This is a genomic window from Terrabacter sp. FW104-15G4B (assembly GCF_058790095.1).
Genome location: NZ_JBYTCI010000016.1, coordinates 1 through 84300, shown reverse-complemented (window position 1 = coordinate 84300; position 84300 = coordinate 1). Strand labels below are relative to the sequence as shown.

79 protein-coding genes, 1 tRNA gene and 1 riboswitch are annotated in these 84300 nt (G+C 71.2%); of the genes, 27 read left to right on the top strand and 53 right to left on the bottom strand.

The window, feature by feature from the left end; genetic code table 11:
- Nucleotides 1-333, bottom strand: a 333-nt coding sequence (locus AC3WRT_RS13705; RefSeq protein ID WP_492722753.1) for a hypothetical protein, incomplete at its 3' end; no start/stop codon positions are given.
- A 1-nt stretch (nt 334) separates the two neighbouring features.
- On the opposite strand from AC3WRT_RS13705, the gene AC3WRT_RS13700 reads away from it, so the two are divergent.
- The 5 genes from AC3WRT_RS13700 to AC3WRT_RS13680 all read left to right on the top strand — a co-directional run bounded on the left by AC3WRT_RS13700 (nt 335) and on the right by AC3WRT_RS13680 (nt 4018).
- Nucleotides 335-493: a hypothetical protein gene (locus tag AC3WRT_RS13700; RefSeq protein ID WP_492722751.1), complete on the top strand. Its 159-nt coding sequence runs from the start codon at nt 335-337 to the stop codon at nt 491-493.
- 190 nt (nt 494-683) lie between these two features.
- Nucleotides 684-1412, top strand: a complete 729-nt coding sequence (locus AC3WRT_RS13695) for an amino acid ABC transporter ATP-binding protein (protein ID WP_492722761.1) — start codon at nt 684-686, stop codon at nt 1410-1412.
- Nucleotides 1413-1482: 70 nt separating this feature from the next.
- Complete coding sequence (locus tag AC3WRT_RS13690; RefSeq protein ID WP_492722749.1) at nt 1483-2325, top strand: glutamate ABC transporter substrate-binding protein; 843 nt, start codon at nt 1483-1485, stop codon at nt 2323-2325.
- Between the two features lie 89 nt (nt 2326-2414).
- On the top strand, nt 2415-3092 hold the full coding sequence (locus AC3WRT_RS13685; protein ID WP_492722748.1) for an amino acid ABC transporter permease: 678 nt from the start codon (nt 2415-2417) through the stop codon (nt 3090-3092).
- A complete protein-coding gene (locus AC3WRT_RS13680; protein ID WP_492722746.1) occupies nt 3089-4018 on the top strand; it encodes an amino acid ABC transporter permease in 930 nt (309 codons plus the stop codon). Before AC3WRT_RS13685 ends, AC3WRT_RS13680 begins: the two co-directional genes overlap by 4 nt.
- 69 nt (nt 4019-4087) lie before the next feature.
- On the opposite strand, the gene AC3WRT_RS13675 is transcribed toward AC3WRT_RS13680, so the two are convergent.
- The 4 genes from AC3WRT_RS13675 to AC3WRT_RS13660 form a co-directional block, all read right to left on the bottom strand.
- A tRNA-Asn gene (locus AC3WRT_RS13675) sits at nt 4088-4160 on the bottom strand.
- Nucleotides 4161-4267: 107 nt separating this feature from the next.
- Complete coding sequence (locus AC3WRT_RS13670) at nt 4268-4786, bottom strand: hypothetical protein (protein ID WP_492722745.1); 519 nt, start codon at nt 4784-4786, stop codon at nt 4268-4270.
- The gene (gene dnaG / locus AC3WRT_RS13665) at nt 4786-6717 is read right to left on the bottom strand and encodes a DNA primase (protein ID WP_492722743.1); all 1932 of its coding nucleotides are present in this window, start codon (nt 6715-6717) and stop codon (nt 4786-4788) included. Before dnaG ends, AC3WRT_RS13670 begins: the two co-directional genes overlap by 1 nt.
- 51 nt (nt 6718-6768) lie before the next feature.
- On the bottom strand, nt 6769-7998 hold the full coding sequence (locus tag AC3WRT_RS13660) for a deoxyguanosinetriphosphate triphosphohydrolase (RefSeq protein ID WP_492722742.1): 1230 nt from the start codon (nt 7996-7998) through the stop codon (nt 6769-6771).
- Between the two features lie 116 nt (nt 7999-8114).
- Between AC3WRT_RS13660 and AC3WRT_RS13655 the strand changes: the two genes are divergently transcribed.
- On the top strand, nt 8115-8246 hold the full coding sequence (locus tag AC3WRT_RS13655; protein WP_492722741.1) for a hypothetical protein: 132 nt from the start codon (nt 8115-8117) through the stop codon (nt 8244-8246).
- Between the two features lie 12 nt (nt 8247-8258).
- On the opposite strand, the gene AC3WRT_RS13650 is transcribed toward AC3WRT_RS13655, so the two are convergent.
- Nucleotides 8259-8897: a YdeI/OmpD-associated family protein gene (locus tag AC3WRT_RS13650; RefSeq protein WP_492722739.1), complete on the bottom strand. Its 639-nt coding sequence runs from the start codon at nt 8895-8897 to the stop codon at nt 8259-8261.
- A gap of 45 nt (nt 8898-8942) precedes the next feature.
- Between AC3WRT_RS13650 and AC3WRT_RS13645 the strand changes: the two genes are divergently transcribed.
- Nucleotides 8943-9647: a hypothetical protein gene (locus tag AC3WRT_RS13645; RefSeq protein ID WP_492722738.1), complete on the top strand. Its 705-nt coding sequence runs from the start codon at nt 8943-8945 to the stop codon at nt 9645-9647.
- Nucleotides 9648-9650: 3 nt separating this feature from the next.
- On the opposite strand, the gene dusB is transcribed toward AC3WRT_RS13645, so the two are convergent.
- The gene (gene dusB / locus AC3WRT_RS13640) at nt 9651-10883 is read right to left on the bottom strand and encodes a tRNA dihydrouridine synthase DusB (protein ID WP_492722759.1); all 1233 of its coding nucleotides are present in this window, start codon (nt 10881-10883) and stop codon (nt 9651-9653) included.
- 30 nt (nt 10884-10913) lie between these two features.
- Nucleotides 10914-11642, bottom strand: a complete 729-nt coding sequence (locus AC3WRT_RS13635) for an alpha/beta fold hydrolase (RefSeq protein ID WP_492722737.1) — start codon at nt 11640-11642, stop codon at nt 10914-10916.
- A gap of 26 nt (nt 11643-11668) precedes the next feature.
- Between AC3WRT_RS13635 and AC3WRT_RS13630 the strand changes: the two genes are divergently transcribed.
- A complete protein-coding gene (locus AC3WRT_RS13630) occupies nt 11669-12697 on the top strand; it encodes a sulfurtransferase (protein ID WP_492722735.1) in 1029 nt (342 codons plus the stop codon).
- Here AC3WRT_RS13630 and AC3WRT_RS13625 read toward each other — a convergent pair.
- The gene (locus AC3WRT_RS13625) at nt 12606-14000 is read right to left on the bottom strand and encodes a glycine--tRNA ligase (protein WP_492722733.1); all 1395 of its coding nucleotides are present in this window, start codon (nt 13998-14000) and stop codon (nt 12606-12608) included. The genes AC3WRT_RS13630 and AC3WRT_RS13625 overlap by 92 nt on opposite strands.
- A gap of 78 nt (nt 14001-14078) precedes the next feature.
- On the opposite strand from AC3WRT_RS13625, the gene AC3WRT_RS13620 reads away from it, so the two are divergent.
- The 6 genes from AC3WRT_RS13620 to AC3WRT_RS13595 all read left to right on the top strand — a co-directional run bounded on the left by AC3WRT_RS13620 (nt 14079) and on the right by AC3WRT_RS13595 (nt 18757).
- The gene (locus AC3WRT_RS13620; RefSeq protein WP_492722731.1) at nt 14079-14369 is read left to right on the top strand and encodes a DUF6703 family protein; all 291 of its coding nucleotides are present in this window, start codon (nt 14079-14081) and stop codon (nt 14367-14369) included.
- A 61-nt stretch (nt 14370-14430) separates the two neighbouring features.
- Nucleotides 14431-15414, top strand: a complete 984-nt coding sequence (locus AC3WRT_RS13615; protein ID WP_492722729.1) for a metal ABC transporter substrate-binding protein — start codon at nt 14431-14433, stop codon at nt 15412-15414.
- Entirely contained in the window at nt 15411-16256 is an 846-nt protein-coding gene (locus AC3WRT_RS13610; RefSeq protein ID WP_492722727.1) for a metal ABC transporter ATP-binding protein, read from the top strand. The genes AC3WRT_RS13615 and AC3WRT_RS13610 overlap by 4 nt, the downstream gene beginning before the upstream one ends.
- Nucleotides 16253-17296, top strand: a complete 1044-nt coding sequence (locus AC3WRT_RS13605) for a metal ABC transporter permease (protein WP_492722725.1) — start codon at nt 16253-16255, stop codon at nt 17294-17296. Before AC3WRT_RS13610 ends, AC3WRT_RS13605 begins: the two co-directional genes overlap by 4 nt.
- Complete coding sequence (locus AC3WRT_RS13600; RefSeq protein WP_492722723.1) at nt 17293-17706, top strand: Fur family transcriptional regulator; 414 nt, start codon at nt 17293-17295, stop codon at nt 17704-17706. Before AC3WRT_RS13605 ends, AC3WRT_RS13600 begins: the two co-directional genes overlap by 4 nt.
- Nucleotides 17707-17830: 124 nt before the next feature.
- Nucleotides 17831-18757, top strand: coding sequence for an NHL repeat-containing protein (locus AC3WRT_RS13595; protein WP_492722721.1), 927 nt, complete (start codon nt 17831-17833; stop codon nt 18755-18757).
- Between the two features lie 58 nt (nt 18758-18815).
- Here the strand turns inward: AC3WRT_RS13595 and AC3WRT_RS13590 are convergent, their stop codons facing one another.
- Complete coding sequence (locus AC3WRT_RS13590; RefSeq protein ID WP_492722720.1) at nt 18816-19592, bottom strand: isoprenyl transferase; 777 nt, start codon at nt 19590-19592, stop codon at nt 18816-18818.
- A gap of 37 nt (nt 19593-19629) precedes the next feature.
- Complete coding sequence (gene recO / locus AC3WRT_RS13585; protein ID WP_492722718.1) at nt 19630-20358, bottom strand: DNA repair protein RecO; 729 nt, start codon at nt 20356-20358, stop codon at nt 19630-19632.
- 119 nt (nt 20359-20477) lie between these two features.
- Between recO and AC3WRT_RS13580 the strand changes: the two genes are divergently transcribed.
- The 3 genes from AC3WRT_RS13580 (at nt 20478) to gnd (ending at nt 23616) form a co-directional block, all read left to right on the top strand.
- Nucleotides 20478-21128: an alpha-ketoglutarate-dependent dioxygenase AlkB gene (locus AC3WRT_RS13580; RefSeq protein WP_492722716.1), complete on the top strand. Its 651-nt coding sequence runs from the start codon at nt 20478-20480 to the stop codon at nt 21126-21128.
- Nucleotides 21129-21142: 14 nt separating this feature from the next.
- Nucleotides 21143-21961 (top strand): maleylpyruvate isomerase family mycothiol-dependent enzyme, encoded by an 819-nt coding sequence (locus AC3WRT_RS13575; protein WP_492722714.1) that lies wholly within the window; start codon nt 21143-21145, stop codon nt 21959-21961.
- Nucleotides 21962-22182: 221 nt separating this feature from the next.
- On the top strand, nt 22183-23616 hold the full coding sequence (gene gnd / locus AC3WRT_RS13570; RefSeq protein WP_492722712.1) for an NADP-dependent phosphogluconate dehydrogenase: 1434 nt from the start codon (nt 22183-22185) through the stop codon (nt 23614-23616).
- Nucleotides 23617-23706: 90 nt separating this feature from the next.
- On the opposite strand, the gene AC3WRT_RS13565 is transcribed toward gnd, so the two are convergent.
- From AC3WRT_RS13565 to hrcA, 13 genes are all read right to left on the bottom strand, one after another.
- Nucleotides 23707-25230, bottom strand: coding sequence for a glycosyltransferase family protein (locus tag AC3WRT_RS13565; RefSeq protein WP_492722710.1), 1524 nt, complete (start codon nt 25228-25230; stop codon nt 23707-23709).
- Nucleotides 25231-25287: 57 nt separating this feature from the next.
- Complete coding sequence (gene leuA, locus AC3WRT_RS13560; RefSeq protein WP_492722708.1) at nt 25288-27033, bottom strand: 2-isopropylmalate synthase; 1746 nt, start codon at nt 27031-27033, stop codon at nt 25288-25290.
- Between the two features lie 198 nt (nt 27034-27231).
- Complete coding sequence (locus AC3WRT_RS13555) at nt 27232-28611, bottom strand: hypothetical protein (RefSeq protein ID WP_492722706.1); 1380 nt, start codon at nt 28609-28611, stop codon at nt 27232-27234.
- Complete coding sequence (locus AC3WRT_RS13550) at nt 28608-28751, bottom strand: hypothetical protein (RefSeq protein WP_492722704.1); 144 nt, start codon at nt 28749-28751, stop codon at nt 28608-28610. The genes AC3WRT_RS13555 and AC3WRT_RS13550 overlap by 4 nt, the downstream gene beginning before the upstream one ends.
- Before the next feature lie 141 nt (nt 28752-28892).
- Complete coding sequence (gene era, locus AC3WRT_RS13545; protein WP_492722757.1) at nt 28893-29822, bottom strand: GTPase Era; 930 nt, start codon at nt 29820-29822, stop codon at nt 28893-28895.
- Between the two features lie 19 nt (nt 29823-29841).
- Nucleotides 29842-31155: a hemolysin family protein gene (locus tag AC3WRT_RS13540; RefSeq protein ID WP_492722702.1), complete on the bottom strand. Its 1314-nt coding sequence runs from the start codon at nt 31153-31155 to the stop codon at nt 29842-29844.
- A 27-nt stretch (nt 31156-31182) separates the two neighbouring features.
- Entirely contained in the window at nt 31183-31650 is a 468-nt protein-coding gene (ybeY, locus tag AC3WRT_RS13535) for an rRNA maturation RNase YbeY (RefSeq protein WP_492722701.1), read from the bottom strand.
- Nucleotides 31647-32774 carry a PhoH family protein gene (locus AC3WRT_RS13530; protein WP_492722699.1) on the bottom strand — a complete coding sequence of 376 codons (1128 nt, stop codon included), beginning with the start codon at nt 32772-32774 and terminating at the stop codon, nt 31647-31649. The genes ybeY and AC3WRT_RS13530 overlap by 4 nt, the downstream gene beginning before the upstream one ends.
- Nucleotides 32775-32787: 13 nt before the next feature.
- Nucleotides 32788-34287, bottom strand: a complete 1500-nt coding sequence (locus tag AC3WRT_RS13525; RefSeq protein ID WP_492722697.1) for a S10 family peptidase — start codon at nt 34285-34287, stop codon at nt 32788-32790.
- Nucleotides 34284-34643 (bottom strand): histidine triad nucleotide-binding protein, encoded by a 360-nt coding sequence (locus tag AC3WRT_RS13520; RefSeq protein WP_492722696.1) that lies wholly within the window; start codon nt 34641-34643, stop codon nt 34284-34286. Before AC3WRT_RS13520 ends, AC3WRT_RS13525 begins: the two co-directional genes overlap by 4 nt.
- Before the next feature lie 110 nt (nt 34644-34753).
- On the bottom strand, nt 34754-35497 hold the full coding sequence (locus AC3WRT_RS13515) for a 16S rRNA (uracil(1498)-N(3))-methyltransferase (RefSeq protein ID WP_492722694.1): 744 nt from the start codon (nt 35495-35497) through the stop codon (nt 34754-34756).
- A 19-nt stretch (nt 35498-35516) separates the two neighbouring features.
- Nucleotides 35517-36650, bottom strand: a complete 1134-nt coding sequence (gene dnaJ / locus AC3WRT_RS13510; protein ID WP_492722693.1) for a molecular chaperone DnaJ — start codon at nt 36648-36650, stop codon at nt 35517-35519.
- A gap of 78 nt (nt 36651-36728) precedes the next feature.
- The gene (gene hrcA, locus AC3WRT_RS13505) at nt 36729-37781 is read right to left on the bottom strand and encodes a heat-inducible transcriptional repressor HrcA (protein ID WP_492722691.1); all 1053 of its coding nucleotides are present in this window, start codon (nt 37779-37781) and stop codon (nt 36729-36731) included.
- A gap of 162 nt (nt 37782-37943) precedes the next feature.
- Between hrcA and AC3WRT_RS13500 the strand changes: the two genes are divergently transcribed.
- On the top strand, nt 37944-38828 hold the full coding sequence (locus AC3WRT_RS13500) for a DUF3097 domain-containing protein (protein ID WP_492722690.1): 885 nt from the start codon (nt 37944-37946) through the stop codon (nt 38826-38828).
- 42 nt (nt 38829-38870) lie between these two features.
- Here AC3WRT_RS13500 and AC3WRT_RS13495 read toward each other — a convergent pair whose 3' ends face one another.
- The 4 genes from AC3WRT_RS13495 to AC3WRT_RS13480 form a co-directional block, all read right to left on the bottom strand.
- Nucleotides 38871-40571 carry a CHAP domain-containing protein gene (locus AC3WRT_RS13495; RefSeq protein ID WP_492722689.1) on the bottom strand — a complete coding sequence of 567 codons (1701 nt, stop codon included), beginning with the start codon at nt 40569-40571 and terminating at the stop codon, nt 38871-38873.
- A gap of 144 nt (nt 40572-40715) precedes the next feature.
- Nucleotides 40716-42224: an aldehyde dehydrogenase family protein gene (locus tag AC3WRT_RS13490; protein WP_492722687.1), complete on the bottom strand. Its 1509-nt coding sequence runs from the start codon at nt 42222-42224 to the stop codon at nt 40716-40718.
- Between the two features lie 22 nt (nt 42225-42246).
- Nucleotides 42247-43482, bottom strand: a complete 1236-nt coding sequence (hemW, locus tag AC3WRT_RS13485; protein ID WP_492722686.1) for a radical SAM family heme chaperone HemW — start codon at nt 43480-43482, stop codon at nt 42247-42249.
- Between the two features lie 68 nt (nt 43483-43550).
- Nucleotides 43551-44801 carry an MFS transporter gene (locus tag AC3WRT_RS13480; RefSeq protein WP_492722684.1) on the bottom strand — a complete coding sequence of 417 codons (1251 nt, stop codon included), beginning with the start codon at nt 44799-44801 and terminating at the stop codon, nt 43551-43553.
- A gap of 98 nt (nt 44802-44899) precedes the next feature.
- Here AC3WRT_RS13480 and AC3WRT_RS13475 point away from each other — a divergent pair, with 98 nt between their 5' ends.
- Entirely contained in the window at nt 44900-45736 is an 837-nt protein-coding gene (locus AC3WRT_RS13475) for a tyrosine-protein phosphatase (protein WP_492722682.1), read from the top strand.
- Nucleotides 45737-45743: 7 nt separating this feature from the next.
- On the opposite strand, the gene lepA is transcribed toward AC3WRT_RS13475, so the two are convergent.
- Nucleotides 45744-47603, bottom strand: coding sequence for a translation elongation factor 4 (gene lepA / locus AC3WRT_RS13470; RefSeq protein ID WP_492722680.1), 1860 nt, complete (start codon nt 47601-47603; stop codon nt 45744-45746).
- Nucleotides 47604-47809: 206 nt separating this feature from the next.
- Between lepA and AC3WRT_RS13465 the strand changes: the two genes are divergently transcribed.
- Nucleotides 47810-48925: a M48 family metallopeptidase gene (locus AC3WRT_RS13465; RefSeq protein ID WP_492722677.1), complete on the top strand. Its 1116-nt coding sequence runs from the start codon at nt 47810-47812 to the stop codon at nt 48923-48925.
- 3 nt (nt 48926-48928) lie between these two features.
- Here AC3WRT_RS13465 and AC3WRT_RS13460 read toward each other — a convergent pair whose 3' ends face one another.
- Nucleotides 48929-50161: an MFS transporter gene (locus AC3WRT_RS13460; protein WP_492722675.1), complete on the bottom strand. Its 1233-nt coding sequence runs from the start codon at nt 50159-50161 to the stop codon at nt 48929-48931.
- Nucleotides 50162-50287: 126 nt separating this feature from the next.
- Here AC3WRT_RS13460 and AC3WRT_RS13455 point away from each other — a divergent pair, with 126 nt between their 5' ends.
- On the top strand, nt 50288-50809 hold the full coding sequence (locus AC3WRT_RS13455) for a type II toxin-antitoxin system PemK/MazF family toxin (RefSeq protein ID WP_492722672.1): 522 nt from the start codon (nt 50288-50290) through the stop codon (nt 50807-50809).
- A gap of 91 nt (nt 50810-50900) precedes the next feature.
- On the opposite strand, the gene rpsT is transcribed toward AC3WRT_RS13455, so the two are convergent.
- The 3 genes from rpsT to AC3WRT_RS13440 form a co-directional block, all read right to left on the bottom strand.
- Nucleotides 50901-51161 carry a 30S ribosomal protein S20 gene (gene rpsT, locus AC3WRT_RS13450; RefSeq protein WP_492722670.1) on the bottom strand — a complete coding sequence of 87 codons (261 nt, stop codon included), beginning with the start codon at nt 51159-51161 and terminating at the stop codon, nt 50901-50903.
- A gap of 233 nt (nt 51162-51394) precedes the next feature.
- The gene (gene holA / locus AC3WRT_RS13445; RefSeq protein ID WP_492722668.1) at nt 51395-52354 is read right to left on the bottom strand and encodes a DNA polymerase III subunit delta; all 960 of its coding nucleotides are present in this window, start codon (nt 52352-52354) and stop codon (nt 51395-51397) included.
- Nucleotides 52355-52507: 153 nt separating this feature from the next.
- Entirely contained in the window at nt 52508-54748 is a 2241-nt protein-coding gene (locus tag AC3WRT_RS13440) for an ATP-dependent DNA helicase (RefSeq protein ID WP_492722666.1), read from the bottom strand.
- A gap of 159 nt (nt 54749-54907) precedes the next feature.
- Between AC3WRT_RS13440 and AC3WRT_RS13435 the strand changes: the two genes are divergently transcribed.
- On the top strand, nt 54908-56611 hold the full coding sequence (locus AC3WRT_RS13435; RefSeq protein ID WP_492722664.1) for a formate--tetrahydrofolate ligase: 1704 nt from the start codon (nt 54908-54910) through the stop codon (nt 56609-56611).
- A gap of 48 nt (nt 56612-56659) precedes the next feature.
- Here AC3WRT_RS13435 and AC3WRT_RS13430 read toward each other — a convergent pair whose 3' ends face one another.
- The 3 genes from AC3WRT_RS13430 to hflX all read right to left on the bottom strand — a co-directional run bounded on the left by AC3WRT_RS13430 (nt 56660) and on the right by hflX (nt 59486).
- Nucleotides 56660-57739: a GNAT family N-acetyltransferase gene (locus AC3WRT_RS13430; protein WP_492722662.1), complete on the bottom strand. Its 1080-nt coding sequence runs from the start codon at nt 57737-57739 to the stop codon at nt 56660-56662.
- Nucleotides 57736-57891 carry a hypothetical protein gene (locus AC3WRT_RS13425; protein ID WP_492722660.1) on the bottom strand — a complete coding sequence of 52 codons (156 nt, stop codon included), beginning with the start codon at nt 57889-57891 and terminating at the stop codon, nt 57736-57738. The genes AC3WRT_RS13430 and AC3WRT_RS13425 overlap by 4 nt, the downstream gene beginning before the upstream one ends.
- Nucleotides 57892-57980: 89 nt before the next feature.
- Nucleotides 57981-59486 carry a GTPase HflX gene (gene hflX / locus AC3WRT_RS13420; RefSeq protein ID WP_492722658.1) on the bottom strand — a complete coding sequence of 502 codons (1506 nt, stop codon included), beginning with the start codon at nt 59484-59486 and terminating at the stop codon, nt 57981-57983.
- A gap of 122 nt (nt 59487-59608) precedes the next feature.
- On the opposite strand from hflX, the gene AC3WRT_RS13415 reads away from it, so the two are divergent.
- Nucleotides 59609-60220 (top strand): class I SAM-dependent methyltransferase, encoded by a 612-nt coding sequence (locus AC3WRT_RS13415; RefSeq protein WP_492722656.1) that lies wholly within the window; start codon nt 59609-59611, stop codon nt 60218-60220.
- Between the two features lie 102 nt (nt 60221-60322).
- On the opposite strand, the gene dapF is transcribed toward AC3WRT_RS13415, so the two are convergent.
- Genes dapF through miaB form a run of 4 tightly spaced genes read right to left on the bottom strand, consistent with a single transcriptional unit; the run spans nt 60323 to nt 64380 of the window.
- Nucleotides 60323-61174, bottom strand: coding sequence for a diaminopimelate epimerase (dapF, locus tag AC3WRT_RS13410; RefSeq protein ID WP_492722654.1), 852 nt, complete (start codon nt 61172-61174; stop codon nt 60323-60325).
- Between the two features lies 1 nt (nt 61175).
- The gene (gene miaA, locus AC3WRT_RS13405; protein WP_492722652.1) at nt 61176-62102 is read right to left on the bottom strand and encodes a tRNA (adenosine(37)-N6)-dimethylallyltransferase MiaA; all 927 of its coding nucleotides are present in this window, start codon (nt 62100-62102) and stop codon (nt 61176-61178) included.
- Nucleotides 62103-62160: 58 nt separating this feature from the next.
- The gene (gene def / locus AC3WRT_RS13400) at nt 62161-62775 is read right to left on the bottom strand and encodes a peptide deformylase (protein WP_492722651.1); all 615 of its coding nucleotides are present in this window, start codon (nt 62773-62775) and stop codon (nt 62161-62163) included.
- A gap of 42 nt (nt 62776-62817) precedes the next feature.
- Nucleotides 62818-64380, bottom strand: a complete 1563-nt coding sequence (miaB, locus tag AC3WRT_RS13395) for a tRNA (N6-isopentenyl adenosine(37)-C2)-methylthiotransferase MiaB (protein WP_492722650.1) — start codon at nt 64378-64380, stop codon at nt 62818-62820.
- Nucleotides 64381-64553: 173 nt separating this feature from the next.
- Between miaB and AC3WRT_RS13390 the strand changes: the two genes are divergently transcribed.
- Entirely contained in the window at nt 64554-65159 is a 606-nt protein-coding gene (locus AC3WRT_RS13390) for a YceI family protein (protein ID WP_492722649.1), read from the top strand.
- A gap of 140 nt (nt 65160-65299) precedes the next feature.
- Here AC3WRT_RS13390 and AC3WRT_RS13385 read toward each other — a convergent pair whose 3' ends face one another.
- The 3 genes from AC3WRT_RS13385 to AC3WRT_RS13375 all read right to left on the bottom strand — a co-directional run bounded on the left by AC3WRT_RS13385 (nt 65300) and on the right by AC3WRT_RS13375 (nt 67624).
- Entirely contained in the window at nt 65300-66076 is a 777-nt protein-coding gene (locus AC3WRT_RS13385) for a regulatory protein RecX (RefSeq protein WP_492722648.1), read from the bottom strand.
- Nucleotides 66077-66078: 2 nt separating this feature from the next.
- The gene (gene recA / locus AC3WRT_RS13380; RefSeq protein ID WP_492722756.1) at nt 66079-67119 is read right to left on the bottom strand and encodes a recombinase RecA; all 1041 of its coding nucleotides are present in this window, start codon (nt 67117-67119) and stop codon (nt 66079-66081) included.
- Nucleotides 67120-67363: 244 nt separating this feature from the next.
- Nucleotides 67364-67624 (bottom strand): DUF3046 domain-containing protein, encoded by a 261-nt coding sequence (locus AC3WRT_RS13375; protein ID WP_492722754.1) that lies wholly within the window; start codon nt 67622-67624, stop codon nt 67364-67366.
- A gap of 158 nt (nt 67625-67782) precedes the next feature.
- Here AC3WRT_RS13375 and AC3WRT_RS13370 point away from each other — a divergent pair, with 158 nt between their 5' ends.
- The gene (locus AC3WRT_RS13370; protein ID WP_492722646.1) at nt 67783-69369 is read left to right on the top strand and encodes a DUF3352 domain-containing protein; all 1587 of its coding nucleotides are present in this window, start codon (nt 67783-67785) and stop codon (nt 69367-69369) included.
- Between the two features lie 61 nt (nt 69370-69430).
- Here AC3WRT_RS13370 and AC3WRT_RS13365 read toward each other — a convergent pair whose 3' ends face one another.
- The 6 genes from AC3WRT_RS13365 to rimO all read right to left on the bottom strand — a co-directional run bounded on the left by AC3WRT_RS13365 (nt 69431) and on the right by rimO (nt 74535).
- On the bottom strand, nt 69431-70537 hold the full coding sequence (locus AC3WRT_RS13365) for a dipeptide epimerase (RefSeq protein WP_492722644.1): 1107 nt from the start codon (nt 70535-70537) through the stop codon (nt 69431-69433).
- The gene (locus AC3WRT_RS13360; RefSeq protein ID WP_492722642.1) at nt 70534-71394 is read right to left on the bottom strand and encodes a serine hydrolase; all 861 of its coding nucleotides are present in this window, start codon (nt 71392-71394) and stop codon (nt 70534-70536) included. Before AC3WRT_RS13360 ends, AC3WRT_RS13365 begins: the two co-directional genes overlap by 4 nt.
- Nucleotides 71395-71411: 17 nt before the next feature.
- Nucleotides 71412-71714, bottom strand: a complete 303-nt coding sequence (locus AC3WRT_RS13355) for a helix-turn-helix domain-containing protein (protein ID WP_492722640.1) — start codon at nt 71712-71714, stop codon at nt 71412-71414.
- Between the two features lie 88 nt (nt 71715-71802).
- Nucleotides 71803-72312, bottom strand: coding sequence for a CinA family protein (locus AC3WRT_RS13350; protein WP_492722639.1), 510 nt, complete (start codon nt 72310-72312; stop codon nt 71803-71805).
- Between the two features lies 1 nt (nt 72313).
- Nucleotides 72314-73066, bottom strand: a complete 753-nt coding sequence (gene pgsA / locus AC3WRT_RS13345; RefSeq protein WP_492722637.1) for a CDP-diacylglycerol--glycerol-3-phosphate 3-phosphatidyltransferase — start codon at nt 73064-73066, stop codon at nt 72314-72316.
- Nucleotides 73063-74535 carry a 30S ribosomal protein S12 methylthiotransferase RimO gene (gene rimO / locus AC3WRT_RS13340; RefSeq protein ID WP_492722636.1) on the bottom strand — a complete coding sequence of 491 codons (1473 nt, stop codon included), beginning with the start codon at nt 74533-74535 and terminating at the stop codon, nt 73063-73065. Before rimO ends, pgsA begins: the two co-directional genes overlap by 4 nt.
- Nucleotides 74536-74563: 28 nt before the next feature.
- Between rimO and AC3WRT_RS13335 the strand changes: the two genes are divergently transcribed.
- A complete protein-coding gene (locus AC3WRT_RS13335) occupies nt 74564-75784 on the top strand; it encodes a dipeptidase (protein ID WP_492722634.1) in 1221 nt (406 codons plus the stop codon).
- Nucleotides 75785-75827: 43 nt separating this feature from the next.
- Here the strand turns inward: AC3WRT_RS13335 and AC3WRT_RS13330 are convergent, their stop codons facing one another.
- Nucleotides 75828-76571, bottom strand: a complete 744-nt coding sequence (locus AC3WRT_RS13330; RefSeq protein ID WP_492722632.1) for an ion channel — start codon at nt 76569-76571, stop codon at nt 75828-75830.
- Nucleotides 76572-76733: 162 nt separating this feature from the next.
- Complete coding sequence (locus tag AC3WRT_RS13325) at nt 76734-79664, bottom strand: FtsK/SpoIIIE family DNA translocase (RefSeq protein WP_492722630.1); 2931 nt, start codon at nt 79662-79664, stop codon at nt 76734-76736.
- Between the two features lie 176 nt (nt 79665-79840).
- Nucleotides 79841-79966: riboswitch (SAM riboswitch) on the top strand.
- A 130-nt stretch (nt 79967-80096) separates the two neighbouring features.
- Here AC3WRT_RS13325 and AC3WRT_RS13320 point away from each other — a divergent pair.
- On the top strand, nt 80097-81431 hold the full coding sequence (locus AC3WRT_RS13320) for an aminotransferase class V-fold PLP-dependent enzyme (protein ID WP_492722628.1): 1335 nt from the start codon (nt 80097-80099) through the stop codon (nt 81429-81431).
- A 60-nt stretch (nt 81432-81491) separates the two neighbouring features.
- Here the strand turns inward: AC3WRT_RS13320 and AC3WRT_RS13315 are convergent, their stop codons facing one another.
- Both AC3WRT_RS13315 and AC3WRT_RS13310 read right to left on the bottom strand, forming a co-directional pair.
- The gene (locus tag AC3WRT_RS13315) at nt 81492-82631 is read right to left on the bottom strand and encodes an endonuclease/exonuclease/phosphatase family protein (protein ID WP_492722626.1); all 1140 of its coding nucleotides are present in this window, start codon (nt 82629-82631) and stop codon (nt 81492-81494) included.
- Nucleotide 82632: 1 nt separating this feature from the next.
- Nucleotides 82633-84300, bottom strand: a 1668-nt coding sequence (locus AC3WRT_RS13310; RefSeq protein ID WP_492722624.1) for a ribonuclease J, incomplete at its 5' end; no start/stop codon positions are given.

The window sequence follows — 84300 nt, the reverse complement described above, 5'->3', positions numbered from 1 at the left end:
GCCGCCCACGACGTCGGCGAGCTCGCCCACCGGCACCCCGACGAGCCGGCCCTCCACGACGAAGCCCTGGACTGGCACGCCCAGCGCCGGAACGCCGAGCACCGGAACCCTGGGCTCCACCCCGACGAGCGCTCCCAAGCCGCCGACCACGAAGCCGTCGCCGAGCTCTAGCACTTCAACTACTCCGCCCCCGGCTACAACGACCACCACGGCCCCGGCGACGACCACCACGGCCCCAGCAACGACCACGCCTCCCCCGACCACGACGGCACCGAGCACGACGGCGAGCTCGCCCTCGAGCTCGACCCAGCCCACGCCCAGCCAGACGGCCACGGTGACCACCACCGCGACCCAGGTCCTCGCGACTGCGAGCCAGGTCGCCGCTGCGAGCGAGGCGGCGGCCTGCTCGGCCACCGACTCCACCGGTCAGAACGCCCCGGCCACCCAGAACGGCGCGACCTGCACCGACCCCAGCAGCGCACCGAAGCCCTAGGCGTCGGCAGCGGTCGGCAGCGGCGGCTGACGGGCACGAGAGCGCCGCAGAGACGGCTCACCGCTTACGATTCGGGCACGCCCGGGGGGCAGGGGTGTATGACACCCGCCTGAGCCGATAGGTTTCGCGGATGGACGACGTGAAACCCGATACCGCGGTGCCGACCGACCAGGACACGCCTCGTGACCCCATGGTCGTCATCGAAGCCGTCAACAAGCACTTCGGCGACCTGCACGTGCTCCGCGACATCAACCTCACTGTCGGCAAGGGCGAGGTCGTCGTCGTCCTGGGTCCCTCCGGCTCCGGCAAGTCGACGCTGTGCCGTGCCATCAACCGCCTGGAGACCATCGAGTCAGGGACGATCTCGATCGACGGCAAGGCCCTTCCCGAGGAGGGCAAGCCGTTGGCCCAGCTTCGCGCGGACGTGGGCATGGTCTTCCAGTCCTTCAACCTCTTCGCGCACAAGACGATCCGCGAGAACGTGACGCTGGGACCCGTCAAGGTGCGCAAGAAGTCCAAGTCGGAGGCCGACCAGCAGGCCGCGGACCTCCTCGAGCGGGTCGGGGTCGAGGCCCAGGCCGACAAGTACCCTGCACAGCTCTCAGGCGGTCAGCAGCAGCGCGTGGCCATCGCCCGGTCGCTCGCCATGGGCCCCAAGGTCATGCTCTTCGACGAGCCGACCTCGGCCCTCGATCCGGAGATGGTCAACGAGGTCCTCGACGTCATGGTCGGCCTCGCCAAGGAGGGTATGACGATGATCGTCGTGACCCACGAGATGGGGTTCGCCCGCAAGGCCGCGGACCGGGTCGTCTTCATGGCGGACGGGCAGATCGTCGAGGTCGGCACCCCGAAGGAGTTCTTCACCAACCCCAAGAGCGAGCGCGCCAAGGACTTCCTCGGCAAGATCCTCACCCACTGAAACACAGCACCGACGGACAGGGACGGCGGACACCACCGTGCGCCGTGAACCACTCAGGGAGGAACACCACATGAACTCACGACGCATCAGCGTGGCGGTCGCCGCGACGGCACTCGCCGTGTCGCTCGCCGCCTGCGGGTCCGGCCAGCCCAGCGCCGGGGCAAGCGGAGGCGGAGGCGGCGACAACGGCCTCAAGATCGGCATCAAGTTCGACCAGCCCGGCCTCGGACTGAAGAAGGGCAACGAGTACAGCGGCTTCGACGTCGACGTCGCCAAGTACGTCGCCAAGGCGCTCGGCACGTCCGAGGACAAGATCACCTGGGTGCAGGCTCCGAGCGCCCAGCGCGAGACGCTGATCCAGACCGGTCAGGTCGACTTCGTCGTCGCGACCTACTCGATCACCGATGCCCGCAAGGAGAAGGTGGGCTTCGCCGGCCCGTACTTCGTCGCAGGCCAGGACCTCCTCGTGCGCTCGGACGACTCCTCGATCACCGGACCGGACAGCCTCAAGGGCAAGAAGCTCTGCTCCGTCACCGGATCGACCTCCGCCCAGAAGGTCAAGGACAAGTACCCGGAGGTGCAGCTGCAGGAGTTCGGCACCTACTCCGAGTGCCTTCCGGCTCTCCAGACCGGCGGCATCGACGCCGTCACGACCGACGACACGATCCTCGCGGGCTTCGCTGCCCAGGAGCAGTACAAGGGCAAGTTCAAGGTCGTCGGCAAGCCGTTCTCCCAGGAGAACTACGGCATCGGGCTGAAGAAGGGTGACGCTTCGATGTGCACCAAGATCACCGACGCCATCAAGAAGATGATCAGCGACGGGTCGTGGCAGAAGTCGCTCGACGCCAACCTCGGTCCGGCCGGATACAAGCCGGGCGCGGGCAACCCGCCCACGCCGGCTGCCTGCTCCTGATCACCTCGCCACGCGCGGACCGCGGGTCGCTCACGTTCCGGCGACCCGCGGCCTGCGCCGGCCAGAGCCCTTGTGCGTGAAGGAGGGACATGCTCGACATCCTCGAGAAGTACAGCATCCTCGCTGCGTTCTGGATGACCATCAGGCTGACGTTCTTCGCTGCGATCGGCGCGTTCGTCATCGGCACCATGCTGGCGATCATGCGCGTGTCGCCGGTCGCCGTGCTCCGTCGGCTGGGCACCCTGTACGTCAACGTCGTCCGCAACACCCCGCTGACCCTGATCATGTTCTTCGCGCTCGCGGGGATGCGCTTCGTGCTCGAGATCAGCCTGGCCGACCCGAACTCGCCGACCTCCGTGCAGGACAACGCGATCCGTTGGGCCATCGTGGCGCTGGCCGTCTACCACGCGGCATTCGTCTGCGAGGCGATCCGCAGCGGCTTCAACACCGTCTCGATCGGGCAGGCAGAGGCGGCGCGCTCCATCGGCCTGACCTTCGGGCAGAGCCTGCGTGAGGTCGTTCTCCCGCAGGCCCTCAGGGGTGCCATCGCCCCGCTGGGGTCGGTCCTCATCGCCCTGACCAAGAACTCGACGGTCGCCTCCATCATCGGCGTGGCCGAGGCCTCCGCACTGATGAAGACGATCTTCGAGAACGAGACGGCGAGCTTCACGGTCTTCTTCCTCTTCGCCCTGGGCTTCGTGATCCTGACGCTCCCGGTGGGCGTGGTGTTCACGTCCATGTCGCGCCGACTGGCGGTGAAGCGATGAGCGCCCAGAACGTCCTCTTCGACGCCCCGGGCCCCCGCGCCCGGCGTCGACACGCGATCCTGACCGGCTTCGGGGTGCTGCTGGTCCTGGCGGCACTCGGTGCGGTGCTCTGGAAGTTCCAGCAGCAGGGCCAGCTGACGGCCGAGCTCTGGTCGCCCCTGGTCCAGCCCGATGTCTGGACGTCGTATGTCGTCCCCGGCCTGATCAACACCCTCAAGGCCGCCGCCGTCTCCATCGTCGGCTCCTTGGTGTTCGGCGTCCTGCTCGGGCTCGGGCGCCTCGCACAGGGGTCTGTGATCCGGTGGGTCAGCGGCATCGTCGTCGAGTTCTTCAGGGCGGTCCCCGTCCTGCTGATGATGTACTTCCTCTTCCAGCTGTTCGCCTTCAACAACATCTTCGTGTCGACGCTCAACTCCTTCATGGCGGTGGTGATCGCCCTGACGCTCTACAACGGGTCGGTCATCGCCGAGCTGGTGCGTTCCGGGGTTCACGGGCTCCCGTCCGGGCAGGGTGAGGCCGGCCTGTCGATCGGCCTGACGCCGTCGCAGACGCTCCGTTCGATCCAGCTGCCCCAGGCCCTGACGGCCATGCTGCCGGCCCTGGTGAGCCAGATCGTCGTCATCCTCAAGGACAGCGCCCTGGGCACCGCGATCACCTATCCGGAGCTGTTGCAGAACCTGCGCGACGTGGGCACCGCGTACGCCACCGTCATCCCGGCCTATGTCCTTGCCGCCGCGCTGTTCATCGCGCTGAACTACGGGCTGACGGTGCTCGCGGGACGTCTCGAGCAGCGGCTCAGCCGCCGTGGCCGCGGCCCGCGCAAGACAGGACCTGCCGCGGGAGTCACCGGTGCCAACACGCTTGACACGCCCTCCGACGGGATCGGTGGCAGAGGGATGCACACCGGCGACGCCAACCAGCGCTGACGGGGCACTCCCGAGCCACCTGCACAAAGGGCCCCGACACCACTGGTGTCGGGGCCCTTCTGTGCTGTGCTCCCCCGATTGGACTCGAACCAATAACCTGCCGGTTAACAGCCGGCTGCTCTGCCAATTGAGCTACAGGGGAATGCTGCTCGGAAACCATAGCAGTGGGACCGGGCCGACACTAAATCGGGGCCGGGACCCTGCTGCCGGCCGATTCAGACACCGCCCGGACCCTCGCTTCCGGCGGCCTCACAACCCGACCTCCGCGCGCAGACGAGCCATCCGCTGGTCCGCCTCCCGCGCCACCTGCGGGTCGCTGAGGTCGGCCCCCTTGCCCGCGATGATCTGCTCGACCAGCTCACCGGTGGCCAGGTCCTGGCGGATGACGACCCGGACGGTGCGGCGTGACGCGGTGCGGAACTCGTCCGACAGCACGACGCTGGCCTGGAGCCGCTCCCGCAGGGCCTGCTGCAGCAGGGACGGCTCGGTCAGCCGCCACCGGCTCGGTGGGCCGCGATCGACCCACGTGACGGTCAGCTCCGACGACTCGCCCTGCCAAGTGCCGGACTCGGCCTCATGCCACGGCCGGCGCCAGACCGCGGTGCCGTCAGGGCCGACGAGGACCAGGTGGTGGGTGGTCGCAACGACGTGGGCGCCGCTCGCCTCGTCGCGTGCCCAGGCGAGCACCTGCTCGCCGCCGTCGAGGCGCACGGCGGCACGGACGTCCGCGGGTAGTGCTGGTCGGCGGCGCCGGTCGAAGAGCGCCATCAGCCCATCCCGGCCTTGATCGCGGCGAGCTCACGCTGCAGCGTCTGCAGCTGGATGCCGAGCTCGCGGGTGCGTTCGGGCGCCGGCGTCTCGGCGTGGTCGAGGCGGCGCATCTCGCTCATCGCGTCGGCGATCTGGCGTGTCAGCGCGATGGTGCGCACCCGGTCGAAGAGCTCGTCGACGTAGCGGGAGGTCGGTAGGCCGGTGTTGGGGTCCATCCGCGTCGGCAGTGTGTCGACGGCCAGCTCGCTGACGAGACCGGCGACGGGCGAGGGCGCGGCCTCCGTGACGGCCGAGGTCCAGGAGCGCGCGTTGCCCTTGTCGCCGGAGTGGTGGGCGATGCGGATGCCGTCGAAGACCGCGCGGTGGGCGGGCGCCGAGAACGCGTCGGGAGTGAGCAGGTCGATGGCGCCGGGCTTGAAGACTGTCGGGAACTGGAGCAGCACCTGGAGCAGCTGTCGCTCGGCGAGCACCACGGGGTCGCGCCGGTCGGGCATCGGCATCGCGCCGGCCTCGGCAGGCCCCGGCTCCCCCTCGTCCCGGGTCGGCCGCCCGTTCCGGTCGGCGCGGTCGGCGCGGGCGTCCTCGTCGACCTTGAGCTTGCCGGCGCGCGAGACCTCGATCGCGACCTGCTCGACGTCGAGCCCGAGCATGCCGGAGACCTCGCGGGTGTACTCCGGCCGCAGCGACTGGTCGCGGATCGACGCCACGATCGGCGCCACGGCGCGTACCGCCTGGATGCGGCCCTCCGCCGTCGCGACGTCGAAGCGCTTGATCGTCGTGCGCACCGCGAACTCGAACATCGGCACGGCGTCCTCGATGAGGGCCTGCACGGCCGGGTCTCCCCCGGCCTGACGCAGCTCGCACGGGTCCTTGCCGGACTTCTCGACGGCGACGAACGACTGCGAGGTCCACTTCTCGTCGTCGGCGAAGGCACGCATTGCGGCCTTCTGCCCTGCGGCGTCGCCGTCGAAGGTGAAGATCACCTTGGCGGGAGCCAGCCCCGCCTCGTCGCGCATGAGCCGCCGCAGTGTCTTGATGTGGTCGGCGCCGAAGGCGGTGCCACACGTGGCGACCGCGGTCTCGACGCCGGCGAGGTGGCAGGCCATCACGTCGGTGTAGCCCTCGACGACGACGGCCTGCCGCCCTTGTGAGATCTTCTTCTTCGCCAGGTCTAGCCCGTAGAGCACGGTCGACTTCTTGTAGATCGGGGTCTCGGAGGTGTTGAGGTACTTCGCCTCGATGCGGTCGTCGTCGAAGATGCGGCGGGCGCCGAAGCCGACGGTGTCGCCGGTGATGTCGCGGATCGGCCAGACGAGCCGGCCGCGGAACCGGTCGTAGAGTCCGCGTGAGCCGCGCCCGGCGATGCCGCCGGTGACGAGCTCGTCATCGGTGAAGCCCTTGGCGCGCAGGTGGCGTACGAGGTCCTCTCCCCCACGCGGGGCGAACCCGACGCCGAACTGCTTGACATGCTCGCTGTTGAAGTCGCGGGCCCGGAGGAAGTCGCGGGCCGCGCGGGCGGTCTGGCTCCCGAGCAACAGCTCGCTGTAGTACTCCTCGGCGACGCGGTGGGCCTCGACGAGGCGGCTGCGCCGCCCGAGCCCCTCCTCGCGCGGGCGCGCGCCGTCCTCGTAGCGCAGCTCCATGCCCAGCTTCTGCGCCAGACGCTCGACGGCCTCGGAGAAGCTGAGGTGGTCGACCTTCTGGATGAAGGAGATGACGTCGCCGCCCTCGCCGCACCCGAAGCAGTGCCAGGCGCCCACAGCAGGTCGGATGTTGAACGACGGCGTCTTCTCGTCGTGGAAGGGACACAGGCCCTTGAGCGAGCCGGGGCCGGCGGAACGGAGGGTCACGTGCTCGCGCACGACGTCCTCGATGGACGACCGCGCCTTGACCGCCGCGATGTCATCGCTGTTGATCAGCCCAGCCATCTGCCTCCTGTCGCTGAGCGTGATCCTAGTTCGTCGGTGCCGGGCTCCTCGTCACCGGCACCACCGACCGTGGAGCGCGAGGGCGCGCACGTCGGTCAGCGAGGCGACCTGGTCGACGATGACCCGTAGCCGCTCGCTGTCGTCGGCGGCCGCGTCGTGGTCGGCGCGGAAAGCCACGTCGAGGCGCTCCTCGGGCGATGCGGCATACGCCTCCACCAGCGCCCGCACGACGTCGCGCTGCGCGGACATGACGCTCAGGCGCTCCTCGGTGGTCATGACGAAGTGGTTGGCGATGGCCTTGAGCACCGAGCACTCGGCGCGCGTGTCGTCGGGGACGACCAGGTCTGCCGCGAAGCGGCACAGCTCCCCGGGCCCGTGGCGCTCGCGGGTCGCCTGCTCCACCGACAGGACGAAGTGCCCGATGAGCTGGCTCGTCATGTCCTTGAGCCGGGCGAGGTCGCTGCGCGAGCCGTCGTATGCCGTCGGCACCGTTCCCGACGCGAGGATGCGTTCCAGCGCGGCCCCCAGCGCATCGACGCCCAGGTCGGGCGCGTAGCTGCGCCCGGCGACCTCGATGACGTCGGCCATGTCGCGGGAGTGCAGCAGGCGCGGCTCGATCCAGCCGGAGGCGATCGCGTCCTCGACGTCGTGGACCGAGTAGGCGACGTCGTCGGACCAGTCCATGACCTCGGCCTCGAGGCACCGCACGCGTGGCTCGGCGCCCTCCCGGATCCAGTAGAAGACCGGGAGGTCAGAGGGGTAGACGCCGAACTTGCCCGTGCCGCCGGGGCCGTCGCCGCGCGCCCACGGGTACTTCGTCGTCGCGTCGAGACTTGCCCGCGTCAGGTTGAGTCCCGCGGACGTCCCGTCGGGATGGGCGCGCTTGGCCTCGAGCCTCGTGAGCAGCCGCAGCGTCTGGGCGTTGCCCTCGAATCCCCCGATCCTGCAGGCGATCTCGTCGAGCACCGTCTCGCCGTTGTGGCCGAACGGGGGGTGCCCGAGGTCGTGCGCCAGGCACGCGGTGTCGACGACATCGGCGTTGCAGCCGAGGGCAGCGCCGAACTCGCGGCCGATCTGCGCGACCTCGAGCGAATGGGTCAGGCGGTTGCGCACGAAGTCGTCGTGGCCCGGTGCAAGCACCTGGGTCTTGGCGGCGAGCCGGCGCAGCGACGAGGAGTGGACGACCCGAGCCCGGTCGCGGGCGAAGTCGTCGCGGTCGGCGCGCTTCTGGGCAGGGTCCTCCGCGACCCACCGCTCACGGTCCCGACCCTCGTAGCCCACAGCGGAACTCTAGGCGCCCGTCCCTCTCTGGCGACGTCGCGCCGCACCCAGGCCGCGGCCGAGGGCGCATACTTCAGGGATGGAGCCGGTCAGGCTTCCAAACTCAGGAGCGCGCCATGGGCGACAAGTCACCGAAGTCCCACATGTCCACGAAGGCCCGGTCACTCAAGGAGAAGCGCGCCGACAAGCACGCCAAGGCGGCGAGCAAGGACCACGTCGAGATCATCCCGCCCAAGGGCAAACGCTGATCTCGTGACGGCTCAGCCGAGCTCGGCCTGCATCCGTCGCACCCAGGCCGGCTCGGTGCCGTAACGCTGCGTCTTGATCAGGCGCAGGTTCGCGCAGTCCTCGACGAGCTCTGCCATGCGCTTGTCTCGGGTGACCTCCTGCTTGGCCGTCAACACCCAGTTCGTGGCGACCTTGCGGTAGGAGGCCGTCGCTCCGTCCCAGAAGGCCGCCGCGCGGGGGTTGGCCCGCAGCCGCTCCTCGTAGTGATCCGGCCAGGTGAGGTCGCGGTTCTCGTAGGCGTAGACGCCGGACCGGTCCTCGCGTCGCCTGGCGAACGCCGCCAGGCCGGCGGGTCGCATGCGCCCCGCGGCCGTCAGCTCTGCCACGGCGTTGATGTTGACGGTGCTCCAGTTGCTGCCGGGCTTTCGCGGCGTCCACCGTTGGCGCACCGTGTCGTCGTCGATGCGCTGCGCCATGGAGTCGATCCAGCCGAAGCAGAGGGCCTCCCGCACGGCGTCGGCCCACTCCAGCCCGCGCGGCTCGACATGCTTCTTGTTCAGGCCCATCCACAGCTCCGGGGCGCTCTCGTGGTTGGCCTCCAGCCAGGTGCGGAAGTCCTCGGCGTCGTCGAAGAAGATCGCCGGCCGCTCGGCCGATCCGCCTTGTCGCATGCCCCGATCCTGCCAGCGCCCACCGACGGCTGGAAGGATCGTGCCGTGACCGACCGGATCCTTCTCGCTGCCCGCAACAACGCTCTCTGGTGCGATGCCGTGGCCCGCTCCCACGGGGTCTCGTGCACCACCGACGACGTCGCGTGGACCGCGTCGACCCGCACGCCGCCCTACTACCCCGACGCCGTCACCCTCTCGCCGGAGGCCGGCGAGTACGACGTCCTCGCCCGGGTCGACGACTCCGACGGCTGCTCCGTCAAGGACTCCTGGGCGCGGCTCGACCTCTCGATGGAGGACTTCGCGCGCCTCGTCGTCGGCGAGTGGGTCTGGCTCGACCCGGCCACCCCGACGCCCCCCGGTCCCGGCACGCGGTGGCGGCGCGTCACGTCGCCGGACGAGATGGCCGGGTGGGTGCGGTCCTGGGCCACCGACCCCGACGCCGAGGCGATCCTGCGGCCCACCCTGCTCGAGGAGCCGGGCGTGCACGTCCTGGCCGCGCGTGCCGCCGACGACCCCGGCTCGCCCGTCGTCGCCGGTGCGATCCTCAACGTCACCGGCGAGGTCGCCGGCCTCGGCAACGTCTTCTCCCGCGACGGTGACCACCAGGGGGCGTGGCGGGCGGCGGCAGCGGCTGCGCGCGAGCTCGCCCCCGGCACGCCGCTGGTCAGCTGGGAGGCCGGTGCGGGACTCGACGCGGCCGTCGCCGCGGGGTGCGAGCGGATCGGCCCGATGAGCGTCTGGTTGAAGTGAGGCTCAGCCGCCGCTGACCGACAGCTCGGCCTCGGCGATGGTCCGCCGGTGCTCTTCGGACAGCTCACGGGACTCGAGCCAGCGGTCGGGCAGGGCCACGGTGCGCGCCGAGCCGGCGCGTCCGCGCTGGCCCTCCGCGGCCTCACCGGGCCAGGGCACGTCGGGGTCGAGCGTCGCGAGCAGCGTCTCGAGTGAGGCCATCGAGTCGACGAGGGCGAGCGAGTTGCGGATCGTGGAGCCGGCCGGGAAGCCCTTGAGGTACCAGGCGATGTGCTTGCGGATGTCGCGGCACGCGCGCTCCTCCTCGCCGTAGAAGTCGCAGAGGTAGGCCGTGTGCTTCCGGAGTGTGTCGGCGACCTCCCCGAGCGTCGGGGTCACCCGCGCCGCGGTGCCGGCGAAGGCCGTCGCGAGGTCGGTGAAGAGCCACGGCCGGCCGAGGCAGCCGCGGCCGACCACGACGCCGTCGCACCCGGTCTCACGGACCATCCGCACGGCGTCCTCGGCCGACCAGATGTCGCCGTTGCCGAGGACCGGGATGCTCGTCACCGTCTGCTTGAGCATCCGGATGGCGTCCCAGTCGGCGGTGCCGGAGTAGGACTGGGCGGCCGTGCGACCGTGCAGCGCGACGGCTGCAACGCCCTCGGCCTCGGCGGTCAGCCCGGCGTCGAGGAACGTCAGGTGGTCGTCGTCGATGCCCTTGCGCATCTTGACCGTGACGGGGATGTCGCGCTTGGCGCCCTCCTCGACGACGGCGCCGACGATGGCCTTGAAGAGGTCCTTCTTCCACGGCAGCGCGGAGCCGCCGCCCTTGCGGGTGACCTTGGGCACGGGGCAGCCGAAGTTGAGGTCGATGTGGTCGGCGCGGTCCTCGGTGACGAGCATCCGGGCGGCGGCGCGAGCGGTCGCCGGGTCGACGCTGTAGAGCTGGATCGAGCGGGGGTTCTCGTCGGGGTCGTGCTCGATGAGCCGCATCGACTCGGGGCTGCGCTCGACGAGCGCGCGTGAGGTGATCATCTCGCTGACGTAGAGGCTCGTCGCACCGGATGCGCCGCCGCGGGCAGTCCCCTCGTTGCCGTACTCCCGGCACAGGCGCCGGAACGCCCGGTTGGTGATGCCGGCCATCGGCGCGAGGACGACGGGCGACTCGATGACGTGACGGCCGATGCGCAGCGGGGGCAGCACGGCACCCGGCGTCGTCGCGGGGGCGGCCTCACCGGCCTGCGTCACGGGGGTCATCACATCGGTCACGCGCCCGATTGTCCCCGATCAGCGGCCGTCAGCCGAATCCGCGACACCGCGGGCGAAGCGGAGCAGGGCCTCGGCGAAGGCCTCCGGCTGGTCGAGATTCGAGAAGTGGCCGGCCCGCCGGATGATCTCGACGCGGGCGCTGGGGCAGGCCCGCCGGAAGGCGCCCGCACCGACACGGAACTGGTCGAACTGGCCGTTGAGCAGCAGCACCGGACAGCGCACGGGAGCGAGCATCGACGGCCGGCAGTGCGCCATGACGTCGCGCCACGCCGCCGCGGTCGGGGCGAAGAAGTAGCCCCCGGCGATGACCGGGTCGATCCGCTCGGCCGGGTAGAGCCGGTGGAGCACCCGGTCGTTGACCCGCGTCATCCGCTCCGGCCCCAGCCGGTCGGTCAGGGCCGCCACACCTCGGTAGAGCGCGGCGCCCGGCCCGGTGGGTGTGGCGCTCGCGCCGGCCAGGACGAGCCCGTCGAGCGCGTCGGGGTGGGCTGCGGCATACGCCATCGCGGCGTAGCCGCCGAGCGAGTGGCCGAGGAGTACGACCGGCGAGCCGGGCGGCACGGCCCGGACGGCCTCGTCCACGACCTCGACGCAGCGGGCCAGGGTGAACGCCTCGGCGACCCGCGGTCCGTGGCCGGGAAGGTCGACGAGCGTGACATCGACGCAGTCGCGCAGGAGCGGCAGCTGTGGCGTCCACTGGGTGCTGGAGAGCCGCGAGCCGTGCACGAGGACCAGGTGAGCACGCACAGGAGCGAGGATGCCACGATGGCCCGGTGACCCACCTCATCAGCGCCGCTCAGCTCGCCCAGGAGATCGAGGAGCTCGTCGTTCTCGACGTGCGCTGGGCCCTCACGACCGCGAACTCCCCAGCCGGCCGGGAGGACTACGAGGGCGGTCACGTGCCGGGTGCCTTCTTCGTCGACCTCGACACCGAGCTGGCGGCTCCGGCCGGTGACGGCGGGCGGCACCCCCTGCCCGACGCCGCAGTCGTCGAGCGCCTGCTACGCCGGGCCGGCATCAGCGGACACAGCCGCGTCGTCGCCTACGACGGCAAGGAGTCGTATGCCGCGGCGCGGGCGTGGTGGGTGCTGCGCTGGGTGGGCATTCCCGACGTCCGCGTGCTCGACGGCGGGTATGCCGCCTGGCTCGCGGCCGGGCTGCCCGTCTCGACCGAGGAGCCCGCGGACCGGCACGGCGACGTGGAGGTCCGCCCCGGTCTGCTGCCGACGCTCGACGCGGCCGGCGCGGCCGCACTCGCCCGCGAGGGCCTGCTCCTCGACGCGCGCGAACCGGAGCGCTATGCCGGCGAGACCGAGCCCATCGATCCCGTGGCCGGCCACATCCCCGGCGCCGTGAACAGCCCGACGACCTCCTGGCTCAGTGGCGACGGGACGTTCCGCCGCGACCTCGGCGAGCACTGGGCGCACGTGGTGGGCGGTCGTGATCTGGGCAGCGAGCCGGTCGGCGTCTACTGCGGGTCGGGGGTGACCGCCGCCCACGAGGTGCTCGCGCTCACCGAGCTCGGGGTGGACTCGGTGCTCTACCCCGGGTCCTGGAGCGAGTGGATCCGAGACCCGTCGCGCCCGGTCACAACGGGGCCGGATCCCGGTGTGTTGCGACCTGCTCGGTGTGTTGCGGAGGTCAAGCCAGCGGTATGCCGCCCGCCCGGGTGGGCGGACGGCATACGTCAGCGGTGGCTCGGAGCGATCGTCAGCAGCCGACGAGGCGCTGCGCGAGGTAGCCCTCGACCTTGTCGAGCGCCACCCGCTCCTGGGCCATCGAGTCGCGCTCGCGGATGGTGACCGCGTGGTCCTCGAGCGTGTCGAAGTCGACCGTGATGCAGAACGGCGTGCCGATCTCGTCGTGGCGGCGGTAGCGCTTGCCGATGGCGCCGGCGTCGTCGAAGTCGATGTTCCAGTGCCGACGAAGCCCGGCGGCGAGGTCGCGGGCCTTGGGCGAGAGGTCGGCGTTGCGCGACAGGGGCAGCACCGCAGCCTTGACCGGCGCCAGGCGCGGGTCGAGACGCAGCACGACGCGCTTGTCGACCCCGCCCTTGGTGTTGGGCGCCTCGTCCTCGTGGTACGCGTCGACGAGGAAGGTCATGAGCGAGCGCGACAGGCCGGCTGCCGGCTCGATGACGTAGGGGGTGTACTTCTCGCCGGTCTGCTGGTCGAAGTAGACGAGGTCCGTGCCCGAGTGCCTCGAGTGGGTGGACAGGTCGAAGTCGGTGCGGTTGGCGATGCCCTCGAGCTCGCCCCACTCGGAGCCGGCGAAGTTGAAGCGGTACTCGATGTCGACGGTGCGCGTCGAGTAGTGCGAGAGCTTCTCCTTGGCGTGCTCGTAGTGGCGCAGGTTGTCGGGGTTGATGCCGAGGTCGGTGTACCAGCGGGTGCGCTCGTCGATCCAGTACTGGTGCCACTGCTCGTCCTCGCCCGGCTTGACGAAGAACTCCATCTCCATCTGCTCGAACTCGCGCGTGCGGAAGATGAAGTTGCCGGGCGTGATCTCGTTGCGGAAGCTCTTGCCGGTCTGGGCGATGCCGAAGGGCGGCTTCTTGCGCGAGGCCTGCATGACGTTGTTGAAGTTGACGAAGATGCCCTGGGCCGTCTCGGGGCGCAGGTAGTGCAGCCCGGACTCGTCCTCGATGACGCCGAGATAGGTCTTGAGCATCATGTTGAACTCGCGCGGCTCGGTCCACTGGCCCCTGGTGCCGCAGTCGGGGCACACGATGTCGCTCATCGGGATGGAGTCGGGGTCCTCGATGCCCTTCTTCTCCGCGAGCGCCTCCTGGAGGTGGTCCTGGCGGCGGCGGCGGTGGCAGGAGAGGCACTCGACGAGCGGGTCCGTGAAGGTGCCGACGTGACCGGAGGCCACCCACGTCTCGCGCGGGAGGATGATCGAGGAGTCGAGGCCGACGACGTCGTCGCGGCTCGTGACCATGGCCTTCCACCACTGGCGGCGGATATTCTCCTTGAGCTCGACGCCGAGGGGGCCGTAGTCCCAGGCAGACCTGGTGCCTCCGTAGATCTCACCGCTCGGGAAGACGAAGCCCCTGCGCTTGCAGAGGCTGACGACGGTGTCCACGGTGGATGTCTGCTTGGCCATGCGAACAGGTTATCGGGCGGGCGCCACCGCTTTTGCCACGCGTCCGGGGTATGCCGCGGCGTCCCCTAGGCTCGTCGTGTGGCCCTGAGCTTCCGTTCCCGTGTCGAGCACGCCTCCTACCCGTTGATGGAGCGGCTGGCCGCCGTCCCGCGCCCCGTCGCGCTCGGCGTCCTCGTCGTCCTGCTCGCCGTCGGAGTGCTGGCTCCGCGCCCCTTCGGGGGCATCGCCTTCCTCGTGGTGGCGGCCTTCGTCGGCTGGCTCCTCTTCCTGACCTGGCAGCGGCTCACGCTGCCCGAGCGCCTCATGCGTACCGCGGTGCTCGTGCTCGCCCTGGCCGTCGCCGTCGTCAAGATCGTGCCCGGGAGCTGACGTCCGCCCGAGGGGCGGACCAGATTGACAATGATTCTCATCTTCGACAATCATGGTCGGCATGACCGCTCGCCGCTTCCCCTTCACGGGTCTCACCCGTGTCCCTGCGCTTGCCGGCGCGGTCGCGGTCGTCCTCGCGGTCGGTGCGTGCAGCACTGACGCCGCCGGCGCCGGCGCGGCACGGCCGATCGTCACCTCGTTCTACCCGCTGCAGTTCGCGACCCAGCAGATCGTCGGCAGCACCGCTCCGGTGACGGTGCTCACCAAGCCGGGCGCCGAACCCCACGACCTCGAGCTCGCACCGCAGGACATCGGCGGCATGACCAAGGCACGCCTCGTCGTCTACTCCGACGGCTTCCAGCCGGCGGTCGACGAGGCGGTCGGGCTCGTCGACGCGACGAAGGTGCTCGACGTCGCGGACGTCGCGAAGCTGACGCTCGCAGCTCCGGAGGAGGGCAACCACGAGGGCGATGCGGCGACGGTGACCGACGGGCAGGACGCGCACGCCGGGCACGACCACGGCGCCGACGACCCCCACTTCTGGCTCGACCCCGCCCGCTACGCCGCCGTGGCCGAGGCCATCAGCGCACGCCTGTCCACCGACGACCCGGCGAACGCCCCGACGTACAAGGAGAACACCGCCCGCTTCGTCGAGAAGCTGTCGGAGCTCGACGACGAGATGAGGGTGGGTCTCGAACGGTGCCGGATCAAGCAGCTGGTCACGAGCCACGCCGCCTTCGGCTACCTCGCTGCCCGCTACGGCTTCGAGCAGCGAGGCATCACCGGCATCTCGCCGGAGGGCGAGCCCAGCGCGGCGGCCCTCAAGGCGGTCGGGGACCTCGTGACCTCCGCCGGCGTGAGCACCATCTACCAGGAGGCGCTCGTCGAGCCGCACTTCGCACAGACGGTCGCCACCTCGACCGGCGCGAAGGTCGCAACCCTCGACCCCATCGAGGGGATCACCTCCTCCTCGGCCGGCGCCGACTACTTCGAGGTCATGCGCAGCAACCTCGTCACCTTGCGTGAAGGACAGGAGTGCTCATGAGGTCGGCATCGTTGCTGCCGCTACAACCGCCTTCCCCGGACGCGGTCCTCACCCTCCGGGGGGCCGGCTTCGGCTACGGCGAGGGTGCCGTCCTCAGCGACGTCGACCTGTCCATCCGGCGGGGCGAGATCGTGGCGATCGTCGGCCCGAACGGGTCGGGCAAGTCGACGCTGATGAAGGGCGTGCTCGGACTCAACGAGCGGGTCGCCGGCACCGTGACTCTCTTCGGGGTCGACAGCGACGACTTCGAGGACCGGGCCCGGCTCGGCTACGTGCCCCAACGGCATACATTGTCGGCGTCGGTCAGGGCCACCGCCGAGGAGATCGTCGCGACCGGGCGCCTGCCTCGCATCGGCTGGCTGGGACGCCTCCGCGCCACCGACCGGCAGATCGTGGCCCGCTCGCTCGAGGTCGTCGGTCTCGCCGACCGCGCAGCCACCGAGGTGAGCACCCTCTCCGGCGGCCAGCAGCGACGCGTCCTCATCGCCCGTGCCCTCGCCGGCCAGCCGGACGTGCTCATCATGGACGAGCCCACAGCGGGCGTCGACGCCGCGAGCCAGCACGTGCTCGCCGACGTCCTCGACCGCCTCGTCGAGCGCGACGTCACGATGGTCATCGTCACCCACGAGCTCGGAGCGCTCGAGCGGCTGCTCACCCGGATCGTCGTCGTCGACGGCGGGCGTATCCGCTTCGACGGCACACCGCAGGCGTATGCCGCCGCGCGCGACCGCGTCCACCACGACCACGACAGCCACCACCACGACCTCGAGCTCGACGGCCACCACGGTGGGCTCGGCCGCGGACCCCTCGACGCCACCCACACCGACCGGAGGCGACCGTGATCGACCTGCTGACCATCGACTTCATGCAGAGGGCGCTCGTCGCCGCTCTGCTCGTGGGCACCGTCGCGCCGATGGTCGGGATCTTCCTCGTCCAGCGGCGCCTCTCGCTCATCGGTGACGGCATGGGCCACGTCGCCCTCGCCGGTGTCGCGATCGGACTCGTCTCCGGGGCGGCGCCGGTGCTGACGGCGCTCGTGGCAGCGGTGATCGCGGCCGTCGTCATCGAGCTGCTCCGCGCCCGTGGCCGCACCAACGGCGACGTCGCCCTCGCCGTCATCTTCTACGGCGGCATCGCCGGCGGCGTCGTCATCATCAGCAAGTCGTCCAGCGGCACGCCGGCGAACCTCATGAAGTACCTCTTCGGGTCGATCCTGACGACGCAGCGCTCCGACCTCTACGTCTTCGCCGGCCTGGCGCTGCTCATCTCGGTGACCACGTGGGCGTTGCGCCCGCGGCTCTTCGCGGTGGCCAACGACGAGGAGTACGCCCGCGCCGTCGGACTGCCGGTGCTGCCCCTCAACATCGTGCTGGCGGTACTCACGGCCACCACCGTCGTCGTCGCCATGCGGGTCGTCGGACTGCTGCTGATCAGCGCGCTCATGATCGTGCCCAACGCCGCCAGCCAGCTCGTCGCGAAGTCGTTCAGCGGCGGGGTGCGGTGGGCGATCGCGTTCGGGCTGGTGTCCTCGGTCGGCGGTGTGGCTCTCTCGTACCCTCTCAACACGCCCTCGGGGGGCACCATCGTGCTGCTCGCCGTCGGGCTGTTCGTCGTGACGGCCGTCGTCACCGGGGTGATGGCCAGGGCCGGCCGGCGAGGTCACGACGTGGCGGAGACGCATGCGCACGAGCACGGCGTCGAGTGCGGGCATCCGGCGCTCACGCACGGCGACCACGTCGACTACGTCCACGACGGGCACCGGCACGCCGCCCACGAGGGCCACTACGACGAGCACGGCGCGGACCACGACCATGCGGCCGCCGCCGAGGGCGCCGAGCCCGCTCCCGCCACACCCGGCTCGACGAGAGGAACGAGACCATGACGAGCGGCACCAGCATGTCCGCCGGCTCCCGCAGGCCGACCCGCCAGCAGGCCGCCGTCGCCGAGCTGCTCGAACGCTCCGACGACTTCACCTCGGCGCAGACGGTTCACGCCCGGCTGCGCGAGGCCGGCGCCGGCGTCGGGCTCGCGACCGTCTACCGGACGCTCCAGTCGATGGTCGAGGCCGGCACGGTCGACGTGCTGCGCACCGACGACGGTGAGGCCGTCTACCGGGCCTGTTCGACGCACCACCACCACCATCTCGTCTGCCGTGCCTGCGGCCGCACCGTCGAGGTCGAGGGGCCGGCCGTCGAGAAGTGGGCCGACGCCGTGGCGGCCGACCATGGTTTCACGGGCGTGACCCACACCCTGGAGATCTTCGGCACCTGCGCCGACTGCGCCACCTCCTGACGGAATCCGGTCCGGTAGGTCCCGTTCTGGAGCCTTGCGGTCGCGCACCGGGCAGGTCGACCCTGTTGTGGGGGCCCGCCTCTCGGCGGACAGACCGCCTGAGGCATGACGGAGGGGATCGACAATGCTCGGTATCACCAGACGTTCACGGTGGCTGGCCCTGGCAGCCGGGGTGCTCGCCATCGCCATGGGAACCGCGCCCGCCCGGGCGGCGCACCCGCAGGAGCAGATCGTCCTCCCTGGTGCGCAGTCGGCCGAGGGCATCGCGTCCGGCACCGGCACGACGTTCTACGCCGGCGAGCTCTTCACCGGCAACATCTTCCGCGGGGACATCCGCACCGGCAGGGCACGCCTCTTCATCACCGCCCCACCCGGAAGGATGGCCCTCGGCCTGCGCGTCGACGTGCCCCACCGGCTGCTCTTCGTGGCAGGCGGGTTCACGGGCCAGGCCTATGTCTACGACTCGACGACGGGCGCCCGGATCGCAGCCGTGCAGCTGACGACCGCACCCTCGATCATCAATGACGTCGCGGTGACGAACCGCGGCGCGTGGTTCACCGACTCGATGTCGGCCAAGCTCTACTTCATCCCCGTGAGTGCAACGGGCGCCCTCGGGCACGTCCGGACGCTACCCCTGCACGGCCCGGCCGCGGTCGTCGAGCCGGGCTTCAACAACAACGGCATCCAGGCCACCGCTGACGGGTCGACGCTGCTGGTCGCGCACACCAACTTGAGCGCGGTCAACACGGTCAACCCCGTCACCGGCGACAGCGCAACGATCGCGGGCGTCAACGTGCCGAACGTCGACGGCATCCTGCTGGACGGACGCACGCTCTACGTCGTGCAGAACTTCTCCAACCAGGTGGTCGAGTTCAGGCTGGGCGGTGGCCTCGGGTCGGGTCGCGCCATCAAGACCGTGACGAGCAGCAACTTCGAGGTGCCGACGACAGTCGCCCGGTTCGGCGACCGTCTGGCCGTCGTCAACGCCAAGTTCGACACCGGGTTCCCGCCCACGGCAGCCCAGTACGAGGTCAACGTCGTCGACCGCTGAGCGGGGGGCCTGCGTCCACCCAGCCGTACGCTGCCGCCCTCCCGAGCCGGCGCAGAGCTCAGCCGCTGGTGGGCTGGTCGACGGCTCCACCGTAGCGACGGTCGCGAGCGACGTACTCCTCGATCGCAGCCCACAGGTCGCGCCGGTCGTAGTCCGGCCACAGCTGGTTCTGGAAGACCATCTCGGCGTAGGCCGACTGCCACAGCAGGAAGTTGCTCGTGCGCTGCTCACCCGAGCTGCGGACGAAGAGGTCGACGTCCGGCATGGTCGGCTCGTCGAGGTAGCGCTTGACCGTCTTCTCGTCGACAGACCCGGGGCGGAGCCGACCGGCCTTGACGTCATGGGCAATTCGCTGGACTGCGTCGGCGATCTCGGCGCGCCCACCGTAGTTGACGCAGAAGTACAGCGTCAGCCCGGTGTTGTGCTGCGTCAGCTCCTGGGCGATCTCGAGCTCCTTGATGACCGACCGCCACAGGCGAGGCGCCCGCCCCACCCAGCGCATCCGGACCCCCCACTCGTGCAGCTGGTCGCGGCGGCGGCGGATGACGTCGCGGTTGAAGCCCATGAGGAAGCGCACCTCGTCGGGCGACCGGCGCCAGTTCTCGGTCGAGAAGGCGTACGCCGACAGGTGCGTCACGCCGATGTCGATGGCGCCTGCGACGACGTCGAGCAGCGACGCCTCACCCGCCTCGTGGCCTTTGGTCCGCGGCAGTCCGCGCGCGTTGGCCCAGCGGCCGTTGCCGTCCATGACGATCGCGACGTGCTTCGGCATCAGGTGCGCCGGAATGGTGGGCGGCGTCGCGCCGGACGGGTGCGCGTAAGGCTTGGCGTACATGGGTCTCCGGTCGGTAGGGATCGGGTTCGCTGACGGCTCAGAGGCGCTCGACGAGCCGCAGTGACCGCAGGCCTCGCTCGATGTGCCACTGGAGGAAGGCCGAGACCATGCCGTTGCCCTGCAGGCGGTGACGGGCGTCGCTCGCGTCGGCGATGTCCCAGTCACCGGTCAGCAGCGACGCGAGCAGCTGGAAGGTCTCGGGAGCGGGGGCGCTCGAGCCGGGCGGACGGCATACGGAGCAGACGGCGCCGCCGGCCTGCACGTTGAAGGCCCGGTGCGGGCCGGGCGCGCCGCACCTGGCGCAGTCCACGAAGCTCGGCGCCCAGCCGGCCACGGCGAGCGAGCGCAGCAGGTAGGCGTCGAGGACGAGCCCCGGGTCGTGGGACCGTTCGGCGAGGGAGCGCAGCGCGCCGGCCAGCAGGAGGTACTGCTGGGTCTGCGGCTCGTGCTCCTCGGTGAGCTGCAGCGCCGTCTCGAGCATCGAGGTCGCACAGGTGTAGGCCGTGTAGTCGCGGGCGATCGCGTCGCCGTAGGGCGCAAGGGTCTCGACCTGGGTCACGGTGTCGAGGTTGCGGCCCTCGTAGCACTGGACGTCGATGACCATGCCGGGCTCCAGGCGCGAGCCGAAGCGGGACTTCGTGCGCCGCACCCCCTTGGCGACGGCACGGACCCGGCCCCGCGTGCGGGTCAGCATCGTGATGATGCGGTCGGCCTCGCCCAGCTTGTGGGTGCGCAGGACGATCGCCTCGTCACGGTAGAGGGGCATGCCCCCATTCTCCCCCGCCCACCGGCGCGGACGGCACCGCACGCGCCGAACCACGCGACCTCGACTCAACTCTCACGCTCTTCGAACACCCGTTCGACGATTCGGGTTATCGTGGGGGCATGGACCTCTCTCTCCAGGGTTCGCTGCTCGACCTGACCGACGCGATGACGCTGCGCGACGTGGGCACCGGGCTGACCCGACACCACCTGACCCGGGGCGCCTGGGTCGACGTCCGTCCCGGCTGGCTCGCCGCCGGGGACGAGCTCTTCACGGCGCTGCTGCGCGACGTGCCCTGGCACGCCGAGCGCCGCCAGATGTACGACTCCGTCGTCGACGTCCCCCGACTGACGAAGTTCTACGCCGCCGACGAGACGCTCCCCCACCCGATGCTCGTCGAGGCGCGCGAGGCCCTGAGCGCCCACTACGCCCCCGAGCTCGGCGAGCCGTTCGTCACTGCCGGGCTGTGCCTCTACCGCGACGGGCGCGACAGCGTTGCCTGGCACGGCGACCGCATCGGCCGCTCGCGCGACACCGACACGATGATCGCGATCCTCTCGCTCGGGTCAGCGCGCACGCTGGCGCTGCGTCCGCGCGACGGCGGCCCCATCCCCGGCTCGACGGCAAAGCGCTTGCGCTATCCCCTGGGGCATGGTGACCTCGTCGTCATGGGCGGCTCGTGCCAGCGCACGTGGGACCACGCGGTGCCCAAGACCTCCGAACCGATGGGCCCGCGCATCTCCGTGCAGTTCCGCGTCGCGGGCGTCCGCTGACAGAAGGAGTACGTATGCCGTCCAGCCGCTCAGGTGGCTCCCTTCCCTTCCTCGACCATCTCGCGGCCGACTCGGCACGCTTCCGGACGGTGCTGGCGACGGCACCCGCGGACCTCCGCGTGCCCACCTGCCCCGACTGGGACGCCGACGACCTGCTGTGGCACCTCGGCGAGGTCCAGTGGTTCTGGGGCGAGATCGCCGAGCGCGGGCTCACCGACCCGGCCGACCTCGACGCCCTGAACGCGACGCGTGAGCAGCGCCCGACCGACCGCGCCGGACTGCTGGCCTTCTTCGACCGCTCGAGCGAGCGACTGCACCGAGTGCTGGATGGCCTGCCGCCCGAGACGCCGCTGTGGATGTGGTACGACGACGACCAGAGCGCTGGCTACATCCGGCGTCGCCAGGCGCACGAGGCGATGATCCACCGGCTCGACGCCGAGCTGACGGTCGGCGAGCGCACGCCCCTCGACTGCCGCCTCGCCGCGGACGGCGTCGACGAGGCCCTGCGGATCATGCGTGGTCACGAGCCGGAGCCGGACCTGACGCACGAGCCCGTCTCCACGCCGGTGACGATCGCGACCGTCGATGCGTTCCACTCCTGGACGGTGACCCCGGTGCGGGTGACCGGCACGTGGAACGACCGGGAGGTCGACGTGCTCCGCTTCCTCGTCGCAGACGGTCCTGATCAAGCCGCCCAGGCTGAGATCACCGGGTCCGCGGCCGACCTCGACTGCTGGCTCTGGAACCGTCCCGCCGAGGCCGAGATCACCCGGGACGGCGACGCTGCAGCCCTGGCGTCGGTCGATGCCGTCCTCAGCGACTCGATCGACTGACTCGGTCAGCCGCGGCGAGTACGTGCGGGAGCGAGGCGGTCGGCCTGCTGGCGCTTGCGCAGGGCGGTCCCGTGCGGCCTTCGACCTTCGACGTGAGTAACGCAAGGACGCCTCGGCTCGGGGTGCCACTGTCATTCGCGTACCGGCGGCACTCGACGCACCCCTCCCCATCGACGGCCACACGGCATACGGTCGTGTTCTGGCGACCTGAAGGAGCCCTCATGTCTGACCTTGCCACCATCGGCGTGACCGGCCTCGCCGTCATGGGCAGCAACCTCGCCCGCAACCTGGCCCGCCACGGCCACACCGTCGCCCTCCACAACCGCACCTCCGCGAAGACACGGACGCTCATCGAGGAGCACGGTTCCGAGGGCGCGTTCGTGCCGTCGGACTCGACGGAGGAGTTCGTGCAGTCCCTCGAACGGCCCCGCCGGATCATCGTCATGGTCAAGGCCGGAGCACCGACCGACGCCGTCATCGACGAACTCGTGCCGCTCCTCGAGGAGGGCGACATCGTCGTCGACGGCGGCAACGCCCACTTCGCCGACACGCGACGCCGTGAGGCCGGGCTGCGCGAGCACGGCCTGCACTTCGTCGGCACGGGCATCTCGGGTGGGGAGGTCGGAGCCCTCGAGGGTCCGTCGATCATGCCGGGGGGGTCGAAGGAGGCGTATGCCGCCCTCGGCCCGATCCTCGAGTCCATCGCCGCGCAGGTGGACGGCGAGCCGTGCTGCGCCTGGATGGGTCCTGACGGCGCCGGCCACCTCGTCAAGATGGTCCACAACGGCATCGAGTACGCCGACATGCAGTTCATCGCGGAGGCCTACGACCTGTTGTCCGCCGCAGGGCTGTCTGCGGCGGAGGCTGCCGACGTCTTCCGCGAGTGGAACTCCGGTGAGCTGGACTCGTTCCTCATCGAGCTGACCGCCGAGGTCCTCGCGCAGGTCGACTCCGTCACCGGCGTGCCACTCGTCGACGTCATCGTCGACGCCGCCGAGCAGAAGGGCACCGGCCGGTGGACGGTGCAGACCGCGCTCGAGCTGGGTGTGCCCGTGTCGACCATCGCCGAGTCGGTCTTCGCCCGGTCGGGGTCGGGTGACCTCGACGTTCGCACGGCGGCGCGCGGCGTCCTCGTGGGGCCCGACCGCGTCGTGTCCGTCTCGGACCGCCGGCAGTTCGTCGACGACGTGCGCGACGCCCTGTGGTCGTCCAAGGTCGTCGCCTACGCGCAGGGGCTCGAGCAGATTCGCAAGGCGAGCGAGGAGTACGGCTGGGACGTCGACATCGCCACGGTGGCGCGGATCTGGCGCGGCGGCTGCATCATCCGCGCCCGCCTCCTGGCGCAGATCAGCGACGAGTACGCCGCCAACCGCCTCGCGACGCTGCTCGTCGCCCCGAGCATCGCCTCGGGTCTCGCCGAGCGGCAGGACGCGTGGCGTCGGGTCGTCGCGCTCGGCACGACCGGCGGGGTGCCGGTGCCCGGCTTCTCGAGCGCCCTGGGTTACTACGACACGATGCGCGCCGACCGCCTGCCGGCGGCCCTCGTCCAGGGGCTGCGCGACAACTTCGGTGCGCACACCTACGCCCGCATCGACCGGGAGGGCGCCTTCCACACGCTGTGGTCGGGCGACCGCAGCGAGATCACGGCGCCGTGACGGATCGGCCGATCGACGACGTCGTTTCGTCGCCTTCGGGTGCGCTGGCGGACGACGTCGACCGCTCCGACCAGGGTGGCGCTCCTGCGTTCACCCTAGGCGACGTCGGACGCGTGGGATGGATCCGTGGACCATGGCCGCCAGCGCGACCACGAGGGGGACGAACGCGAAGAGGTAGCGAGAGCGGCCTTGCAGGACCAGGGTGAACGCCGCGATGCCGAGGACGGACAGGGCGACGAGCAGCGTCTCGCGGCGGTAGGGCGCTCGCAGGAGACCCAGTCCGGCGACGAGCAGCACCGCAAGCCACAACGCCTGCGTCACATCGGCGCGCGCATGGTAGGCCGACCCGTGGAACCCGTTGATCTCGTGCACGACTCCGGTCACGCCCGTCGCCGGTGCGAGCGACCCGGGCAGGTAGTCCGTTCCCTCCCCCCAGGCCCAGAACATTCCGTCCCCCCAGTTCCACGCGGCCTTGTTGCCGTAGAAGGCCAGAGTGCCGCCCAGCCCCCGTTCGGCCCAGCGGGCGGCGAGGAAGCCGGCGGCATACGTCGTCATCTGCTCCTGGTCCCGGCCTTCCACGGCGTTGACCATCTCGCGCGAGTACGCGCCGTATCTGACCAGCCCACCCGACGACCCCTGCTCGTCGGCGCCCAGCGCCACCCACCACAGCAGTGGCGGGCTCCCTGATGCGTTGATCCGAGCCGAGTCCACACGCGACACCGACGTCGCTGCCGCCGAGAGTCCGAGGCTGAGGGCGACGAAGGCAAGTGCCGACGCCGCACAGGCTGCGATGACCCGGGCTCGCCGGACGACCGGAGCGAGGTCGTGGTCGAAGGTCGCCACGACCGCCGTCAGGACCGCCGCGATGGCGATGACGACGGGGGTCGTCTTGATGGTGTACGCCACCGACACGGACACGATCGCGAGCAGCCAGAGGATGATGCGGTGGGTCCGTGCACCAGCGGCCAGCGCCTCGAGGGCGAGCGCCACCGACCCGATGACAAAGGGCATCGCGTAGAACTCGGTGTACGGCACGGCCAGCCACGGGCTCGTCCCGACCAGGACCAGTGTCGTCAGCTGGGCGACCAGCGAGGGGCCGCGACCGGCCACGCGGACGACGACGAGGTGGACGGCATACAACGTCAGGGCCACGCAGAGCCCGTTGAGCGGGATGAGGACGGCATCGGGCGCGAGCGAGAGCCGCTTGGCCACCGCGACGCCGATGCGGTCGATGGCGAGCAGCGGCAGGTTGTTGGGGTACAGCGACAGGTAGCTGTAACTGCCGGCCGTGAGCTCACGCCCGCTCTGGAGCGCCCGGGCCATGCTCAGGACGACGCGCGCGTCCCAGCCGTAGTCGTAGCGCATCATCAGCCCCACGAACGTCGCGACCGTCCCTCCCCCGACCGCCACGACCGGGGGCAACCAGCGGTTCCTCGACCACCGGGGCACGCGCATGACGGCCGCCAGGAGGACCAGCGCGAGGGTGACCGGTACGACGACCTGCCAGCGGTACCCGACGTTGACCGACCGCGGGGCGACGAGGGCGACCAGGGCCACAGCCACGAGAGAGAACCCGGTCAGCCGAAGCAGTGCTCGACCGACCGGGGACTCCATGGCGCCAGACGCTACCCCACCGAGGTGAGCGGCCCGTCAGCCGAGCGTCAGGCCTCGTCAGGCGCTGGGCCGGGCGTCGCGCTCGGCGCGGTTGACCGCAGACACGATCGCCTTGATGGAGGCCGTGACGATCGACGGGTCGACACCGACGCCCCAGAGGACGCGGTCGCCGACGGCGCACTCCACGTAGGCCGCGGCCCGGGCGTCGCCACCGGCCGACAGCGCGTGCTCGGCATAGTCCAGGACGCGCACGTCCGGCGTGCCCTCGACCCTCGAGAGCGCGTCGACGAACGCCGCGATGGGACCGTTCCCGGAGCCGGTGATCGTCAGCGACTCGCCGCCGTCGCCCACCGTCGCCTCGATCGTGCTGGCGCCGTCGACCGTGGAGTCCGTGACGACGTTGACCAGGTCGAACCGGCCCCAGCGGCGCGTCGGGTCGGGCAGGTACTCGTCCTGGAACCTCGCCCACAGCTCGGCAGGAGCGACCTCTCCCCCGTCCTGGTCGACGCCGCGCTGGACGACGCCCGAGAACTCGATCTGGAGGCGACGCGGCAGGTCCATCTGGTGCTCGGTCTTCATGATGTATGCGACGCCGCCCTTGCCGGACTGGCTGTTGACGCGCACAACGGCTTCGTAGGACCGGCCGATGTCGTGCGGGTCGATGGGGAGGTAGGGCACGCCCCAGACGAGGTCGTCGATGCTCGTGCCCTTCTCCTTGGCCTCGGAGGCCATCGCCTCGAAGCCCTTCTTGATGGCGTCCTGGTGCGAGCCGGAGAAGGCGGTGAAGACGAGGTCGCCACCGTACGGGTGGCGCTCGCCCACCGGCAGCTGGTTGCAGTGCTCGACGGTGCGGCGCACCTCGTCGATGTCGCTGAAGTCGATCTGCGGGTCGATGCCCTGGCTGAAGAGGTTCATCCCGAGCGTGACGAGGCAGACGTTGCCGGTGCGCTCGCCATTGCCGAAGAGGCAGCCCTCGATGCGGTCCGCGCCGGCGAGGTAGCCCAGCTCGGCCGCTGCCACACCGGTGCCCCGGTCGTTGTGCGGGTGCAGGCTCACCACGATCGACTCACGTCGGTCGAGGTGGCGGACCATCCACTCGATGGAGTCGGCATAGACGTTGGGCGTCGCCATCTCGACCGTCGCCGGCAGGTTGACGATCATCTTGTGGTCAGGAGTCGGGTCGATGACGTCGACGACGGCGTTGCAGATCCGCATCGCGAAGTCGAGCTCGGTGCCGGTGTAGGACTCGGGCGAGTACTCGTAGTAGACCTGCGTGTCCGGCACGGTCTCCTCGAGCTTGCGGCAGAGGCGCGCTCCTTGGACGGCGATGTCGATGATGCCGTCCTGGTCGAGCCCGAAGACGACCTTGCGCTGCAGCGCCGACGTCGAGTTGTAGAAGTGGACGATGGCCTGCTTGCTGCCGCGGATCGCGTCGTAGGTGCGCTCGATGAGGTGGTCGCGGCACTGTGTCAGCACCTGGATCGTGACGTCGTCGGGGATGTGCCCGCCCTCGATGAGCTCGCGGCAGAAGTCGTAGTCGGTCCGGCTCGCCGATGGGAAGCCGACCTCGATCTCCTTGTAGCCCATCTTGACCAGCAGCTGGAACATGCGCAGCTTGCGCTCGGAGTTCATCGGGTCGATGAGCGCCTGGTTGCCGTCCCGCAGGTCGACGGCGCACCAGCGCGGGGCCTGGTCTATGCGCTTCGTCGGCCAGGTGCGGTCCGGGAGCTCGAACGGGATCTGCTCGTGGAACGGGACGTACTTCTGGAACGGCATTCCCGACGTCTGCTGGGGGTGGATCATCACTGCACTCTCTTCGTCTGCGTTTCGCTCGGTGTCCGGCCGGACACGGGAAACTCCGCGACGAGGAGGGCCGGGGTCAGGCCTCGCCGCGGCAGAGAAGAAGGAGGCTCACCGCTCGCACGCCCTCACCGTATGCCGGGTGCTGCGTTGACGTCCACCGCTCGGACCTGCTGACCGCATCCTGAGATCCGGTTCTGATCACGGGAGCGGCATCCCGTCCGGACCCTGCTGCGCGACCATGCCACGGGTGCCGGGTGGGTCGGAGACTCCGTAGCTGACGTCCTCGCGGTCCGACCCGAAGGCGCTCCAGCCGACCTCCACCCCAGAGGGCAGCGGTCCCCCACCAGCGGCCCTCTGCTCACGCGCCTCGTCGGGACCGCGGCCGACCGAACGCCACACGCGGGCCTCTGACGCCACGACGTCCAGGTCGGTCCATGCCCGGGCCTCCCCGGACGAGAACCCGCCGGCGACCCAGCGGATCCGAGCCGCGGGTGCGATCCCGGCCGCCTCGAAGGCGCGGGCCTCCGAAGCGGTCAGGGTGGGATCGGCGAGCACGAGCTCGTGCGCCTCGCGACCCCCGAAACCGGCATCCCGCCACTGCAGTGCGCGTGGGAGGTCCTCCGCCTCCCAGACTGCGATGTCCTCCGGCGCCAGGCCCGCCTCGAGCCACGGGGCGACCTCGCCCGGTTGCTGCTGGATCAGGACCGGAGCAAGGCGCTCCACGGGAGCGTCGGCCGGAAGGCCGATCCCGCGCCACGCGACGGTACGGCGTACGACCTCGTCGCCGGATGCCTCTGACATCGCAGTGATCTCAGCCCAAGCCCGCGCCTGGAGGGCCGTCAGGCCCGCACCACCCTCGGACAGGGGTGCAAGCAGGGTGCGGACGTGGGCTGGGCCCAACCCGAGGCGAACCCAGTGCTCGGCACTGCGCTCACGAGGGGCCACCTCCCGCCAGCCGCGAGCGGCATCTGCCTGCCGACCCGTCCACGACGACCAGATGTCGTCCTCGGTCAGCGGGAGGAGATCTCGGGCAGCGCGCATGTTGGCCAGGGCGTCCCAGCCGAACCCCTTCCGGTCCCGGTGCTGTCCGATGACCAGCAGCAGGCTCGACACCGGCAGGGACGGCCAGGGAGAGCGCAGGAGCCAGATGCGATCCCGCGGTGGCGGCGGAAGATCGACGGAGCGGGCCATTCGGGCGAGCAGCCACTGTTGGTGGGTGTCGCGTCCCGTCTCGGGACCGAGCAGCGTCTCGTCGTCGCCGAAGGACATCAGCGCGAACCTCGGCATCCGGTCGCGCACCCACCGTCGGTGCTCCCGCGGCCAGACCGCCGGGATCAACGCCCACTCCCAGCCCATGAAGCCGATGGGCAACGGCTCCCACCCCTCGCCGGCCGGAGCCGCGACCTCGGGGAGGTCGTGGACGCCTGGGAGCGTGTAGCGCTCGCCGGGCGCGAGTGGCCGGTCCTCTCCCGCCTCGAGCATCGCCTCGATCTCGGCGAGAGCGGGCGGCAGGGGCAACAGGTCCGCGTCAGCAACTGCCGGCGGGTCGGAGCGACCCCAGGGGTCGTCCTCGGTCACGGTTCACCCGCCGTGTCGCGCGGCCCGGCAGCCGGGACGCCCTCGCCGACGTCGGCGATCTGTTCCTCGGGGCGCGGGGGCACCGTCTGGTCCTCCTCGAGGACCTCGAGCTCGTGGTCGTGTGCAGCCGACTGCGACATGTCCGCCTCCTTGTGCGGAGTCTATGACCGGTCAGCGGCGACCAGGCGCGTTGGCAGGCCATCTGGAAACCGAGCAGGGCGGCACACCACCGGATGGCGACAGCCATGTCACGGACGGAAACGAAGACCTGGCCGACGCGGTCAGAAGCCCAGGCGCTGGAGCTGCTTGGGGTCGCGCTGCCAGTCCTTGGCGACCTTGACGTGGAGGTCGAGGTAGACCTTCTGGCCGAGGAGCGCCTCGATGCCCTTGCGGGCGTTCGTACCGACCTCGCGCAGGCGTGAGCCGCCCCGTCCGATGACGATGGCCTTCTGGCTGGGGCGCTCGACGAAGACGTTGACGCGCACGTCGAGCAGGGGCTTGCCCTCGGGACGCCCCTCGCGCGGCACCATCTCCTCGACGACGACCGCCAGGGAGTGCGGCAGCTCGTCGCGGACACCCTCGAGGGCTGCCTCGCGGACGAGCTCGGCGATCATGATGATCTCCGGCTCGTCGGTGAGCACGCCGTCAGGGTAGAGCTGGGGAGAGCGCGGCAGGAACGACGCGAGCACGTCACGCACCTCCTCCACCTGGCTGCCGGAGACGGCGGAGCACGGGATGATGGCGTCCCACTCCCCCAGCCGGTCGATGGCGATGAGGTGTTCGGCCAGACGCTCACGGTCGACGGCGTCCGCCTTGGTCGCGATGGCCACGACCGGACGGCGCCGCACCGAGCGCAGCTCCGTCAGCTCGTTGGCGATGAAGGTGTCGCCTGGGCCGATGCGCTGGTCCGCCGGCAGGCAGAAGCCGATGACGTCGACCTCGAGCAAGGTCTCGCGGACGAGGTCGTTGAGGCGCTGGCCGAGGAGCGTCCGCGGCTTGTGCAGGCCCGGCGTGTCGACGAGGATCAGCTGGGCCGTCGACGTCGTCGCGACCCCTCGGATCGTGTGCCGGGTCGTCTGCGGCTTGGAGCTCGTGATGGCGACCTTCTGGCCGACGAGCGCGTTGGTCAGCGTCGACTTGCCGGCGTTGGGCCGGCCCACGAGGCAGGCGAACCCGGCGCGGTAGTCGTCCGACCGCCCACCGGGCGCCATGCCCTCGCCCGCTGTCGGGTCAGCGTCCTGAGTGCCCATGGGCGTCCTCCGTCTCGGGGTGCGCGGCGTCGTCCTCCGGCACCGCGGCGCGGTGCACGATGACCGACGCGACGCGGTGGCGGCGTCCGGCCATGCGTTCTGCCGTCAGCTCCAGCCCGGCGACGGTACCGGACGAGCCGACGATCGGCACGCGCCCGATCACCTTGGTCAGCAGGCCACCGACGGTGTCGACGTCCTCCTCCTCGATCGTGACGTCGAAGAGCTCGGCGAGGTCGTCGATGTCCATCGACGCCGGGACGCGCAGGGTGCCGTCCTCGAGCTGCTCGACCCCCGGCGCCTCCCGGTCGTGCTCGTCGGCGATCTCGCCGACGATCTCCTCGATGATGTCCTCGATCGTGATGAGACCCGCGGTGCCGCCGTACTCGTCGACGACGATCGCGAAGTGGTTCTGGTCGCGCTGCATCTCGCGCAGCAGGTCGTCGACGGGCTTGCTCTCCGGCACGAAGTGCATCGGCCGCATCACCTCGGTCGCGAGGTGCCGGGCGTCCTCCGGAGCCGCGTTGAGGCGGCGCGCGACGTCCTTGAAGTACAGCAGTCCCCTGACGTCGTCGCTGTCCTCACCGACGACCGGGATGCGGGAGAAGCCGGACCGGAGGAAGAGCGACATCGCACTGCGCAGGGTCTTGTCGGCGTCGAGGGTCACCATGTCGGTGCGCGGCACCATGACGGCGCGAGCCAGGGTGTCGCCGAGCTCGAAGACCGAGTGGATCATCTCGCGCTCGTCCGCCTCGATGACGTCGGAGTCACCGGCCATGTCGACGAGGTCGCGCAGCTCGGACTCCGTCTGGAAGGGCCCGTCGGTGTAGCCCTTGCCGGGGGTCACGGCGTTGCCGAGGATGACGAGCAGCTTGGCCAGCGGGCCGAGAACGCGCCGCAGCCCCACGGCGAACGGTGCGCTCCACAGGGCCACGGTCTCGTAGTTCTGGCGCCCGAGCGTGCGGGGCGACACCCCCACGACGACGAACGACACGACGGCCATGATCGCGATGCTGAGAAGGGCGCGGCTCCACGTCGACTCGACCTGGCCCGCGACGGCGAGCGTGACGAGGACGGCAGCCGTCGCCTCCGCGACGACGCGCAGGAAGGCGATGACCGACAGGTATGCCGGTGAGTCGGCGACCACGGTCGTCAGCGATTTCGCGCCCGACCGGCCCTCGTCGAAGAGCTCCTGTGCGCGCACGCGCGACATGCGGAAGATGGCGGCCTCGGCGGCCGACAGCAGGAACGCCACGACGATGCTGATCAGGGCCGGAAGGGCTAGCTGCGGGAGCATCTCGGTCTCTCGTCGGTGCTCAGGCGCTCAGGCGCTCGGGCGGTTGCGCGTGGCGAGGAAGGTGAGCAGCAGCTGGCGTTGCAGCTCGAACATCTCGCGTTCCTCGTCGGGCTCGGCATGGTCGTAGCCGAGCAGGTGCAGGATGCCGTGGGTCGTCAGGAGCAGCATCTCCTCGACCGGCGCGTGGCCGGCCTCGAGGGCCTGCTTCGTCGCGACGGACGGGCAGAGCACGATGTCGCCGAGGGTGCCCTCCTCGGGCTCCTGGCCCTCCCGGCCGGGGCGCAGCTCGTCCATCGGGAAGCTCATGACGTCGGTCGGCCCGGGCAGGTCCATCCACTGCACGTGGAGGACCTCCATGGCGTCCTCGTCGACGAGCTTGATGCAGAGGTCGGCCTGCGGGTGCACGCGCATCTGCGCCATGACGTATGCCGCGCAGGCCAGCAGCTCGAGCTCGTCGACGTCGTGGTCGGTCTCGTTGAGGACGTCGATGCTCACGCGCCGGCCCCCGAGGCGTCTCGGCGCCGACCCTGCTCGTCACGGCCACCGGACGTGCGGGCGCGGCGCTCGGCCCGCACCTCGTCGCGCTCGTAGGCGTCGACGATGGCGCTGACGAGTCGGTGGCGCACGACGTCGTGCGAGGTCAGCTCGGCGAAGTGGACGTCCTCGACGCCGTCGAGGATGTCGCGCACCACCCGCAGCCCGGAGCGGGTGCCGCCGGGGAGGTCGACCTGGGTGATGTCGCCGGTGACCACCATCTTGGAGCCGAAGCCGAGTCGGGTGAGGAACATCTTCATCTGCTCGCTCGAGGTGTTCTGCGCCTCGTCGAGGATGATGAACGCGTCGTTGAGCGTGCGACCGCGCATGTACGCGAGCGGCGCCACCTCGATGGTGCCCGAGGCCATCAGCCGCGGGATCGTGTCGGGCGAGACCATGTCGTGCAGGGCGTCGTAGAGGGGCCGCAGGTAGGGGTCGATCTTGTCGTTGAGCGTGCCGGGCAGGAAGCCCAGTCGCTCCCCTGCCTCTACGGCCGGACGGGTCAGGATGATCCGGTTGACCTGCTTGGCCTGCAGGGCCGCCACGGCCTTGGCCATCGCGAGGTACGTCTTGCCGGTGCCGGCGGGGCCGATGCCGAAGACCACGGTGTGCTGGTCGATGGCGTCGACGTAGCGCTTCTGGTTGAGCGTCTTGGGGCGGATGGTGCGGCCACGGCTGCTGACGATGTTCATCGTCAGCACGTCGGCGGGCCGCTCGGCGCCCTGGCCGCGCAGCATCGAGATCGAGCGCTCGACCGCGTCACGGTTGAGCGGCTGGCCGGTGGCGACGATCGTGAGCAGCTCGTCGATCAGGTTGTCGATGATCTCGAGCTCGCCGGCCGGACCGGTGAAGGTCATCTCGTTGCCACGCACGTGGGTGTCGACGAGCGGGAACTGGCGCTCCATGGTGCGCAGCAGCTCGTCGCGGGGGCCGAGGAGCGTCACCATGTCGATCGGCGGCGGGATCTGCCGGGTCAGCACGGGTGCGTCGACGGTGTCGGCGCCGGTGGCTCGCTCGGCCTCGTCGGGCACCTCGGGGTGCTGGGGGCCGTCGGACTCGGATCGTCGTGGTTGCGCGTCAGTCATCGTGGTCACGAGTCTACGTGTCGCGGCCAGCGCTCCTCACCACGAAATCCGCCAGATCGCGGCTTTGTCGCAGGCGCGACGGCTCATGGACATACATCATGTGCCCCGCCTCGTAGTAGGCGTGCTCGATGTTGCCGCGCAAGGCGTCGGGCAGCTGGAGGTGGGCGACGACGTCCTCCGCGGCGAAGTGCGGCGTCGCCCCGTCGTAGTAGCCGTACGCGATGTGGACCCGCAGGTGCGGGTTCTGGCGCATCGCCCGTTCGAGCTTCGGAGAGACGTCGACCGGGCGGCCCTCGAAGTCCTTGTACGACCACGGGTGCACCAGCCGCGAGATCTGCTCGTAGTGCAGGTCGCTGCCATAACCGAGCTCGTCACGCACGTAGTGGTTCCAGGCGGCGGCGTAGGGCCCCGTGATCGCGTCGTGTGACGGGTCGGCGTCCATGTTCTCGGCGATCGCGGCCGCCGCGGGGCCGGTGAAGCGCGCGTCCAGGCGCCCGACCGAGAGGCGCTGGTCGCGCAGCAGCTCGGTGAAGTAGCGCCAGTGCTCGATACGCAGGTCGGCGCGGTCGACGTAGTCCTCCGTCAGGCCCGAGAGCCGGGCGACGGTCGACACGGCCTGCGCACGCTCGGCGCCGGTCAGCCGGCTGCCCCGGGAGAGCACCCACGGGTAGTCGCGGGCGGCATACGCCTCCGCCTCGTCGAGGACGGACCGCAGGGAGCGGCGCCGGTGCTTGCCGTGGAAGTGGGCCACCGCGGCATACGTCGGCAGGTAGAGCGCGTGCGCGCGGTCGTTGCGCTGGTTCTCGAAGTCGACGGAGCTGAGGTCGAGCACACTGCTGATCAGGATGAGGCCGTTGAGGTACATCCCGTAGCGCGACTGGAGGTGCTCGGCGAGCGCGGCCCCGCGCAGCGTGCCGTACGACTCGCCGGCGACGAACTTCGGCGACATCCAGCGCCCGTTGCGCGACGTCCACAGCCGGATGAGCTCCGCGACGGACTCGATGTCCTTCTGGTAGCCGTGGTACTCCCCCGGCTTGCCGCCCTGGACGGTCCGCGAGTAGCCGGTCGACATGGGGTCGAGAAAGACAAGGTCGCTGACCGCGAGCAGCGACTCAGGGTTGTCGACGAGGTCGTACGGGGGTGGCTGCAGGGCGCCGACGTCGCCGCTCACGACGCGGCGGGGACCGAGCAGGCCCAGGTGCAGCCAGACGCTCGAGCTGCCGGGACCGCCGTTGAACGCGAAGGTGACCGGGCGGGTCCGCGCGTCGGCGTCGTCGAGCACGTAGGTGGTCATCGACAGCTCGGCGCGGGCCTTGTGGCCGCCGAAGGTGCCGTCCTTGTGCTCCTCCTCGCGCAGCACGACACGACCGGTCGTGGCCGTGTAGGGCAGACGCGCCCGCCCGACCTTGAGCGTGTGGTGGGTCGTGACGAGGTCGTCGAGGGGCTCGGGCGGCGGGGCAGGCTTCGTCTCGGTGGCTGCCTTCGGAGCTGCGTCGGCGCCCGCGTCGCTCACACCATCCTCCCCTCGTGGAAGGCCGTGCCACCGAGGACGTGGACGTGCGCGTGGAAGATCGTCTGCCCTGCCTCGCTGCCGGTGTTGACGACCATCCGGTGCGCCTCTGCGACGCCCTCGTGCTCGGCGACGCGGGCCGCCAGCAGGAAGACGTCGGTGAGGTCGTCACCCGACGCCGCGGCGAGCGCCCCGACGGTCGGCTCGTGGCGCCTCGGCACGATGAGCACGTGGACCGGCGCAGCGGGGTTGATGTCGCGGAAGGCGATGGACCGTTCGCTCTCGGCGACCCGGTCCGACGGGATCTCACCGGCGACGATCTTGCAGAAGAGGCAGTCGGCGGAGCTCTGCGAGGTCATGAGTGCACCCTAGGCACGTGGGCGACCGCGCGCACCCACTGGTTCGTGATGATCGCGGCACCCCTGTCGGTCCCAGGATCACCTCGAACCGGGGACGAGGGCGTAGGCCGTCAGGTCCAGCGGGTGCGTGCACTGAGGACCGCGAGGGCTGCCGGTCCTGCGGACGAGGCCCGCAGGATGCTCGAGCCCAGCCGCACGGCACGCGCTCCGGCTGCCGCCAGCGCCTCGACCTCGCGGTCGGTGATGCCGCCCTCGGGGCCGACGACCACCAGGACGTCACCCGACTCCGGCAGTGCGACGGACGCCAGCGGCTCGCTCGCCTCTTCGTGCAGGACGAGCGTGAGGGCCGAGTCCGCCACCCTGGCGACGAGCGGGGCCAGCCCCACGACAGGGACGGTCAGCGGCATACGCGATCGGCGGGACTGCTTGGTCGCCCGGGCCACGACGGAGGCCCACTTGGCCTGCGACTTCGCGGCGCGCTCGCCGCGCCAGACGACGACCGAGCGCTCGGCCTGCCACGGCACCACCTCGTCGACGCCCAGCTCGGTGGCCGCCTCGATGGCCTGCTCGTCGCGGTCACCCTTGGCGAGCGCCTGGACGAGGACGAGGCGCGGAGCCGGCTCCGGCTCGTCGGTCACCTCGAGCACCCGGCCACGGACCCACGCCCGGTCGACGTCGGTGGCCTCGAGCAGGACCCGGCGCCCGGACCCGTCCGCGACGAAGTAGCGCTCACCCGGGCGGACGCGCACGACGGCGGCGGCGTGCCGCCCTTCGTCGCCGTCGAGGAGCACCGACGACCCGACGACGACCTCGGCGACCGACGACAGCGGAGCGAGGAAGAGCTGGTGCGTCACCGGGCACCCACGGGACGGCTCACTTCTCCTTGAAGGCGTCGCGCAGCTTGCCGAAGAGGCCCTTGTTGGCCGGCGTCAGTCGCCCCTCGGGACGCTCCTCGCCGCGCAGCGCGGCGAACTGGCGCAGCAGCTCCTGCTGCTCCTCGGTGAGCCGCGTCGGCGTCTGCACGGTGGCATGGACGATCAGGTCGCCGCGGCCGCCGTGGCGCAGGTGCGTCACGCCGAGGCCGCGCAGGGTCATGACGTCGCCGCTCTGCGTGCCGGGCTTGATCTCGAGGTCCTGCATGCCGTCGAACGTCGAGAGCTTGAAGCTCGTGCCGAGCGCCGCCGCCGCCATCGGCAGCTCGACGCTGCAGTGCAGGTCGTCGCCGCGGCGGGTGTAGGTGTCGTGGTTGACGACGTGGATCTCGACGTACAGGTCGGCCCTGGGCCCATTGCCCGGCCCGACCTCGCCCTCCCCCGTCAGCTGGATCCGGGTGCCGGTGTCGACACCGGCCGGGATCTTGAGCTTGATCGAGCGTCGGGTGCGCACCCGGCCGTCACCCGAGCAGTCGTGGCACGGGTCGGTGAGCGTCGAGCCGAAACCCTGGCAGTTGACGCACGGGCGCGAGGTCATCACCTGGCCGAGGAAGCTGCGCTGGATCTGCTGCACCTCGCCGGCGCCGTTGCAGATCGGGCAGGTCTGGCGCCCGGTGCCGGGCTCGGCCCCGTCGCCGCCGCAGCGGGTGCAGCCCACCGCTGTGTCGAGGGTGAGCTCCTCCTCGGAGCCGAAGACGGCCTTGGACAGGTCGATGTCGAGGCGCACCAGCGCGTCCTGGCCGCGCTGCGTGCGCGGCCGCGGACCACGCGTGCCCGCAGTCGCGCCCGCCCCGAAGAAGGCGTCCATGACGTCGCTGAAGGAGAAGCCCTGGCCGGCGCCGAAGCCGGCACCGCCGGCCGTCGCGAACGGGTCGGCGCCCATGTCGAACGACTGGCGCTTCTGCGGGTCGGACAGCACGTCGTAGGCCTGCGAGACCCGCTTGAACTCCTCCTCCGCCTCCGCGCCGGGGTTGACGTCGGGGTGCAGCTTGCGGGCGAGCCGACGGTAGGCCTTCTTGATCTCCTCCTGGCTCGCGTCGCGCGAGACACCGAGGACGGCGTAGTAGTCGTTCAAGCTGAGATTCCTTTGGTACGTGGTGCTTTCGGTTCCAGCGGGACGCTGCACCGGTGGGACTGGCCGAGGTCGTGCGGGTCAGGTGCTCTGGTTCTCGTCGAGGATCTCGGACACGTAGCGGGCGACCGCGCGCACCGAGGCCATGGTCGTGGGGTAGTCCATGCGGGTCGGGCCGAGCACCCCGAGACTGGCCACCCGCTCTGCCCCCGACCCGTACCCCATCGACACCAGGGAGGTGGTCTGCAGCCCGGTCACGGGGTTCTCGGAGCCGATGCGCACCGACACGAGATCGGGGTCGTCGCCGAGCTGGCCGAGCAGCCGGAGCAGGGTGACGTGCTCCTCGAGTGCCTCGAGGATCGGGCCGATGGAACGGGGGAAGTCGGCGCCGGCGCGAGCGAGGTTGGCCTGACCCGCGAGCACGACACGCTCCTCGCGCTCCTCGACGAGGGCGTCGCCGAGAGCTGACACCACTGCCTCCAGCGAGGCACGGTCGGACTCGTCGGACTCGTCGGCCTCGCCGACGAGCCTCCGCAGCCGGGAGGCCGCCGCGGTGAACGGCACACCGGCCGCGACCTCGTTGATGCGCGAGCGGAGAGAGGCGACCAGCGCCTCCCCCCGGGCGTCGGTGAGCACGCTCCCGGTGTCGACGACGCGCTGCTCGACACGTCCGGTGTTGACGATGAGCACGATCATCAGGTGCGTCGAACCCATGGGGACGAGCTCGATGTGCCGCACGGTCGAGCGGGTGAGCGACGGGTACTGCACGACGGCGACCTGGCGCGTCAGGCTGGCGAGCAACCGCACCGTGCGGTCGACGACGTCGTCGAGGTCGACGGCGCCCTGCAGGAACTGCACGATCGCCCTTCGCTCACCGGGCCCGAGGGGCTTGACGGCGCTCAGCCGGTCGACGAACACCCGGTAGCCCGCGTCGGTGGGCACGCGGCCCGCCGACGTGTGCGGCGCGTGGATCAGGCCCTCCTCCTCGAGCAGGGCCATGTCGTTGCGCACGGTCGCCGCGCTCACCCCGAGGTGGTGCCGCTCCACGAGGGCCTTGCTCCCGACGGGCTCGGAGGTCTGGACGTAGTCCTGCACGATTGCGCGCAGCACCATGAGCCTGCGGTCCTCGCTCATCGCGTCCCTCCTTCACGGTTCTGGCACTCTCGTTCGACGAGTGCCAAGTCTACGTCGTGGGCGGCGGATCCTCGATCTCGTCCTACCGTATGCGGCCACCCCGGGCCCGCGCCCGCGTGGCGGTCGCGCCCGACCTGGCGCGACGGCATACCCTCCCTTGTCGTGTCTCCCAACGATCGTTACGGCTCCGACGTGCTCAGCGGCGACTGGCGTACCCCCAAGCGGGGCCGCTCCGTCCCGACCCCGGCGGAGCCGGGGCTCGTCGTCGAGGAGGTCGAGACCGGATGGGTCGGCGCGGTCGTCCGGGTCGAGAAGGCGGGGGGCATGCACGTCGTCCACCTCGAGGACCGCCGGGGCCGCACCAGGGCGTTCCCGCTGGGACCCGGCTTCCTGCTCGACGGGGCACCGGTCACGCTGACGGCTCCGACTGCCGCGGCCGGCGTCGCCCTCGCCGAGGCCAGGCGCGCCGCCTCCCGCACGGCGAGCGGCTCGGTGGCGGTCGAGGGCGCCCGCGCCCGGGTGGCGAGCGGGTCGAGGATCTACGTCGAGGGGCGGCACGACGCCGAGCTCGTGGAGAAGGTGTGGGGCGACGACCTGCGCGTCGAGGGCGTCGTCGTCGAGCTCATGGACGGCGTGGACGACCTCGCCGCGATCATCTCCGACTTCCAGCCCGGTCCGGGGCGACGGCTCGGCATCCTCGTCGACCACCTGGTGCCCGGCACCAAGGAGGCCCGCATCGTCGAGCAGGCCCGGGCCCTGCCGGGTCTGACCCGTCACGTCAAGATTCTCGGGCACCCCTACGTCGACGTGTGGCAGTCAGTGCGCCCGGATCGCCTCGGCTGGCGGCAGTGGCCCGTCATCCCCCGCGGCACGTCGTGGAAGCACGGCATCTGCGCCGAGCTGGGCTGGGCCCATGCGACCCAGGCCGACATCGCGAACGCCTGGAAGCGCATCCTCGGAACGGTGCGCACCTATGCCGACCTCGAGCCGACGCTGCTGGCCAGCGTCGAGGAGCTCATCGACTTCGTGACCGAACCCGGCGCATGAGGTGAGGGGCAGGCCGGCAGCTGCTCCTCCCCCTGCGTACGGCTACTGCGCCAGGTACCCCTGGACGTCGGCGACGACCTGGGTCGACGCCTGCACGTAGATCTCGACGTAGCCGTCACTGCTGGGCTTGACGAAGGCGGTGTTGGCGATCGTCTGGCCCGCCACGTAGTTGAGGTTGGACGTGGACGGACGCGCCGTGCCGGACGGGTAGGCCGTCAGGTAACCCGCCTGCTGCGGACCCGTGGCCACGACGGTGAGCACGACGGCCTTGACGCCGGTCGACGGCACGCCCGCGCGCCCGGTCACCTTCAGGCGCACAGCGGTCCCGCCGGCGAGCGAGCCGCTGGAGGCGACGCCCGTGCCGTTGCGGGTATCGAGCAGCCGGGCGGGCGTGAGCCCGTGGTAGTCGGTCGCGGAGGGATACCAGGCCACGACGTCCGCGACGACGTCGGTGGCTGCGGAGGATCGGATGCTGACGCTTCCGTTGCTGCCGACCTTGGCGACGACGAGCCCCGAGATGGAGGCGCCCGCGCTGTAGTTGAGGGACGACGAGTTCGGCGTGGGCGCTCCCGTCGGCCACACGGCCAGGTTCCCGTTCTTGGCCGGACGGACCGCTGTGACGTTGAGCAGCACGGAGTCCACGCCCGACGCCGGGACGACCGAGTTACCGGTGACGCGCAGGTCCACCCGGCCGCCGGCCGCCAGCCGCCCCGCGCTCGTCCCGAGGCCGGTGCGGGTGTCGAGCAGGCGCGTGGGGGTCTCGGTGTCGAGGTTGCCGAAGGCGGGGTACCAGCCGACGACGTCGACCAGCACGTCGGTCGTCTGGCTGACCTTCAGCCGGATCCGACCGTCGCTGCCCACGCCGACGACGGCCTGGTTGGCGACCACGTCGCCCGCCGCGAAGTTCAGTGTCGACGAGGCCGCCGGCGAGGTGCCGGAGGGGTACGTCAGCAGCCAGCCCGCCGCGCTCGGCTTCACCGCCGTCACGTTGACGACGACGGCCCCCACCGCCGTCTTGGGCAGGCCCGCCTTGCCGGTCACGAGGACGCTGGTGTCGCTGCCGCCGGCCAGCCGCCCGGTCGCACCGATCGACGACCGCGTGTCCACGATGCGCGTCGGCGCCACGGGCCGGTAGGTCGGGTAGCCGGCCGGGGCCACGACCTTGGGGCCCTGGTCCATGAAGTGGATGAAACCGGCCGGCCAGTAGCCGCCCGAGCGGCTGACCGAGCGCCAGCGGAAGTCGCCTCCCCAGTTGTCCTCGGAGATGAGGATCTGGTCTGCCGAGACGACCTTCTCGACGTAGGCGACGTGGCCCGTGCTCGAGAAGGACTGCCCGAACCACGCCACGGAGCCCACGGCCGGCGCATCGTCCATCTTGCTGGCGAACGCCGAGCCCCAGTTGTAGGCGTTGCCCGAGAGCTCGGCAGGCCGCTTGTTGGGCATCCCGTTCGTCACCAGCCGGTAGGCGACGTAGTTCGTGCAGTTGTGTCCGACCGACTGGCTCCAGTAGCTGGTGCTGGCGTGGGCCGGGTAGCCGGCGTTGGAGTAGGGGGCGGTGCTGCAGCCGCCCGTACCGGTGTACCCCGTGCACAGCACGTTCCACTCGTAGGAGCGGGCCGGACCAGCCAGCCCCACGGTCGACGCGAGCATGGCGATCGCCGTGACCAGCAGCACGGCAGCTCTTCCGGCTCGCATACGGCGGCCGCGGAAGGCGCCGGCCTGGAGGTGGTTGGCCGAAGGCATAGGGGTCTCCCGTGATCGCCGTGGGGGGTGCACACGGCAATCTAGGACATTCAGTGCGCCGGTGCTGAATTTTCCCAATAATCACAGGCGACACGCAAGGCACTTACGTGCCCAACGACCTCTTCCGTGCTAATGACACCGCTGTCATTCGGGTGCCTGAGCGGTCGGCCGCCCTCGTCCGCGTCGGCGTCCGCGCACCCGGCCGGGGGCGACGATCCGGTCGATGACCCGCTCCTTGCGCGCGGTGAAGGGTGGCCGCACCCACACCGTCGTGTCCGGGCGGGTGGGCAGCGAGAGCACTGACTTCGTGTGCGAGAACAGCTCGACCGACCGCTCGCCGTGGTAGGCGCCGGTGCCGCTGGCGCCGACGCCACCGAAGGGCAGTCCGGGGACTGCGAGGTGGGCGAGCGCGACGTTCACCCCGATCGCCCCGGAGGAGGTGTCGCGCACGAAGCGCTCGCGGACCACGTCCGACGTCGTGAACACGTAGAGGGCGAGCGGCTTGTCGCGCCGGTTGACGAGGTCGACGGCAGCATCGATCCCCTCGGCGACGACGAGCGGCAGCACCGGGCCGAAGATCTCCTCGCCCATCACCAGCTCGCTCGGGTCGTCGGGGTCGAGCACCTCGACGACGGTCGGTTCGACGTAGCGGGTCGAGGGGTCGCACCGACCGCCGGCCAGCACACGCTCCTGGTCGATCAGGCCGGTGACGCGCTGGAAGTGACGGTCGTCGACCACCCTCCCGTAGTGGGGCGAGGCGGCAGGGTCCTCGCCGAAGGCATCACGGATCGCCGTCACGAGAAGGGGTTCGAGCGCATCCAGGGTCGCCCGGGATCCGATCACGTAGTCGGGGGCGACGCAGGTCTGGCCTGCGTTGGTGAACTTGCCCCACACGAGGCGGCGGGCGGTCACCTCCAGGTCGGCGTCGTCGGCGACATAGGCCGGCGACTTGCCACCGAGCTCCAGCGTCACGGGGGTGAGGTGTCGTGCGGCGGCTTCGAGCACGATGCGGCCCACCGTGCCGTTGCCGGTGTAGAAGATGTGGTCGAACCGCTCCGCCAGCAGCGCCGTCGTCTCCGCCACGCCGCCCTCGACGACGTGGACCGCAGAGGCGTCGAGGTGCCGCGGCACGAGGCCTGCGAGCAGCGCCGACGTGGCCGGTGCCACCTCGCTCGGTTTCAGCACGACGGCGTTGCCGGCGGCGAGCGCCCCGACGAGGGGCGCGAGCAGGAGCTGTACGGGGTAGTTCCAGGGGGCGATGACGAGCACGACCCCGAGCGGTTCGCGGACCACCTTCGCGCGCCCGGGCCGGAGCGACAACGGCACGCTCACGCGGCGCGGCGCGGTCCAGGCGCGCAGGTGGCGCAGCGTGTGGTCGATCTCCCGAACGACGAAGCCCGTCTCGGTCACCCACGCCTCGGTCGCGCTCTTGCCGAGGTCGGCGTGCAGGGCGGAGGCGATCTCGGACTCGTGCTCCACGAGCAGGTCGCGCAGGGCACGCAGCTGGGAGACGCGCCAGGCACGAGGCTTGGTGATGCCCAGCTCGAACGCCCGGCGTGCCGCGACGACGACCTGTCCGGCGTCACGCGGAGACGGCGTCGACGGGTTGTCCGGCTGCTCGCCGACGGTCGCCGTCGGCACGGTCTCGCTCATGGGGCCTCCTCGTCGAGGCTCCTCAGGAGGCGAGGAGCCGGTGCACCACCGTGTCGGCCAGCAGCCGTCCACGCCGCGTCAGGACCAGCCGCCCGTCCTGCAGGACCGCCGCTCCGTCCACCAGCCCGTCGGCGATGAGGCCCGCCACGGCGGTGCGCCCTGATCCTCGCAGATCGTCGACCGGGAGTCCGTCGACCAGGCGCGATCCGAGGAGCACCCGCTCGTCGTAGCGCTGCTCGTCGGTGAGCGTCTCGCGAGCGTGCGCCGGCGACGACCCAGCGGCGAGGCGGGCGGCATAGGCGCTGGGATGCTTGACGTTCCACCACCGCACGCCCCCGACGTGGCTGTGCGCGCCGGGCCCGATCCCCCACCAGTTGGTGCCGGACCAGTACGCGACGTTGTGGCTGCAGCGGTTCTGCTTTGAGCGCGCCCAGTTGCTGACCTCGTACCACCCGAAGCCGGCGGCCGCGAGCAGCTCGTCGGCGAGCTCGTACTTGTCGGCCTCGTCGTCGTCCTCGGGGGCGGCCACGACGCCGCGGCGCACCTGGGCGGCGAGCTTGGTGCCCTCCTCGACGACAAGGGCGTAGGCGGAGACGTGGTCGGGCTCGAGCGCGATCGCCGCCTCGAGGCTGCGCCGCCAGTCGCCCAGCGACTCCCCCGGCGTGCCGTAGATGAGGTCGACGCTCACCTGCATGCCAGCGGCCTTCGTGGCCTCGACGGCCCGCGCGACGTTGTCGGGGTCGTGCGTGCGCTCGAGGGTGTGGAGCACGTGTGGCACGGCCGACTGCATGCCGACGGACACCCGGGTGAAGCCGCCGTCGGCCAGCTCGCGCAGCGACTCGGGCGTCACGGAGTCGGGGTTGGCCTCCGTCGTGACCTCTGCGTCGGGCGACAGGCCGAACCGGTCGCGTATGCCGTCCAGCACCCTCACGAGGTCACCTGACCTCAGCATCGTCGGCGTGCCACCGCCGACGAACACCGTCGACACGGTGGGCGATTCGTCACCGAGGACCGCGCGGGCCACGTCGAGCTCGCGACGGGCGGCGTCGGCGTACGTGTCGATGCCGATGCTCGCGCCGGGGCCGCCGAGCTCGGTCAGCGTGTAGGTGTTGAAGTCGCAGTAGCCGCACCGCACCGTGCAGAACGGGACGTGGACGTAGATGCCGAGGTCGGTCGTCGCGAGGTCCGAGAGGGCCGCTGCGGGCAGCTCACCGCTCGTGGGAGCGGGGTCGCCGTCGGGAAGGGCGGAGGGCGGCATACCCCCATTGTCCCAGCCCGGAGGGATGCCTCGTGCACGGCGCACGCCTGGCCGGCTCCAGCGCGGAGTCAGCCCGAATGGGTCGTGACGCCGTAACGGGCGCGCGACCGCAGCGCCCAGCGCGACACCGGCACCGACACGGACCCGACGACGACCATGAAGCCGGCCAGGACGAGCCAGCCCGTCTCCCCCAGGTCGACGCAGAGATAGGTCACGACCGGGGGCCCCACGACGGCGAGCACGCTGAAGCCCAGCCCGGCGAAGCCCTGGTACTGTCCCTGCCGCTCGTGCGGCGCCAGCCCCATCTGCAGGCCCCACTGGCCGCCCGAGCCGATCATCTCCCCGACGACGTGCACGAGTGAGCCGAGCACGAGCGCGCCGACGGCCAGCCACATCGTCCCGCGGTCGGCGAGCGCCACGATCGCAAAGCCCGCTGCGATCCACCAGGCCCCACGCACGAGCGCCTTCGCTCCCGCCTCGACCGAGTCCGCGCGCCGCGAGAGCCGCACCTGGAAGAGGGCGACCGCTGCCGTGTTGAGCACGAGCAGGACCGCGACCATGACGGTCGGGGCCGCGGTGTGGGACGAGACGTAGAGCGCGAGGCCGAGCTCCATGACGAAGAAGTGCAGGGAGAAGAGGCCGGTGACGATGGTGACGACGACGTAGGGCCAGTCGCGCAGGACGGCCAACCGGGGCTCACCGGCGACGCGGTCGTGCGGAGCGATGTGCGGCAGCCGGGTGGTGTTCCAGGCGGCGAAGCCGGTGAAGACCGCGTTGAGGACGAAGACGGTGACGTAGGCCCAGCGCTCGTCGATGATGAGCGCCGCACCGCCGAAGACGGAGCCGAGGCCGAGGGCGGTGTTGGTGACCGCGCGCAGGTAGGCCTTGAAGAGGACGCCGCGCCCACCGGTCGCGAGCTGGGCGATGACGCCCTGGTTGACCGCCCCGGCGCCCCGCTCGAAGAAGGCGAGCACGCCGAGCAGCAGCGCCAGCATCCACGGCGTCGTCGCGAGCACGGGGGGCGCGCTGAAGACGGCCGCGCCGACCATGAACATGGTGAGCACCTGCCGCGGGCCGCGGGTGTCCCCGAGGTGGCCGGCCGGCACCTGCACCACGATCCCCACGACGGCTGAGACGGACATCGCGAGCGCGACCTCGGTGGCACTGAAACCGACCTGACGCGTGAAGTAGAGGGCGCTCGTCGTGAGGACGGCCCCGGCACCGAAGCGGTTGGCGAACGACCCCAGTGCGAGGATGCGCAGGTCTCGGTCCACGGGGAGCCCGCGATGGGTCAGCGGTGTGGTGGTCGTCGCCGTCACTGACGTCCTCTTCCTCGTCCAGAGAATCTCTTGACGTCAAGATATCTGACCGCGCCACCGAAGCAGCAACCGGTTTTCCGGTCGCATAGGGTGCTGGGGTGTACCGCCCCAACTGGATCGAGCTCGACGGCGTCGTCAACATGCGTGACCTCGGGGGGATGGTGACCGAGGACGGCGGCGTCGTGCAGCCGCGCCGGCTCCTGCGCTCCGACAACCTGCAGGACCTCACGCCCGAGGCCGTCGAGGCGCTCGTGACCCACCTCGGCGTCAGCGACGTCATCGACCTGCGCACCCACGTCGAGGTCGCCAAGGAGGGGGACGGGCCGCTGCGCGCGCTCGAGGTCATCACCCACCACCACCACACGCTGTACCGCGAGGACACCACCGAGTCCGGCATCCCCGCCGCAGAGCGCGCCCTGCCGTGGGAGAACGACGAGCGCCGGCAGCTCGCCGCGACCGCTCCGGACCCGGGTGCGAGCGAGGGCGAGCGGCGCCGCAGCCACGACCAGTTCTGGTCCGAGCACTACCTCAGCTACCTCGCGAGCCGCCCCGACTCGGTCGTGGCGGCGCTGCACGCGATCGCCGCCAGCGAGGGAGCGGCGGTGGTGCACTGCGCTGCCGGCAAGGACCGCACCGGCACCGTGGTCGGTCTCGCGCTCAAGGTCGTCGGCGTGTCGGACGAGCTCGTCATCGCCGACTTCGCGGCCTCGTCCGAACGCGTGGCACGCATCATGGACCGGCTGCGGACGAAGCCCGCCTACGCGGCCAACCTCAAGGACAAGACCGTCGCCCAGCAGTCCCCGACCACCGACACCATGCGGCTGCTCCTCGAGGTCCTCGAGGAGCGCCACGGGGGCCCGCTGGGCTGGCTCCAGGGCCAGGGCTGGGGGCGCGCCGACACCGACCGGCTGCGCCGCAAGCTCCTCGACCCCTGAGTCGCGCCTACTTCTTGGACTTGCTCGTGTCGGCGTCGCTCGACAGGGCGGCCACGAAGGCCTCCTGGGGCACCTCGACCCGGCCCACCATCTTCATCCTCTTCTTGCCCTCCTTCTGCTTCTCGAGGAGCTTGCGCTTGCGGCTGATGTCACCGCCGTAGCACTTGGCGAGCACGTCCTTGCGGATGGCGCGGATGTTCTCACGCGCGATGATGCGCGAGCCGATGGCCGCCTGGATGGGCACCTCGAACTGCTGGCGCGGGATGAGGTCCTTGAGCTTGCTCGCCATCATCACGCCGTACGCGTACGCCTTGTCCTTGTGGACGATGGCCGAGAAGGCGTCGACGGTCTCGCCCTGGAGCAGGATCTCCACCTTGACGAGGTCGGCGACCTGCTCGCCGTCTGGCTCGTAGTCGAGCGAGGCGTAGCCGCGGGTGCGCGACTTCAGCTGGTCGAAGAAGTCGAAGACGATCTCGGCGAGCGGCAGCGTGTAGCGCATCTCGACGCGGTCCTCGGAGAGGTAGTCCATGCCTCGGAGGCTGCCGCGCTTCTGCTGGCACAGCTCCATGATGGCGCCGACGAACTCGGACGGCGCGAGGATCGTCGCGCGCACGACCGGCTCGCTCACCTCGCGGATCTTGCCGTCGGGGTACTCGCTCGGGTTGGTGACGTGGACGTCTTTGCCGTCGTCCATCAACACGTCGTAGACCACGTTGGGCTGCGTCGAGATGAGGTCGAGGCCGAACTCGCGCTCGAGGCGCTCGCGGACGATCTCGAGGTGGAGCAGGCCGAGGAAGCCGACGCGGAAGCCGAACCCGAGCGCGGCGGACGTCTCGGGCTCGTAGACGAGCGCGGCGTCGTTGAGCTTGAGCTTGTCGAGCGCGTCGCGCAGGAGGGGGTAGTCCGAGCCGTCGATCGGGTAGAGGCCGGAGAAGACCATGGGCTTGGGGTCGCGGTAGCCGCCGAGGTCCTTCGTGGCCGGCTTGCTCGCGTTGGTGACGGTGTCACCGACACGCGACTGGCGCACGTCCTTCACCCCGGTGATGAGGTAGCCGACCTCGCCGACGCCGAGCCCGTTGCCGGGCACCGGCTCGGGGCTGATGACACCGATCTCGAGCAGCTCGTGGGTCGCCCGGGTCGACATCATCACGATCTTCTCGCGAGGGCTGAGGTTGCCGTCGACGACGCGGACGTAGGTGACGACGCCGCGGTAGGTGTCGTAGACGGAGTCGAAGATCATCGCGCGAGCAGGGGCGTGCGGGTCACCCGTCGGGGCGGGGAGCTTCTCGACGATCGTGTCGAGGAGCGGCTCGACGCCCTCCCCTGTCTTGCCCGACACCCGCAGGCAGTCCTCGGGCTCACCGCCGATCAGCTTGGCGAGCTCCTCGGCGTACTTCTCCGGCTGGGCGGCCGGCAGGTCGATCTTGTTGAGGACCGGGATGATGGTGAGGTCGTTCTCCATCGCCAGGTAGAGGTTGGCCAGCGTCTGGGCCTCGATGCCCTGCGCCGCGTCGACGAGGAGCACCGCGCCCTCGCACGCAGCGAGCGAGCGCGACACCTCGTAGGTGAAGTCGACGTGGCCGGGAGTGTCGATCATGTTGAGCGCGTAGGTGGTCGACGTGCCGGCAGCGTCCTCGACGGCCCACGGCATACGAACGGCCTGGCTCTTGATGGTGATGCCGCGCTCGCGCTCGATGTCCATGCGGTCGAGGTACTGCGCGCGCATAGCGCGGGCGTCGACGACCCCGGTCTTCTGCAGCATGCGGTCGGCCAGCGTCGACTTGCCGTGGTCGATGTGCGCGATGATGCAGAAGTTGCGGATCAGGTCCGGCGGCGTTGCGTTGGGTGCCAACGCGGAGCGGGCCATGGGCGACACGTGGGACGAACCTCGCAGGAGTCGGGTGACGGGATGGTACGGGGTGCGTGCGGGCGCCAGGGCGCCGCCGCAACCTCCACAGTCTCCCATGCTTTGGCCGTATGCCGTCACGGGCTCGCGACCCGCGCGTGCCCTCCGCGTCCCTCCGCCTGCCCTCCGCCTGTATCGAGGGCGGGCAGTGACGCACAATGGCGCCCATGCGCGCCCAACCCATGCAGGTCCTGCCCGTGGCCCCCGGGTCGCACCTGCCGCTGCGCCGCCACGTGCGGCACCCCCGGGAGATCCTGACGCTGGTCGTCGCCGTGATCGCCTCGCTGCTGCTGCTCGGGGCCGCGCTCTCGGAGGTGTCGAGCGCGATCGACGAGCAGCGCGTCCCCGACGTCTACGCGCTGGCGCTCGTCCTCGCTCCGGTCCTCATCTGGTTCGCGCGCGGCCAGCTGTGGGCGCAGCAGCGTCTCACCGGGATCAAGCTGGCGCCGGATCAGTTCCCCGAGGCGTACGCCATGCTCGTCGACGCGGCCGGGCGCTCTGGCCTCACCTACGTCCCCGACGCGTACGTCGTGCTGGGCAACGGAGTTCTCAACGCGGCCGCCTCGGGGCACGGCTTCCGGCGGTTCGTCTTCATCAACAGCGACCTGCTCGAAGTCGGCGGCGCCGCGCGTGAGCCGGACGCCCTGCGCTTCGTCATCGCGCACGAGGTCGGGCACATCGCCGCGGGCCACGTCAGCTACTGGCGCATCCTGGGCACCTTCGCCTCGCAGTGGATCCCGCTCGTGGGCTCCACCCTGAGCCGCGCGCAGGAGTTCACCGCCGACAACTACGGCCACGCCCTCGCGCCGCAGGGAGCCCGGTCGGCCATGGCGACCCTCGCCGGCGGCAAGTACCTGGGCCGCTCCGTCGACGTCGACGCGATGGCCGACCGGGCAGTCACCGAGCCGGGCTTCTTCGTCTGGCTCGTCAACGCCGCCGCCAGCCACCCGGTGCTGCTCTGGCGCATGCACGCCCTGCGCGACCGGCGCCGGGCCGGGCGCCTGCTCTGGCGCCCACGGGAGCCGTGGCTGTGGGGGTCGCCGCCGGCCCCCGACGCCTACTCCCTGCCCGCGATGGTGGGCTTCAGGCCGACTCCCCTGCCGGGGCAGACGTCGGCGGAGTCCCTGTCCCCGTTCCCGCCCACCGAGGCCCTGTCGGGCACACCGGCGGTTCCGGGACGCGACGAGGCCGTCCTCGGCCAGCCGCTCCCCTACCCCGATGCGACGCCCCCGGCGACTCAGCCGGCAGATGACGACCGGTGGAGGCCCGGCTCCGCGCCGTGACGGTCAGACGGTCGTTCGCACCGGCGCCGCCGCGTCCGTGCGCTGCCCGCGCTCACTGACGGTCGCGGACGAGCGCCGCTCCAGCACTGCCGAGAGAACCGCGACACCGACGCCGAGCACGGCCAGGCCGGCGCCGACGAGACTCGGTGCGCCGTAGCCCCAGCCGGCGGCGAGCACGACCGAGCCGAGCCAGGCGCCGAGCGCGTTCGCGGTGTTGAGCGTCGAGTGGTTGAGCGCGGCCGCCAGTGACTGCCCCTCGTGGGCGACATCCATGAGCCGCGTCTGCAGCAGCGGCACGACGATCGACGGGACGACGCCCAGCAGGAAGACCATGAGGACGGCCAGCCACAGCGTGTGGGCGGCCCACCCGAAGACCCCCAGCAGCACAGCGATGAGGGCGAGCGCGCCGATGATCCCCTTGAGGACGCCGACGCGGTTGGCGACACGGCCGCTCAGCACCATGCCGGTCACCATGCCGATGCCGTATGCCGCGAGCACCCAGGGGATGTAGCGCTCGTCGAGCCCTGCGAGCGTGGTCATGGTGGGCGTGATGAAGGAGTACATCGCGAACATGCCGCCGAAGCCGACGACCCCGATGAGCAGCGCGAGCCACACCTGGGGCCGGCGCAGCGCCTGCATCTCGGCGCGCATCGACTCCTCACCGGTCGGCGGCTGGTGCGGCAGGAAGACGGCGATGGCGCCCACGGTCAGGGCCGCGATGATGCCGACGATGACGTAGGGCAGGTGCCAGGAGAACCGCTGGCCCAGGAGCGTCGCAAGCGGCACGCCGACGACGTTGGCGACGCCGAGACCGCCGAGGATGGCCGCGACGGCCGACGTGCGCCGCCGGTGCGAGACCAGGGAGGCGGCGACGACCGAGCCGATGCCGAAGAAGGCGCCGTGCGGCAGCCCGGCCAGGAACCTCGCGGCCATGACGGTCGGATAGCTGTCGGCGGCGACGATGCCGATGTGGGCGACGGCGAAGAAGGCCATCAGGCCCATGAGCAGCCCCTTGCGCGGGGCCTTGGCGGCGGCGACCGCGATGAGCGGTGCGCCGACCACGACGCCGAGGGCGTACGCGGAGACGTAGTGCCCGGACGTCGCGATGTCGACGCCGGTGCCCGCGGCGATCTGCGGCAGCAGCCCCATGGTGACGAACTCGGTCGTGCCGATGGCGAAGCCACCCACGGCCAGCGCGAGGATGGCAAGGGTGGCTCGGCGTGCAGCGGGGCTCACGGGGGGTCTCCGGCTTCGGTCGGTCGGTCGGCGTTCACGGCGGTGGGGCCGAGGGGGCATGGTGCGGATCGCCGTCGACCCGTCGGTGCACCACACCGTAACGGCGGCGCGGCTACGGTGATTCCCATGTCCAGCACCCTCGAGCGCCTTGTCGGCCGCCTGCGCGGCGTCGTGCGCGCCGCCGCACCGTCCACCCGCACGCGGCCGTCAGCGGCACGACCGGCAGGTGGAGGGGGTCGACGCGCCTACCCGGGCGACGCGGACCGCCTGCCGGACACGGCATACGCCCCCCGGCCGGACGGGGCCCCGGACCCGGGCGAGATCGTCTGGACGTGGGTGCCCTACGAGGAGGACCACCGCCAGGGCAAGGACCGCCCCGTGCTCATCATCGGACGCGAGCCCGACTGGCTGGTGGGCCTGCCCCTGACGAGCAAGGACCACGACCTGGACGAGAGCCGGGAGCGCCGCTCGGGGCGGGAGTGGGTCGACATAGGTTCGGGCGCCTGGGACCCGCGTGGGCGGCCGAGCGAGGTCCGCGTCAACCGCCTCGTGCGCGTCGACCCCGAGGGCGTACGCCGTGAGGGCGCGGTGCTGCCCCGGGAGCGCTACGAGCAGGTCGTGGCCGCCACTCGCGCGCTGCACCCCTGACCGGCTCCTCCGGGATCCGGGGTCGTCCGGACATGAGACGGGCCCGTCACCACCAGGTGACGGGCCCGTTCAGGTCAGGCAGGGGTCGACGTCAGAGCGACGCGACCTTCTTGGCCATGGCCGACTTCTTGTTGGCGGCCTGGTTCTCGTGGATGACACCCTTGGAGACAGCCTTGTCGAGCTTCTTCGAGGCCGTCTTGAGGGCGTCGACCGCAGCGTCCTTGTCGCCGGAGGCGGTCGTCTCGCGGACCTTGCGGATCCAGGTGCGGAGCTCGCTCTTGACGGCCTTGTTGCGCTCGGTGCGCTTCTGGTTCGTCTTGATGCGCTTGAGCTGCGACTTGATGTTTGCCACGTTGATGGTTTCTTTCGTTCGGTCGGATGGTTGCCGTTAGAGGGCGGCAAAGCTGCTCGGGACCGGGCGTGGGGACACCCTGCGTGAGCGGCTCTGGGTCGTGCCTGCATGCGCGCACGACCTGAGCGCGCACGCAAGGGTCAAAGTTACCAGCGGCCTACCTGCTCGACCAAACCGGTCGTATGCCGGGTGGCCGGTCTCCCAGGGCGGGTGCGGGCGGGCGTGGGCTGCGCTCAGCGGGCGGCTCGGGCCCGGGCGATGGTGAGGATGGCCCGCTCGACGGCATAGACGGGGTCGCGGCCGCCGCCCTTGACCTCGAAGTCCGCTGCGGCCACGGCCTGCACGGCGATGGCGAGACCGTCGGGGCTCCAGTGACCGACGGCGCGACGGGCCTTGTCGACCTGCCAGGGCGCCATGCCGAGACTCTTGGCCAGTTGGGTCGAGCTGCCGCGACCCGCCGCCCCCACCTTGATGAGCTGGCGCAGCTGTGAGGCGAGGACGGCGACGATCGGGACCGGATCGACGCCGGTGGCGATGGCGTGCCGCAGCAGGCGCAAGGCCTCCCCCGACTGGCCGGCGACCGTCGCGTCGGCGACCCGGAAGCCCGTGGCCTCGACCTTGCCGCCGTGGTAGGTGTCGACGACGGCGTCGTCGACGGTGCCCTCCGTGTCGGAGACGAGCTGCGAGCACGCTGCAGCCAGCTCGCGGACGTCCTTGCCGACGGCCTCGACGAGCGCGCGCACGCCCTCGCTCGTGATCTTGCGCCGGGCGGCGGCGAACTCCTTCAGGACGAAGTCGGTCTTGTCGCGGTCGGTCTTGATGGCCGGGCACTCGATGACCCGAGCGCCGGCCTTCTTCATCGTGTCGAGGACCTTCTTGCCCTTCATCCCTCCCCCGTGGGCGACGACGAGGCCGACGTCGGGGTCGGGCGTCGCGAGGAGTGAGAGGAGGTCAAGCTGCAGCTCGTCCGGCGACTCGTGCAGGTCACGCACGACGATCGTCTTGGCGCCGCCGAAGAGCGACGGGCTGGCGTGCATCTGCAGCGCGCCGGACTCGTAGGTCGCGGGGTCGATCCGGATGACCTCGACGTCGGCGTCGGCCGCCCCGGCGAGCACTCCGGCGACAGCCCGCTCGACGAGCACGTCCTCGGGACCGGTCACGAGGACGAAGGGCAGGGCGGCCGGGGCGGTCATGGCGCCCACTGTGCCATGCGGTCCCGACACCCCGGAACGCCCCGCCAGCGCAATGCCGCCACCCCGCAACACACCGAGCAGGTGCCAACACACCGCGGTCCGATCCCGGGATGTTGGGACCTGCTCGGTGTGTTGTCGAGCTGGGCGGGGGCCTCAGTCGAAGAGCGCACCCGAGGCGATGGTCAGGCCCAGCTGCTCGACGCGGGCCGCGATGGTCTCCTCGGGCAGCTCGAAGTGGTCGACGAGCTCCTCGAGCTGCATGCCGGACTCGGCGGCGTCGCGCAGCTCCTCGTCCTGCTCGTCGGTCCACGCGTGCCCGGAGGTGACCGCGCTCCGCGACGACACGGGGACGGGTGGGGCCACCGCGACCGGTCGCGGGTGCTCCGTGCCGTCGGCCTCCACCTTGGCCCCGGTCAGCGAGCGGAGCGCCGGCTCCTCGACGGCCACGGGCGGCGGAGCCATGGTGTCGAGGCGGGCCAGCGCCGCCAGCACCATCTTCTTGTCGGTCGTGGGGTAGAAGGGCGGCAGCGAGCGCTGGAGGAAGCCGGCATACCGCGCCGTCATCATCCGGGAGTCGAGGAAGGCCACGACCCCCCGGTCGTCAGCCCGTCGAACGAGTCGCCCTGCGCCCTGGGCCAGCCGGAGCGCAGCGTGGGTGGCCGACACGGCCATGAAACCGTTGCCACCCATCCGGGCGATGGCCTGCGAGCGCGCCGAGGCCAGCGGGTCGTCGGGGCGCGGGAACGGGATGCGGTCGATGATCACGAGCTGGCACGAGGAGCCGGGGACGTCGACCCCCTGCCACAGGGTGAGCGTGCCGAAGAGGCACGTGCGGGGGTCGCGGGCGAACTGGCGCACGAGCGTCGTGATCTGGTCCTCGCCCTGGCAGAGCACCGGGATGTCGTCGCCGAACCGCGCGCGCATCACCTCCGCGGCCGTCTGCGCCGCGCGCGTCGAGGAGAAGAGACCCAACGTGCGCCCTCCGGCGGCGCGGATGAGCTCCTCGATCTCGTCGAGGGTGTCGTCGCCGGCACCGTCACGCCCCGGAGGTGGCAGGTGGGCGGCGACATAGGCGATGGCCTGCTTGGGGTAGTCGAAGGGGCTGCCGACGTCGAGGCCCTGCCACTTCGGCGCCCCGTCGCCGCGCAGGCCGATGGTGCCCGCCACGGAGTCGAACGTCCCGCCGAGCTCCAGCGTGGCCGAGGTCAGCACGACCGTGCGCTCCTCGAAGACCTTGTCGCGCACGAGCATCGCCACGCTCATGGGCGCGACCCGCAGGACCGGGCCGCGGCGCGGATCGCGGTTCAGCCACACGACGTCGAGCTCGCGCTCCTCGAGGATGCGCTCGGCGTTCTCCTGGATCTCGTCGACCGCGGCGCGAGCCACCTGGCGGGCACCGTCGGCCTCCTGCCCCGGTGGCGGCTTGAGGTCGCTCTGCACCGTGCGGGCGGTGTCGCGCACCCGCGCCAGCGCGAGACCCACGGAGTCCGGGATGCCGAGCATCCGCCCCTCCTCGAGGGGCTCGAGGGCCAGCGCGAGCATCTCCCCCGCCTCGTCGAGAGCCGCGGTGTTCTCGGACATCCGGCCGGCCTTCTTGGCCGCGGTCATCACCATGGTGCCGGTCAGCTCGTCGGTGATCGTCGCGGTGACCCGGTCGACGAGCTCGTGGGCCTCGTCGACGACGAGGACGTCGTGCTCGGGGAGCATCTGCCGGCCCTCGAACGAGTCGATCGCCATGAACGAGTGGTTGGTGACGATGACGTCGACGTCCTTGGCAGCCTCGCGCGCACGCTCGACGAAGCACTCCGCGACGAGGGGGCACTTGCTACCCATGCACTCGTGGGCGGAGACCGAGACCTGTCGCCACGCCCGCTCCGACACCCCGGGAACGAGCTCGTCCCGGTCGCCGGAGTCGGTCGTCGAGGCCCACTCGCGCAGCCGCACCACCTCCTGGCCGAGACGACCCACCGAGGCGTCGACCTGGCCCACCGACAGGAGCCCGTCCTCGTCGTCGGGGAAGCCGCCCTCGAGCTTGTTGAGGCAGACGTAGTTGCGGCGGCCCTTGACGAGCGCGTACGTCGGGCGGCGGCCGAGGACCGGCGCGAGCGCGTCCGCGACGCGCGGCATGTCGCGGTCGACGATCTGCGCCTGCAGCGCCAGGGTCGCCGTGGCCACGACGGCCGGCTTGCCGGCCTCGAAGGCGTGGGCCACGGCAGGGACGAGGTAGGCGAGCGACTTGCCTGTGCCGGTGCCTGCCTGGACGAGCAGGTGCTCGCCCTCCTCGATCGCGTGCGCCACGGCCTTGGCCATCTGCGCCTGACCGGGGCGCTCCACACCGCCGACCCCCGACACCGCGGCGTGGAGGAGGTCGTCGAGCGCGGGTGGTTGAGGCATTGGATCAGGGTATGCCGCCGCGCGAGGCGTGCGCCCCGGTGGCCCCCCGACCTGTGGACCGTCGCGCTCGCGTCCGCGTCGAACGGTGCCGCGCGGCACCGGACTCACCATTGCGTCCATTCGGCTGTGCCGCCTCGGGCACGGGGGTTGTATCGGGGTATGAGCGCACTCCTGCCCACCGACCTCGACATCGCGAACGCGGCGACCCTGCGTCCGCTCGCCGAGGTCGCCGCCGACCTCGGCGTCTCCCCCGAGCACCTCGAACCCTGGGGACGCGACGTCGCCAAGATCGACCTCGCCGTCCTCGACGAGCCGCCACACGGGCCGCTCGCGAAGTACGTCGTCGTCACGGCCGTCACCCCGACGCCGCTCGGAGAGGGCAAGACGACGACCTCGGTCGGCCTGGCGCAGGCTCTGCAGCACCTCGGCCAGCGCGCCGTGGTGGCCCTGCGCCAGCCGTCGATGGGCCCGACGTTCGGCATCAAGGGTGGCGCGGCCGGCGGCGGCTACAGCCACGTCGTGCCGATGGAGCGGCTCAACCTGCACCTCACCGGCGACTTCCACGCCGTCACCTCCGCGCACAACCTGCTCGCCGCGATGATCGACAACCACCTGCACCACGGCAACGCGCTGGGTATCGACGTCCGGAACATCACGTGGAGGCGGGTGCTCGACGTCAACGACCGCGCCCTGCGCAACGTCGTGGTGGGGCTGGGCGCCCGCCAGGACGGCGTGGTCCGCGAGACCGGCTTCGACATCACCGCCGCCAGCGAGGTCATGGTGCTGCTCACCCTCGCGACCTCGCTGCGCGACCTGCGCGAGCGGCTCGGGCGGATCGTCATCGGCTACACGACGGAGGGCAAGGGAGTCACGGCCGAGGACCTGCACGCTGCCGGCGCCATGGCGGCGCTCCTGACCGACGCCCTCAAGCCCAACCTGCTCCAGACACTCGAGGGCGGCCCCGCGATCATCCACTGCGGCCCCTTCGGCAACATCGCGACCGGGACCTCCTCGGTCACGGCCGACCTCATCGCCATGCGCGGCAGCGACTACGCCATCACCGAAGCCGGCTTCGGGGCCGACATGGGCGCCGAGCGCTTCTTCGACGTCAAGTGCCGCGTCAGTGGCCTCAAGCCCGACGTGGCAGTCATCGTGGCCACGGTGAGAGCCCTGAAGAGCCATTCAGGCCATTACGAGGTCAAAGCGGGCAGGCCCCTGCCGGCGAGCCTGCTGGAGGAGAACCCCGCTGACGTGGAGGCAGGCCTCGCCAACCTGCGCAAGCACGTCGAGATCGTCCGCCGGTTCGGGGTGCAGCCCGTCGTGGCGATCAACGCCTTCCCCGGGGACCACGACTCGGAGCACGCCGTGATCCGGCGCTTCTGCAACAGCCTCGGGGTGCGCTCGGCGGTGACGCGCCACGTCGCGGAGGGCGGCGCCGGCGCCCTCGAGCTCGCCCAGGTCGTCGTCGAGGCTGCCCACGGGTCGAGGAGCTTCGACTTCCTCTACCCCCTCGACCTGCCGCTCGAGCAGAAGATCGAGGCGATCGCCACGCAGGTCTACGGCGCCGACGGCATCGACGTGAGCCCGGCGGCGGCTCGCGCACTCAAGGACTACGAGCGGCTCGGCTACGGCGGCCTGCCCGTGGTCATCGCCAAGACGCACCTGTCGATCTCGTCGGACCCCACTCTTCGGGGCGCGCCCCGCGGTTGGCGGATGCCGGTGCGGGAGGTGCGTGCCGCCGTGGGCGCCGGCTACGTCTACGCGATCTGCGGCGACATGCGCACGATGCCGGGGCTGTCCAGCTCGCCGAACGCCGAGCACATCGACATCGCCCAGGACGGCTCGGTGACGGGCCTGTCGTAGGTCGGGAGTGCAGCCAGGTTGCCGCTGGGTCCCTGCCGCGGCCCTCGCTCACCGAAGCGGCAGGCCGTCGACCCGGCGCGCCATGGCGACGTCGTCGCGGTAGTCACCGGCGCCGAGACGCAGGCCGTCCGGCACCCGGCCGACCTCCGTCCAGCCAGCCCGGCGGTAGAAGCGGCCCAGCCCCAGCCCGCCGCGGTAGTCAAGTCTGAGCAGCTCCACCCACGGCAGCTCGCGCCGGGCGATCCCGACCATGCCACCGAGCAGGATGCGTCCCGTGTGCCGGCCCTGCGCCGCGGGGTCGACCATGAGGCGTTTCAGCCCTGCGACGTGCTCGTAGGGGAACCCGCGGGAGTGCTCCCAGAACCCGAGACCGCCCAGCCGCCCGTGAGGGTCCCTCACGACGCACAGGAGAGACCGTCCGTCGCGGGCCTCGTCGAGGTGGCGCTCGAGCGCCTTGGCCACGTCGTCCGCCGGCGCCTCGGGCAGGAAGCCGACCGCCCCACCCGCGCGGTTGACGCGGACCCAGAGGTCCACGAGGTCGTCCCGCAGGCTGCCGTCCACCGCGCCCGGCGGTACGAGCACGACGCGCGGCGCCTCGAAGTAGGCCATGGGCGTGCCATCCGGCTCGCCCCGCATGCGGCGCATGCCGACGTGGACGAGCCCCGCGGCCGTCGCCGTGCGCAGGGACGCCGCGTTGACCATGTCGACCATCGCGGTCACCAGCACCTCGGGGCGGTGCTCCACGGCCCACGCGACGACGGCACGGGCGATCTCACGACCGAGGCCGGCACCCAGCCGGTCGTGGGCCAACCGGTAGTAGAGGTTGAAGAAGGCGTCGTCGGAGTCCTTGCGGCGCAAGCCCGCCCAGCCGATCACCTCGCCCCGAGCACGATCGACGACCGCTGCATACCCCAGCCCTTCACGCTCCCAGTCGGCCAGGTCGTCCGCGAGCCGCTCGCCGCACTGCCCGGGGGTCGGCATGCTCGAGGGGGCATGCGCGTACGTGCGCGGATCGGTGTGCAGGCGAACGTAGTCGTCGAGGTCGTCGGCGCGCGGACGGCGCAGCAGGAGGCGGTCCGTCGTGATCCAGGCGGCGGGGTCGTCGGGGGCTGCGAAGGGCGCGGTCACGGCGCCTGACGCTCGGGCGCGCGGGTCTCGCAGACGGCGAGGGGGGCGCCGTCGCAGCAGGGCTCGATGTAGCGGCACGCCGGGCAGCGGTTGTGCGCCTGCTCGGCATACATCTGCGTGCCGCAGTAGGGGCAGGGGATCTCCAGGGCCATGACGTCATCCTTCCCGACGCCTCCGACAGGCCAGGACCGACATGCCGAAGGGGCCCGCGGCGGGGACCCTTCGACGACGTCGGCTCGGGTCAGCTCGCGACGACGACGTAGGCCGCCAGCTCGGGCTCCATGCTGGCCGTGACCTTGGCACGCACCCGGGTGCCCTCCGCGACGTGCTCGCTCCCGAGGATCTCGGCCTCGTCGTGCAGCCGGGAGATGAGGTCGCCGCGGTCGTAGGGCACGAGCACGTCGAGCTCGATGTCGGGCTTGGGCAGCTCACGGTCGATCAGGGCCCGCAGCTCGTCCAGCCCGGCCCCCGTGCGGGCCGACACCGTGACGCAGTGCCGCTCGTGCCGGCGCAGCCGGTCGAGCACCTCAGGATCGGCGATGTCCGCCTTGTTGACGACGATGATCTCCTTGATCTGGTCGCCGCCAACTTCCGCCAGCACGCCGCGGACCGCGGAGATCTGGCCCTCGGGGTCCGGGTGAGAGCCGTCGACGACGTGCAGCAGCAGGTCGGAGTCGGCCACCTCCTCCAGCGTCGAGCGGAACGCCTCGACGAGCTGGTGCGGCAGGCTGCGCACGAAGCCGACGGTGTCGGCCAGCGTGTAGACGCGTCCGTCCTCCGTCTCGGTGCGGCGCACGGTCGGGTCGAGGGTCGCGAAGAGCTGGTTCTCGACGAGCACGCCGGCGCCGGTCAGGCGGTTGAGCAGCGAGCTCTTGCCGGCGTTGGTGTAGCCCGCGATCGCGACGGAGGGCACCCCGCCGACGCGGCGGGACTGCCGCCGTGTGTCGCGGCTGGTCTTCATGCCCTTGATGTCACGACGCAGCTTGGCGATCCGCGTGTTGATGCGACGGCGGTCGAGCTCGATCTTCGTCTCACCGGGTCCACGCGAACCGATGCCCTCACCACCGGCGACGCGGCCACCGGCCTGGCGGGACATCGACTCACCCCAGCCACGCAGGCGTGGCAGGAGGTACTGCAGCTGGGCCAGCTCGACCTGGGCGCGGCCCTCCCTGCTCTTGGCGTGCTGGGCGAAGATGTCGAGGATCAGTGCGGTGCGATCGATGACCTTGACCTTGACGACGTCCTCAAGCGCGCGGCGCTGGCTGGGGGCCAGCTCGCCGTCGCAGATGACCGTGTCGGCGCCTTCCGCGACCACGATGTCGCGCAGCTCGATGGCCTTGCCCTTCCCGAGCCAGGTGGCGGGGTCGGGCCGCTGCCGGCGCTGGATGACGCCCTCGAGGACGGTCGAACCGGCCGTCTCGGCCAGCGCCGCCAGCTCACGCATGGAGTTCTCGGCGTCCTCGGGTGAGCCCTCGGTCCAGACGCCGGCCAGCACGACGCGCTCGAGGCGCAGCTGGCGGTACTCGACCTCGGTGATGTCCTCGAGCTCGGTCGAGAGGCCCGAGACACGGCGCAGGGCAGCGCGCTCCTCACGCTCGAGCTGGTCCCCGTCGTAGAGCGGGTATGCCGTCTCGTCCGCCTCGGGGTCGTGCGTCGCCAGGGCGTCGGCGCGGGTGGCGAAGAGGTGTCGCTCGCGCTCGTCGGCGCGGGCTGAGTCGCTGGTGTGGTTCACGTGGTTACTCGTCATGTTCTCCCTAGGGTTGCAGTGGTCCAACGCCACGAGCCACTCGTTTGTGCCCGCTGTTGCTTACCCACCCCGCGAGGCGGACACCGCCGGGTCGTGGGGTGGTGGCCGATATCGTTGCGCCGGTGAGCGAGCCGACCGACCACTACTTCACCGCCGAGCCGGCCTCGGCGGACGAGCAGCGCTCGATCGAGGTCACCCTCGACGGCCGACGGCTGCACCTGACGACGGCTCGCGGCGTCTACTCCCCCGACCGCCTCGACCCGGGCACCGCCGTGCTGCTCGCGGGCGCTCCGGACCCGAGCCCCACGGGCGACCTGCTCGACATCGGCTGCGGCTGGGGACCGATCTCGCTCACCCTGGCACTGCGCTCCCCCGGTGCACGCGTCTGGGGCGTCGATGTCAACCGCAGGGCGCTCCAGCTCGCCCGGCTGAACGCCGACGCCGCGGGGGTCCGGAACGTGACGTTGTGCGAGCCGGACGACGTGCCGGCCGAGCTGCGCTTCACGACGATCTGGTCCAACCCGCCCATCCACGTCGGCAAGGCGGCCCTGCACGCCCTCCTGGAGCGGTGGCTCCCGCGGCTCGCCGACGACGGGGTGGCTCACCTGGTCGTGCAGAAGCACCTCGGCTCGGACTCCCTGCAGAAGTGGCTCAACGAGCAGGACCGGAGCCTTCGGTGCACCCGCCTGTCGTCCGCCAAGGCTTTCCGCATCCTCGAGATCCGCCGCGCCTGAAACCGTCGAAAGGCCACAGACCGTGACCGCTGGCCGGTGGGTGGAGGAGGTCGCGGCACCGACGTGGCTGCCGGCATCACCTCGAACGCGCGCCGGCCCGGGTCACAGGGGGAAGTCGCCGTCGGCGACGAGCACCGCAGGGCCCGCCAGCTCCACGCGCTGCCCCGGCAGCGGGGTGACGGTCAGGCGCCCGCCGGGGACGTCGACGGTCCACGGGCTGAGGTCCTCGACGCCCGACCAGAACCGCGTGGCGAGCGCGGCCGCCGCGGCGCCGGTGCCGCACGACCGGGTCTCACCAACACCGCGCTCGTGGACGCGCATCGCGATGTGACCAGGCCCGACCGCGCGGACGAATTCGACGTTCGACCCGTCGGCAGGCTCCGGGTGCAGCTCGGGCGCCTCACCGAGGTCGAGGTTCTCGAGCGTGATGCCCTCGGGGAGCATGACGACGGCATGCGGGTTGCCGAGGTCGAGCGTCAGGGCCGGCACCGGCTTGCCGTGCCGCGGACGCACCATGACGTCGAAGCCGTCCCGGCGCGCGCCCTCCTCGTCACCGAGGCGCCACGGACCGAGGTCGACGGCATACCCCTCCTCGACGACGCGGACCGTCTTGACGCCGGCCCGGGTCGCGATGGCGAACGACGAGCCGAAGACGAGTCCCTCCCGACGGAGGTACTCGGCGAAGACCCGAGTGCCGTTGCCGCACATCTCGGCGAGCGAGCCGTCGGCGTTGCGGTAGTCCATGAACCACTCCGCCTCGCGTGACTGGGCGCGCACGCTCTCGTCAGTCGCGAGCCCCGCTCGCACCACCCGGATGACGCCGTCGGCGCCGAGGCCGGCGTGCCGATCGGCGATGCGCTGGACCTGAGCCGGCGTGAGCTCGAGCGTGCCCTCGAGGTCGGGGACGAGCACGAAGTCGTTCTCCGTGCCGTGGCCCTTGGTGAAGCGCGTCATGTCAGCCATTCTCCGGTACGCCCCTTCGCGCCCGCGCATCCGCCTCGCGAACCGCCGAGAGGGCCTGGTCGAGCAGGTCCGGGGCGTCGGCGTCGAGCCAGTTGATGCGCGGGTCCGGGCGGAACCACGACTCCTGGCGGCGGGCGTAGCGGCGCGTGGCCTGCGCGGTGTCGGTGCGGGCCGCAGCCTCGTCGAGCTCGCCGCCGATGACGGCGATGGCCTGGCTGTAGCCGATGGCCCGGCTCGCTGTGACACCGCCGCGCAGTCCTTGGGCCAGAAGCGTCTCGGTCTCAGCCCGGAGGCCCTCCTGCCACATCCGTTCGACTCGTCGGTCGATGTGGCGAACCAGAACCTCGCGCTCGAGCCGCAGGCCGAGCATGACTGCGGGAGAGACGAACTCGCGGGTGGGCATCGACGCGCTGAAGGGACGGCCGGTGAGCTCTATGACTTCGAGCGCCCGGATGACGCGCCTGAGGTTGCCGGGGAGGATCACGGCGCCGGCCTGCGGGTCGAGGCCGCGCAGCCTTGCGTGCAGGGCGTCGGCGCCGACCCGGTCTGACTCCGACTCCAGGCGAGCGCGCACCGCGGCGTCGGTCGGAGGGATGTCGAGCCGGTCGAGGGCGGCACGCACGTAGAGGCCCGAACCCCCGACCAGGAGCGGGCGGTGGCCCCGGGCCCGGATGGCCGCGATGTCGGCGCGGGCGGCAAGCTGGTAGCCCGCGACGCTGGCCTCCTGCGTCACGTGCAGCACGTCCAGCTGGTGGTGCGGGATGCCGCGGCGCTGCTCGACGCCCAGCTTCGCGGTCCCGATGTCCATGCCGCGGTAGAGCTGCATGGCGTCGGCGTTGACGATCTCGCCCCCGAGCCGATCGGCGAGCTCGAGACCGAGGTCCGACTTGCCGGTTGCCGTCGGACCCACCACGGCCACGATGGGCTCAACCGGATCCGTCGGCGTGTGCGGCTCAAGCGTCACGGTTCTCGAGCACTCAGCCGATCAGCTCATCGGCGTGCTCGTCCCTGACGCTCTCGTCATGGCCGAAGGGGTCGCGGTCGACGCCGGGGTGCCAGGAGTTGCCGGGCTTGCCCCACCCGTTGCGCTTGACGGCCTTGCGGGCCTTCTTCGACTGACGGTCGTCGAGCCGGTCGACGTAGAGGGTGCCGTTGAGGTGGTCGTACTCGTGCTGCATGCAGCGGGCGAACCAGCCGGTCGCGTCGAACTCCACACGGTTGCCGTCGAGGTCGAAGCCGATGACGTGTGCCTTCTCAGCGCGCTTGAGCGGGAACGCCTCGCCGGGGACCGACAGGCAGCCCTCCGTCTCCTCGTCGGGGTTCGGGCGCTCCTGAGGGATCTTCGAGGTGGTGACCGTGGGGTTGATGACGTGGCCTTCCTCGGGCACACCGTCGTCGTTGGGCATCTTCCAGACGAAGACGCGCAGTCCCACGCCCACCTGGGGAGCGGCGAGCCCGACGCCGTTGGCCGCGACGTTCGTCTCGTGCATGTCCTCGACGAGGGTGCGGAGCTCGTCGTCGAACCCGGTCACGAGGGCGGCTGCACGGTGCAGCACGGGCTCACCGGTGATGACGATGGGTCGCACGCTCATGCGCCAAGTCAAGCATGGACGCTCGCGCCCGCCCGAATCGGCTCAGACGACCGAGCAGCCCGGCGCGACCGGGGCGGCGAGCGGCCGCCCGATGGACGGCATACCGAGGCTGACGGCCGGCTTGCCGGTGCCCTGCGGCGCGTCCTGGAGCGCTGCCCAGGCCTCACCGCCACGGGTGCGCCGGACGGCATACAAGCCGCCCTGCACCCCGGAGTCGGCCACGAGGTGGTGCGGCGCGCCGTAGGTCACCTGCACGGTGACGGCGTCACCCGGGCGCGGCACCTCGGCGCCCTCCGGCACGGCGAAGTGCACGAGCCGGTTGTCGCGAGCCCGGCCCGACAGCCGCTTGGTCTCGAGGTCCTTGCGGCCCTCGGACGGGGCAACCAGCACCTCGACCTCGCGTCCCTCGAGGGCCCGGTTCCCCGCCCAGCTGACCTCTTCCTGCAGGGCGATGAGCCGCTCGAAGCGCTCTTGCACGACCTCCTTGGGAACCTGCCGCTCCATCGTGGCGGCGGGAGTGCCGGGACGGATGGAGTACTGGAAGGTGAACGCGCTCGAGAAGCGGGACTCGCGCACGACGTCGAGCGTGCCCTGGAAGTCCTCCTCGGTCTCGCCCGGGAAGCCGACGATGATGTCCGTCGTGATCGCGGCGTCCGGGATGTGCCGGCGGACGTTCTCGATGATGCCGAGGAACTTCGTGCTCCGGTACGAGCGACGCATCTGCTTGAGCACCTTGTCCGAGCCCGACTGGAGCGGCATGTGGAGGCTCGGCATGACGTTGGGCGTCTCGGCCATGGCCACGATGACGTCTTCGGTGAAGGCTGCCGGATGGGGGCTGGTGAAGCGGACCCGCTCGAGCCCCTCGATCTGACCACACGCGCGGAGCAGCTTGCCGAAGGCGAGTCGGTCGCCGAACTCCACTCCGTAGGTGTTGACGTTCTGGCCCAGCAGGGTGACCTCGACGACGCCCTGGGCGACGAGGGCCTCGATCTCGGCGAGGATCTCGCCCGGACGACGGTCCTGCTCCTTGCCGCGCAGGCTGGGCACGATGCAGAACGTGCAGGTGTTGTTGCAGCCGACCGAGATGGAGACCCACGCGCTGTAGGCGGAGTCGCGGCGGGTCGGCAGTGTCGAGGGGAAGACCTCGAGGCTCTCGAGGATCTCGACCTTGGCGCGCTTGTTGTGGGCAGCGCGGTCGAGCAGGGCCGGCAGCGAGCCGATGTTGTGGGTGCCGAAGACGACGTCGACCCACGGCGCCCGCTGCACGATGGTGTCGCGGTCCTTCTGCGCCATGCAGCCGCCGACCGCGATCTGCATGTCGGGGTTCCGCTGCTTGGCCGGTCGCAGCTGGCCGAGGTTGCCGTAGAGCTTGTTGTCGGCGTTCTCACGCACCGCGCACGTGTTGAACACGACGACGTCCGCGACGTCGGGGCGCTCCGGTGCCGGGAGGCTCGTGAGGTCGACGTAGCCGGCCGTCTCGAGAAGCCCCGCGAGGCGCTCGCTGTCGTGGACGTTCATCTGGCACCCGTGCGTTCGCACGTCGTAGGTCCGAAGCGCGGCGGCCGATCGGGCGGCGGGCTGTGGTGCGGAAGTCTGCGTTGTCATGGCACCGACAAGGGTACGTCGTCCTGCACTGGCATCCGGACCGGCGCGGGGCCCGCCGCGCGGCCGGGGAATAGTGGCGCTACCCATCCTGTTGATCCTCTTGCTTGACAGTTCAACTACATGACGCCATCATGGTTGTTGAAGATTCAACCACTACTTCCGAAGGAAACATCATGGGCCTGTTCAACCGCAGCAAGGACGAGACCGTCACCGAGACCCCGTCGGTCGCCGTCGAGAACATCTCCGGCGACTACACCCTGGACCCCAGCCACACGCGCATCGGCTTCTCCGCCCGCCACGCCATGGTGACCAAGGTCCGCGGCAGCTTCGAGCAGTTCGAGGGAACGGCGCACGTCGACACCGTCACCCCGGCCAACTCCTCCGTCACCGTGACCATCGACGCGGCCAGCGTCACCACCGGCAACGAGCAGCGCGACGGTCACCTCAAGACCCCCGACTTCTTCGACATCGCCAACTACCCGCAGATCACCTTCGTCTCGACCAGCGCCGAGCGCGACGGGACCGAGTGGGCCGTGACCGGCGACCTCACGATCAACGGCGTCACCAAGTCCGTCACCATCCCGTTCGAGGAGACCGGCTCCGCCAAGGACCCGTACGGCAACACCCGCGTCGGCTTCGAGGGTGACGTCACCATCGACCGCACCGAGTGGAACCTCTCCTTCAACGCGGCCCTCGAGACCGGTGGCGTCCTCGTCAGCGAGAAGGTCAAGCTCGAGTTCGACGTCTCGGCCATCGCCAACGTCCCGGCCGAGGTCTGAGCACTCCTCAGCCGGGCTGAGCGCGCACGCTCGGCTGTGAGCGGTTGAGTAACGAAGCACCACCCACGAGGGGGTGAGGGCCACCTGGTCCTCACCCCCTTCGTCGTGTCCGCACCGCACGACCCAGGGCGTCCGACGGGTCAGTCGCGTCGGTGCTCCGGCAGCCCGTCGATGGCGTCGCGGATGACAGGCCACGCCAGCTCGCCCGAGTAGCCCTTCCGTGCAAGCATCCCGGCCAGGCGGCGCGCCTGGACGTCGGGAGCCAGGCCGCGCATGGTGCGCAGCTTCTTGGCGACGAGCTGCTCGGCCCGCACGCGCTCGTCATCCGCGTCGACCTGGCTGAGGGCATCGTCGGCGAGCTCCTGATCGATCCCCTGCTGGCGCAGCTCGTGGGCGAGGGCCCGCCGGGCCAGGCCCTTGCCGGACTGCCGGGAGCGCACCAGCATCTGCGCATAGGCCTCGTCGTCGACGAGGCCGACCTCCGCCATGCGGTCGAGGACCTTGGCCGCAACCGCGTCCTCGCAGCCTCGCTGACGCAGCTTCTTCTCGAGCTGCGTCCGGCTGCGCGGAGCCATGCTCAGCTGTCGGAGCACGATCGCGCGCGCCACCGACTCCGCGTCGGCCTCCGGGACGGCGGTCTCGGCGTCGTCTTGCGGAGGCGCCCAGTCGGGCCGCTCCCCTGCATCATCGGCGCCCCACGGGGTGCCGCCCCCTGCGCGCGAACGGCTCCGCCTTGCAGCCGGTCGGGCGGCCGATGGAGCACGGTCGCTGGGCACCGTCACCTCGCGGCGGGCGCCGGTGGCGACCGCACCGGGCGGACCGTCGGCCCGCCCGGCGGCGACGTCCTCGGCGTGAGCCAAGGCTGCCGTCGCGCGGGCCATCCGGTCCTGCAGGGACTCCGGTTCTCGGGAGTCCATGATCAGAAGTCGACGGGCACGTCCGAGATCTCGGCGGGCTTGTCGACGCGCGGTCCGACGCCGAGCTTCTCCTTGACCTTCTTCTCGATCTCGTCGGCGAGGTCGGGGTTGTCCTTGAGGAAGTTGCGGGCGTTCTCCTTGCCCTGGCCCAGCTGGTCGCCCTCGTAGGTGTACCAGGCACCGGCCTTGCGCACGAAGCCGTGCTCGACCCCCATGTCGATGAGGCCACCCTCACGCGAGATGCCATGGCCGTAGAGGATGTCGAACTCCGCCTGCTTGAACGGCGGCGACACCTTGTTCTTGACGACCTTCACGCGGGTGCGGTTGCCGACGGGGTCGGTGCCGTCCTTGAGCGTCTCGATGCGGCGGACGTCCAGACGTACCGAGGCGTAGAACTTCAACGCCTTGCCACCGGTCGTCGTCTCGGGCGAGCCGAACATGACGCCGATCTTCTCGCGGAGCTGGTTGATGAAGATCGCCGTGGTGCCGGTGTTGTTGAGGGCGCCGGTCAGCTTGCGCAGCGCCTGGCTCATGAGTCGTGCCTGGAGGCCGACGTGGCTGTCACCCATCTCGCCCTCGATCTCGGCACGGGGCACGAGAGCCGCGACCGAGTCGATGACGATGATGTCGATGGCACCCGAGCGGATCAGCATGTCGGCGATCTCGAGCGCCTGCTCGCCGGTGTCGGGCTGCGACACGAGCAGGGCGTCGGTGTCGACGCCGAGCTTCTTGGCGTACTCCGGGTCGAGCGCGTGCTCCGCGTCGATGAACGCCGCGATCCCGCCCGCCTTCTGCGCGTTGGCGACCGCGTGGAGCGCGACCGTCGTCTTGCCGGAGGACTCCGGACCGTAGATCTCGACGACGCGCCCGCGGGGCAGGCCACCGATACCGAGCGCGACGTCGAGGGCGATCGACCCGGTGGGGATCACCTCGATGGGCGGGCGGACGTCGTCGCCGAGGCGCATCACCGCGCCCTTGCCGTAGCTCTTCTCGATCTGGCCCATCACCGAGGAGAGTGCCTTGTCCTTGTCCTTTGCCTGCACCGATGCCATGTCGGTCACCTATCTGCCGTCTGCGCTGCGGTCGTCTACCTTCGACCCGGGCGGCGGCTCGTTCTGGGAAATCCGCTGTCGGGTCAGACGCTAGGTGCCGGCGCCGACATCGGGGTGAACCACGAGACGGCCTGTGGATGATGCGGGGTGGTGGCGCAGGACCTGTGGAGAACAGTACCGAACACGTGTTCGAAGTCCCAACGACACGCCGACCGCTGCCACGAAGGCTCGGCGGTCAGCCTCCGCGCCGACCAGCCTGCCCGGCCTGACCGCCCTGCGCGCCTCGCGCGACCCGCGTGTCCCGACCGAGCCGCCGCTCGGGCGGCACGTCCATGTCGGTGCACAGCGCCTCCCAGACTGCCCGCGGTGGCTCGCCGTCGGCGAGGGCCTGCACCACGGTGCGGTTGCCCAGCGCGCCGATCACGTGGTCGCGGGCGAGTGACCCGGCATACGCCGCGCCGAACTCGTCGTCCATCAAGGTCCAGAAATGGCTCATCCGCACCACAGCAGTCTGTCACCACCGAGCCTGCCACCGTGCCCCCCGCGGTGACCTCACGACATTTCCGCAACCCCACGCGAGCCTCCCGGGTGGCCGGTATCGTCCACACCGCCGGCGCGATGGCGCGCCGGCACGGACTTGTCAGGGGAGCAACGATGACCGAGCACGCCGGGCCCGACGGCCCCTACTCCTACCCGTCCTCCGCGGCTGCGCCGCAGACCGTCCCCGGCGAGGTCGCCCTCTCCGACGACCCCGAGGCCTCCGGGCCCCAGGGGTCGGGCGGCGGCCGCCGGACGGGGCTGCTCGTCGGCGCAGTGGCCCTGGCCCTGGCCCTCGGCGGAGCGGGGGCCTTCGCCTTCCAGGCGCTCAGTGGCGGAGGCTCCCAGCCCGCCGACGTCCTGCCCGGCGACGCGTACGCCTACCTCCGCCTCGACATCGACCCGTCGGCGGGCCAGAAGGTTGCCGCCGTTCGGTTCCTCGGCAAGCTGCCGCAGGTCAAGGACACGGTCGGCAGCGACGACCCGCGCCGCAAGCTGTGGGAGGTCGCCTCGAAGGACTCGAGCAACTCCTGTGTCGCCGCATTCAGCTATGACAGGGACGTAGCCCCCTGGCTCGGTGACCGAGTCGGCGTCGCCGTTCGGCCCGGCGGCACGCAGAAGGACCCGAACGTCGCCGTCGCCGTCCAGGTGAAGGACGAGGCGGCGGCGAAGGCCACCCTGACCCGGCTCCTCGCGTGCGACAAGGGCAGCTCCGCCACCGACCTGCGGATGCGAGACGGCTACGCGATCATCACGCCGCGCGGGGTCGGGGACGCAACCCTCGCTGCCGTGGACCAGGGCTCGCTGGCGCACAATCCCACCTTCGCCCAGGACCTGGCCGCGCTCGGCGAGCAGGGAGTCCTGTCGGGGTGGTTCGACATGGGCACCGGCATGAAGGAGGTCCAGAGGCTCGGCGGCAGTGCCGGCATGGGCTCGATGCCGGCCCTGCCAGGCACCAAGGGCCGGTTCGCCATGGCCCTGCGGTTCGAGGCGGACTACGTCGAGCTGGCCGGTGTCACCCGCGGGGCCGATGGCACCAAGGCGTCCAAGGGCGACGGCAGCGAGCTGGCCTCGCTCCCGGCGAACACGATGGCCGCCGTCACCGTCTCGGGGGCCGACCAGATGCTCGACGCCGGCTGGCCCGCCATCCAGAAGCAGCTGCAGGCATTCGGGGGTGTCGGAATGGGGACGTCGGACTTCGTCGGCGAGGTCGAGAAGGAGGTGGGGATCAAGCTGCCCGACGACCTCAAGGTCCTGCTGGGGCGGTCCTTCACCCTCGCCATGCCCGGCCAGGACCTCAAGTCCGACGTGCCGACCATCGGTGCGAAGGTCGTCTCGAGCGATGCCAAGCGCGCCGACGCGCTCGTCGGTCGCATCCTGGCGAAGGCGGGAGCCGGCAGCGACGTCCTCACGCACAAGGTCGAGGGCGACAGGCTCTTCGTCGCGACCACGCCCGGCTACGCCGACGACCTCCAGTCGGGCGGCAAGCTCGGGGACACCGACGCCTTCAAGCTCGCCGTGGGCGACGTGAGCAGCTCCAACGCAGCGCTGTTCGTCGACCTCGACAAGGTCGACGCGCAGCTCGCCGGCACGGTCCACGGCGAGGCGAAGACGTTCCTCGAGTCGCTCCGCGCGGTCGGCATGAACGCGTCCGTCACCGGCAACGGCGAAGGAACGTTCACGCTCCGGGTCGTCGGCGACTGAGCTCGTGCTGCACGAGGATGGGCCCCGCTCCGGCGGAGCCCCTCCTCGTCACCGGGGCCGGTCAGGCGTCTGCTGCGAAACCCGTGATCCCGAAGCCGCCTGCCGTTGGCACACGGATCTGGTTGCCCGAGTAAGAGATTCCGCCGTCGACCGGCGAGTTCACCGACCACCAGGCGGCGTCGAGGTCGCTCACCTCCGTCGTCGGCTCGGCCGCCACGAGCGCTGCCGCTGCGCCGACGCCGATGTGGCTCTCCATCATGGAGCCGACGATGGTGCGCAGTCCGGCCTCGTGGGCGCGTCGCAGCATGTCGAGGCCGACCGTCAGGGAGCCGGACTTGGCCAGCTTGACATTGACCAGGTCGGCTGCCCCGAGCCGGATGATGCGTTCGAGCTCGAAGGGTCCGTAGCAGGACTCGTCGGCCATGACGGGCAGGCCCACCCGCTCACGCACCCACGCCAGCCCCTCGACGTCCTCGGCCACAACCGGCTGCTCGACGAACTCGACCCCGAGGTCGGCGGCCTCGAGCGCCCGGATGACCTGCACGGCCTCCTCCCGGCTCCAGCCCTGGTTGGCGTCGAGGCGGATGGCGACGTCGGGCCCGACCGCGTCACGCACGGCGGCCACCCGCTGCACGTCGGTGCTCGCGTCGGTGCCGACCTTCATCTTGAGCGTGCGGAAGCCCTCGCTGACCCGTTGCCGGGCAGTGTCGGCGAGCGCGCCGGCGGCGCCCGCCGACAGCGTGACGTCGGTGGTGAGCACGGGTGGTATGCCGTCCGGCCGGCCGGCGAGCACGGCCGCGACCGAGGTGCCCTCCACCTGGGCGAGCACGTCGTGCAGGGCGGCATCGAGCGCAGCCTTGGCGCCGAAGTTGCGGGCGACGGTGCGCTGCACGAGGGCAGCGGCGGCGGCCAGGTCGTCGCGGTCGTCCAGGCGGCGTCCGAGCAGGACGGGGGCCAGCATCGTCTCGATGCAGGCCGTCGCGCCGGCGAGCGACTCCCCCGTCACCTGCCACACCTGCGGGGCCTCGCCCCAGCCGGTGCGGCCGTCGCTGTCGGTCACCGTCACCACGACGGTGTCGGTGGTCTCGGTGCGGCGCAGCGCCGTGACGAAAGGCGTGTGCAGGGCCACGGAGGAGATCGTCGTCGCGACCCGGTTGATCGTCGTCACGCGGCTGGCCCTCCGTCTGCGTGTCCGACGTGCCACAGGTCCCGCGCGATGCCGGCGACGAAGGCGGCCGCCTCGGCCTCGTCGAGGTCGACGCTGGTGCAGACGGCCAGGACGAAGGGCGGCTCCTCCTCGGGGCGAACGAGTGCGACGTCGTGCGAGACCCCGGGGATCCACCCGGACTTGCTGGCGGTCGGCGTGCCCGGTGGCAGCCCGGCCGGGACCTGGTCGAGGTGCACCTGACGGGCCAGCAGCGCCTCGACGGGCGCGAGCACCGGGTCGCCGCCGAGGGCGGGCTCGCGCCGGCCGACCGCCGCCATGACCTTCCCGAGGTCGCCGGCCGTCACGGTGTTGGTGATCCCGGCCTCCCGCGCGGCGGCGTCCTCGATGCCGCGACCCACCACGGTGGCCGGCGAGGCGCCGACGAGACGCAGGACCTCGGCGACCTCGTCCAGCCCGACGACGTCGATGAGCAGGTTGGTGGCGATGTTGCTCGAGTGCGTGATCGCCTGCTCGGCGAGCTCGGCGACGGTGCGCGTGGAGCCCACGGCAGCCCACGTCTGCGGGTCCTGGTCTTCGGACTCGTCGAGCGCGAAGGCAGAGCCGTCGTGAACGGAGGCGAAGGTGCCGCTGACGCGGACCGGGGCCGCCAGGTCGAGCTCGCCCCGGGCGGCACGACGGAAGCCCGCGATGACCAGGGGCAGCTTCATCGTCGACGCGGCGTAGTGCGGCGCGAGGGCGTCGCGCTCGTACCTCACCCTGCCGGCGAGGTCGCCCAGCCACACGGATACCACGGCCCCGCGGTGGACCTCCCCCACGCGGTCGAGACGTGCATCCAGGTCGGAGTAGGGCGAGGGCACCCCAGAACGGTAGACGATCAGGCAGCGGAGGCGGACACCACGTCGCCCGACGGGACGGGCAGTGGGACGGCCTCGGCCAGTCCCTCGCTCTCGGCCATCCTGCTGGACACGTCGATCAACACCTGCGAGAGCGGGAGCGACAGGGCCCCGCAGATGGAGGCGAGCAGTTCGGACGACGCTTCCTTCTCGCCGCGCTCGACCTCGCTGAGGTAGCCGAGGGACACCGCGGCCGTCGCAGAGACCTCGCGCAGGGTGCGACCCTGGGCGCGCCGGCGCTCCCGCAGGACGTCACCGAGCTCGCGTCGCAACAGGGTCGTCATGCCGTCCTCCTTCAGGTCGCTGGTGTGGTGCCGGGGTGTCTTGCGGGGCCGCCTCGGGGCGGCTCGACAGCCCTACCGTACCCCGAGGCTATGACGGCGGGGCGGGACTTCGGCCAGTGGCGCCCGTCTGCTCGAGCGCGAGCCGCAGTACCGCGTCGACGGTGCCGGAGCGGATCTGCGCCCTGCTCCCCTTCAACTCCAGGCGGCGGGTCGCTGTTCCCTCGGGTCCGGCTACGGCGACGTGGACCGTGCCGGCGGACTTGCCCTCGGACGGCCCCGGCCCCGCCACCCCGGTCGTGGAAAGGCCCCACGTGGCACCGAACCGTCGGCGTACGCCCTCGGCCATGGCGACCGCCACCGCGGGATCGACGGTCCCGACCCGGGCGACGAGCTCGGCGGGGACGTCGAGCAGCAGCGTCTTGACCTCGGCGGCGTACGCCACGACTCCCCCGAGCAGGACGGCGGAGGCTCCTGGCGTGTCGGCCACGGTGGCCGCGACGAGGCCGGCGGTCAGGGACTCGGCGCAGGCGAGGGTCTGGCCGGACCCGGTCAACGCGCTCACGAGCAGCGACCCCGGGGTGACGGCGGCCTCACCCACGTCAGTCCCGCTTCGCGGTCCGCTCGGGGGGCACCGCGCCACCAGGCGGCCCGGTCAACGGGTCGGGCCCGGGCTGCGCTCCGCCGCTCGTCAGGCGGGCCTGCCGCGTGCCACGCGCGGCCCGCGCGGCCCGTCGGGCCAGGGTGCGATCGCTCGTCTGCCGCAGGCGCGCCGCCTTGAAGACGTAGTCGACGCCGCTGACGACCGTCATGACGAGCGCCGCACCGAGGACGACATAGGCGACGAGCAGCCAGGCTCCACCCAAGGGGAGCACCCAGAGGGGAAAGGTCAGCGCGCCCAGTGACAGCGTCTGGAGCATCGTCTTGAGCTTGCCGCCGCGCCCGGCCGGCATGACCCCGTGGCGGATCACGACGAACCGCATGACGGTGATGCCGATCTCGCGCACGAGGATGACGACGGTCACCCACCACCACACGACACCGAGCAACGACAGGCCGATGAAGGCCGTCCCCGTGAGCGCCTTGTCGGCGATGGGGTCGGCCACCTTGCCGAAGTTCGTGATCTCGCCGCGGCGCCTCGCGATCTTGCCGTCGACCCCGTCGGTGACCGCAGCGAGCGCGAAGACGACCCACGCCCAGAAGCGCCACCAGGGCTGGTGGCCGTCGTCCATGAAGAGCAGCACGGCGTAGACCGGGACGAGCAGGAAGCGGAGCACCGTCAGGGCGTTCGGCAGGTTCCAGTCGGTGGGTCGGGGCGCCGGCCCCTCCCCCCGGTGGAAGGTCTGTGGGGTCATCGCGGCTCCGCGACGAGGTCGATCCCCTCGGTGCCGACGACGACGGCCGGCACGAGGTCGCCGATCTGGGGCGCCGGGGCTCCTTCGGGGACGTGCACGATGGTGACGCCGTCGACGTCGGGGCCCTGGAAGTCGGCCCGACCGATGACCGAACCGTTCTCGTCGTCGATCTCCTCGACGAGGACGACGACCTGCTCGCCGATGCGCTCCTCGGCGCGCTGGGCGTTCAGCTCCTCGACGAGCCGGGTGAAGCGGTCGAGGCGCTCGGCCACGACCTCGGGGGCCAGGTGGCCGGCATACGACTCCGCCTCGGTGCCGTCCTCGTCGGAGTAGCCGAAGACGCCGACGACGTCGAGGCGAGCCTCGGTGAGGAAGGCCTCGAGCTCGGCGAGGTCGGCCTCGGTCTCGCCGGGGAAGCCGACGATGACGTTGCAGCGGATGCCGGCCTCCGGGGCGTCGGCGCGCACGCGGGCCAGCAGGTCCAGGAAGGCCTCGCGCGAGCCGAAGCGGCGCATCGAGCGCAGCAGCGGCTCGGAGGCGTGCTGGAAGGAGATGTCGTAGTAGGGCACGACGCCGGGGATGTCGGCCATGGCGCGCAGCAGCCCGGGACGGATCTCGGCCGGCTGGAGGTAGGAGACGCGGACCCGCTCGATGCCCTCGATCGCCGTCAGCTCGGGCAGCAGCTTCTCGAGCAGGGCGAGGTCGCCGAGGTCCTTGCCGTAGCTCGTGGAGTTCTCGGAGACGAGGAAGAGCTCCTTGACGCCCTGCTCGGCGAGCCAGCGGCCCTCGGCGACGACGTCGGCGGGACGGCGGGAGACGAACGCCCCCCGGAACATCGGGATCGCGCAGAACGAGCAGCGCCGGTCGCAGCCGGAGGCGATCTTGAGCGGCGCCCAGGGGCGGCCGTCGAGGCGGGCGCGGATGACCCGCGGGCCCGAGGCGGGGGTCGGCACGTCGTCGTCGGCCAGGGCCGGGGCGTCGCCGTGGCCGGGGAGCGCGACGGACGCAGACCCCTGCTGGCGCTTGGCCGGCGTGAGCGGGAGCAGGGTGCGGCGGTCACCCGGCGTGTGGCTCTCGACGTGCCCGCCCGCGAGGATCGTCTGCAGGTGGGTGCTCATGTCGCGGTAGGAGTCGAAGCCGAGCACGGCGTCGGCCTCGGGCAGCTGGTCGGCGAGCTCCTTGCCGTAGCGCTCGGCGAGGCAACCCACGGCGACGACCTTCTGGGTGCGGCCTCCCTCGCCCTTGAGGTCGGAGGCCTCGAGCAGGGCGTCGATGGAGTCCTTCTTGGCCTGCTCGACGAAGCCGCAGGTGTTGACGACGGCGACGTCGGCCTCGGCGGCGTCGTCGACGAGACGCCAGCCCTCCGCGAGCAGCCGTCCGGCCAGCTCCTCGGAGTCGACCTCGTTGCGCGTGCACCCGAGGGTGACGAGTGCGACGCTCCTGTGGGCGCTCGGGTGGGGAGGGGTCATGCGTCCACTCTAGATGCCGGGGTGTTCAATGGCCGACATGCTCGGAACCGCCCCTCCCGGCCACGACGACGCCCTCGCGAGGGCCCGTGAGCTGCTCCGGGCGCACCCCCTCGTCGACGGCCACAACGACCTGCCCTGGGCGGCAAGGGAGCTGACCGGCTACGACTTCCAGGCTCTCGACATCGCCGGGACCCTCACGACGACCCAGACCGACCTGCCCCGTCTCGCGGCGGGCGGCGTGGGGGCGCAGTTCTGGTCGGTCTTCGTGCCGAGCACCCTCCAGGGAGACTCGGCTGTCATCGCGACGCTCGAGCAGGTCGACGGCGTGCACCGCATGATCGGGACGTATGCCGACCGGCTGGCTCTCGCCCGCACCGCGGACGAGGTGGACGCGGCCACCGCGTCGGGTCGGGTCGCCTCGCTGCTGGGAGCCGAGGGCGGCCACTCCATCGGCTGCTCGCTCGGGACCCTGCGGCTGCTCCACGTGCTCGGCGTGCGCTACCTGACGCTGACGCACAACGACAACACGCCGTGGGCCGACTCCGCGACGGACGTCCCTGTCGTCGGCGGCCTGAGCGAGTTCGGCCGCGAGGTCGTGCGCGAGATGAACCGGCTTGGGATGATGGTCGACCTGAGCCACGTCGCGCCGACGACGATGCGCGCCGCGCTCGAGACGACCGACGCGCCGGTCATCTTCAGCCACTCGTCGGCGCTCGCCCTGTGCGACACGCCCCGCAACGTGCCCGACGAGGTGCTGGCGGCGCTGCCAGCCAACGGCGGCGTGTGCATGGTGACCTTCGTGCCCGAGTTCGTCTCGCCCGCGACGGCCGCCTGGCGCGTCGAGGCAGCGGCCGCAGCCGCGCAGCTGGGCGTCGAGGCCCGCGACTGGGAGGCGTTCGGCCGGTTCACCGCCATCTGGCAGCGCGAGCACCCCAAGCCCGACGCGACGATCGCGCAGGTCGTCGCACACCTCGAGCACGTCCGCGAGGTCGCCGGCGTCGAGCACATCGGCCTCGGCGGCGACTACGACGGCACCGACACCTTCCCGGTCGGCCTCGAGGACGTCAGCGGCTACCCCCGGCTCGTCGCCGCCCTGCTCGAGCGCTCGTGGTCCGAGGCCGACGTCGCCCGGCTGGTCCGTGGCAACACCCTGCGCGTCATGCACGACGTCGAGGCCGTGGCCCGCGACCTGCAGGCCACCCGGGCCCCGAGCCTGCGGACCTTCGCCGAGCTCGACGGCGCCGTCTGAGCGCCGCCCGGGCACACGGCATACGCCCTCCGGGCGTTCGCGCCTACTGGCGGAAGCGGGCGATGGTCAGCCCGACGAGGCGAGCGACGACGAGCGCGACGTAGAGCATGCCCGCGATCTGCTGCAGCAGCACGAACGCGCGGGCGTGCGGCTCGACGGCGATGATGTCCGACAGGCCCGTCGAGGTCATCGTCGTGATCGACAGGTAGAGCAGCTCGAACCACGTGCGCGTGCCGGGGGCAGCCTCGCCGTAGATCGTGAACGAGTGGGGCCACAGCAGCTGCACGGCGACGTAGAGGTAGGCGAAGCCCCACGCGACGACCGTGAACGTCGCGCCGGTCGCGTACAGCTCGTCGCGGGTCACCCAGTTGTCGGCGAACATGTACCGGAGCAGCCCGTAGCCGGTGTAGAAGTAGAAGAGCGCGTGCAGCAGGGCGCTCCAGAACGCGATGACGTCGTTGGCGGGCCACACCGCCTCCGCGATCGTCAGCAGCACGACGGGCCCGCCGAGCACGATCGCGACCCAGGTGAGGGCCGGCGTGGCACGCACCGCACGGACGGCCAGGAAGAGCACGAGGAGGCCGATGAGTCCGAAGATCGCCCGGCCCGTCTCGCGGACGTCGCCCGCGCGGGTCTCGACGAACGGATAGGCCACCAGCGCCGCGAGCTGCGCGAAGAGCAGCAGCGCGCACGGCAGCTCGGCGATCTTGCGACGCAGCCGGTGGATTCCCGACGGGGGCCCCGGTCGACGAGGCGATGACGGCCAGAGCTCGAGGGACGCACTCACGACTGGGACTCTAGTGGCGCCCCGTCAAGAACGCGCAGCAGCATCGGCGAGGTGCTGTGCGCCACCCCGCACCCCCGCAGCGTCGAAAGACCACGAACCGAGAGGGTGGCGCTTCGCGCGGCACCCCGGTTCGTGGCCTCTCGAGGTTGGAGAGAGCCGGGGTCAGTAGCGTTCGCGGCCGCCGCGGTCGGTGAGGTTCCAGGCGTCCTCGGACTCCTCGTCGTCCTCCTCGACCGTGGGCGTCATGTCTCCGGGCGTCCACCGGGCCGTCGGCACCGCCGTCGTCTCGTCGTCGCCGCGTCGCTGCTCGCCACGCTCGGCCACGAGCGACGCCGTGCGCTGCGGCGCGACGTCGCCCTGCTCGTCGACGTAGCCGGCCGAGACCTCCGGCGGCTCGATGTCGACGGGTGGGGCGGCATACGGCTGCGCAGGTTCGACGAGGTCGACGAGGTCGGCGGGCTCGTTGGGGTGCGGCACGTCGTCGCCGCGCAGCAGCGCGAGGGTCTGCTCGAGGTCGTCGGGGCGCACGAGCACGTCACGCGCCTTGGAGCCCTCGCTCGGGCCCACGACACCGCGTGACTCGAGCAGGTCCATGAGCCGGCCGGCCTTGGCGAAGCCGACGCGCAGCTTGCGCTGCAGCATCGAGGTCGAGCCGAACTGCGTCGTCACGACGAGCTCGGTGGCCTGCAGCAGCACGTCGAGGTCGTCGCCGATGTCGTCGTCGATCTGCTTCTTCGGTGCAGCGACGGTCACGTCCTCGACGTAGTTGGGCTTGAGCTGGGTCGTGACGAACTTGACGACCTCGTGGATCTCGGACTCGTTGACCCACGCGCCCTGCACACGCATCGGCTTGCTCGCGCCCATCGGCAGGAAGAGCGCGTCACCCTGGCCGATGAGCTTCTCGGCGCCGGGCTGGTCGAGCACGACGCGGCTGTCGGCGAGCGAGCTCGTCGCGAACGCCATGCGCGAGGGCACGTTGGCCTTGATCAGGCCCGTGACGACGTCGACCGACGGGCGCTGCGTCGCGAGGACGAGGTGGATGCCGGCGGCGCGGGCGAGCTGCGTGATGCGCACCACCGACTCCTCGACGTCGCGCGGGGCGACCATCATGAGGTCGGCGAGCTCGTCGACGACGACGAGCAGGTAGGGGTAGGTCGTGATCTGGCGCTCCGAGCCCGGCAGCGGCTTCACCTTGCCGGCACGGACCGCCTTGTTGAAGTCGTCGACGTGCTTGAAGCCGAACGCCGCGAGGTCGTCGTAGCGCTGGTCCATCTCCTTGACGACCCAGGCGAGTGCCTCGGCGGCCTTCTTGGGGTTGGTGATGATCGGCGTGATGAGGTGCGGGATGCCTTCGTATGCCGTGAGCTCCACGCGCTTCGGGTCCACGAGGATGAGGCGCACCTCCTCAGGCGTCGAGCGCATGAGGATCGAGGTGATCATCGAGTTGACGAAGCTCGACTTGCCGGAGCCGGTGGCGCCCGCGACGAGCAGGTGGGGCATCTTCGCGAGGTTGGCGATGACGTAGGCGCCCTCGACGTCCTTGCCGACACCCATGACCATCGGGTGCTCGTTGCTCCGCGCGGTGTGGCTGCGCAGCACGTCACCGAGCGCGACGTTCTCGCGGTCGAGGTTGGGGATCTCGATGCCGATCGCGGACTTGCCCGGGATGGGACTCAGGATGCGCACGTCGGCCGAGGCCACGGCATACGCGATGTTCTTGGAGAGGGCGGTGACCCGCTCGACCTTGGTGCCCGAGCCGAGCTCCACCTCGTAGCGCGTGACCGTCGGACCGCGGGTGAAGCCGGTGACGGCGGCGTCGATGTCGAACTGGTCGAAGACGTTCGTCAGCGACTCGACGACGCGGTCGTTGGTCTCGCTGCGCGTCTTGTGCGGCGCACCCGGGGTCAGCATGGAGTGGTCGGGCAGGCGGTAGGTGATGTCCCCACCGAGGCTCAGCTGCTCCACGCGGGCCGGGAGCTCGGACATCGGCGGCGGGATGAGCTCGGCCTTGGGCCCCACCCTGCTGGTGTCGGGCGCCCCGAGCGTCTTGGGGTCGGTGGCGTCGATGACCTTCTCGCCGCCCTTCTCGCCGCCGGGGCGGGGAGCCAGCAGGCCGGGAGGCGTCGGGCGCTTCTCGCCGGGACGCGGCCTCGTGGAGCCCTCGTCCTCGAGGGCCTTCTGGGCGGCTTGGCGGAAGGCCTCGTCTCCGTCGCGGTCGGCCAGGTCGACCGGCTTGCGGCGGGCCCGCTTCACCGCGGCGGCCGGTGCGTCGTCGGTCTCGTCGGAGTCGTCGAACTCGTCGTCGTCGTGGTCGTGGTGGATGACGAGGGCGCGCAGCTGGTGCATCCGGGTCGGGATCATGCTGACCGGCGTGGCCGTGATCACGAGCAGGCCGAAGAGGCCCAGGAGGATGAGCAGGACGAGCGCGCCGTAGGTCGAGACGGCAGCCGCCAGCGGGCTGGAGGCGAGGAAGCCGATGATTCCGCCGGCGGCGCGCATGCCGTCGGCCCCGTCCGGAGGGTTCGGGATGCCGTCGGCCAAGTGCGAGAGCCCGCACGCGGCGAAGGTCAGGGCGATGGTGCCGACGACGATGCGGTTGGTGGCGGCCTCGTCCTGCGGCGCGCGCAGCATGCGCAGGCCCACGGCGAGCAACACCAGCGGCACGGCGTACGCGACGCGCCCGAAGGTGCCGGCGAAGACGGCGTGGACGATCTGTCCGAAGGTGCCGGAGACGCCCCACCACTCACGGGCCGCCACGACGACCGCGAGAGCGATCAGCGTGAAGCCGATGCCGTCCCTGCGGTGCTCGGGCTCGAGGTCGGCCGCGCTGTGGCCGACCCGGCGCACCGCTCCCCCAGCCAGGTGCGACACGCCCATCCAGGTGTTGCGGACCGCGCCCAGCGGGAAGGGCAGTCCCCCGCCCTTGGCCTTCGACGGCGTCTTGGGCGCCGGCTTCCGGGTGGCCGGCTTGCGCTGCGCGGGCCGCGTCGACCGGGCTGCCGGCGGGCGCGACGACGCGCCGCTCGAGCCGCCCTTGGCGCGCGTGGCCGCGGCGGTGCTCGATCGCTGGCTGCTGGAGGGTCGTGACGCCATGCTGGCACCGTACGCCAACGCCCCGCTGAACTCACGCGTCACACGCGCACCAGGACGGATCGCGCAGGCCGGTCGACGAGGCAGCGGCGCGGCGCCTCCCGCGGCCGTCTCAGATCGCGACACCCGAGTACCGAGAGGTGGACAGGGAACGACGCGCCGCTCTATCGTCCTTCGCAGGTCATGAGTGCCAGTGACAAGCCCCGGCTCGCTGGCCAGCAACCCTCCTCCGCGGTGGGGTGCTCCGGGTGACGACCAGGCCACCCTCGGTCCGTTCGTGAGATCGAGGTCGGCAAGCGCGGACCCGCACCGGGTGGGTCCCATGACCCCAGGAGCACTCCCATGTCGGTCCTCTCCTCGACCCGTCCCTCAGTCAATCCCGTCCACCCCTCTCACGGTGCCGCCTCCGGTTGTGGCGGCTCTCCGGCTCCGGCCGTGCGCACCCGCGCCCTGCACGTCGTGCCCGAGGCACGCGCGCTGCCCACCGTCGTCGGTGCGGGACTGCGCGTGCCGACGCTCCGCGGCGACACGGCATACGCCAACCTCGACCACGCGGCCTCGACGCCGGCACTCGAGACGGTGAAGGCTGCGGTGGACCGGGCGCTGGAGACCTACTCCTCGGTGCACCGCGGCGCCGGCTTCGCCTCGCGCCTGACCAGTGCGTGGTACGAGCAGGCCCGGGCCGAGGTTGCGGCGTTCGTCGGGGCCCGCGAGGGCGACTCGGTGATCTTCACCCGCACGACGACCGACTCGTGGGCGCTGCTGAGCAAGGCGCTGCCGAGCCGCACGACGGTCTTCGTCTTCGGCTCCGAGCACCACTCGACGCTGCTGCCGTGGGGGGGCTTCCGCACGGTCCGGTTGCCCGTCCCGCAGACCGTGGAGGACGCGCACGCACTGCTCGAGGAAGCCCTCGCCGACCACCCCTCGCGCCACCGCCTCGTCGTCGTCGCGGCCGCCTCCAACGTGACGGGAGAGGTGTGGCCGGTCGAGCGCTTCGCCGCGCTGGCGCACGCCCACGGCGCCCGCGTCGCCGTCGACGCCGCGCAGCTCTCGGCGCACCGCCGCATCGACCTCGCCGCGTGGGACGCCGACTACGTCGCCTTCTCGGGGCACAAGACGTACGCCCCCTACGGCGCCGGCGTGCTCGCCGGTCGCTCCGACTGGCTCGACGCCGGGAACCCCTACCTGCTCGGCGGCGGGGCCACCCGCTCGGTCACCGAGGACGGCACGACTTGGGCCACCGGACCCGCGCGCCACGAGGGGGGCAGCCCCAACGTGATCGGCGCGATCGCCCTCGCCGCGGCCTGCGCCACCATCAGCCGCCACCGGGAGGCCATCGAGGAGCACGAGGCGCGCCTGCTCGAGCGCCTGCGATCCGGCCTCGAGGACGTCGCCAGTGTCGAGGTGCTGTCGATCTTCGGTGACGACAGCGACCGCGTCGGGGTGGTCGCCTTCACCGTCGAGGGCTGGGACTCCGCGCTCGTGTCGCAGGTGCTCTCCGTCGAGCACGGCATCGGCGTGCGCGACGGCAAGTTCTGCGCCCACCTGCTCGTGGACGAGCTGCTCGAGGACCCGTGGGGCGAGCGGCCCACCACAGCCGTGCGCGCCAGCATCGGGCTCGGCAGCACCCTCCAGGGCGTCGAGCGCCTCGTCACCGCTGTCGCCGGGCTCGTGGAGCACGGCACCGAGGCGACGTGGACCCTGACCGAGGCCGGGTGGGCCGTCGAGGGTGCGGACCCGCGCGACGTGGAGGTCGAGCGTCCCTGGTGACGGCCCGGCGCGGGCGCGGGTGCGCCCACCGCCCTCAGCGCCCTCAGCGCCTCAAGGCGCTCAGCGCACCGGCAGGGCGTAGCTCGCCCAGACGGCGGCGTGGTCCGCACGGTTGTACGCGACTTGGCCTGCTGCCACGACCGTCAGCCCTCGGCTGAGCACGTGGTCCAGCTGCACGTAGGCCGGCAACGCGCGGCCTGAGAAGGGCCAGGTGCGCACCCACCCCTGCCCGTCGGCGCGCTGCGCGTCGTCGAGGCCCTCGGCGACGGCACGGAAGCCCGGGTGCCCGAAGCCCGCGTTGAAGTCCCCCGCCATCACGACCGGCCCCCTGCTGCCGAGTCGCTGCTTCCAGGTCTGCAGGGCACGCAGCCCGGCCCGCCACTGCTCGGTGTCACCGGGCAGCGGCGCCGTCGGGTGGGCGACCTTGAGGCGGACGGCGCCCTTGGGCGTGGTGACGTCCAGCTCGGGCTGCACGCTCTGCGTGCCCTCGACCCCCGGATCGGTGCCGCGGCTGCGCACCGACAGCGGGAAGCGAGTGAGGACCATGGTCCCGGTGTTGGTGCCGGCCCGCGCGACCCCCTGGCGCTTCGTGAAGTAGTCGCCGGCGCCGTCCGCGTCGAGCCGGCGCAGGAACGCCGGCGTCGCCTCGATGACGACGAGCACGTCGACGGCGTGGTAGCGCACGGCATCCATGAGCTGGCCGGAGTTGGCGTCGCCGAGCGACACGTTGGCCGACATCACGGTCAGGTCGATGTCCGCCTTCGGCGCGGTCGTCGCCCGGAACGCCGGCGCCGCGATGGCCGCCCCCACGACGAGCGCGACGACGACGGGCACCAGCACCCACCAGCGACGCAGCAGGAGGGTGACGACGGCGAGCAGCCCCAGCCCCACGACGACGAGGGGGCCCGCCGTCTGGAGCACGACGACGACGTATGCCGTCGAGTCGTACCAGCGCAGCGCACCGACCGCGACGAGCACGAGGAGCACGACGCCGATGGCGACGTCGAGCCAGCGACGGCTGGGACGGCTGGGACGGCTCGAGCCAGGCACGGTCATACCGTCGTCTGCGTCCGTCGCGTGCTGCTCGTCGGCGCCGTGGTCGCCCGCGCCCCTTCCGTCGTTGTGGTAGCCGCCGTCAGGCGCGTCGACGTCCTCGTCGTCGCCGGCGGCAGCTCCGCCGTCGACCTCCTGCGCCCTCACCTCAGGCCTGCAGCACGACCGGGATGATCATCGGTCGGCGCCGGATCTTGCCGCCGACCCACGAGCCCACCGCGCGGCGGATGACCTGCTGCAGCTGCTGGTCGTCGCGGACGCCGTTGGCCACGGCCTCCTCGATCGCCCGCTCGACCTTGGGGATGACCTGCTGGAAGACGGCCTCGTCCTCCACGAAGCCACGGGCCGTGATCTCCGGGCCGCTCGCGATCTTGCCGGTCGCGGCGTCCAGCACGACGATGCAGGTGATGAAGCCCTCGTCGCGCAGGATCCGGCGGTCCTTGAGCAGGGCCTCGTCGGCCCCGCCCACGCTGCTGCCGTCGACGTAGACGTAGCCGCAGTCCACGACGCCGACGACGGAGGCCCGGCCGTCGACGAGGTCGACGACCACGCCGTCCTCGGCGAGCACCACGTTGTCCTCGCGCACCCCGGAGGAGATGGCGAGCTGGGCGTTGGCGTACATGTGGCGCCACTCGCCGTGCACGGGCAGCACGTTGCGCGGCTTGACGATGTTGTAGCAGTAGAGCAGCTCGCCGGCGCTGGCGTGGCCGGAGACGTGCACCTTGGCGTTGCCCTTGTGCACGACGTTGGCGCCGAGGCGCATCAGCCCGTTGATGATGCGGTAGACGGCGTTCTCGTTGCCCGGGATCAGGCTGCTGGCGAGCAGCACCGTGTCGCCGGGGCCGACGTCGATGCGGTGCTCGCGGTTGGCCATGCGCGACAGGGCCGCCATCGGCTCACCCTGCGAGCCGGTGCAGACGAGCACGACCTCGTCGTCGCGCAGGCTGTCGAGCTTCTTGATGTCGACGAGGATGCCGTCGGGCACCCTGAGGTAGCCGAGCTCGGCGGCGATGCCCATGTTGCGCACCATCGACCGGCCGACCATGGCGACCTTGCGGCCGGCCTTCTCGGCGGCGTCGAGGACCTGCTGGACGCGGTGCACGTGGCTGCTGAAGCAGGCGACGATGACCCGGCGCTGGGCGTGCCGGAACACCTTGTCGATGGCGGGAGCGATCTCGAGCTCCGGCGTGGTGAAGCCGGGCACGTCGGCGTTGGTCGAGTCGGTGAGGAAGAGGTCGACGCCTTCCTCGCCGAGGCGGGCGAAGGCACGCAGGTCCGTGAGCCGGCCGTCGAGCGGCAGCTGGTCCATCTTGAAGTCGCCGGTGTGCAGCAGGGTGCCGGCCTCGGTGCGCACGAAGACGGCGAGCGCGTCGGGGATGGAGTGGTTGACGGCGACGAACTCGAGGTCGAAGACCCCGAGCCGCTCACGCTGCCCCTCGCGCACGGCCATCGAGTAGGGCCGGATGCGGTGCTCCTTGAGCTTGGCCTCGACGAGGGCGAGGGTCAGCGTGGAGCCGATGATCGGGATGTCGCCCTTGAGCTTGAGCAGGTAGGGCACGGCTCCGATGTGGTCCTCGTGGCCGTGCGTCAGCACGATCGCCTCGATGTCGTCGAGGCGGTCGCGGATGTAGGTGAAGTCCGGGAGGATGAGGTCGACGCCCGGGTGGTGGTCCTCGGGGAAGAGCACGCCGCAGTCGATGACGAGCAGCTTGCCCTTGGTCTCGAGCACGGCCATGTTGCGTCCGACCTCGCCGAGCCCGCCGAGCGCGACGACCCGCAGGCCGTTGTCGGGGAGGGCGGGGGGCGTGGTCAGCTC

Coding starts and splice junctions, on each gene's coding strand:
- AC3WRT_RS13695 (WP_492722761.1), top strand. CDS start 684: ATGGTCGTCATCGAAGCCGTCAACAAGCACTTCGGCGACCTGCACGTG.
- AC3WRT_RS13690 (WP_492722749.1), top strand. CDS start 1,483: ATGAACTCACGACGCATCAGCGTGGCGGTCGCCGCGACGGCACTCGCC.
- AC3WRT_RS13685 (WP_492722748.1), top strand. CDS start 2,415: ATGCTCGACATCCTCGAGAAGTACAGCATCCTCGCTGCGTTCTGGATG.
- AC3WRT_RS13680 (WP_492722746.1), top strand. CDS start 3,089: ATGAGCGCCCAGAACGTCCTCTTCGACGCCCCGGGCCCCCGCGCCCGG.
- AC3WRT_RS13670 (WP_492722745.1), bottom strand. CDS start 4,786: ATGGCGCTCTTCGACCGGCGCCGCCGACCAGCACTACCCGCGGACGTC.
- dnaG (WP_492722743.1), bottom strand. CDS start 6,717: ATGGCTGGGCTGATCAACAGCGATGACATCGCGGCGGTCAAGGCGCGG.
- AC3WRT_RS13655 (WP_492722741.1), top strand. CDS start 8,115: ATGGGCGACAAGTCACCGAAGTCCCACATGTCCACGAAGGCCCGGTCA.
- AC3WRT_RS13650 (WP_492722739.1), bottom strand. CDS start 8,897: ATGCGACAAGGCGGATCGGCCGAGCGGCCGGCGATCTTCTTCGACGAC.
- dusB (WP_492722759.1), bottom strand. CDS start 10,883: ATGACCCCCGTGACGCAGGCCGGTGAGGCCGCCCCCGCGACGACGCCG.
- AC3WRT_RS13625 (WP_492722733.1), bottom strand. CDS start 14,000: ATGGCCAAGCAGACATCCACCGTGGACACCGTCGTCAGCCTCTGCAAG.
- AC3WRT_RS13615 (WP_492722729.1), top strand. CDS start 14,431: ATGACCGCTCGCCGCTTCCCCTTCACGGGTCTCACCCGTGTCCCTGCG.
- AC3WRT_RS13610 (WP_492722727.1), top strand. CDS start 15,411: ATGAGGTCGGCATCGTTGCTGCCGCTACAACCGCCTTCCCCGGACGCG.
- AC3WRT_RS13600 (WP_492722723.1), top strand. CDS start 17,293: ATGACGAGCGGCACCAGCATGTCCGCCGGCTCCCGCAGGCCGACCCGC.
- AC3WRT_RS13595 (WP_492722721.1), top strand. CDS start 17,831: ATGCTCGGTATCACCAGACGTTCACGGTGGCTGGCCCTGGCAGCCGGG.
- AC3WRT_RS13590 (WP_492722720.1), bottom strand. CDS start 19,592: ATGTACGCCAAGCCTTACGCGCACCCGTCCGGCGCGACGCCGCCCACC.
- recO (WP_492722718.1), bottom strand. CDS start 20,358: ATGCCCCTCTACCGTGACGAGGCGATCGTCCTGCGCACCCACAAGCTG.
- AC3WRT_RS13580 (WP_492722716.1), top strand. CDS start 20,478: ATGGACCTCTCTCTCCAGGGTTCGCTGCTCGACCTGACCGACGCGATG.
- AC3WRT_RS13575 (WP_492722714.1), top strand. CDS start 21,143: ATGCCGTCCAGCCGCTCAGGTGGCTCCCTTCCCTTCCTCGACCATCTC.
- gnd (WP_492722712.1), top strand. CDS start 22,183: ATGTCTGACCTTGCCACCATCGGCGTGACCGGCCTCGCCGTCATGGGC.
- AC3WRT_RS13565 (WP_492722710.1), bottom strand. CDS start 25,230: ATGGAGTCCCCGGTCGGTCGAGCACTGCTTCGGCTGACCGGGTTCTCT.
- leuA (WP_492722708.1), bottom strand. CDS start 27,033: ATGATCCACCCCCAGCAGACGTCGGGAATGCCGTTCCAGAAGTACGTC.
- AC3WRT_RS13550 (WP_492722704.1), bottom strand. CDS start 28,751: ATGTCGCAGTCGGCTGCACACGACCACGAGCTCGAGGTCCTCGAGGAG.
- era (WP_492722757.1), bottom strand. CDS start 29,822: ATGGCGCCCGGTGGGCGGTCGGACGACTACCGCGCCGGGTTCGCCTGC.
- AC3WRT_RS13540 (WP_492722702.1), bottom strand. CDS start 31,155: ATGCTCCCGCAGCTAGCCCTTCCGGCCCTGATCAGCATCGTCGTGGCG.
- AC3WRT_RS13530 (WP_492722699.1), bottom strand. CDS start 32,774: ATGACTGACGCGCAACCACGACGATCCGAGTCCGACGGCCCCCAGCAC.
- AC3WRT_RS13520 (WP_492722696.1), bottom strand. CDS start 34,643: ATGACCTCGCAGAGCTCCGCCGACTGCCTCTTCTGCAAGATCGTCGCC.
- hrcA (WP_492722691.1), bottom strand. CDS start 37,781: ATGAGCGAGGACCGCAGGCTCATGGTGCTGCGCGCAATCGTGCAGGAC.
- AC3WRT_RS13495 (WP_492722689.1), bottom strand. CDS start 40,571: ATGCCTTCGGCCAACCACCTCCAGGCCGGCGCCTTCCGCGGCCGCCGT.
- AC3WRT_RS13490 (WP_492722687.1), bottom strand. CDS start 42,224: ATGAGCGAGACCGTGCCGACGGCGACCGTCGGCGAGCAGCCGGACAAC.
- hemW (WP_492722686.1), bottom strand. CDS start 43,482: ATGCCGCCCTCCGCCCTTCCCGACGGCGACCCCGCTCCCACGAGCGGT.
- lepA (WP_492722680.1), bottom strand. CDS start 47,603: ATGGCCCGCTCCGCGTTGGCACCCAACGCAACGCCGCCGGACCTGATC.
- AC3WRT_RS13465 (WP_492722677.1), top strand. CDS start 47,810: ATGCGCGCCCAACCCATGCAGGTCCTGCCCGTGGCCCCCGGGTCGCAC.
- AC3WRT_RS13455 (WP_492722672.1), top strand. CDS start 50,288: ATGTCCAGCACCCTCGAGCGCCTTGTCGGCCGCCTGCGCGGCGTCGTG.
- holA (WP_492722668.1), bottom strand. CDS start 52,354: ATGACCGCCCCGGCCGCCCTGCCCTTCGTCCTCGTGACCGGTCCCGAG.
- AC3WRT_RS13440 (WP_492722666.1), bottom strand. CDS start 54,748: ATGCCTCAACCACCCGCGCTCGACGACCTCCTCCACGCCGCGGTGTCG.
- AC3WRT_RS13435 (WP_492722664.1), top strand. CDS start 54,908: ATGAGCGCACTCCTGCCCACCGACCTCGACATCGCGAACGCGGCGACC.
- AC3WRT_RS13425 (WP_492722660.1), bottom strand. CDS start 57,891: ATGGCCCTGGAGATCCCCTGCCCCTACTGCGGCACGCAGATGTATGCC.
- hflX (WP_492722658.1), bottom strand. CDS start 59,486: ATGACGAGTAACCACGTGAACCACACCAGCGACTCAGCCCGCGCCGAC.
- dapF (WP_492722654.1), bottom strand. CDS start 61,174: ATGACGCGCTTCACCAAGGGCCACGGCACGGAGAACGACTTCGTGCTC.
- def (WP_492722651.1), bottom strand. CDS start 62,775: ATGAGCGTGCGACCCATCGTCATCACCGGTGAGCCCGTGCTGCACCGT.
- miaB (WP_492722650.1), bottom strand. CDS start 64,380: ATGACAACGCAGACTTCCGCACCACAGCCCGCCGCCCGATCGGCCGCC.
- AC3WRT_RS13390 (WP_492722649.1), top strand. CDS start 64,554: ATGGGCCTGTTCAACCGCAGCAAGGACGAGACCGTCACCGAGACCCCG.
- AC3WRT_RS13385 (WP_492722648.1), bottom strand. CDS start 66,076: ATGGACTCCCGAGAACCGGAGTCCCTGCAGGACCGGATGGCCCGCGCG.
- AC3WRT_RS13375 (WP_492722754.1), bottom strand. CDS start 67,624: ATGAGCCATTTCTGGACCTTGATGGACGACGAGTTCGGCGCGGCGTAT.
- AC3WRT_RS13370 (WP_492722646.1), top strand. CDS start 67,783: ATGACCGAGCACGCCGGGCCCGACGGCCCCTACTCCTACCCGTCCTCC.
- AC3WRT_RS13355 (WP_492722640.1), bottom strand. CDS start 71,714: ATGACGACCCTGTTGCGACGCGAGCTCGGTGACGTCCTGCGGGAGCGC.
- pgsA (WP_492722637.1), bottom strand. CDS start 73,066: ATGACCCCACAGACCTTCCACCGGGGGGAGGGGCCGGCGCCCCGACCC.
- rimO (WP_492722636.1), bottom strand. CDS start 74,535: ATGACCCCTCCCCACCCGAGCGCCCACAGGAGCGTCGCACTCGTCACC.
- AC3WRT_RS13335 (WP_492722634.1), top strand. CDS start 74,564: ATGGCCGACATGCTCGGAACCGCCCCTCCCGGCCACGACGACGCCCTC.
- AC3WRT_RS13325 (WP_492722630.1), bottom strand. CDS start 79,664: ATGGCGTCACGACCCTCCAGCAGCCAGCGATCGAGCACCGCCGCGGCC.